Origin of the sequence: Herbidospora sakaeratensis (assembly GCF_001570525.1) — a bacterium.
Taxonomy (GTDB): Bacteria; Actinomycetota; Actinomycetes; order Streptosporangiales; family Streptosporangiaceae; genus Herbidospora; species Herbidospora sakaeratensis.
On record NZ_BBXC01000020.1, the window covers coordinates 1 to 112,602 of the forward strand.

At 69.9% G+C, this 112,602-nt stretch carries 109 protein-coding genes and 1 pseudogene (1 of these 110 only partly in view); 53 read left to right on the forward strand and 57 right to left on the reverse strand.

Annotation, left to right across the window (positions count from 1 at the left end):
- Positions 1 to 2,693, forward strand: a 2,693-nt coding sequence (locus tag AW271_RS30380; protein ID WP_157554777.1) for an ATP-binding protein, incomplete at its 5' end; no start/stop codon positions are given.
- 3 nt (positions 2,694 to 2,696) lie between these two features.
- Complete coding sequence (locus AW271_RS30385) at positions 2,697 to 3,323, forward strand: response regulator (protein WP_062341043.1); 627 nt, start codon at positions 2,697 to 2,699, stop codon at positions 3,321 to 3,323.
- Here the strand turns inward: AW271_RS30385 and AW271_RS30390 are convergent.
- Both AW271_RS30390 and AW271_RS30395 read right to left on the reverse strand, forming a co-directional pair.
- Positions 3,320 to 4,489 (reverse strand): NYN domain-containing protein, encoded by a 1,170-nt coding sequence (locus AW271_RS30390; RefSeq protein ID WP_062341044.1) that lies wholly within the window; start codon positions 4,487 to 4,489, stop codon positions 3,320 to 3,322. The genes AW271_RS30385 and AW271_RS30390 overlap by 4 nt on opposite strands.
- Before the next feature lie 120 nt (positions 4,490 to 4,609).
- Positions 4,610 to 5,149 carry an RNA polymerase sigma factor gene (locus tag AW271_RS30395; protein WP_245653285.1) on the reverse strand — a complete coding sequence of 180 codons (540 nt, stop codon included), beginning with the start codon at positions 5,147 to 5,149 and terminating at the stop codon, positions 4,610 to 4,612.
- A 183-nt stretch (positions 5,150 to 5,332) separates the two neighbouring features.
- Here AW271_RS30395 and pyrE point away from each other — a divergent pair, with 183 nt between their 5' ends.
- On the forward strand, positions 5,333 to 5,869 hold the full coding sequence (gene pyrE / locus AW271_RS30400; RefSeq protein ID WP_062341046.1) for an orotate phosphoribosyltransferase: 537 nt from the start codon (positions 5,333 to 5,335) through the stop codon (positions 5,867 to 5,869).
- Here the strand turns inward: pyrE and AW271_RS30405 are convergent.
- Together AW271_RS30405 and AW271_RS30410 are read right to left on the reverse strand one after the other, a co-directional pair.
- Positions 5,841 to 6,275 carry a hypothetical protein gene (locus AW271_RS30405; RefSeq protein WP_157554781.1) on the reverse strand — a complete coding sequence of 145 codons (435 nt, stop codon included), beginning with the start codon at positions 6,273 to 6,275 and terminating at the stop codon, positions 5,841 to 5,843. The two genes, pyrE and AW271_RS30405, sit on opposite strands and share 29 nt — an antisense overlap.
- 77 nt (positions 6,276 to 6,352) lie before the next feature.
- Positions 6,353 to 7,039: a DedA family protein gene (locus AW271_RS30410; RefSeq protein WP_062341207.1), complete on the reverse strand. Its 687-nt coding sequence runs from the start codon at positions 7,037 to 7,039 to the stop codon at positions 6,353 to 6,355.
- A gap of 119 nt (positions 7,040 to 7,158) precedes the next feature.
- On the opposite strand from AW271_RS30410, the gene fbaA reads away from it, so the two are divergent.
- The 4 genes from fbaA to AW271_RS30430 all read left to right on the forward strand — a co-directional run bounded on the left by fbaA (position 7,159) and on the right by AW271_RS30430 (position 11,075).
- Positions 7,159 to 8,181 (forward strand): class II fructose-bisphosphate aldolase, encoded by a 1,023-nt coding sequence (gene fbaA, locus AW271_RS30415; RefSeq protein WP_062341048.1) that lies wholly within the window; start codon positions 7,159 to 7,161, stop codon positions 8,179 to 8,181.
- Positions 8,182 to 8,308: 127 nt separating this feature from the next.
- On the forward strand, positions 8,309 to 8,725 hold the full coding sequence (locus AW271_RS30420; RefSeq protein ID WP_062341049.1) for a DUF3151 domain-containing protein: 417 nt from the start codon (positions 8,309 to 8,311) through the stop codon (positions 8,723 to 8,725).
- A gap of 99 nt (positions 8,726 to 8,824) precedes the next feature.
- Positions 8,825 to 10,108 (forward strand): adenylosuccinate synthase, encoded by a 1,284-nt coding sequence (locus tag AW271_RS30425; RefSeq protein WP_062341050.1) that lies wholly within the window; start codon positions 8,825 to 8,827, stop codon positions 10,106 to 10,108.
- A 67-nt stretch (positions 10,109 to 10,175) separates the two neighbouring features.
- The gene (locus AW271_RS30430) at positions 10,176 to 11,075 is read left to right on the forward strand and encodes a glycerophosphodiester phosphodiesterase family protein (RefSeq protein ID WP_062341051.1); all 900 of its coding nucleotides are present in this window, start codon (positions 10,176 to 10,178) and stop codon (positions 11,073 to 11,075) included.
- On the opposite strand, the gene corA is transcribed toward AW271_RS30430, so the two are convergent.
- Positions 11,072 to 12,175, reverse strand: coding sequence for a magnesium/cobalt transporter CorA (gene corA, locus AW271_RS30435; RefSeq protein WP_062341208.1), 1,104 nt, complete (start codon positions 12,173 to 12,175; stop codon positions 11,072 to 11,074). The genes AW271_RS30430 and corA overlap by 4 nt on opposite strands.
- Positions 12,176 to 12,435: 260 nt before the next feature.
- On the opposite strand from corA, the gene purD reads away from it, so the two are divergent.
- The 3 genes from purD (at position 12,436) to AW271_RS30450 (ending at position 16,881) form a co-directional block, all read left to right on the forward strand.
- Positions 12,436 to 13,653, forward strand: a complete 1,218-nt coding sequence (purD, locus tag AW271_RS30440) for a phosphoribosylamine--glycine ligase (protein WP_062341052.1) — start codon at positions 12,436 to 12,438, stop codon at positions 13,651 to 13,653.
- Positions 13,654 to 14,104: 451 nt separating this feature from the next.
- Entirely contained in the window at positions 14,105 to 15,376 is a 1,272-nt protein-coding gene (murA, locus tag AW271_RS30445; protein WP_062341053.1) for a UDP-N-acetylglucosamine 1-carboxyvinyltransferase, read from the forward strand.
- A 212-nt stretch (positions 15,377 to 15,588) separates the two neighbouring features.
- A complete protein-coding gene (locus AW271_RS30450; RefSeq protein WP_030456307.1) occupies positions 15,589 to 16,881 on the forward strand; it encodes a transcriptional regulator in 1,293 nt (430 codons plus the stop codon).
- A 652-nt stretch (positions 16,882 to 17,533) separates the two neighbouring features.
- On the opposite strand, the gene AW271_RS30455 is transcribed toward AW271_RS30450, so the two are convergent.
- A complete protein-coding gene (locus AW271_RS30455) occupies positions 17,534 to 18,346 on the reverse strand; it encodes a hypothetical protein (protein WP_062341054.1) in 813 nt (270 codons plus the stop codon).
- A 318-nt stretch (positions 18,347 to 18,664) separates the two neighbouring features.
- Here AW271_RS30455 and AW271_RS40235 point away from each other — a divergent pair, with 318 nt between their 5' ends.
- From AW271_RS40235 to AW271_RS30465, 3 genes are all read left to right on the forward strand, one after another.
- Positions 18,665 to 18,841 (forward strand): hypothetical protein, encoded by a 177-nt coding sequence (locus AW271_RS40235; protein WP_157554783.1) that lies wholly within the window; start codon positions 18,665 to 18,667, stop codon positions 18,839 to 18,841.
- Positions 18,842 to 18,861: 20 nt separating this feature from the next.
- Positions 18,862 to 19,122, forward strand: a complete 261-nt coding sequence (locus AW271_RS30460; protein ID WP_062341055.1) for a hypothetical protein — start codon at positions 18,862 to 18,864, stop codon at positions 19,120 to 19,122.
- An 87-nt stretch (positions 19,123 to 19,209) separates the two neighbouring features.
- Positions 19,210 to 20,076, forward strand: coding sequence for an EamA family transporter (locus tag AW271_RS30465; protein ID WP_245653286.1), 867 nt, complete (start codon positions 19,210 to 19,212; stop codon positions 20,074 to 20,076).
- Here the strand turns inward: AW271_RS30465 and hisC are convergent.
- Complete coding sequence (hisC, locus tag AW271_RS30470; RefSeq protein ID WP_062341057.1) at positions 20,051 to 21,124, reverse strand: histidinol-phosphate transaminase; 1,074 nt, start codon at positions 21,122 to 21,124, stop codon at positions 20,051 to 20,053. The genes AW271_RS30465 and hisC overlap by 26 nt on opposite strands.
- A gap of 101 nt (positions 21,125 to 21,225) precedes the next feature.
- Between hisC and AW271_RS30475 the strand changes: the two genes are divergently transcribed.
- On the forward strand, positions 21,226 to 21,936 hold the full coding sequence (locus AW271_RS30475; RefSeq protein WP_062341058.1) for a polysaccharide deacetylase family protein: 711 nt from the start codon (positions 21,226 to 21,228) through the stop codon (positions 21,934 to 21,936).
- On the opposite strand, the gene AW271_RS30480 is transcribed toward AW271_RS30475, so the two are convergent.
- Positions 21,937 to 23,028 carry an acyltransferase family protein gene (locus AW271_RS30480; protein ID WP_157554785.1) on the reverse strand — a complete coding sequence of 364 codons (1,092 nt, stop codon included), beginning with the start codon at positions 23,026 to 23,028 and terminating at the stop codon, positions 21,937 to 21,939.
- Between the two features lie 72 nt (positions 23,029 to 23,100).
- Here AW271_RS30480 and AW271_RS30485 point away from each other — a divergent pair, with 72 nt between their 5' ends.
- Complete coding sequence (locus AW271_RS30485; protein ID WP_062341060.1) at positions 23,101 to 23,490, forward strand: RidA family protein; 390 nt, start codon at positions 23,101 to 23,103, stop codon at positions 23,488 to 23,490.
- On the opposite strand, the gene AW271_RS30490 is transcribed toward AW271_RS30485, so the two are convergent.
- The 5 genes from AW271_RS30490 to AW271_RS30510 form a co-directional block, all read right to left on the reverse strand.
- Positions 23,487 to 24,143, reverse strand: coding sequence for an NUDIX hydrolase (locus tag AW271_RS30490; RefSeq protein ID WP_062341061.1), 657 nt, complete (start codon positions 24,141 to 24,143; stop codon positions 23,487 to 23,489). The two genes, AW271_RS30485 and AW271_RS30490, sit on opposite strands and share 4 nt — an antisense overlap.
- A 26-nt stretch (positions 24,144 to 24,169) precedes the next feature.
- Complete coding sequence (locus AW271_RS30495; RefSeq protein WP_245653287.1) at positions 24,170 to 25,945, reverse strand: DUF4434 domain-containing protein; 1,776 nt, start codon at positions 25,943 to 25,945, stop codon at positions 24,170 to 24,172.
- An 81-nt stretch (positions 25,946 to 26,026) separates the two neighbouring features.
- Complete coding sequence (locus AW271_RS30500; RefSeq protein WP_174553127.1) at positions 26,027 to 27,115, reverse strand: glycosyltransferase; 1,089 nt, start codon at positions 27,113 to 27,115, stop codon at positions 26,027 to 26,029.
- 13 nt (positions 27,116 to 27,128) lie between these two features.
- Positions 27,129 to 28,391, reverse strand: coding sequence for a nucleotide sugar dehydrogenase (locus AW271_RS30505; protein ID WP_062341063.1), 1,263 nt, complete (start codon positions 28,389 to 28,391; stop codon positions 27,129 to 27,131).
- Positions 28,392 to 28,496: 105 nt separating this feature from the next.
- Positions 28,497 to 30,065: a glycosyltransferase family 4 protein gene (locus AW271_RS30510; RefSeq protein WP_245653288.1), complete on the reverse strand. Its 1,569-nt coding sequence runs from the start codon at positions 30,063 to 30,065 to the stop codon at positions 28,497 to 28,499.
- Between the two features lie 143 nt (positions 30,066 to 30,208).
- Here AW271_RS30510 and wecB point away from each other — a divergent pair, with 143 nt between their 5' ends.
- A complete protein-coding gene (wecB, locus tag AW271_RS30515) occupies positions 30,209 to 31,348 on the forward strand; it encodes a non-hydrolyzing UDP-N-acetylglucosamine 2-epimerase (protein WP_062341065.1) in 1,140 nt (379 codons plus the stop codon).
- Positions 31,349 to 31,424: 76 nt separating this feature from the next.
- On the forward strand, positions 31,425 to 33,500 hold the full coding sequence (locus AW271_RS30520; protein ID WP_062341066.1) for a glycosyltransferase family protein: 2,076 nt from the start codon (positions 31,425 to 31,427) through the stop codon (positions 33,498 to 33,500).
- 167 nt (positions 33,501 to 33,667) lie between these two features.
- On the opposite strand, the gene AW271_RS30525 is transcribed toward AW271_RS30520, so the two are convergent.
- The 5 genes from AW271_RS30525 to AW271_RS30540 all read right to left on the reverse strand — a co-directional run bounded on the left by AW271_RS30525 (position 33,668) and on the right by AW271_RS30540 (position 39,729).
- Positions 33,668 to 35,035, reverse strand: coding sequence for an acyltransferase family protein (locus tag AW271_RS30525; protein WP_083977481.1), 1,368 nt, complete (start codon positions 35,033 to 35,035; stop codon positions 33,668 to 33,670).
- 728 nt (positions 35,036 to 35,763) lie between these two features.
- Positions 35,764 to 37,086 carry an alpha/beta hydrolase gene (locus tag AW271_RS30530; protein WP_157554787.1) on the reverse strand — a complete coding sequence of 441 codons (1,323 nt, stop codon included), beginning with the start codon at positions 37,084 to 37,086 and terminating at the stop codon, positions 35,764 to 35,766.
- Between the two features lie 67 nt (positions 37,087 to 37,153).
- Positions 37,154 to 38,518, reverse strand: a complete 1,365-nt coding sequence (locus tag AW271_RS39050) for an alpha/beta hydrolase (RefSeq protein WP_169806414.1) — start codon at positions 38,516 to 38,518, stop codon at positions 37,154 to 37,156.
- 260 nt (positions 38,519 to 38,778) lie between these two features.
- A complete protein-coding gene (locus AW271_RS40240) occupies positions 38,779 to 38,916 on the reverse strand; it encodes a hypothetical protein (RefSeq protein WP_157554789.1) in 138 nt (45 codons plus the stop codon).
- 15 nt (positions 38,917 to 38,931) lie between these two features.
- Entirely contained in the window at positions 38,932 to 39,729 is a 798-nt protein-coding gene (locus tag AW271_RS30540) for an SDR family NAD(P)-dependent oxidoreductase (protein ID WP_062341069.1), read from the reverse strand.
- 177 nt (positions 39,730 to 39,906) lie between these two features.
- Here AW271_RS30540 and AW271_RS30545 point away from each other — a divergent pair, with 177 nt between their 5' ends.
- The 4 genes from AW271_RS30545 to AW271_RS30560 are packed head-to-tail and all read left to right on the forward strand — an operon-like array spanning position 39,907 to position 43,613.
- Positions 39,907 to 42,288 carry a sensor histidine kinase gene (locus AW271_RS30545; RefSeq protein ID WP_062341070.1) on the forward strand — a complete coding sequence of 794 codons (2,382 nt, stop codon included), beginning with the start codon at positions 39,907 to 39,909 and terminating at the stop codon, positions 42,286 to 42,288.
- On the forward strand, positions 42,285 to 42,692 hold the full coding sequence (locus AW271_RS30550) for a roadblock/LC7 domain-containing protein (protein WP_030456327.1): 408 nt from the start codon (positions 42,285 to 42,287) through the stop codon (positions 42,690 to 42,692). The genes AW271_RS30545 and AW271_RS30550 overlap by 4 nt, the downstream gene beginning before the upstream one ends.
- A complete protein-coding gene (locus tag AW271_RS30555) occupies positions 42,689 to 43,057 on the forward strand; it encodes a DUF742 domain-containing protein (RefSeq protein WP_062341071.1) in 369 nt (122 codons plus the stop codon). Before AW271_RS30550 ends, AW271_RS30555 begins: the two co-directional genes overlap by 4 nt.
- The gene (locus AW271_RS30560; protein WP_062341072.1) at positions 43,038 to 43,613 is read left to right on the forward strand and encodes a GTP-binding protein; all 576 of its coding nucleotides are present in this window, start codon (positions 43,038 to 43,040) and stop codon (positions 43,611 to 43,613) included. Before AW271_RS30555 ends, AW271_RS30560 begins: the two co-directional genes overlap by 20 nt.
- A gap of 2 nt (positions 43,614 to 43,615) precedes the next feature.
- On the opposite strand, the gene AW271_RS30565 is transcribed toward AW271_RS30560, so the two are convergent.
- The 5 genes from AW271_RS30565 to xylA form a co-directional block, all read right to left on the reverse strand.
- A complete protein-coding gene (locus tag AW271_RS30565) occupies positions 43,616 to 43,978 on the reverse strand; it encodes a DUF742 domain-containing protein (RefSeq protein WP_062341073.1) in 363 nt (120 codons plus the stop codon).
- Positions 43,975 to 45,837 carry a sensor histidine kinase gene (locus tag AW271_RS30570; RefSeq protein ID WP_169806415.1) on the reverse strand — a complete coding sequence of 621 codons (1,863 nt, stop codon included), beginning with the start codon at positions 45,835 to 45,837 and terminating at the stop codon, positions 43,975 to 43,977. Before AW271_RS30570 ends, AW271_RS30565 begins: the two co-directional genes overlap by 4 nt.
- 122 nt (positions 45,838 to 45,959) lie before the next feature.
- A complete protein-coding gene (locus tag AW271_RS30575; RefSeq protein WP_062341075.1) occupies positions 45,960 to 46,637 on the reverse strand; it encodes a DUF998 domain-containing protein in 678 nt (225 codons plus the stop codon).
- Between the two features lie 132 nt (positions 46,638 to 46,769).
- Positions 46,770 to 48,131, reverse strand: a complete 1,362-nt coding sequence (gene xylB / locus AW271_RS30580; protein ID WP_062341076.1) for a xylulokinase — start codon at positions 48,129 to 48,131, stop codon at positions 46,770 to 46,772.
- The gene (gene xylA, locus AW271_RS30585) at positions 48,131 to 49,273 is read right to left on the reverse strand and encodes a xylose isomerase (RefSeq protein WP_062341077.1); all 1,143 of its coding nucleotides are present in this window, start codon (positions 49,271 to 49,273) and stop codon (positions 48,131 to 48,133) included. Before xylA ends, xylB begins: the two co-directional genes overlap by 1 nt.
- Positions 49,274 to 49,392: 119 nt before the next feature.
- Between xylA and AW271_RS30590 the strand changes: the two genes are divergently transcribed.
- Complete coding sequence (locus AW271_RS30590) at positions 49,393 to 50,595, forward strand: ROK family transcriptional regulator (RefSeq protein WP_062341078.1); 1,203 nt, start codon at positions 49,393 to 49,395, stop codon at positions 50,593 to 50,595.
- Here the strand turns inward: AW271_RS30590 and AW271_RS30595 are convergent.
- Entirely contained in the window at positions 50,564 to 50,776 is a 213-nt protein-coding gene (locus tag AW271_RS30595) for a hypothetical protein (RefSeq protein WP_062341079.1), read from the reverse strand. The genes AW271_RS30590 and AW271_RS30595 overlap by 32 nt on opposite strands.
- A 99-nt stretch (positions 50,777 to 50,875) precedes the next feature.
- Between AW271_RS30595 and AW271_RS30600 the strand changes: the two genes are divergently transcribed.
- Complete coding sequence (locus AW271_RS30600) at positions 50,876 to 51,379, forward strand: VOC family protein (protein WP_062341080.1); 504 nt, start codon at positions 50,876 to 50,878, stop codon at positions 51,377 to 51,379.
- Here the strand turns inward: AW271_RS30600 and AW271_RS42610 are convergent.
- From AW271_RS42610 to AW271_RS30625, 6 genes and pseudogenes are all read right to left on the reverse strand, one after another.
- On the reverse strand, positions 51,371 to 52,180 hold the full coding sequence (locus AW271_RS42610; protein ID WP_275935789.1) for an aldo/keto reductase: 810 nt from the start codon (positions 52,178 to 52,180) through the stop codon (positions 51,371 to 51,373). The genes AW271_RS30600 and AW271_RS42610 overlap by 9 nt on opposite strands.
- Positions 52,181 to 52,192: 12 nt before the next feature.
- Positions 52,193 to 52,594, reverse strand: a pseudogene (locus AW271_RS42615) (GNAT family N-acetyltransferase); the annotation flags it as partial.
- A gap of 2 nt (positions 52,595 to 52,596) precedes the next feature.
- Entirely contained in the window at positions 52,597 to 53,127 is a 531-nt protein-coding gene (locus AW271_RS30610; RefSeq protein WP_062341081.1) for a DUF305 domain-containing protein, read from the reverse strand.
- Between the two features lie 60 nt (positions 53,128 to 53,187).
- Positions 53,188 to 54,054, reverse strand: a complete 867-nt coding sequence (locus tag AW271_RS30615; protein WP_062341082.1) for a lytic polysaccharide monooxygenase auxiliary activity family 9 protein — start codon at positions 54,052 to 54,054, stop codon at positions 53,188 to 53,190.
- 170 nt (positions 54,055 to 54,224) lie between these two features.
- Positions 54,225 to 54,704, reverse strand: a complete 480-nt coding sequence (locus tag AW271_RS30620) for a hypothetical protein (RefSeq protein WP_062341083.1) — start codon at positions 54,702 to 54,704, stop codon at positions 54,225 to 54,227.
- Positions 54,701 to 54,883, reverse strand: coding sequence for a hypothetical protein (locus tag AW271_RS30625; protein ID WP_062341084.1), 183 nt, complete (start codon positions 54,881 to 54,883; stop codon positions 54,701 to 54,703). Before AW271_RS30625 ends, AW271_RS30620 begins: the two co-directional genes overlap by 4 nt.
- Positions 54,884 to 55,164: 281 nt before the next feature.
- Here AW271_RS30625 and AW271_RS30630 point away from each other — a divergent pair, with 281 nt between their 5' ends.
- Both AW271_RS30630 and AW271_RS30635 read left to right on the forward strand, forming a co-directional pair.
- Positions 55,165 to 56,052 carry a helix-turn-helix domain-containing protein gene (locus AW271_RS30630; protein WP_062341085.1) on the forward strand — a complete coding sequence of 296 codons (888 nt, stop codon included), beginning with the start codon at positions 55,165 to 55,167 and terminating at the stop codon, positions 56,050 to 56,052.
- A gap of 117 nt (positions 56,053 to 56,169) precedes the next feature.
- Complete coding sequence (locus AW271_RS30635; RefSeq protein ID WP_062341212.1) at positions 56,170 to 56,370, forward strand: DUF397 domain-containing protein; 201 nt, start codon at positions 56,170 to 56,172, stop codon at positions 56,368 to 56,370.
- Here AW271_RS30635 and AW271_RS30640 read toward each other — a convergent pair.
- On the reverse strand, positions 56,367 to 57,749 hold the full coding sequence (locus AW271_RS30640) for a ferredoxin reductase family protein (RefSeq protein WP_062341211.1): 1,383 nt from the start codon (positions 57,747 to 57,749) through the stop codon (positions 56,367 to 56,369). The two genes, AW271_RS30635 and AW271_RS30640, sit on opposite strands and share 4 nt — an antisense overlap.
- Before the next feature lie 131 nt (positions 57,750 to 57,880).
- Positions 57,881 to 58,450, reverse strand: coding sequence for a DUF305 domain-containing protein (locus AW271_RS30645; RefSeq protein WP_063818171.1), 570 nt, complete (start codon positions 58,448 to 58,450; stop codon positions 57,881 to 57,883).
- A gap of 151 nt (positions 58,451 to 58,601) precedes the next feature.
- On the opposite strand from AW271_RS30645, the gene AW271_RS30650 reads away from it, so the two are divergent.
- Positions 58,602 to 60,425, forward strand: a complete 1,824-nt coding sequence (locus tag AW271_RS30650; RefSeq protein ID WP_062341087.1) for a sigma-70 family RNA polymerase sigma factor — start codon at positions 58,602 to 58,604, stop codon at positions 60,423 to 60,425.
- Here the strand turns inward: AW271_RS30650 and AW271_RS30655 are convergent.
- The gene (locus AW271_RS30655) at positions 60,422 to 62,029 is read right to left on the reverse strand and encodes a TROVE domain-containing protein (protein WP_062341088.1); all 1,608 of its coding nucleotides are present in this window, start codon (positions 62,027 to 62,029) and stop codon (positions 60,422 to 60,424) included. The genes AW271_RS30650 and AW271_RS30655 overlap by 4 nt on opposite strands.
- 470 nt (positions 62,030 to 62,499) lie before the next feature.
- On the opposite strand from AW271_RS30655, the gene AW271_RS30660 reads away from it, so the two are divergent.
- The gene (locus tag AW271_RS30660; protein WP_062341089.1) at positions 62,500 to 63,267 is read left to right on the forward strand and encodes a putative protein N(5)-glutamine methyltransferase; all 768 of its coding nucleotides are present in this window, start codon (positions 62,500 to 62,502) and stop codon (positions 63,265 to 63,267) included.
- A gap of 41 nt (positions 63,268 to 63,308) precedes the next feature.
- Complete coding sequence (locus tag AW271_RS30665; protein WP_062341090.1) at positions 63,309 to 63,668, forward strand: PASTA domain-containing protein; 360 nt, start codon at positions 63,309 to 63,311, stop codon at positions 63,666 to 63,668.
- On the opposite strand, the gene AW271_RS30670 is transcribed toward AW271_RS30665, so the two are convergent.
- From AW271_RS30670 to AW271_RS30680, 3 genes are read right to left on the reverse strand one after another with little or no spacing between them, the layout of a single operon-like run.
- Positions 63,665 to 64,288 (reverse strand): class I SAM-dependent methyltransferase, encoded by a 624-nt coding sequence (locus AW271_RS30670; RefSeq protein WP_062341091.1) that lies wholly within the window; start codon positions 64,286 to 64,288, stop codon positions 63,665 to 63,667. The genes AW271_RS30665 and AW271_RS30670 overlap by 4 nt on opposite strands.
- Positions 64,289 to 64,334: 46 nt before the next feature.
- On the reverse strand, positions 64,335 to 64,721 hold the full coding sequence (locus AW271_RS30675) for a DUF8820 family protein (RefSeq protein WP_245653289.1): 387 nt from the start codon (positions 64,719 to 64,721) through the stop codon (positions 64,335 to 64,337).
- A complete protein-coding gene (locus tag AW271_RS30680; RefSeq protein WP_062341093.1) occupies positions 64,721 to 65,692 on the reverse strand; it encodes a DUF6745 domain-containing protein in 972 nt (323 codons plus the stop codon). The genes AW271_RS30675 and AW271_RS30680 overlap by 1 nt, the downstream gene beginning before the upstream one ends.
- Before the next feature lie 58 nt (positions 65,693 to 65,750).
- Here AW271_RS30680 and AW271_RS30685 point away from each other — a divergent pair, with 58 nt between their 5' ends.
- Positions 65,751 to 66,179 carry a hypothetical protein gene (locus AW271_RS30685; protein ID WP_062341094.1) on the forward strand — a complete coding sequence of 143 codons (429 nt, stop codon included), beginning with the start codon at positions 65,751 to 65,753 and terminating at the stop codon, positions 66,177 to 66,179.
- On the opposite strand, the gene AW271_RS30690 is transcribed toward AW271_RS30685, so the two are convergent.
- The gene (locus tag AW271_RS30690; RefSeq protein WP_062341095.1) at positions 66,121 to 66,771 is read right to left on the reverse strand and encodes a DUF2306 domain-containing protein; all 651 of its coding nucleotides are present in this window, start codon (positions 66,769 to 66,771) and stop codon (positions 66,121 to 66,123) included. The two genes, AW271_RS30685 and AW271_RS30690, sit on opposite strands and share 59 nt — an antisense overlap.
- A 171-nt stretch (positions 66,772 to 66,942) precedes the next feature.
- On the opposite strand from AW271_RS30690, the gene AW271_RS30695 reads away from it, so the two are divergent.
- The 4 genes from AW271_RS30695 to AW271_RS30710 all read left to right on the forward strand — a co-directional run bounded on the left by AW271_RS30695 (position 66,943) and on the right by AW271_RS30710 (position 74,195).
- Positions 66,943 to 67,920, forward strand: a complete 978-nt coding sequence (locus AW271_RS30695; protein ID WP_062341096.1) for a sensor histidine kinase — start codon at positions 66,943 to 66,945, stop codon at positions 67,918 to 67,920.
- Positions 67,917 to 68,552, forward strand: a complete 636-nt coding sequence (locus AW271_RS30700; protein WP_062341097.1) for a response regulator transcription factor — start codon at positions 67,917 to 67,919, stop codon at positions 68,550 to 68,552. Before AW271_RS30695 ends, AW271_RS30700 begins: the two co-directional genes overlap by 4 nt.
- Before the next feature lie 179 nt (positions 68,553 to 68,731).
- Positions 68,732 to 73,081 carry a galactose-binding domain-containing protein gene (locus tag AW271_RS30705; protein WP_062341098.1) on the forward strand — a complete coding sequence of 1,450 codons (4,350 nt, stop codon included), beginning with the start codon at positions 68,732 to 68,734 and terminating at the stop codon, positions 73,079 to 73,081.
- Between the two features lie 55 nt (positions 73,082 to 73,136).
- A complete protein-coding gene (locus AW271_RS30710; RefSeq protein WP_063818172.1) occupies positions 73,137 to 74,195 on the forward strand; it encodes a threonine synthase in 1,059 nt (352 codons plus the stop codon).
- A gap of 51 nt (positions 74,196 to 74,246) precedes the next feature.
- Here AW271_RS30710 and AW271_RS30715 read toward each other — a convergent pair whose 3' ends face one another.
- Together AW271_RS30715 and AW271_RS30720 are read right to left on the reverse strand one after the other, a co-directional pair.
- Positions 74,247 to 74,690, reverse strand: a complete 444-nt coding sequence (locus AW271_RS30715) for an ester cyclase (protein ID WP_062341100.1) — start codon at positions 74,688 to 74,690, stop codon at positions 74,247 to 74,249.
- A 107-nt stretch (positions 74,691 to 74,797) separates the two neighbouring features.
- The gene (locus tag AW271_RS30720) at positions 74,798 to 75,349 is read right to left on the reverse strand and encodes a TetR/AcrR family transcriptional regulator (RefSeq protein ID WP_062341101.1); all 552 of its coding nucleotides are present in this window, start codon (positions 75,347 to 75,349) and stop codon (positions 74,798 to 74,800) included.
- 59 nt (positions 75,350 to 75,408) lie between these two features.
- Here AW271_RS30720 and AW271_RS30725 point away from each other — a divergent pair, with 59 nt between their 5' ends.
- The 4 genes from AW271_RS30725 to AW271_RS30740 all read left to right on the forward strand — a co-directional run bounded on the left by AW271_RS30725 (position 75,409) and on the right by AW271_RS30740 (position 78,975).
- Positions 75,409 to 76,362, forward strand: coding sequence for an SDR family oxidoreductase (locus AW271_RS30725; RefSeq protein ID WP_062341102.1), 954 nt, complete (start codon positions 75,409 to 75,411; stop codon positions 76,360 to 76,362).
- A gap of 132 nt (positions 76,363 to 76,494) precedes the next feature.
- Positions 76,495 to 78,021, forward strand: a complete 1,527-nt coding sequence (locus tag AW271_RS30730; protein WP_245653290.1) for a glycosyl hydrolase family 18 protein — start codon at positions 76,495 to 76,497, stop codon at positions 78,019 to 78,021.
- Positions 78,022 to 78,038: 17 nt separating this feature from the next.
- Positions 78,039 to 78,638 (forward strand): DUF1275 family protein, encoded by a 600-nt coding sequence (locus AW271_RS30735; RefSeq protein WP_062341104.1) that lies wholly within the window; start codon positions 78,039 to 78,041, stop codon positions 78,636 to 78,638.
- On the forward strand, positions 78,625 to 78,975 hold the full coding sequence (locus AW271_RS30740) for a hypothetical protein (RefSeq protein ID WP_157554793.1): 351 nt from the start codon (positions 78,625 to 78,627) through the stop codon (positions 78,973 to 78,975). The genes AW271_RS30735 and AW271_RS30740 overlap by 14 nt, the downstream gene beginning before the upstream one ends.
- On the opposite strand, the gene AW271_RS30745 is transcribed toward AW271_RS30740, so the two are convergent.
- The 3 genes from AW271_RS30745 to AW271_RS30755 form a co-directional block, all read right to left on the reverse strand.
- Complete coding sequence (locus tag AW271_RS30745) at positions 78,935 to 80,725, reverse strand: elongation factor G (RefSeq protein ID WP_062341106.1); 1,791 nt, start codon at positions 80,723 to 80,725, stop codon at positions 78,935 to 78,937. The two genes, AW271_RS30740 and AW271_RS30745, sit on opposite strands and share 41 nt — an antisense overlap.
- A 231-nt stretch (positions 80,726 to 80,956) precedes the next feature.
- On the reverse strand, positions 80,957 to 81,619 hold the full coding sequence (locus tag AW271_RS30750) for a response regulator (protein ID WP_062341107.1): 663 nt from the start codon (positions 81,617 to 81,619) through the stop codon (positions 80,957 to 80,959).
- Positions 81,619 to 83,238, reverse strand: coding sequence for an ATP-binding protein (locus tag AW271_RS30755; protein ID WP_245653291.1), 1,620 nt, complete (start codon positions 83,236 to 83,238; stop codon positions 81,619 to 81,621). The genes AW271_RS30750 and AW271_RS30755 overlap by 1 nt, the downstream gene beginning before the upstream one ends.
- Positions 83,239 to 83,379: 141 nt before the next feature.
- Between AW271_RS30755 and AW271_RS30760 the strand changes: the two genes are divergently transcribed.
- Genes AW271_RS30760 through AW271_RS30770 form a run of 3 tightly spaced genes read left to right on the forward strand, consistent with a single transcriptional unit; the run spans position 83,380 to position 86,325 of the window.
- Positions 83,380 to 84,342, forward strand: coding sequence for a tripartite tricarboxylate transporter substrate binding protein (locus tag AW271_RS30760; RefSeq protein WP_174553128.1), 963 nt, complete (start codon positions 83,380 to 83,382; stop codon positions 84,340 to 84,342).
- Entirely contained in the window at positions 84,342 to 84,824 is a 483-nt protein-coding gene (locus tag AW271_RS30765; protein ID WP_062341108.1) for a tripartite tricarboxylate transporter TctB family protein, read from the forward strand. Before AW271_RS30760 ends, AW271_RS30765 begins: the two co-directional genes overlap by 1 nt.
- Position 84,825: 1 nt before the next feature.
- The gene (locus tag AW271_RS30770; RefSeq protein ID WP_062341109.1) at positions 84,826 to 86,325 is read left to right on the forward strand and encodes a tripartite tricarboxylate transporter permease; all 1,500 of its coding nucleotides are present in this window, start codon (positions 84,826 to 84,828) and stop codon (positions 86,323 to 86,325) included.
- Here AW271_RS30770 and AW271_RS30775 read toward each other — a convergent pair.
- Positions 86,304 to 87,230 carry a TetR/AcrR family transcriptional regulator gene (locus AW271_RS30775; protein WP_062341215.1) on the reverse strand — a complete coding sequence of 309 codons (927 nt, stop codon included), beginning with the start codon at positions 87,228 to 87,230 and terminating at the stop codon, positions 86,304 to 86,306. The genes AW271_RS30770 and AW271_RS30775 overlap by 22 nt on opposite strands.
- A gap of 84 nt (positions 87,231 to 87,314) precedes the next feature.
- Here AW271_RS30775 and AW271_RS30780 point away from each other — a divergent pair, with 84 nt between their 5' ends.
- Entirely contained in the window at positions 87,315 to 88,445 is a 1,131-nt protein-coding gene (locus tag AW271_RS30780; protein ID WP_157554795.1) for a cytochrome P450, read from the forward strand.
- Here the strand turns inward: AW271_RS30780 and AW271_RS30785 are convergent.
- Together AW271_RS30785 and AW271_RS30790 are read right to left on the reverse strand one after the other, a co-directional pair.
- Positions 88,442 to 88,729 (reverse strand): hypothetical protein, encoded by a 288-nt coding sequence (locus AW271_RS30785; protein ID WP_062341111.1) that lies wholly within the window; start codon positions 88,727 to 88,729, stop codon positions 88,442 to 88,444. The two genes, AW271_RS30780 and AW271_RS30785, sit on opposite strands and share 4 nt — an antisense overlap.
- The gene (locus AW271_RS30790) at positions 88,726 to 89,118 is read right to left on the reverse strand and encodes a hypothetical protein (RefSeq protein ID WP_218008219.1); all 393 of its coding nucleotides are present in this window, start codon (positions 89,116 to 89,118) and stop codon (positions 88,726 to 88,728) included. The genes AW271_RS30785 and AW271_RS30790 overlap by 4 nt, the downstream gene beginning before the upstream one ends.
- 54 nt (positions 89,119 to 89,172) lie before the next feature.
- Here AW271_RS30790 and rraA point away from each other — a divergent pair, with 54 nt between their 5' ends.
- Together rraA and AW271_RS30800 are read left to right on the forward strand one after the other, a co-directional pair.
- Entirely contained in the window at positions 89,173 to 89,649 is a 477-nt protein-coding gene (gene rraA, locus AW271_RS30795; protein WP_062341112.1) for a ribonuclease E activity regulator RraA, read from the forward strand.
- Between the two features lie 5 nt (positions 89,650 to 89,654).
- Positions 89,655 to 90,146 (forward strand): DinB family protein, encoded by a 492-nt coding sequence (locus tag AW271_RS30800; protein WP_245653292.1) that lies wholly within the window; start codon positions 89,655 to 89,657, stop codon positions 90,144 to 90,146.
- A 25-nt stretch (positions 90,147 to 90,171) separates the two neighbouring features.
- On the opposite strand, the gene AW271_RS30805 is transcribed toward AW271_RS30800, so the two are convergent.
- Both AW271_RS30805 and AW271_RS30810 read right to left on the reverse strand, forming a co-directional pair.
- A complete protein-coding gene (locus tag AW271_RS30805; RefSeq protein WP_218008220.1) occupies positions 90,172 to 91,320 on the reverse strand; it encodes a hypothetical protein in 1,149 nt (382 codons plus the stop codon).
- Positions 91,317 to 91,847: a DUF4365 domain-containing protein gene (locus AW271_RS30810; RefSeq protein WP_062341114.1), complete on the reverse strand. Its 531-nt coding sequence runs from the start codon at positions 91,845 to 91,847 to the stop codon at positions 91,317 to 91,319. The genes AW271_RS30805 and AW271_RS30810 overlap by 4 nt, the downstream gene beginning before the upstream one ends.
- A 174-nt stretch (positions 91,848 to 92,021) precedes the next feature.
- Here AW271_RS30810 and AW271_RS30815 point away from each other — a divergent pair, with 174 nt between their 5' ends.
- Entirely contained in the window at positions 92,022 to 92,396 is a 375-nt protein-coding gene (locus tag AW271_RS30815) for a DUF2255 family protein (protein ID WP_062341115.1), read from the forward strand.
- On the opposite strand, the gene AW271_RS42620 is transcribed toward AW271_RS30815, so the two are convergent.
- The gene (locus tag AW271_RS42620) at positions 92,393 to 93,670 is read right to left on the reverse strand and encodes a C40 family peptidase (protein WP_245653293.1); all 1,278 of its coding nucleotides are present in this window, start codon (positions 93,668 to 93,670) and stop codon (positions 92,393 to 92,395) included. The genes AW271_RS30815 and AW271_RS42620 overlap by 4 nt on opposite strands.
- Before the next feature lie 183 nt (positions 93,671 to 93,853).
- On the opposite strand from AW271_RS42620, the gene AW271_RS30825 reads away from it, so the two are divergent.
- Entirely contained in the window at positions 93,854 to 94,228 is a 375-nt protein-coding gene (locus AW271_RS30825; protein ID WP_062341117.1) for a DoxX family protein, read from the forward strand.
- Here the strand turns inward: AW271_RS30825 and AW271_RS30830 are convergent.
- The gene (locus AW271_RS30830) at positions 94,216 to 94,827 is read right to left on the reverse strand and encodes a phosphatase PAP2 family protein (protein WP_169806416.1); all 612 of its coding nucleotides are present in this window, start codon (positions 94,825 to 94,827) and stop codon (positions 94,216 to 94,218) included. The genes AW271_RS30825 and AW271_RS30830 overlap by 13 nt on opposite strands.
- Before the next feature lie 89 nt (positions 94,828 to 94,916).
- Here AW271_RS30830 and AW271_RS30835 point away from each other — a divergent pair, with 89 nt between their 5' ends.
- Entirely contained in the window at positions 94,917 to 96,146 is a 1,230-nt protein-coding gene (locus AW271_RS30835; protein ID WP_062341119.1) for a sensor histidine kinase, read from the forward strand.
- Positions 96,147 to 96,150: 4 nt separating this feature from the next.
- Here the strand turns inward: AW271_RS30835 and AW271_RS30840 are convergent, their stop codons facing one another.
- Positions 96,151 to 96,834, reverse strand: coding sequence for a response regulator transcription factor (locus AW271_RS30840; RefSeq protein ID WP_062341120.1), 684 nt, complete (start codon positions 96,832 to 96,834; stop codon positions 96,151 to 96,153).
- A gap of 82 nt (positions 96,835 to 96,916) precedes the next feature.
- Here AW271_RS30840 and AW271_RS30845 point away from each other — a divergent pair, with 82 nt between their 5' ends.
- From AW271_RS30845 to AW271_RS30855, 3 genes are read left to right on the forward strand one after another with little or no spacing between them, the layout of a single operon-like run.
- Positions 96,917 to 97,939 (forward strand): sensor histidine kinase, encoded by a 1,023-nt coding sequence (locus AW271_RS30845; RefSeq protein ID WP_062341121.1) that lies wholly within the window; start codon positions 96,917 to 96,919, stop codon positions 97,937 to 97,939.
- The gene (locus AW271_RS30850; RefSeq protein WP_062341122.1) at positions 97,936 to 98,604 is read left to right on the forward strand and encodes a response regulator; all 669 of its coding nucleotides are present in this window, start codon (positions 97,936 to 97,938) and stop codon (positions 98,602 to 98,604) included. Before AW271_RS30845 ends, AW271_RS30850 begins: the two co-directional genes overlap by 4 nt.
- A gap of 32 nt (positions 98,605 to 98,636) precedes the next feature.
- Positions 98,637 to 99,761, forward strand: a complete 1,125-nt coding sequence (locus tag AW271_RS30855; protein ID WP_062341123.1) for an alpha/beta hydrolase — start codon at positions 98,637 to 98,639, stop codon at positions 99,759 to 99,761.
- A 74-nt stretch (positions 99,762 to 99,835) separates the two neighbouring features.
- Here AW271_RS30855 and AW271_RS30860 read toward each other — a convergent pair whose 3' ends face one another.
- Genes AW271_RS30860 through AW271_RS30870 form a run of 3 tightly spaced genes read right to left on the reverse strand, consistent with a single transcriptional unit; the run spans position 99,836 to position 102,370 of the window.
- On the reverse strand, positions 99,836 to 100,588 hold the full coding sequence (locus AW271_RS30860) for a hypothetical protein (RefSeq protein ID WP_157554799.1): 753 nt from the start codon (positions 100,586 to 100,588) through the stop codon (positions 99,836 to 99,838).
- A 31-nt stretch (positions 100,589 to 100,619) separates the two neighbouring features.
- On the reverse strand, positions 100,620 to 101,708 hold the full coding sequence (locus AW271_RS30865) for a sensor histidine kinase (protein ID WP_063818173.1): 1,089 nt from the start codon (positions 101,706 to 101,708) through the stop codon (positions 100,620 to 100,622).
- 14 nt (positions 101,709 to 101,722) lie between these two features.
- Positions 101,723 to 102,370, reverse strand: coding sequence for a response regulator transcription factor (locus AW271_RS30870; protein ID WP_062341125.1), 648 nt, complete (start codon positions 102,368 to 102,370; stop codon positions 101,723 to 101,725).
- 88 nt (positions 102,371 to 102,458) lie between these two features.
- Here AW271_RS30870 and AW271_RS30875 point away from each other — a divergent pair, with 88 nt between their 5' ends.
- The 3 genes from AW271_RS30875 to AW271_RS30885 all read left to right on the forward strand — a co-directional run bounded on the left by AW271_RS30875 (position 102,459) and on the right by AW271_RS30885 (position 106,949).
- Complete coding sequence (locus tag AW271_RS30875; protein WP_062341126.1) at positions 102,459 to 103,808, forward strand: MBOAT family O-acyltransferase; 1,350 nt, start codon at positions 102,459 to 102,461, stop codon at positions 103,806 to 103,808.
- Positions 103,809 to 103,819: 11 nt separating this feature from the next.
- Positions 103,820 to 104,791, forward strand: coding sequence for an alginate O-acetyltransferase AlgX-related protein (locus tag AW271_RS30880; RefSeq protein WP_062341127.1), 972 nt, complete (start codon positions 103,820 to 103,822; stop codon positions 104,789 to 104,791).
- 112 nt (positions 104,792 to 104,903) lie between these two features.
- Positions 104,904 to 106,949: a cellulase family glycosylhydrolase gene (locus tag AW271_RS30885; protein WP_062341128.1), complete on the forward strand. Its 2,046-nt coding sequence runs from the start codon at positions 104,904 to 104,906 to the stop codon at positions 106,947 to 106,949.
- Between the two features lie 9 nt (positions 106,950 to 106,958).
- Here AW271_RS30885 and AW271_RS30890 read toward each other — a convergent pair whose 3' ends face one another.
- The 4 genes from AW271_RS30890 to AW271_RS30905 all read right to left on the reverse strand — a co-directional run bounded on the left by AW271_RS30890 (position 106,959) and on the right by AW271_RS30905 (position 111,537).
- Entirely contained in the window at positions 106,959 to 108,422 is a 1,464-nt protein-coding gene (locus tag AW271_RS30890; protein ID WP_062341129.1) for a glycoside hydrolase family 43 protein, read from the reverse strand.
- 12 nt (positions 108,423 to 108,434) lie between these two features.
- Positions 108,435 to 109,268, reverse strand: a complete 834-nt coding sequence (locus tag AW271_RS30895) for a carbohydrate ABC transporter permease (protein ID WP_062341130.1) — start codon at positions 109,266 to 109,268, stop codon at positions 108,435 to 108,437.
- Entirely contained in the window at positions 109,265 to 110,173 is a 909-nt protein-coding gene (locus AW271_RS41695) for a carbohydrate ABC transporter permease (protein ID WP_062341131.1), read from the reverse strand. The genes AW271_RS30895 and AW271_RS41695 overlap by 4 nt, the downstream gene beginning before the upstream one ends.
- Positions 110,174 to 110,238: 65 nt before the next feature.
- A complete protein-coding gene (locus AW271_RS30905; protein WP_062341132.1) occupies positions 110,239 to 111,537 on the reverse strand; it encodes an ABC transporter substrate-binding protein in 1,299 nt (432 codons plus the stop codon).
- Positions 111,538 to 111,681: 144 nt separating this feature from the next.
- Between AW271_RS30905 and AW271_RS30910 the strand changes: the two genes are divergently transcribed.
- Positions 111,682 to 112,602, forward strand: the 5' portion of a protein-coding gene (locus AW271_RS30910) for a LacI family DNA-binding transcriptional regulator (protein WP_062341133.1). The gene runs 93 nt beyond the window's last position; 921 of the gene's 1,014 nt are visible here — the first part of the coding sequence; it begins with the start codon at positions 111,682 to 111,684; the stop codon falls past the right edge of the window.

A 112,602-nucleotide genomic window follows, 5' to 3' on the forward strand; every position in this document is an offset into this window, starting at 1 on the left:
CCGTGGACGCCCAGGGCGAGATCCTGGAGCTCAAGGACACGATGAACACGATGGTCGACCAGCTCAGCTCGTTCGCCGACGAGGTCACCCGCGTCGGCCGCGAGGTGGGCACCGAGGGCAAGCTGGGCGGGCAGGCGCGTGTGCCCGGCGTCTCGGGGGTCTGGAAGGACCTCACCGACAACATCAACTCGATGGCGACCAACCTGACCTACCAGGTCCGCAACATCGGCGAGGTCACCACGGCGGTCGCCGGCGGCGACCTGACCCGCAAGATCGACGTCGACGCCCAGGGCGAGATGCTGGTCATGAAGACCACGATCAACACGATGGTCGACCAGCTCAGCTCGTTCGCCTCCGAGGTGACCCGAGTCGCCCGCGAGGTGGGCTCCGAGGGCCAGCTGGGCGGTCAGGCGCGCGTCGAGGGCGTCGAGGGCTCTTGGAAGCGGCTCACCGAGAACGTCAACGAGCTGGCCGGCAACCTGACCACGCAGGTGCGCGCCATCGCCGAGGTGACCAGCGCGGTCGCCCGGGGCGACCTGACCCGGTCGATCACCGTCGAGGCGCCGGGCGAGCTGGCGCAGCTGAAGGACAACATCAACACGATGGTGTCCAACCTGCGCGACACCACCAACGCCAACCAGCAGCAAGACTGGCTGAAGTCGAACCTGGCCCGGATCTCCCGCCTGATGCAGGGCCACCGCGACATGATCGAGGTCGCCCGCCTGATCATGAGCGAGCTGACGCCGCTCGTGTCGGCCAGCTACGGCGCCTGCTACCTGGTCGTCGACGGCGAGCTGACGCTGATCGCCGGTTACGGCATCCAGCCCGGCCGCAGCCCCCGGCAGCGCTTCGCCCTGGGCGAGGGCATCGTCGGGCAGGCCGCCCTGGAGGCCAAGCAGATCATCATCCACCAGGTGCCGCCCAACTCGTTCACCATCGACACGGCACTGACCTCGTCGCGGCCGGCCCAGATCGTGGTGGTGCCGATCCTGTTCGAGAGCCACGTGCTGGGCGTGCTCGAGATGGCCTCCTTCGCCAAGTTCTCCGACGTGCACCTCGACCTGCTGACCCAGCTGGTGGAGTCGATCGGGGTCACGATCAACACGATCATCGCCAACTCGCGTACCGAGGATCTGCTGAAGGAGAGCCAGCGGCTCGCGACCGAGCTCCAGGAGCGGTCCGACGAGCTCCAGCGGCAGCAGGAGGAGCTGCGGCGTTCCAACGCCGAACTGGAGGACAAGGCGGCGCTGCTGGCCAAGCAGAACCGCGCGATCGAGATCCAGAACTTCCAGATCGAGCAGGCCCGCCGCACGCTGGAGGAGCGCGCCGAGCAGCTGGCGGTCTCCAGCCGCTACAAGAGCGAGTTCCTGGCGAACATGTCCCACGAGCTGCGCACGCCGCTGAACAGCCTGCTCGTGCTGGCCAAGCTGCTGACCGAGAACTCCGAGGGCAACCTGACCGACCAGCAGGTCGAGTTCGCCAAGACCATCCACGGCGCGGGTTCGGCCCTGCTCCAGCTGATCAACGACATCCTCGACCTGTCGAAGGTCGAGGCCGGCCGGATGGACATCCACCCCGCCGAGTTGTCGCTGCCCAAGCTCTACGACTACGTCGACGCCGCCTTCGCCCCGCTGGCCCAGGACAAGGGCCTGTCGTTCGCGATCGACGTCGACGACGCGGTGCCGACCGAGATGCGCACCGACGAGCAGCGCCTCCAGCAGGTGCTGCGCAACCTGCTCTCCAACGCGGTCAAGTTCACCCCGCGCGGCGAGGTCAGGCTGCGGGTCCGCCCGGCGGGCGACGTCGCGTTCGTCGACGAGACCCTGCAGACCAGCGACAACATCCTGGCCTTCTCGGTCGTCGACACGGGCATCGGCATCGCGCCCGACAAGCTCGACGTGATCTTCGAGGCGTTCCGCCAGGCCGACGGCACCACCAGCCGCAAGTACGGCGGCACCGGCCTCGGCCTGTCGATCTGCCGCGACATCGCCCGCCTGCTCGGCGGCGAGATCCACGTCGACAGCGAACCGGGCCACGGCAGCGCCTTCACGCTCTACCTGCCCACCACCTACGCGGGCCCGCTGTCGGCCCGCGACGGCGGCGCGGCCACCTCGTTGGCGGGCGTCGACCGCCCCGAGCAGACGCTCCAGGTGACCACCGACGAGGTGCTCCCGGAGCTCCCGCTCCCGGCGGGCCTGCCCCCGGCACGGCCGGCCGAAGACGTGAACGGCCGCGACTGGGTCGGCGACGACCCGCTGACCGGCGCCAAGATCCTCATCGTCGACGACGACATCCGCAACGTCTTCGCGCTGACCAGCGTCCTGGAGCGCCACGGCACCACCGTGGTCTACGGCGAGAACGGCCGCGAGGGCATCGAACAGCTCGAACGCAACGAGGACGTCGCCCTGGTCTTGATGGACATCATGATGCCCGAAATGGACGGCTGGGCCACGACGTCCGCGATCCGCCGGATGCCCCAGTTCGCCGACCTCCCGATCATCGCCCTGACCGCTAAGGTCATGCGGGGCGACCGCGAGAAGAGCATCGCGTCGGGCGCCTCCGACTACGTGCCCAAGCCGGTCGACGTCGACCGTCTCCTCGAACGTCTGCGCGGCTGGCTCATGCGCGGGCGTGTATCGGGTAGTTCTGGTCGGGCAGACTCGGATGTGACGGATTCCACTGAAGGTGCGTGATCGATGCCAGACCGGGCGAAGATCCTCATGGTCGACGACCGCGAGGAGAACCTCATCGCACTCGAGGCCATCCTCAGCTCCCTCGACCTCACGCCGGTACGCGCCCGTTCCGGCGAAGAGGCCCTCAAAGCCCTGCTCAGCACCGAGTTCGCGTTGATCCTCCTCGACGTCCGCATGCCCGGCATGGACGGCTTCGAGACCGCCGCCCACATCAAGCGCCGCGAACGCACCAGGAACATCCCGATCATCTTCCTGACGGTCGTCGACAGCGCCCCCGACTACGCCTTCCGCGGCTACCAGGCGGGCGCGGTCGACTACCTGACCAAACCCTTCGACCCGTGGGTGCTCCGGGCCAAGGTGGCGGTGTTCGTCGAGCTCTACAACATGAACCGCCGCCTGACCGAACAGGCGACCCTGCTGCGCGAACGCCTCGCCACCGAGTTGCCCGGCAACGGCGACCAGCCCGCCGTCCTGCCGGAACTCTCCCGCCGCCTCACGGCGGTCGAGGAGGAACTCGGCCGGGTACGCGACCTCGCGCGCAAGAACGGCGACTCGCCCCTCAGCGGCCCCTTGTCGGACCTGGGGCAGCGCATCGCCAACCTGAGAGCGGGCTTCGACGCCCTGAGCTAGCGGCGGGCGCGTTCGAGCGCGTCCCAGAAGCCTCTTCTGAGGGCGTGGCGCACTTCGTCGTGGAGCAGGAAGTCGATCGGGAGCGACGACCCCTGGAGGAGTCTGGCCTCCAGGTCGGAGGGCATACGGGGCTTGCGGGCCAGGACCGCTTCCAGCCACAACGCGGGCGCGTCGCGTGCTATCGAGTCGCCGAAGTCGTGGCCTTCCTTGTGGGCCGCCTTGACCGCGTCGGCCAGGGTGGTCGTCGCGCCGCCGTGGGCGGCGACCGGGGCGGCCTGGGGGCCCGTGTAGGGGCCGAGCTGGGCGGCGGGGAAGCCGCCCGTGCTGGTCTCGCGGTAGCCGCTGTCTCTGCTGCCGTGGGAGCCCTGGTACTGCGGCTGCGGCTGCGGAGGCGCCGCGGGGGGCGGCGGGGCGGGCTGCGGCGGCGGCTCGGGGGCCGGGTTGTAGGTGTAGGTCGGCGTGGGCTGCCTCGGCGGCGGGGCCGCGTGGGAGCCCTTCGACTGCGGCTGGGCCACCGGGGGCGGCGGAGCGGGCGCGGGAACCGGGGCGGGGGGCGGCAGGGCCGCCTGGGCGCCGTTGAGGGCCGGAAGGGCGCCGGTGGTGCGGGCGCCGTTCTGGGCGGCTTCGGCGCCGGTCGACAGGGTCACGAAGGGGCGCAGGTGGCCGCCGCTCATCTCGACCAGGTCGTCGCACTCCTGGCGGAGCGTGCGCGAGACGGCCCAGCTGCCGTCGGAGGCGATGGAGATCACGGTGACCCGGACGCCGAGGTCCTGCGCGTCGCTGACCACCTGGGCCAGGTCTTCGTCGCCGCTGACCACGACCGCGTCGCAGACGGCGTTGTTGCGGGCCAGGGTCATCAGGTCGCGGTGGACCTGGGCGTCGACGCCCTCGCGGCGGCCCGGCCGGATGCGGGCCAGCCGGAGCTTGAGGCCGGGGATGTCGGCCAGCACGTCGTGTTCGGGGGTGCGCCGGCCCTCGACCGTGGCCTCGTACCAGTAGCAGCGCAGCAGCGGCAGGCCGGTGCGCTCGCGGGCGAGGTTGGTCAGCAGTTGGAGCAGGCCGGGGTAGTCCCAGATGACGGCCTCACGGTGGCGGGTCCCGTGAACGGCCATCGCCCCATCGGCCAGCAGATAACCGGCGTCGACGAAGAGCGCGCAGCGATCCACGCGACACCGCCTTCCTTAACGTGGCCATCTCAGGGTAATCGGGTGGCTGATGGCGCGAGGATGAATCCCGCCGATTCTCTCCTCCGCGACCGTACCAGTTTGTCCCGTTATTGCCTCCTGTCACGTGCGCAGGTAGGCATCTCGCAGACCCCTTCTGGCCCGGTAGGCGAGCGCCGCCACGCCGTTGGCCGTCAGCCCCATGAGCGGGGCGATCTCGGCCGCCTGATGGTCTTCGACGGCGGTGTGCCACAGGACCATCCGCCACCTTTCGGGCAGCGACCGGAAGGCGCGGGCGACGTCGGCCCGCTCGCAGCGCGCCAGCGCCGGATCGACGAAGGGCTCGCCGGGGGCGTACCGCTCGATCTCGTGGGTCGGGACGTCGCGGCGGTCGGCGCGGTCGTAGACGGCGCGGCGCACGGCGGCGAGGAGATAGGGGCGGAACTCCCCCCTCGGGCCGCCGCCCCGGCGGATCAGGTCGAGGATGCGGGTGAAGGTCTCGGCGACGATGTCGTCGGCGTCGTCGATCGCCCCGTGGCGGAGCAGGTGGCGCGCGACGGCGCGGGCGGCGAGGCGGTGGCGTTCGTAGAGGGCGCCGTAGGCGGCGGAGTCGCCGGCCCGGAGGGCGTCGAGCAATTGCGCGTCGCTTTGCCCGATTTGCACACTCAATGTTACCTCTCGATTACCTGGGGTTGACCGCCTGATGATTCCGCGTCCAGGGCGTCTCCTAACACGACTGAGCGGAGTCAGAAAAACTGACTGGGTCCATAGGGCAGGTTCCCTACGCGAGCCACGGCCGGCCTTCGGCCGTCCGTACCTCGCACTGAAGCTCAATACGCTGGGCCCATGACTGACCGAGAGCTTCTGCTGGACGAGATCAAGAACAAGGCCGTCGTGCACGGCCGGGTGACCCTTTCCTCGGGCAAGGAGGCCGACTACTACGTCGACCTGCGCCGCGTCACCCTCGACGGCACGGCGGCGCCGCTGGTGGGCCGGGTGATGCTCGACCTGACCCGGGATCTCGGCTTCGACGCGGTCGGCGGGCTGACCCTGGGCGCCGACCCGGTGGCCACCGCGATGGTGCACGCCGCCGCCGCGCGGGGCGAGCGCCTCGACGCCTTCGTGGTGCGCAAGGAGGGCAAGGCCCACGGCCTCCAGCGCCGCATCGAGGGCCCCGAGGTGGCCGGACGCCGGGTGCTGGCCGTGGAGGACACCACCACGACCGGAGGGTCGGTGCTGACGGCCGTGGAGGCGTTGAACGAGGCGGGGGCGGTGGTCGTGGGCATCGCGACGATCGTGCACCGGGGCGGCGACGAGAACCTGGCGGCGGCCGGGGTGCCCTACCGGTCGGCGTTCAGCTTGGCTGACCTTGGCCTCGGGTGACGGTGAAGGAGGCGGGCTCCCCGGGCTGGACCGGGGGGCGCGGCTTCCCGTTCTCCCAGATCTTCACGAGTGAGGCGTCGTCGAGGACGACGTCGAGCTTGCCGTCGAAGTAGGCGACCTGCTCCCCCTTGGAGAGCTGCCCGTTGATCAGCACGTCGCCGCCGGGGATGCGGACGAAGACCGGGCAGTTGTCGGCCTGGCAGGCGATCTGGAGGGTCGCCGGGGCGGTCCGGGCGGCCTGGGCCGAGGCGGCCGGGGGAACCGGGGTGTCGGGGGCCTCGATGGGGTCGGTGGCGGTGAGCAGCCCTACGACACCCACCACGATCAACGACAGCAGTGCGCCTACCGCGAGCACGATGAGCACGATCCGGGCGATCCCCAACGGATCGGACCTATGTCGTCCCACTCTTCTGACGGTAACCGGTTGGAAAGACCGAGCTGTCCCAAAAAGTAAGATTATTACGATCCGCTATCGGCGGAAGGTCAGGCCGTCTCGCGGTGGTGCTTGCCCTTGGGCTCGGTCGCCGGAGCCGTGGCGGCGGCCTTCCGGTTCTTCATGACCTCGCGGATGATCGGGATCACCGACAGCAGGATGATCACCGCGGCGCCGGGCAGGATGTAGCGGTCGACGTTGGGGACCAGCTTGCCGACGTAGTAGCCGAACAGCAGCAGGCCGTCGGTCCACAGGATGCCGCCGACGATGTTCCAGACGAGGAACCGGCGCGGCTTCATGCCCAGCATGCCGGCGACCGGGTTCAGGAAGGTCCGGACGATCGGGATGAACCGGGCCAGCACGACGGCCTTCTCGGGGCCGAACTTCTCGAAGTAGTACTGCGCCTTCTCGACGTACTCCTGCTTGAACAGGCGCGAGTCGGGCCGGGCGAACAGGCGGGGGCCCGCCTTCGCGCCGATGTAGTGGCCCAGTTGCGCGCCCGCGATGGCGCAGACCGGCGCGCCGACGAGCAGGACCGGCAGGGGGAACGGCGTGTCGAGCCCGACCGCCGAGGCCACCTCGGCCGACGCGCCCATGCCCGCCACGACCAGCAGCGAGTCGCCGGGCAGGAAGAACCCGATCAGGAGGCCGGTCTCGGCGAAGATGATGGTGAGAATGCCGATGAGCCCGAAGGTGACGATCCACCATTCGGCGCTGAGAAGATTCGTGAGGTCCATCGCGAGAAGAGCGTACCCCGGCATGATGAAGACCGGCGGCAACCCGGGGCGCTTCACACATCCGGGCACGCTTCGGAATACTGGTCTACACCAATCCCCATCATTGGAGCTGACTTTCGATGCCTATCGCAACCCCAGAGGTCTACGCCGAGATGCTCGACCGGGCCAAGTCCGGCGGGTTCGCCTACCCGGCGATCAACGTGACGTCGTCGCAGACGCTGAACGCTGCGCTGCGCGGCTTCGCCGAGGCGGAGAGCGACGGCATCATCCAGGTCTCCACCGGCGGCGCCGAGTTCGCCTCGGGCACCACGGTCAAGGACATGGTCATCGGTGCCACCGCCCTTGCCGAGTACGCCCGCGTGGTCGCCGCGAAGTACGACGTGACCATCGCCCTGCACACCGACCACTGCCCCGCTGACAAGCTCGACGGGTTCATGCGCCCGCTGATCGAGATCTCGCGCGAGCGGGTCGCCCGCGGCCAGGAGCCGCTGTTCCAGTCGCACATGTGGGACGGCTCGGCCGTGCCGCTGGAGGAGAACCTCCAGATCGCCTCCGAGCTCCTCGACAAGTGCGCCGAGGCGCGCGTCGTCATGGAGATGGAGATCGGCGTCGTCGGCGGCGAGGAGGACGGCGTCTCCCACGAGATCAACGACAAGCTCTACACGACGCCCGAAGACGCCATCGCCACCGCCGAGGCGGTCGGCCTCGGCGAGCGCGGCCGCTACATGCTCGCCGCCACCTTCGGCAACGTCCACGGCGTCTACAAGCCCGGCGCGGTCAAGCTGCGCCCGTCGGTGCTGAAGGACATCCAGGACGCCGTCGGCAACAAGTACGGCAAGGACAAGCCGTTCGACCTCGTCTTCCACGGCGGCTCTGGCTCGCTGCTCGAGGAGATCCACGAGGCGATCTCGTACGGCGTCATCAAGATGAACATCGACACCGACACCCAGTACGCCTTCACCCGCCCGGTCGCCGACCACTTCTTCAAGAACTACGACGGCGTGCTGAAGGTCGACGGCGAGGTCGGCAACAAGAAGGCCTACGACCCGCGCGCCTACGGCAAGCTGGCCGAGGCCGGCATGGCCAAGCGCATCGTCGAGGCCTGCCAGCACCTCAAGTCGGCCGGCACCAAGCTGAGCTAGGTGTCCCGCGCGAAGGGCCCGGATCGACGAAGATTCGGGCCTTTGGCATAGGCAGGAGTAAATGATTACGGTTTGCCGCTACTGGTAAGACAGTGTTCAAAGACCGATCACGAGAACGGGAGCCGCTGTGGAAACGCACGAGAACCTGCTGGCCGGCCCACCCCCCACGCAGCTTCCCGACAACGCCGAGGCGCGCAAGATGATGGAGAGCGGGATCAAGGCGGCCGACGTCGCCGCCCGGTTCCCCACCTACTCCGCCGCCTGGGCCACCCTGGCCGACGACTACTTCGCGGCGGGTCACGCCATCACGTCGTACGCCTTCGCCCGCACCGGCTACCACCGGGGGCTCGACCAGCTGCGCCGGGCCGGGTGGAAGGGCCATGGGCCGATCCCCTGGGACCACGAGCCCAACCGGGGGTTCCTGCGCTGCCTCAACGCGCTGGCCCGCGCGGCCAACGCGATCGGTGAGAAGGACGAGGCCGAGAGGTGCGCGCAGTTCCTGCGTGACTCCTCCCAGGAAGCGGCCGACGCGCTGTCGAACTGACCGGAGATCCCCTTTTTCCGGCAGCTCAGGTAGTCTCGGTTTGCAAGAGCCCCTGTCGCTTGCGTCAGGGGCTTTGGTTTTTGTTCCGGGAGATTGACCATGCCGGCTGTCGTTCTCGTGGGCGCCCAGTGGGGCGATGAGGGCAAAGGGAAGGCCACCGACATCCTCGGTGGCGTCGTCGACTACGTCGTCCGTTACCAGGGCGGCAACAACGCGGGTCACACCGTCGTCATCGGCGACCAGAAATACGCCTTGCATCTGCTGCCCACGGGAGTGCTGTCACCCAACGTCACACCCGTGATCGGCAACGGCGTCGTGATCGACCCGGGCGTGCTGCTCGGGGAGATCGACGGGCTGGCCGCGCGGGGCATCGACTGCTCACGGCTGCTGATCTCGTCGAACGCGCATTTGATCATGCCCCACCACAAGGCCCTCGACAAGGTCACCGAGCGCTACCTCGGCAAGGCCAAGATCGGGACCACGGGGCGCGGCATCGGGCCGGCGTACGGCGACAAGATCTACCGGATGGGCATCCGGGTGCAGGACCTGCTCGACCCGGGCATCCTGCAGAAGAAGATCGAGGCCGCGCTCAACGAGAAGAACCAGATCCTCACCAAGATCTACAACCGCCGGGGGCTCGACCCGGCGAAGGTCCTGGAGGAGTACCTCGGCTACGCCGAGCGGCTGCGCCCCCACATCGCCGACACCGCGCTCATCCTGAGCAAGGCGCTCGACGACGACAAGTTCGTGCTGCTCGAAGGCGGCCAGGGCACCCTGCTCGACATCGACCACGGCACCTACCCGTTCGTGACCTCGTCGTCGCCGACGAGCGGCGGCGCGTGCGCCGGTTCCGGCATCCCGCCGACCCGCCTCAACCGGGTGATCGGCATCGTGAAGGCGTACACGACCCGAGTGGGTTCGGGCCCCTTCCCGACCGAGCTGCTCGACGAGACCGGCGAGTGGCTGCGCAAGACCGGCCACGAATACGGCACCACCACCGGCCGCAACCGCCGTTGCGGCTGGTACGACGCCGTGATCGCCCGCTACGCCGCGCGCGTCAACGGCGTGACCGACTTCTTCCTCACCAAGCTCGACGTGCTGTCGGGCCTGGAGAAGATCCCGGTCTGCGTCGCCTACGACGTCAACGGCGTGCGCCACGACGAGATCCCGATGACGCAGACCGACTTCCACCACGCGAAGCCGATCTACGAGGAGTTCCCCGGCTGGGAAGAGGACATCACCTCGGCCAAGACCCTCGACGACCTGCCGCCCAACGCGCAGGCCTACGTCAAGGCGCTGGAAGACATCTCCGGCGCGCCGATCTCCGCGATCGGAGTCGGCCCCGGCCGCACCCAGACGCTGCAGATCAGGTCCCTGGTCTGAGTCGAGGCACGCCGATCGGAGCCCCAATACAGGGGACCGGCCGGCGTGCCTTGTACAGTTCGCGGTTGTGCACCGACCTGTTGAGTTGCACGGGCACCGGGGCGCCCGCGGCCTGCGGCCCGAGAACACCCTGCCCGGTCTCGCCTACGCGCTGGAGATCGGCGTCGACGCCATCGAGTTCGACGTCGTGCTGACCGCCGACCACCAGTTGGTCCTGAGTCACGATCTGACCGTCTCCGCGGTGACGAGCCGCGACACCGGCGCCGAGCAACTGGTCGGCCGGCCGATCAACCAGCTCACCCTGGCGCAGCTGCGCACCCTCGACGTGGGCGTGCGCCGGCCCGTGCGCGAGAACGACCCGTTCATGCTCACGCAGGTCGGCCGGCCCGACACCCGCATGCCCACGCTGAGCGCGGTGCTCGGGCTCGTCAGCGCCTACGGCGCCGACCACGTGCGGCTGAACGTCGAGCTCAAGTCAGACCCCACGCGGCCCGAGTTGTCGGCCGACCCGAAGGTCTTCACGAACCTGGTCTTGGACGAACTGGCGCGGCACCGCCGGATCGACAACTCGGCCATCCTGAGCTTCGACTGGCGGATCCTGGCGGCGGCGCGCGACGCCGTGCCGCACCGATACGCGCTGGTCGAGGCGGCGACCATCGACCCGGTGTGGATGGCGGGCTTCGACATCCGCGACTTCGAGGTCGACATCGCGGGGGCGGCCGAGGCGGTCGGGGCGACCGTGTTGTCGCCCGACCGGGTGCTGGTCGACAAGCAGCTGATGACGGGCGCGGCCCGGCGCGGCCTGCCCGTGGTGGTCTGGACGGTCAACGACCCGGTCGAGGCGGCCGCACTGCTCGACCTGGGCGTGGCCGCGATCGTCACCGACTACCCCGACCGCATGCGGGAGTTGTGGGCCGCCCGAGGCATCCCGCTCCCGCGTTCGGTGAAGGCGGTCGCGGCCGTCTAGAGCCAGCCGTTGCGCCGGAACGCCCGGTGCAGCAGGGCGCAGGCGACGACCATGACGCCGACGACCACCGGATAGCCCCAGACGGCGTCGAGCGCGGGCATGTGCTCGAAGTTCATGCCGTAGATGCCCGCGATCATGGTCGGCACGGCCAGGATCGCCACCCACGAGGAGATCTTGCGCATGTCCTCGTTGGCCAGGGCGTTGGTGCGGGCGAGCGCGGCCTGCAGGATCGAGTCGGAGAGCTCGTTGCTCGACTGCACCTGCTCGCACACGCGCGACAGGTGGTCGGAGACGTCGCGGAAGTACTCCCGCATGTCCGACGGGATGATGCGGCGCTGCGGCAGCTGGGAGAACGGGGTGTGCAGCGGCGCGACAGCCCGCTTGAGCTCCAGCATCTCCCGCTTGAGGTGGTAGATCCGGTTGATGTCGCGCGAGCTGACCTCGGCGAACACGGCGGCCTCGACCTCTTCGAGCTCGGCCTGCATCTGGTCGGCGACGTAGAGGTACTTGTCGACGACGTGGTCGGCGATGGCGTGCAGCACGCCGGTCGGGCCCCGGTTGAGCAGCTTGGGCTTGTCTTCGAGCTTCTCGCGCACGTCGCTGAGCGGGCTGTGGGCGCCGTGGCGCACCGTGACGACGAAGTCGGGACCGACGAACACCATGATCTCGCCGGTGGCGATGATCTCGGCCGACTCGGTCAGCACCTCGTGGTCGAGGAAGGCGACCGTCTTCAGCACCACGAACAGGGAGTCGCCGTAACGTTCCACCTTGGGCCGCTGGTGGGCCTTGACCGCGTCCTCGACGGCGAGGGGGTGCAGCCCGAACGTCTCGGCCAGCCACTCGACCTCGGGCGCCTCCGGCTCGAAAAGGCCGACCCAGACGTAGGCGTCGGGCTTGGCGGAGTCTTCGTTGTGCTGCCGGACCAGCTGGACGGCCTGCGCGATCCCGTCGGCCGCGACCTTCCGGCCGCCGATGTAGGCGCCGAAGGTGATGAGCGAGTCGCTCGACGGAACGCAGGGGAACTTCTTGTGCTCGCGCACCGGGGAGACCACGGTGGCGGCACGGGTGTAACGACGGGGGAAAAGCGTGGCGGAGCGCATGTCGGTCCCTTCGAAGGCCGAGCTCACATGCTCCACGCGAACAGCGGAGTCACCCCTTACACGGGCGCGGGCATGCGGGCGGCGTGCATCTGGAAATGGAGAGGGATGTCGCGCACGTCAGACGTGCGCGTGCACGTACTGACGGGATCGCCAGAAGACACCCGTACCACCTCCAATCGCCACTTGACACCGCAAAGCCAACCCAAAATATCACAGGGTCCCAGGATAACCGTGGTTGCCGGGCCTGAGAGAATGCCTGGGTGCGAGTTCTGGTGATCGGTTCAGGAGGCCGTGAGCACGCGATCTGCCGTGCTCTCCGACCCGCCGAGGTGCACTGCGCGCCCGGCAACGCGGGCATCGCCGAGGTGGCGCGGCTCCACGACGTGTCGCCGCTCGACGGCTCGGCCGTCGCGGCGCTGGCGCTCGACCTCGCGGTCGACCTGGTGGTCATCGGCCCCGAGGCGCCGCTGGTCGCGGGGGTGGCCGACGCCGTGCGCGCGGTCGGGGTGCCGTGCTTCGGCCCGTCGCGCGAGCCCGCCGCGATCGAGGGTTCCAAGAGCTTCGCCAAGTCGGTGATGGAGGCGGCCGGCGTCCCGACCGCCCGCGCCTTCTCCTGTACGACCCCCGAAGAGGCCCTCGACGCCCTCGACACCTTCGGCCCGCCCTACGTCGTCAAGGACGACGGCCTGGCCGCCGGCAAGGGCGTCGTCGTGACGACCGACCGCTCCGCCGCGCTGGCCCACGCCGCGGCGTGCGAGCGCGTGGTGATCGAGGAGTACCTCGACGGCCCCGAGGTGTCGCTGTTCGCCCTCTGCGACGGCAAGACCGCCGTGGCCCTGCAGCCCGCGCAGGACTTCAAGCGCGCCCACGACGGCGACGAGGGCCCCAACACCGGCGGCATGGGCGCCTACACCCCGCTGACCTGGGCCCCCGAGGGCCTGGTCGAGGAGCTCATGACGACCGTGGTCACCCCGACCGTCAACGAGCTGGCCCGCCGGGGCATGCCCTACACCGGCGTCCTCTACGCCGGTCTGGCCCTGACGGGCAAGGGCCCCAAGGTCATCGAGTTCAACGCGCGCTTCGGCGACCCCGAGACCCAGGTCGTGCTCGACCGCCTGGAGACCCCCCTCGCCGACCTGCTGCTGGCCTGCGCGACCGGCGAGCTCGCCGCGCAGCCCGAGGTGGCCTTCCGCGCGGGCGCGGCCGTCACCGTGGTGATCGCGGCCGAGAACTACCCCGGCGCCCCGGTCAAGGGCGACGCCATCGAGGGCCTGTCGGAAGAGGTCGCGGGCGCCTACGTCCTCCACGCCGGGACCGCCATTGAGGACGGGCAGGTCGTCTCGAACGGCGGGCGGGTGCTCAGCGTGGTCGGCACGGGCGAGACGGTGGCCGAAGCGCGGGAGCGGGCGTACGAACTCGTGGGGCGCATCCAGATGCGCGGTTCCTTCCATCGGAGTGACATCGCCGCGGGGCGTTAGTCACACGAGTCACTGTTTTCCCTGTTCCGGGCACGGTCTCCTGACAAAATGGGACAAGTGCAGGGGTGGTATTCCGGTAAGGCGCGCCGTGGCCATGTGGTCGCGGCGTGCCTCATTTCGGGCGTGGAGGGCGTACACAAGACCGGAAATCTCGTTCTACCAACTGGGCGAACGCGCCTCCACCAGCGCGAACGCCGGTTTTAGGGCGGATTTCTCAGCGTTTCGGTCGCTTATGGTCGATTGACCGATCTCGGTAGGTTCGGTGTGGAACTTCGCATTCCAGGCCAGAACTCCGGGGGGCGTAAGTGGAGCCCTTTAACGGCCTTACGGGCCGCACTTCGCAGGGGTGGTTTCGCCGCGAATGACCCCGCCTAACGGCTACTGTGGGCCGATACCCGGCTACCGCACCTGCCGCACCATCCTCTCCACCCCCAACCGAGGAGACTCATTCATGGTTCGTTACCGCGTGCGCGGTGGCAATGCGCTGCGTGGAACCGCGTTCGTCCAAGGCGCGAAGAACGCCGTGCTGCCCATGATCGGGGCGGCCCTGCTGGCGGCAGAAGGCCGGACCGTCCTCCGTAACGTCCCGCTGATCGAGGACGTCCGGCGGGCGATCGAGCTCGCCGAGGCGGTCGGCGCCCGGGTCCAGTTCCACGAGGCGGAGCGCACGCTGGTCATCGACGCCTCGGGAGTGAACAGCCCCGTGCTGCCCGAGGAGATCGCGTCGCGCTTCCGCGGCGTGATCCTGTTCGTGCCGGCGTTGCTGCACCGGGTCGGCGAGGTCATCGTCGAAGGCGTCGGCGGGTGCAATCTCGGCGCCCGCAACCTCGACTTCCACTACAACGGCTACAAGCGGCTCGGCGCCCTGGTCGACGAGCAGGAGAGCACGATCCACATCAAGGCCGCCGGGCTGACCGGCGCCACGCTCTACCTCGACCGGCCCTCCCACACGGGCACCGAGAACCTCATCATGGCCGCCGCGCTGGCCCAGGGCACGACGGTCATCGAGAACGCCGCGCTGGAGCCCGAGGTCCTCGACGTCATCGAGATGCTGCGCAAGATGGGCGCCGACATCCGCGGCGAGGGCACCGGCTTCATCACCGTCGAGGGCGTACGCGAGCTCAAGGCCGTCGAGCACACCGTCATGGCCGACCGGCTCGACGCCGGGGCGTTCATGATGGCCGCCGCGATCACCGGCGGCGAGGTGACCCTGCTCGGCACCTCGCTCGAACACCTCGGCGTCGTGCGGTGGAAGCTGGAGCAGATGGGCGTGGAGTTCTTCCAGGAGGGCGCCGTCGTGCACGCGCGCCGCGACGGGCAGCTGCGGCCGATCAACGTGATCACCGACACCTACCCGGGCTTCGCGACCGACCTCCAGCCGCAGCTGATGGCGATGGCCGCGCTCGCCCACGGGCCGAGCTACATCCACGAGCGCATCTTCGACGGCCGGTTCGCGCTGGCCCAGGAGCTCAACAAGATGGGCGCGCGGGTCGAGGTGAACGGCAGCCGGGCGGTCGTCCACGGGCCCACTCCGCTGCACGGCGCGACCGTCGAGGCGCACGATCTGCGGTCGGGCATCGCGCTCGTGCTGGCGGGTCTGGCGGCCGAGGGCGAGACGGTGATCGAGTCGGGCTACCGCGTCGACCGGGGCCACGCCGACATCGCGCAGCGCCTCCGGGCCCTCGGCGCCGATGTGGAACGCGAGATTTCCCCTTTTGCCTAGTTCGGCGTCCATAATGGCATTGACCAGCCACAACATAATGGGAAAGGACCGTGCCGCCCTTCTCAGAACGGTATTCCGGAAAATCCGGGCGTGACATTACGGCCTCCGGGAGCGATCGTTCCAAAGAGAAGTCAATCGAGAAGGCGCGCGGGATGGGACGAACATTGGTCGAGCGCACTGAAGACTCACCGCGCGGCCGCGTGGGGGGCGGAATGGGCGCTGGAACGCCGGACCTCACCATCGGTGTGGTGGGGCCCCATGACCTCGTCGAGCGGGTCATGCTCATGGGACACGCCGCCGCTCCGGTGCCGTGCCGCCTCGTGGCGGCCGCGTACCGGGACGAGCAGGAGGCATCCGACAAGGTCACCCGGCTGGGCGGCGTCGACGCCTGCCTCTTCGCCAGCCCGATTCCATACGAGCTGGCACGACGGGCCGGGGTGCTGACGATGCCGGCGACCCACGTCCAACTGGGCGGCGCGGCCCTGACGGCCGCGATCGCACGGGCGGCCCTCGACGATCGCATCGACCCCAGAAGGGTCAGCGTCGACGTGCTGAGCCGGGGCGAGGTCGACGAGGCGTTCGCGGACCTGGGCATATCCACGGCAGAGGTACACAGCCGCGACGAGCCGGGAGCGACCGGCACGATCGCGGCCTATCACGAGCGGCTGGTCCGCCAGGGCGCCACGACGGGCGCGCTGACCTGCATTCCGGGCGTGGCCGACCGATTAACGGCCGCGGGCATCCCCACGGTCCGCATCCGGCCCACCTCGGCGGCGGTCCGCACCGCTCTCCACACGGCGGCCCTGCTCGGGGCGCACCACCGGCTGGAAGAATCCCAGCTGACGGTGATCCTCGTCGAGGTGCCGACGCTGCGGGAGCCCATAAGGCGCGCGGCGCCGCGCTACTGGCGCGACGAGCTGCGGCTCTCCCTGCACCGCCTGCTGGTGCAGGAGGCCAACCGCATCAACGCCAGCGTGTGGCCGATCGACGACCACAGCTACCTGGTGGTCGCCACACGGGGCTCGATCGCGGGAGCGACCGACGGCTTCCGGGTGCTGCCCTTCGCGGCGAGGATCCGCGACGAGCTGGGCCTGGCGGTCGAAGTGGGCGTCGGCATGGGCCGCACCACCCACGACGCGGAGACGCACGCACGGGCGGCGCTGGCCCGCACACAGGCCGGCAAGCAGGCCCAGGGCTTCGCGGTCGACCGGGAGGGACGCACGCTGGTGCCCCCGCCCCGGATGCCCCCGCAGTCGGCGGGCCCCGCCAAGCCCAAGGGCGTCGAGGTGCTGGCCAGACTGGCGGCCAAGCTCGAAGGCGGCGACACCGTCGTCGACGCCGAGGGCGCGGGCAAGATGCTGGGGGTGACACCGAGAACGGCGCGGAGACTGCTGCGCACGCTGGTCGACGAGGGACTCGCGTGGCCGCTCCCGCCCAACCGGACACCCCAACCGGGGCGGCCACGGCAGCTCTACCGGCTGATCGTGGAGAAGCTGAACCGCTGAGAACGCAGGAGTGCCCGGCATCCCTTTACGGGGTGCCGGGCACTCTTTTTGTGTACGGATAGATCCGGATAAATCCGGATGTGGAATTCACTTCACCGGATTCGAGAAAGTGCGGGGCGGGCGGGGCTGGAGTTGCGCAATATTGCGCAAATTCGATGAAAGCCATGAAATTCCATGCCGTGTACGACCATGGGCCCCGCCGCGAAGGCCGCGTTTATGGGCGGTGGCTCTGGCACCGCGAAAGCCGGGCAGAGGCTCAGAAGCGCCCGGGTTTTCCACAGGGCGGGTCGTCGCCGGGGAAACCGTCGGTCGTGGAAGAGACGATCACCATCACCCGGGTGGGCGGGCCCGGCCCACCGCGCGGGGCGAGATCCGGGCAGAGTGCGGCGCCACTACCCGCACTACGACCAGCCCGAGGGCTTGAGCACCGGCTCGCAACAAGGCCCGGCACTACGACCAGCCCGAGGGTTTGAGCACCGGCTCGCAACAGGGCCCGGCAAGCTGCGGCCCTCACCCACGAAACCGCCGTCACCCAGCCGCGCAACATCCGCTCGGAGGTCGCGGCCCCGGTTCGCGCCCTACGGGACAGGCGGCTTTGGGCCCGAAGCCACGTCGGGCTTTCCCGCGGCCATGTGGGCGGCCGTGTCGCGCGTCAGTGGCTCTGGTCGGCGGTGAGGGCCGCCTTCTGGGTGGCGGCCTCCGCGTGGAGGAAGGCCTGGATGAAGATGACGTTGCGCTTGGCCGGGTGGGGGCGGCGGAAGGCCAGGTCTCCGGCGGCTCGGAGCAGGGCGGGGCCGTGTAAGCGCAGGGTCATCGCCTCGGCGATCGTGCCGGTGGCCTCCTGCTGCCATTCGGCCGCCGCTTCCAGGAGCAGGCGGCGGTAAGCCGGCGTCACCTCCTCCCGGGTGGCCTCGCAGGCCAGCAGGACGGCCGCCTGGTACGCCGCGGCGGCGTCGCCCTGGCCGGCGCGGCGGAGGATGGCGGCGCCGATGCGGCCCCACGCGATCGGCATGCGGAAGGCGGTCGACTTCACGGGGACCAGGCGGACCTCCTTCGGGGCCTGTTCGAGGATGTCGCCGGGGACGTAGGGCATCAGCGGGACCGACCTGGCCGGGACGTCGCGGGTCTCGACGGCGTCCCACACCTCGGCGAACTCCTGGGTCAGCGCGCTGATCGCCTGGGGTGAGGCGGCCATGCGGCCGTTCATCGTGCCGAACTTGTAGAGGACCGTGACGATGGTGCGGATGAGGGGCCAGCCCGGCAGCCGGGTGAACCTGCCCTTCATGATGTTGGACAGGTGCGAGGTGGAGAGCGCGCGCCACTCCTCTCCGGTGTCCGCCCTGATCATGGTCTCCGCCAGCTCCACCATCCGGCCGTAGGTGGGCCGGCCCGCCTTGCGGTACAGGCCGTCGAGCTTGGCCAGGAGGACAGCGCAGTCGATCCGCTCCCCGCGTGCATCAGCCATGAGCGAGTTCCGTTTCTCAAACAGTCAAGACAGCGCGACCGCGCGTGGGCCAGAAAGGCCGAGAACCCCGTTGGAAGATCACCGGCGTGACCGGTGTTGGTGGCGAGATTAGTGGGTTCGCGGGGGCTACGCCCCATATTTCCAAAACGTCGTGAGCGCGAAGATTAACCATGTCATCCGGTTACGTCCAGAGTCGTCCACAGGCGTCCAGACCTGCGGAAAGACGTACAGGAACAGATGATCTTCAGGTCTCCGGCGGCGGGCGCTGATATCTGTCTGTGGTCACCCACTATGCGCTATCGGAAAGAAAGTCAGGAAATGTCGCCCGTCGTTTCTTTGATCATCGCGGCTCTCGTTTCCGCCGTCATCGCGCTGATCTGCTACATCGTCAGTCTGCGGTCGGGAAAGACCGCGCCGACCGCGCTCATGACGTCGGGAGGCGCCTATCTCGGGGCGGCCACGTTGTGCCTGCTGGTCCTGGAGTACCTCCGGTGAGCCGGCTCAGGTTGAGGGAGGTGCATCCCCGGCTCACGGCCACGATCGTCGACCTGCTCGGCGTCGACCCCCTCGCGGGGACCGTCGACGCGCTTCCCTATTTCGGGGTCTGCGCGTGCTCGCCGGGCTGCCGGAACCTGCTGACCTCGCCGCCGGGGTCGGCGAGCCCCCGGTCGTTGCCGCTGCTGCTGGCCGGGACGGAGGTCATCGGGCTCAGTCTCGACCCGACCGGTACCGCGATCACCGACATCGAGGTGCTTGATCCGGCCTTGTACGGCTGATGCCCGATTTCGGGCCCCGCCCTGGAGGGCTTTGCCCTCGTTTGGCTATTGTCAGGAGTCATGCAGCGGGACGGTCGTGACATTCGCGTGTGGGTCCTCCTGACGACCGTCTACATCGTCTGGGGATCGACCTATCTCGGCATCGGGATCGTCATCGAGACCATGCCGCCCTTCGTCTCCGGCGCACTCCGGTTCATCGTGGCCGCCGCGATCCTCGGCGCGTTCCTGCTGGTCAAGACCGGGCCCGGCGCGTTCCGGATGACTCGCCGGGAGTTCCTCGACGCGGCCGCGGTCGGGCTGCTGCTGCTCACGGGCGGAAACGGCATGGTCGCCGTGGCCGAGCAGCACATCTCCACCGGGCTCGCCGCGCTGCTGGTCGCCTCGACGCCGCTCTGGCTCGTCATCATGCGCACGGTCTTCCGCGACCGGCCTCACGTCCTGACGCTGACCGGGGTGCTCGTCGGGTTCCTCGGCGTGGCCGGGATCTCGCTGACCGGCGGGATGTCGGGGGGCACGGTCGGGGTGGTGGTGATCCTGGTGGCCTCGTTCTCGTGGGCCGTGGGGTCGTTCATGTCGGGGCGGGCGCCGATGCCGAAGAACCCCTTCGCCGCCTCGACGGTGGAGATGGTCGTCGGCGGGGCCGGGTTGCTGGCGTGCAGCGGGCTGGCCGGGGAGCGCCTCGTGTGGTCGGAGGTGTCGGGGGCGTCGTGGGCGGCGCTGGCCTACCTGATCCTCGTGGGGTCGCTGGTGGGGTTCACGTCGTACGTGTGGCTGCTCGGCAACGCGCCGATCTCGCTCGTCTCGACCTACGCCTACGTGAACCCCGTCGTCGCGGTCGCCCTGGGGATGATCATCCTGGGCGAGACCGTGACGGCCACGATGGTGGCCGCCGGTCTCGTCATCGTCGCCGGGGTCGCGCTGGTCGTCTCTACCGAGCGGAGACGTGTGTCCTGAACGCCTGCGCGGCCCTCAGGAAGACGTCATTGGCCTCACGGTCACCAATGGACACACGGGCACCCTCCGTGCCGAAAGGCCGCACAGCGACCCCCTCAGCGGCGCACGCGGCGGCGAACGCGGGGGTGTGCTCGCCCAGGCGGAGCCAGACGAAGTTGGCCTGCGACTCGGGGACCGTCCACCCCTGGGTGATCAGCGCCTCGCGGACGCGGGTGCGCTCGGCGACGACCCGCTCGACGCGCTCCAGCAACTCCTCCTCGGCGGCCAGCGACGCGACGGCGGCGGCCTGGGCGAGGTGGTTGACGGCGAAGGGGACCATCGTCTTGCGGACCGCCGCGGCGATCGGCTCGGGGCCGATCAGGTAGCCGACGCGCAGGCCGGCCAGGCCGTACGCCTTGGAGAAGGTGCGCAGCACGGCCACGTTGGGGCGGTCGCGGTAGATGGTCAGGCCGTCGGGGATCGCCTCGTCGCGCACGTATTCGCGGTAGGCCTCGTCGAGGATGACGAGCACGTCCGACGGGACCGCGTCGAGGAACGCGGTGAGCTCGGCCGCGCGGTTGGCGGTGCCCGTCGGGTTGTTGGGGTTGCAGACCAGGATCATGCGGGTGGCGGGCGTGATCGCGGCGCGCATCGCGTCGAGGTCGTGGGTCTCGCCGGCGAGCGGGACCCGCACGGAGACGACGCCCGACAGGTCGGCGAGCAGCGGGTAGGCCTCGAACGAACGCCAGGCGTAGATCACCTCGGCGCCGGGGTCGCCGACCGTCTCGAAGAGCTGCTGGGCGACGGTGACCGAGCCCGCGCCGAGCGCGACGTGCTCGGGCGGCACGCCGTAACGGGCCGCGAGCGCCTCGGTCAGCCGGACCGCCGCCGGGTCGGGGTAACGGTGCACATTCGCGGCGGCCTCGGCGATGGCGGCGACGACGCTGGGGAGCGGCGGCTCGGGGGACTCGTTCGACGACAGTTTGTACGACCGCCCGTCGGCCGACACCACCGCCTTGCCCGGCGCGTAGGCCGTCATGGTGTCGAGCACGGCCCTGAACTGCGGCATTGATTCCACCCCTCCGTTGCGGCGATGTGCCCACACCCTACTTGAGGTCATTCGTGCCGATCTCAGAGTCGTCCCAGGAACACCCCTTAGGATTCGGCACCATGCGCGTGATCGTCCGGGGGGCACTCGCCCTCGCCTTAACCACGTCCCTGCTCGCCCCGGCCGCACCGGCGAACGCGAAGCCCAAGCCCTACTGCGAGCGCCACAAGTGCATAGCGCTCACCTTCGACGACGGGCCCTGGCCCTACACCCCCGCCCTGCTCGACACGCTCAAGAAGCACAAGGCCAAGGCCACCTTCTTCGTGCTGGGCCGGAAGGTCGGCAGCCGCGTCGACATGATGAGGCGCATGGTCGACGAGGGCCACGAGATCGGCAACCACACCTGGGACCACCCCGACCTGACTAAGCTCTCCGACGAGGAGATCGTCTCCGAGATCACCGGCACCCAGGACGTCATCAAGGAGGCCGTCGGCATCACGCCGACGTTCATGCGCCCCCCGAACGGCGCGACCAACTCCCGGGTCGGCTCCCTGATGGAGACCCTCGGGCTGCCGCAGATCCTGTGGACGGGCTCCACCCTCGACTGGCAGGCCCGCAACACCAAGGTCATCAAGGAGCGCACACTCACGTTCGCCAAGCCCAACGCCGTCATCCTGCTGCACGACATCGTGCCGGAGACCGTCAAGGCCATGGAGACCGTGGTCGACACCCTGACGAAGAAGGGCTACAAGCTCGTCACCGTCTCCACGCTGCTCGGCGACCGCGAACTGAAGCCGGGCGAGGCCTGGCCGAAGCCTGCCAAGAAGAAGTAGCTAGTCGGCGATCTTGAGCGAGCGCGACAGCGCGGCCTTCAACCGTGGCTGGGCGGGCGCCTCGACGAACCGGTAGACCGCCCACGCCACGACCAGCACGATCCCGATGACCACCGGCAGCGTGACCCGGTGGCCGAGCACCGGGTTGAGCCACTGGATCAGCAGGAATCCGACGTGGTGGTGGAACAGGTAGAGCGGGTAGGTCAGCGCGCCCAGCAGCGTCAGCCCGCGCCAGTCGATCCCGTCGAGCCGCCCGAGCGCGACCAGGATCATCACCAGGAACATCAGCGAGATCACGCCGACGACGAGCGCGGTGCCCAGCGGCTCGCCGAACCGCTCGATCGCCGACGGCCCCTCGCCGAGCAGCTGCACCAGCCCGAAGGCGTAGGCCAGGCCGACGAACAACCACGGCAGCAGCGAGTTGCCGAACCGGTAGATGAGGTAGAGGGACATGCCCGCGATGAAGTAGGGCGCCCCGAACTGGGCCAGGCCGACCTTCAGCAACGAGATGTCGAGCCGCTCGGCCAGCGCGAGCAGGAAGATCCAGCCGCCCATGAAGCCGAGAACCCTCCGGTACGTGATCCCGACCACCGCGAAGCAGGCGATCATCACGTAGAAGACGAGTTCGTGCCAGAGCGTCCAGTAGACGATCTCCAGGTCGCGGATGCGCAGGCCGTGCTGGAACATCGTCAGGTTGGCGAGCAGTTCGCTCAGGGTGGGCCGGTGGTCGGTGATGAACCCGAGCAGCGCCAGGCCGCCCAGGATGATCACGCTGGCCCAGTAGGCCGGATACAAGCGTGCGATCCGGGAGACCATGAACTCGCCGGGGGTGCGCCCCCAGGCGCTCATCAGGATCACGAAGCCGCTGATCATGAAGAACAGCCGGACTCCGTAGGAGCCGAACATCGTCACGCCGCTCAACGCCGGGAACGCGTTGACCGTCCCCCAGGCGCGCGTCTCCCCGAAGTGGAACAGCACCACCGCCATGGCCGCGACGAATCGCAGCAGGTCGAGCACCCGTAAGCGGGGCTGGACGAAGGGTGGGTCAACGGCGGCCGCCGCCGGCACAGTGCGCGGCTCCGATATCAGCACAGGGGGAGAATATCCTCAATCACCCCGGTAACAGTGGCCCCAATCACGCCAGAGGCACCGAGAATCATCGTCATGGAGATGATCGTGCGTAATCCGGCCGAGGGCGTCTATCCCCCCTCCGGGAGCGCCTACGTCCACGCCGTCGAGGTGCGTGACCCGTCCCGGTTCCTGTACGTCTCGGGCACCATGGGCCTCGACCCCGACGGCACGCCCGCCGACAGCGTCGAAGAACAACTCGCCCTGATCTGGGCGAACCTGCGCGCCATCCTGGCCGAGGCCGGCATGACCGTCGACAACGTCGTCAGGGTCACCAGCTACCTGCGCGACGTCGCCTACACCGGGGCCAACGCCGCCGCGCGGGTGGAGGCCCTCGGCGGGCGGCCGGTGCCGACCACGGCGATCGTCGTGCAGACCCTCGACCCGGCCTGGCTGGTCGAGCTGGAGATCGTCGCCGCAGCCTAGATCCGCAACATGGGAGGGTGCAGCGCCTCGGCCGGTCCCCTCCGGTAGAGCATCGCCGGGCGGCCGCCGTCGCGGGTGGTCGTCCGGCCCGAGGGCACCAGGAAGCCCTCGGTCTTGGTCACCTTGCGGTGGAAGTTGCGGGGGTCGAGCGGGCGGCCCCAGACGATCTCGTACACCCGGCGCAGTTCGGCGACGGTGAACTCGGTCGGGCAGAAGGCGGCGCCGAGCGAGGTGTACTCCAGCTTCGAGCGGGCCCGCTCCAGGCCGTCGATCATGATGCGGCGGTGGTCGAAGGCCATCTCGGTCAGCTCGCTCAGCGGCTGCCAGCTCATGTGGGCCTCGGTCGAGGCCGGCAGGTCGGGGGCCAGCCCCAGGTAGGCGACCGACACGACACGCTGGCGCGGGTCGCGGTCGGGGTAGCCGTAGGTCCGGAGCTGCTCCAGGTGGACCGGCGCCCCGGCCATGCCGGCCCGTTCGGCCAGCACCCGGGCCGCCGCCGCCGGGAGGTCTTCGTCGAGGTGGATGAAGCCGCCGGACAACGCCCACAGATCGGGGTAGGGCGGCCGATCCCGCCGCCACACCAGCGCGCACAGGGCGCTCGACCTCACTGTCAGCACGACGAGATCCACGCTGACGGGGATGCGCGGGACCATGTCAGGCACGTTACACGCTGTCGCGATCAATCGTTGTTGTGGTAGTAGACCGGCTCGGCGGCCTTGCGGCCGTCGGCGGCGGTCACCTCGACCCTGACCCACGTGCCGGGTGGCACGCTCGCCCAGTCGACCGGGATCCAGACCTGGCCGACGGCGGATGGTAAGTCGGTGATCGGCTGGCCGTCGTACCAGCCGACCGACTGCGAGTCGACCACCCGCGGGGTCTCCAGGCCGGTCCAGCTCAGCGTCACCCGCACGTTCTCCAGGTGGTAGCCGCGGATCTGCAGCCCGTCCTGGATCTGGCGCTTCTCCCTGACGGCCTGGATGGCGATCGGGCGTTCCCAGTCGGTCGCCAGGTCTTCGGACAACGACGGGCTGCCGCAGGTGAAGAAGTCGCTCCACATGTACGAGATGATCTTCGACACGTACGGCCCGACCAGCGTGACCGCGGTGTCGAGGCGGGGTTTGTCGGTGCGTCCGCGGGTGCCCTGCGTGCCGCACTTCTCGGTCGCCGACGGTTCGAACGCCTCGACGTTGGCCCACAACTGCACGTCGATGTCCTCTTCGTCGCGCAGTTCGAGGCGGGACTCGTACATGGCCCGGTAGTAGTCGCGGGTCGCGCCGTAGTAGGCGGTGCTGTACGTGCTCTCCCCCACCACCGGCTTCAGCCGTTCGTCCACGGGCTGGTTCTTCCAGTTCGGCCAGAACAGGCCGACCTTGCCGGTGCCGCGCGAGTCCTGCGGCGCGATGATGCCGACGCCCGTGCGGGCCAGCGCCTTGAAGCCCTCGCCGACCTGCGCGGGGGTCGAGGTGTAGTCGACCCGCTTGCGGGCGTCGAGGTAGGGGCTGACCAGGATCGGCTTGCCGGGGAGCACCTGTTCGACGATGCGGTGCTGTTCGGCGTACACCTGCAGGGTTGGCACGTTCTCAGGGTCGGCCCAGTCTCTGATGACGAGCTCGAAGGGCTGGTAGACGCCGCCGAGCGACTCGCGGCCCGCGAAGCGGGTGCCGTAGTCCTGCAGGATGCGGCGGGTCAGCGTGGTGAGGGTGCCGATGTGGCGCGGGTTGGCGCGGGTGACGCCGGTCGGGTCGCGCGGGGCCAGCGGCAGCGACGGGAAGACCTTGATGCCGAACCGGTCGCCCAGGTCGAGCAGTTCGGTCAGGCTGTCGGTCGCGCCGGCCGACACCAGGATCAGGTGGTAGCCCTTGCCCTTGCTGGTGAAGTCGCAGGTGGCGTCGTCGGAGCCGTCTTCGTCGGCGATCAGGCGGAAGAACACCCGGTCGCCGACGACGATCTTCTTCTCCATCTGCGGGCAGCGGAAGACGCCGTCGCCGTACTGCTCGTCGGTGCGGAAGACGAACGACCACGAGATGCGGTTGCCGGGGTTGGCCGCCTTCAGGTCGCGTTCGGCCGCCTGGACGCAGGTTAACCCGTCTTCGACGCAGTAGTCGTAGCGCGCGTCGGGCTTGTACTTGCCCTCGTCGTCGGGCTCCGCCTCCAGGATCCGGCCGTCGGAGTCGATCGAGCGGGGCGACAGGCCGAACCCGATCCGGACCACCGTGTCGCCGCCGACCTTGTGGATCTCCTCCAGCTGGCGGCGCCAGTTGCAGCGGTCGGCCGACGGCATGATCCAGTAGCCGGTGATGGCGTAGGGGGTGCGCATGTTCGTGTCGAACGTGCCACACGGGTCGGTGAAACCGGTGGTGGACGGGGTCGGGCTGGGCGTGGACGGAGAGGTGCTGCCGATGCGCGCGGCGTGTGGCGTCTCGGGCTCCTGGAGGGCGATCACCACGGTGGCCACGCCACCGAGGATCGCGATCCCTAGGAGCAGAGCAAGCCAGCGCAAACCGTCACCTCATCCGATCGACGTTCCGGGGGCTGATTACGGCTTGACGCCGTTCCAGGCTTCGAGCTGGGAGACGAATCGACGCGCGGAGTTCGGCCAGTGGTGGTTGCCCCGGGCGGCGGCGTAGCCGCGGGCGCCGGCGTTGCGGCGCTCCTCGGTGTTGTCGCGCAGCGCGAGCACGGCCTTCGCGACGGCCTGTGGGTCGCTCCAAGGAACCACGACGCCGCTGCGGTACCGCTCGATGAGCTCCACCGCGCGGGGCGAGGGGGTGGTGATGACCGGGATGCCGTGGGCCATGTACTCCACGATCTTCGTGGGCATCGAATGGCGGTAGTTGGGCTCGTCGTGCAGCAGCGACAGTCCGGCCAGGGCGCCGTCGAGCCGCTTGAGCGCCTCGTCGTTGGGCATGAAGTCGCGCCATTCGAGCGCGCCCTCTTCCACGGCCGCCGCGAGCATGCGCCGCGACTGCGGGTCGGCGTACCCGATGAGCTCGACGACCACCCGGTGGGGCCGCAGCAGGCGGCCGACCTCGATGGCCTCGCGCACGCCCCGGGCCTCGGACAACCAGCCCAGGTAGACCACCCGGTCGTCGCCGGGCGGCGAGACCGTGTCGGGCACCCAGGTCTCGTTCGGCACGACCAGATGCGCCTGCCGGAACCGGCCCGCGTAGGCGGTCTCGGCGAGCAGGAGGTGGAAGTTGCGTTCGGCCCAGCTCTCGAGCATGCGGGCCACGAACCGGGTCGGCGGCCGGAGGAAGGCCGGCAACCACGGCTTGAGCGACAGGGTCGCGGGGGTGTCCTCGTGGACGTCCCACACGACCGTCGGCCGGTTGCGCACCCCGGCGACCGCGAACAGCAGCTCGGGGTCGTGGATGAGCGCCATGTCGACCTTGCCGCGCATGCTCTTGAACACCTTGCGCGCGGCCCGGACGGCGGTCATCCGCCGCCGCTCGGCCGCCCGGGGCAGGTCGACCCCGTTCACCCACGACCGGGGCACGACCCCGCGCGCCGAATACGGCGCGGCGTACGTGACCTCATGACCGGCGTCCACGAGCGCGCGGATCTGCCGGTGCAGGATCCGGGCGTCCTCGGGGTGATGCACCACCGTCATGACGAGCACGTGCACGCGCCTGGCCCCCTTACAGCCGCTCGACGCGTTCGCCGGTCGCCAGCACGCCGCGGGTGTCGAGCACCAGGCGGCCCTGCTGTTCGATCAGCTCCAGGTCGAACATCGAGTGCTGCTGGAGCAGCACCGTGACGTCTGCCTCCCGGACCGCCTTCGCGAGGTCTTCCTCGCGGGGCACCGGGCTCCCCTCGACCGACCACTCCTTGACGTAGGGGTCGGCGTAGCTGACGACGGCGCCGAGCTCCATGAGCGCCTCGGCGACCGGTATCGCGGGCGTCTCCCGCTCGTCGGCGATGTCGGGTTTGTAGGTCACCCCGAGCAGCAGCACCTTCGAGCCGTTGACGGCCTTCTTGTCGCGGTTCAACAGCCGCTGCACGCGGGTCACCACGTAGGACGGCATCCGCTCGTTGATCTCCTGGGCCAGCTCCACGAACCGGAACGGGAAGCCCAGCTTGCGCACGGCGTACGACAGGTACGACGGGTCGACGGGGATGCAGTGACCGCCGACGCCGGGACCGGGGAGGAACTTCTGGAACCCGAACGGCTTGGTCGCGGCGGCCTCGATCGACTCCCAGAGGTTCACCCCGAGCTCGTCACAGAAGATCGCCATCTCGTTGACGAGCGCGATGTTCACGTGGCGGTAGGTGTTCTCCAGCAGCTTGGCCATCTCGGCCTCGCGCGTTCCGGAGACGGGGACGACCCGCTCGACGAACCGCGCGTAGAACTCGGTCGCCCGGTCGCGGCAGGCGGTGGTGTAACCGCCGACCACCTTCGGGGTGTTGCGCAGGCCGAACTTCGGGTTGCCGGGGTCGATGCGCTCCGGCGAGAACGCCAGGTGGAAGTCGGCGCCCGCGACGAGGCCCGACTTCTCGAGGATCGGCCGGGCCACCTCGTCGGTGGTGCCGGGCCAGGTCGTCGACTCGAGCACCACGAGGGTGCCGGCGGTGAGCTGCTCGGCGACGGCGCGGGTGGCGCCCTCGACGGCGGACAGGTCGGGACGGTGGTCTTCGTCGAGCGGGGTGGGCACGCAGATGACGATGGCCGCGGAACGGGCCAGCACCGTCGGGTCGAGCGTCGCGGTGAAACCGTTCGCGAGCATGTCGTCGAGGTCGGCGTCCGTCAGGTCGTCGATGTAGGAACGTCCCTCGTTGAGCGCGTCCACCTTGCGCGCGTCAACGTCGAGGCCGACGACTTTCAGACCTGCCGCCACAGCCTCCTTGGCCAGCGGCATGCCGACGTAGCCCAGCCCGATGACCGTGAGATCGATCTCGCTCACGACATGGCCTGGGGGTGGAGAGAACACTTCATGGTCGCAAAGGCTATCTCAAGTCGGCACCAATGATGCCTGATGCTGCACATCCGGCGTCCCTGGTGGATTTCTCTAGCGGGCGAGTGATTCGTAAATTTCCCGATACGTGTTGGCAAGGCTGCTCCACGTTCGCTTCGCGGCAACCTCCTCCTTGCCGGCCGCGCCCATCTTGCGGCGGCGTTCGGGGTCGTCGCGCAGCTCCGCCACGGCGTTGGCCAGCGCCTGCGCGTTCCCGGCGGGCACCAGGACGCCCGGCTCACCGTCGCCGATGAGCTCGGCGAGGGCGGGCAGGTCGCTCAGGATGACCGGCTTGCCCAGCGCCATCGCCTCGACCGGCTTCAGCGGCGTCACCAGACGGCATACGCGCAGGTCTTCGCGGGGGCAGATGAAGATGTCGATGGCCGCCTGGGCCTGCAGTGCCTCGTCGGGCCCGACGCGTCCCGGCACGATCGCGATGTCACCTATACCGAGTTTGTTCACCTGCGCGAGGAGGTTCTCGCGCTCGGTGCCGTCGCCCACCAGAAGCACCTTCACGGGGGTGCCGGCCTGCTTCAGCAACGCGGCCGCCGACAACATCGTCGCGAAGCCCTCGTAGGCCACGATCGACGACACCGAGCCGATGACGATCTCGTGGTCGCCGATGCCGTACTGGCGGCGCAGCGACCCGCCGTCGTACTCGGCGGTCAGCAGCGACGCGTCGACGGCGTTGGGCGCGAGGAAGATGCGCTCACGCGGCACGCCGCGCTCGACGATCTCGCCGACCATCGTCTCGGCCAGGGTCACCACGGCGTCGGCCGAGTTCATGATGGTGGCCTCGCGCTCCCGCATGAGCTTGTGGCGCTCGGTGCCGACGCGGGCGGGGTCGCGGCTGGCCCAGGTCTCCTCGAGGAAGCCGCGGACCTCGTACACGAACGGGGTGTTGGTTCTCTCCCGTACGGCCATCGCGACCGAACCGTTGCGGTGGTCGGTGGCGGCGTGGAGCACCTGCGGGCGCAGCTGGCGCACCAGCTCGGTGATGTCCTCGGCGCCGCGGGTGATGCGGCCGCGGGTCTCCATCGGGATGTCGCCGCTGGGCAGCAGGCGGCGGTAGGGGATGCCGTCGATCTCCTCGAACGGCTCCACGTCGGGGAAACCCTGGAGGGCCGGCCAGCCCCAGCTCGTCACCACGTGGGGGTCGAGCCCGGCGGCCTTCTGCGCGGTCACGATGCGGTGGGTGCGCACGGTGTAGCCGGCCTGCGTGAACGGCAGCGCGTTGGTCACGATGTGCAGCGCCCGGCCCGGCACCCGCTCGCCCATGATGACCTTGGGCTTCGGCGGGATCGGGTTGGGGAGCAGCGCGCCGCGCTCGCCCTCGTACAGGGAGAGCCGCTTCTTGATGAACACCCAGCGCTCATGGGGCTTGAGCATGTCGATGGCCTGGGTCATGTGCCCGGCGTCGAACACGGCCCTGGAGTCGTTGAGGGGCGCCCTGGCCATCCGCCGCCACATCTTGCGGATGGTGACCTTGGCGACCCGCGCGACCGGCCACGCCACCTTGCCCACGAGCGGGCGAAGCGGTTTCGGCACGGTCTCCGCGGCGGCGTGCGCCACCCGTAGCGGGTCCTGCACGACCTTCCCCACGAAGATCCGGGAAGTCACCATCGGGTTCCTGACGAACCCCTTCATGAACCTTCGGGCACTGGCCTTCGCGGCCTTTGCCGGAATGGGCTTGTTGGCCTCAGCTACCACGGCGTGACCGTACCATAGGCAACGTTTGCCCCCATCATGGATGAAAGGCAAGGTCAGTGAGGGAATCGAGTCTCCAGGACACCCTCGTCCTGCACGTCCTGGGTGCCCGGCCCAACTTCCCGAAGGCCGCTCCCGTGGTCAACGGACTCGCCGACCTGGGCATCCGCCAGGGCATCGTGCACACCGGCCAGCACTACGACGCCCTCATGTCCGACGTGTTCTTCGCCGACCTCGGGCTGCCCGAACCGATCGCGAATCTGGGTGTCGGCAGCGGCTCCCACGCGAAGCAGACCGCCGCCCTCCTCATGGGTCTCGAAGAGGTCGTCGAGCGGGAGAAGCCCTCGCTCGTGGTCGTGTACGGAGACGTCAACTCGACCCTCGCCGCGATCCTGGTCTGCGCGAAGCTGGGTGTGCCCACCGCCCACGTCGAGGCCGGTCTGCGCTCGTTCGACCGCACGATGCCCGAAGAGGTCAACCGCATCGTCGTCGACAGCCTCTCCGACCTGCTGTTCGCCACCTCGCCGGAGGCGCTGTCCTACCTGGCGAACGAGGGTGTGCCCGCATCCAAGGTGCACCTGGTCGGCAACCCGATGATCGACAGCCTGTTCTCGGCGCTGCCCAAGCTCGACCCGGTCCCCGTGCAGGAGCGCCTGGAGATCAGCGGCCCCTACGCGGTCGCCACGCTGCACCGCCCGGCCAACGTCGACGACCCCGCCGCCGCCAAGGAACTCGTGGACGCGGTTCTCGGCGTCGCCGAGCAGGTGCCGGTCATCGTGCCGCTGCACCCGCGCGGCCGCACCCGCCTGGCGGAGGCCGGTCTGGTCGACGGCCCCCGGATGCGCATCGTCGACCCGCTCGGTTACGTCGACTTCCTGTCGCTCGTGCGCGGCGCGGCGCTGGTCGTGACCGACTCGGGCGGCGTGCAGGAGGAGACCACGATGCTGGAGGTGCCGTGCCTCACCGTGCGCCTCAACACCGAGCGCCCGATCACGGTGACCCACGGGACCAACCGCCTGGTGACCCCCGCCGGTCTGCCGGAGGCCGCCGCCAAGGCGCTGCGCGACGGCGCGGCCACCCCTTCGGGCGACCTGCCGATGTTGTGGGACGGCAAGGCCGGTCCGCGCATCGCCCGCGTGATCGCCGCCTGGCTGCAGGGCGAGAACCTGTCGCCGGCCGCCCGCTCGACTGTGGACTAACTCCGACAAACGCACCAAACGACCACGGCCTGCGCCGTACGATATCGACCCTTGAGACGACGAGCAGGGACGAGGCATGTCTGAGACCGACGAGACCCCCGACGAGCCGAGATTCCAGCGTCTCGGCCCGGTCAACTGGCTGCCCGAGGACCGTCGCACCGTCGAGTTCTACGAGGAGACGATCCGCGAGCTGGAGACCCGGCTGGCCTACCAGGAGGCGCGCGCCGAGTACGCCCTCTGGAAGGCCAAGGCCACCCAGACCGGGCGTCAGTACCGGGTCGGCGAGGCCATCACCAAGGCCGGATCCAACCCCAAGAAGATCGTCAAGCTGCCGGGCGACCTGCGCAAGGCGTGGCGGGGCAACAAGGCTCCCAAGGCGCCGCCGTCGGCCTTCGACGTCCAGGCCGAGGCCGAGAAGCGCGGCCCGTCGGTCAGGATCCCGAACCTGAAGTGGCCCGAGCCCGAGGGCGCGCAGAACCGCCCCGACCTCAAGGTCGCGGTGATCCTGGACGACTTCTCCCGGCTCGCCTTCAAGTACGAATGGGACCAGATCGAGTTCGGCCTGCACGACTGGCGCGAGATCTTCGCTGCCAAGAGACCGGACATCCTCTTCTGCGAGTCGGCCTGGCACGGCAACCAGGGCCGCTGGCGCTACCAGATGACCGGCACCAACGCGCCCAAGCAGGAGCTGCGCGACCTGGTCGAATGGTGCCGCTCCGAGGGCATCCCGACGGTCTTCTGGAACAAGGAGGACCCGCCGAACTTCGACTTCTTCATCGACACGGCCAAGCTGTTCGACCAGGTGTACACCTGCGACGGCGACATGATCCCGAAATACCGTGAGATCCTCGGCCACGACCGGGTCGGCGTGCTCCAGTTCGCCGCCCAGCCGCGCATCCACAACCCGATCATGACCCGCTGGGGCCGCAAGTACGACGTCGTCTTCGGCGGCATGTACTTCCGCGACAAGCACCCCGAGCGCCGGGAGCAGATGGAGACCGTCATCGCCCCCACGCGGGAGCTCGGCCTGCACATCTTCGCCCGCAACGCCTCCGTCGCCGACAAGTACGCCTGGCCGGAGGAGTACCGCCCCCACATCGTCGGCGAACTGCCCTACGAGCAGATGCTGGCGGCGTACAAGATGTACAAGGTCTTCCTGAACGTGAACTCGGTGATCGACTCACCGACCATGTGCGCGCGGCGCGTGTTCGAACTCTCCGCCTGCGGGACCACGGTGTTGTCAGGCTGGTCGAGGGCCATCGAGGAGACCTTCGGCCCGCTGATCCCGATCGCGCACTCGCAGGAGGAGGCGTACAACCGGGCGCTGTACTACATCAACAGCCCCGAACTGCGCGCCCGCCAGGGCCACCTCGCCATGCGCGAGGTCTTCGACAAGCACCTGTTCTCCCACCGCGTCGACCAGATCCTCGGCGACCTCGGCCGCCCCGTCTCCGAACGCTCCCGGAGCGTCTCGGTGGTGCTGCCGACGAACCGGGCCGGCCAGCTAGAACACGCCATCTCCCAGGTCGCCCGCCAGCGGCACCGCAACCTGGAACTGATCCTGGTCCTGCACGGATTGTCGGAAGACGCCGACGTGGTGCGCGACAAGGCTCTGGCGGCCGGCATCCCCGCCGTGAAGGTGCTGCACGCGCCGCCCCACTTCACCCTGGGCGAGGTCCTCAACCTGGGCATCGCGCAGGCCGAGGGCGAGCTCATCTCCAAGATGGACGACGACAACCTCTACGGCCCCAACTACCTGTGGGACCTGGTGCGCGTCTTCGACTACGCCGACTGCGAGCTGACGGGGAAGGGCGCGCACTACACGTACTTCCCCGACTCCAACACGACGGTGTTCCGGCTGCCCGGGCTGGAGAACCGGTACACGCACCTCGTGCAGGGGGCGACCATCCTGGCGCGCGCCGACCTGCTGCGGACATATGCCTTCGAGGCGGTCAACGCCGGGGAGGACACGCGGCTGGTGCGTCGACTCAAGGAAGAAGGGGTTCGCATCTACTCGGCGGACCGGTTCAACTTCGTCTACATGCGCGGGTCGGATGCGTCGCAGCACACGTGGCAGGCGGCGGACTACAAACTGACCCGCAACGCGGTGTTCTCGTTCGTGGCCCACCCGGATGAGCACGTGATGATCTGATCCTGTACGCGACCTTGAACGGCGCCACCCTTCTTCGGGGGCGCCGTTCGGCGTTGCAGGGGCGCGTGGCCGTGTGGCGGGTCGGCAGGCTGCGGCGCGTTGCTGTTCGGCCCGTTGAGAAATGCTCGACTGGCCGCCGTGAGGCCGGCTCGCGCTGGCCGGGCCTACTACCTCTGCCGCGTTGGACCTTCACTCGGCCAACCCGGCTGGGCAGACATGTTCTCGTTCGGCCAGGCCCCGGACGCGCTGCCATGTGGCCGATCCGCTTGTTGCGATGGTCCATGGCTCGGCCAGGTCGGCTGAGGGATGTGCCCGTTCGGCCAGGCCTCGGACGCGCTGCTGTGGGGCCGGTCGGCCTGCTGGGATGTGCCCTGGCTCGGCCAGGTGGGCTGGGCAGGCCGGGCCTCGGACGCGCCGCTGTGTGGCCGGTCGGCTTGGTGTGGCGTGTCCTGGGTCGGCCATGGGTTGGATGGGCCGTCGTGGGGCCCGTCGCCGGAGGTCGGTGGGGTGGGCGGGGGCGACTGGCGTCCAGGATCGGACTTGAAGGCCCACCTCAGGTTGGGCTCGATGGCCCATTTGAAGAGCACGCGGAACGGCGGTGTGCACAGGACGGCGGTGAGGGCGATGCCGAAGAGGATCACGGCGGCCACGCCGATGGGGTTGTTGAGCTGGTCGTGGAAGCGGTCGAGGCCCTTCACGACGAAACCGTGCAACAGGTAGGCGTAGATGGTCAGCCCACCGAGCGCGGTGAACCACGTCTTCCTGGACGTGGTGATCGACAGGAACGCCGCCACCAGGACCGCCCCGATGACCAGCATCAGCAACCGGATGCCCGCCCCGGTGAAGTTGTCGACGCCGATCTTCGTGTAGGCGTGCCGCCAGCGGATCCACTCCGTCGGCACGTCGTAGTGGACCAGGAACGTGATCCCGAGCCCCGCCACCAGCACGAGCGCTCCCGTGATCCTGACCCACCGCTTCTTGAGGATCTGGAAGTGCTGCGGGGTCAGCACCAGGCCCAGGACGTAGAAGGGGAGCAGGCCCAGAGTGCGGTTCATCGACAATTCGTCGGGCAGGGCCGACGCGCCGCTGATGAGCGAGATGCCCACCGCGACCGCCAGCGGCCACTTGACCTGGAACCAGACCGGCGTCGAAAGCCGCCAGATGAACAGTGACAGCAGGAACCAGGTCAGGAAGTAGGGGTCGAGCAGGGTGAGCTGGAACTTGCCGTAGAGGATCCAGCGCGGCAGCGAGTAGGCGATCTCGAAGATGACGTAAGGGACTAACAGCGTCGAGACGAGCTTCTGCGCCCTCAGCCGGGTGAAGTTCCGCGACAGATATCCGCTGATCGTGATGAACAGCGGCATGTGGAACGTGTAGACGAAGAGGTAGAGCGCGTGCGCGTACGGTACGTCGCGCAGATCCTCCACCAGGTGCCCGCACACGACCAGGACGATCGCCCAGAACTTGGCGTTGTCGAGGAAGGGGTCACGTTGCGAGACAACCGGAGGGCTGGAAGAAGTCACTGGCGCTGCCACCTGGGGACGCTATCGGCCCGAAAGAGAACACACCACTGAGCTGACGAAAACGCTAGGAGAACACTTGCTGGGAAGCGTTTGGGAACGTCGGATGGTGAGAATCACCTTCGGTTCTGCTGGGGGGCGAGGGGTGGCGGGGTCGGCGCTTCGCTGCTCACGGGCCCTGACACTGGTTCGCACCTCTCTTCACCACTTGAGCGATGTGAGCGATGGCTGCGCCGTGCTGACCCTGCTTGTCTGGCGATCCGCGCTTGTCTGGCGATCCGCCATTTGAGGGTGCTTGGTGTCGCATCACACGTCCCGCCACGCTTCAGGAACTTCCCCGTCGAGACAGGCGGTGTTCCCAGCAATCCAGACGGTGCCGCGCTCGGGGAAGCCGTGCACTGACATCTCAATCAGTCGCCCACGCACAACCACTTCGGGACGGTTTGGGTGCTTAGTGCGATCCATCTGAATGGTGAGCCCTTCCCGACGCCACAGCTCGCCGACGGCGACAACTGTCGCGCGGGGATCCCGGGTGGGGGCAGTGAAGCCGAGCTGGAAGGCTTGGCCCTTCCCCGGAGCGCACGGCCAAGGTCCAGGAGTGCGCTTAGGTGTCTCGGTGACTGAACTGACCCGGATAGCCCGCGCCAGCGCCGCATCGAGATCAGTCAGCGCTGCGGATATAGGTGGCCGAGGTTCGGAGGCACAGCCGACGACCAGCAGCAGAAGTGCGACAACCATGCGAATCACAGCGCAGCCTTCGCTTCCTCATATGTCTCGTAGTCGTCGCCAACGATCACTCTCGCCAGGTTCAGTTCGGCGATACGACCGGCTGGGCTGCCACCGAAGTAGTCGGAGTGTGCATCCAGGTCGATGCCGAAGCCGGGGTCGGCCTCCGAGCCAGAGGCCAGACGCTCCACACCTGACATGAAGACGGGATCTTCCCCGTGACCTGCGACGCTGTCCGGCAGCGGTATGAACACGCCGAGGGTCTCATCGGCAGTGGGGACGAGCTTGATGATGTCGCCTTGGTGCCTCATTGCGAACAACTTCGTCTCTGGAGCGTTGAGTTCGTCAACGGACTGAACGCCCCAGCCTGGGCTCGCGACCGCGATCAGGTTGTCGGGATGGAGACCGGCCCTCACTGCGTGACCGGTGACGACGCTTCCGTAGGAATGCCCGATGAGGGTCGTATGGATGTCGGGTCGAAGGCTAAGGCCATCGACGAAGTCCTTGAGCTTGGGGGCGCTGCGGTCGGCAAGCAGATCGAACGCCGCCGCTCCAAGGCTCTGCGGCAGCGGAGCACCCATCCACACGATCGTGGCGGTTTCGGCGGAGAGGCCGGCGGCGGTCAGGTGGATCGCTTTGAAGTCCTTCTCTGGGCCACCGAAGTAGTTCGCCAGGCTGTTCCCGGTACCTGGGATCAAGAAGGCAACATGCTTCGCGGTGGCAAGGTCGCCCCTGACCTCGGCGATCTTGCCCAAGTTCCTCGGGTCGAAGAGCAGAAGTTGCCGATCAGGGTTGAGGAGTCTCGCGTATCTCGCCGCTGCCGCCTTGTCACCCACTCGAAGGGCCTCCGCATGTGCCTGGCGCACCAGCTGGTGGTTCGCCGCGAAGCGGAGTTCGAATGGGACCCCCGCCCTGGCACCCACCTGCGCCGCCCGAGCCAGCGCCACGCCGAGCGCCTGAGCAGGAGTGAGCGCCGCGAAGAACGCCGCCACGTCACCGTTCGCGCCCAGCGCGTCGAAGGCGGCGAGTTGGTCGTCGAAGCCGCCCGCTGCAGCCGTCGTCAGAGCGTCGTAGGCGGCGTTGTCGCCTGGCGGGTTCCAGCCGATGAGGTCGGCCTGCGCGGCGATGGCCGCTCGCCGGCGGATCTCGGCGGCCGACGAGTGGCACCACTCGACCAGGTTGCGCAGCGGTCCTTCGTAGTGCGCCAACTCGGGAGTAGCGGTTATCGGGAGCCCGACGGCCACCGAAGCGCCCTGGAGGCGGGTGATCTCCTCGGCCGCCTCGTCGAGGCGGGCGGCCAGGAGGCGCATCGAGGTGGCATCCGCGAGACAGAAGGTCACCAGCAGATGGTAAACGAACAATCACTCAAAGTTATCGCCGTGCTCCACTTCCGGTATGAGCAGGCCCTCACCGTGCGGAGGCGTCTCGCCAGCCCTCGGGGATCGGCCCTCGGAGACACACGGTGTTGCCCTCGACATAGATCGTGTTTCGGTCGGGGAAGCCGTGAATCGACAACTCGACGAGCGGTCCGCCGGCGATGACCTCCGGCCGGTCGGTGTCGGTCGAGCGATCGAGTTCGATGCGAAGCCCCTCATCCCGCCACAGCCTCAAGACCGCTGCCACGGTGTCGCGAGGGTCAGCCACCTTGACGTCATAACCGAGCACGACACCGTTTCGATCGGCAGCCTCGCAGGACCACGGGTCGCGAGTGATCTCTGGATCGGATTCGGGACGCGCGATCTGCAGCACCCGCGCCAGGGCGCCTTCGAGATCACGGACTCCTTCGGAGAGGTCCGCTTCGGACGAAGACCACATGGCGCATCCGCCAATCGACACGAAGAGCAGCAGGGGCAGTAGGGCGGCGCGGATCCGGTCCATCGAGCGGCTCGCGCGGCCTCGAAGGTGGTGGGACATCCGCCGGCGACGATCACGGCGATGTTGTGCGTCGCGACACGCGATCGGCCAGCGCCCGCGAAGTAGTCGGAATGGGCGTCCAGGTTCACGCCCACGGGAAGCAACTGGTCGTCGTGCCCTGAGGCCATCCGGGTCACGCCGTCCATGAAGACCGGGTCTGCGCCATGGCCGACAAGCGACAGCGGCGGCACGTCCTCCACGGCATCGGCCATGCCGTCGATGGGGGGGAACGACGCTGATGAAGTCGTCGGGGTGGCGAACGGCGTAGAGCCTGGTTGTGGGCACCTCTAACTCGGCCGCCTCGTCGACACCCCAGCCCGGGCTGGCCACGGCGACCAGATTGTCGACCTTCAGGCCCGCGCGGACCGCGTGACCGGTGACGGTGCTGCCGTAGGAGTGGCCGATCGCCGTGGTGTTCACGGAGTCGGCGATATGAAGTCCCTCCACGAATTCTCGCAGCTTCGGGCCACCTCTCTCCGCGTAGAGCCGAGTGGCCGCAGCGGGGACGGTCGGCGGCAGGTCGGCTCCGAGCCACATGATCGTGGCAGTTTTTCCACGCGAGAAACGATCGGCCAGCCTGTGCACGGCGAGCAGCGCGCCCAGCGGGCTGCGGTCATAGGTGGAGAGATCGTTCCCGGTGCCCGGGACCATGATCGCCACCGAGGTCGCCACTGACAGGTCCCCTTTGACCTCCGCGATCCGGCCCGCGCCGCGTGAGTCGAACAGCAGGAGTTTCCGGTCGGGGGCCAGCAGCTTCGTGTACCGATCTGCCGCCGCCTTGTCCCCCACTCGAACCGCCTCAGCGCGCGCAAGACGTACAAGATGGCGGTTGGCCGCGAAGCGCAGTTCGAACGGCACCCCACCCCGGCCCCCCGACCACCCCCGCCCGGGCCAGCGCCACAGCGAGGGCCCGGCCGGGGGTCAATTCGTGAAGAACGCCGCAGCGTCACCGTCTCCCAGCGTGTCGAACACCGCGAGTTCGTCGTCGACGCCGCCGGCCGCCGCCGACTTCAGAGCCTCATAGAGGCTCGCGCCATCGGAAGGGTCGATGAGGTCGGCCTGGGCGGCGACGGCCGCTCGTTGTCTGAGGTCGGCGGCCGAAGAGTGGCACCACTCAATCAGGTCACGCAGCGCCCCTCGTAGTGGGTCAGTTCGCGGGGAAGGCCGACGGCCACCAAGCTGACCTGGAGTCGGGTCTCTCCGGCCGCCTCGTCCAGGCGGGTCGCCGGCAGCCCCGTCGACCCGATGTCCGCCAAGGCAGGAAGCCACCCTCAGTCAGACAGACCGACCGCTTCGGCGCTCACGGTCCACAACCGTTCGGCCAGGTCAGGGTCCTTCATCCGGGCTGGCACCCGGTCTGGACGGTTGTCGCGGAAGTAGCTTCCCGCCAGCCTCTCGCCGTCTTCCGACGTCGCCAGGTAAGACAGGCGGGCCGCCGCCTTCTCCACCGGCTCGTGGAGGCCCGGCAACGTGACGAGTTTCATGAACAAGGTTCCGCCGGCGAATGACGTCTTGATGACCCCGGGATGGAAACAGGTCGCTTTACAACCCCGGGCGGCCAAGCCGACGGTGAATAGAGCGTTCGCTTGTTTGGTTTCGCCATACTGCAGCCAGCCGTTCCACCGGCGGCGTTCACGCGACAGGTCGTCTGGGTCGAGGCGGGCCGTCTTCGCGGCGCGGGAACTCGTCGTCACGACACGCCCGACGCGATCTAGAAGAATATTCGTCAACAGGAACGGCGACAGGTGGTTGACCTGGATCATGAGTTCGTGACCGTCCGCAGTCATGCGGCGGTCGGGGACCATCACGCCGGCGTTGTTCGCCAGAACGTCGATCCGGTCGTACTTCGCACGGATTCGGGAGGCCAGATCACGGACGTCATCGAGCCGCGCGAAGTCCGAAACCTCCACCGTAACCTTACTATCGGTGGCGGATCGGACACGGGACGCAGTCGACTCTAAGCGGTCGCGATCCCTCCCAACCAACACAAGTTGGTATCCCTTTTGGGCAAGATCCAGGGCCGCAGCAGCACCAACGCCCGAACTGGCCCCGGTGATCACGCTAATCATCAATTCCTCCACTGCGCTCGAACTGTATCGGTGCTAGTCTCCTGTGCGATCTTCCGGAGGTGCATTTCCCCCCAAATGCGGCGCGAGCCTCCACGCACTGCAGGAGTGGCCATGGGTTCAAGAAACCGGTCGATTCGGTTCAAGATCTTTCTCTTGTTGCTTCTGCCTCTTCTGACGTTGAGCGCACTATGGGGATTCGTCCTCAACCTCACCGTCGGTGACGGCCTGGCCCTGTTACGCACCGGCCAGCTGTACGACTCCGTCGGCGTCAGCTCCACCGACCTCGGGCTGCGGCTCCAGGCCGAGCGCGCCATGGTGGCGGAGCTGCTGAGCGAGAACCGGACGTCGTCGCCCGAGCTCAACGCGCTCCAGGCGCAGACGACGTCGACCGTGAACTCCTTCGTCAAGGTCGCCACCCTGCCGGAGAATCGGTCGATCATGTCCGAGAACCTCCAGCGGGCGATGGACGACCTGCTCGGCGCGCTCGACGAGCTGTCGACCATCCGCGACGCGGTCTCCGTCGGCAAGTACAACGTGCTGGGGGCCATTGTGGCCTACAACACGATCTTGGATGAGATGTTCGACGTCTACGAACAGATGGTCCAGATCCCCGACGTCCCCATGTACCAGCAGGCCAGCGCCCTGGTCACGATGGGCACCGCGCACGAGATGCTGGCCCGCGAGGACGCCCTGATCAAGGGCTCGCTCGCGCAGAACCAGATGTCCGCCGAGGCCCACCGGTCGTTCGCCGAGTTCGTGGCCCTGCGCAAGCACTACTACGCCAAGAACCTGCCGACGCTGATGCCGGAGGCGCGGGCGCCCTACCAGCGGGTGCTCGACTCCGACCTCTACGCGCGGTTCTCCGAGCTCGAAGACCTGATCCTGTCGCAGCAGCGCCTGGGCGGCGCGCTGCCGGCCGACGTGATGCGCTGGCAGCCCACCACCGACAGCCTCGTCGGCGAGCTCGACCGGGCGCGGGTGCCCGCCACCGAGGCGCTGAACACCTACACCGCGGGCGTGGCCACCGGGATCCTCGGGCGCATCGCCATCGCGGGCGGCGTCGGCCTGATCGCCGTCGTGGCGACCATCGTCTTCTCGGTGCGGTTCGGCCGGCGGCTGGTGGCCGACCTCGCCGACCTGCGCAACGCCGCGCTGGAGCTGGCCGACCAGCGGCTGCCCCACGTCGTCGACCGCCTCAAGAAGGGCGAGGACGTCGACGTCGAGCACGAGGCGCCGCCCATCGACGCCGGCGGTTCGATGGAGGTCGAGGACGTCGGCCACGCGTTCAGCTCCGTGCAGCGCACCGCCATCGAGGCGGCCGTCGGGCAGGCCGCCCTGCGGCGCGGCGTCGGCCACGTGTTCCTCAACCTGGCCCGCCGCAACCAGAGCCTGCTGCACCGCCAGCTCACCCTGCTCGACTCGATGCAGCGCCGGTCGAAGGACCCGGAGTCGCTGGAGGACCTGTTCCGCCTCGACCACCTGACGACCCGCATGCGCCGCCACGCCGAGGGCCTCATCATCCTCTCGGGCGCCGCGCCCGGCCGGTCGTGGCGCAAGCCCGTTCCGGTCGTGGACGTCATGCGCGCCGCCGTCGCCGAGGTCGAGGACTTCACCCGGGTGACCGTGCTGCCGATGCCGGGCGCCTCGCTGACCGGCGCGGCCGTCGCCGACGTCGTCCACCTGCTGGCCGAGCTGATCGAGAACGCCACGATCTTCTCGCCGCCGCAGACCAAGGTGCAGGTCCGGGCCGAACTGGTGGCCAACGGGCTGGTGCTGGAGGTCGAGGACCGCGGTCTCGGGCTGACCCCCGAGGAGTACGCCGAGATCAACACCAAGCTCGCCGCGCCGCCCGAGTTCGACCTGGCCGACTCCGACCGGCTCGGCCTGTTCGTGGTCGGCCAGCTCGCGGCCCGCTACGGCATCGGCGTGGTGCTGCGGTCGTCGCCGTACGGCGGCACGACGGCCATCGTGCTCATCCCGCGCAGCCTCGTCTCCGACGGGACGCCGGGAGGCGCCCTCCCCTCGCGCAACGGCGCCCACGCGGTGCTGGCCCCGGCCGAGGACGACGAGCAGAGCGACCACGAGCCGCGGCACAAGAAGCAGGAGCCCGAAGAGGAGCCCGTCTTCGAGGCCGAGGAGGCGCCCCAGGCCGTCGAGCCGGAGCCCTCCCCCTATTTCACTCCCTCCGAGCGGCGCATCGAGGCGGTCCCGGCCGTCGAGCTGGTGCCGCCGATGGAGCCAGAGGAGAAGCCGGCGCTGTCCCCGCGCGGCCTGCCCACCCGGACCCGCACCACGGCCGCCCGGCCGACCCTGCCGAACAATCTGCCGACCTCGGTCGCCAGCGGCACCCACAACGGGCTGCCCCGCCGGGTCCGGCAGGCGAACATGGCACCGCAGCTCACGGACACCCCGTTGACCGCGCCCGTCGCCGAGACGACGGAGGAGCGCTCGCCGGAACAGGCGCGCGCGATGTTCTCCGCCTTCCAGCACGGAGCGCGCAGGGGCCGTGAGGATGCAGACTACGCAGATAACGCGAACGGCGAGAAGGGTGAGGAATGACCGGGAAAGTCTCGGGGTCCGGCGAACTGAACTGGTTGCTCGATGACCTCATCAGCCGGGTGGGGGCCGTCCGTCAGGCGGTGATCCTCTCCACCGACGGTCTGGTCGTGGGTGCATCCCAGGGACTCTCACGTGAAGACAGCGAGCACCTGTCGGCGGTGGCCGCCGGGTTCCAGAGCTTGGCCAGGGGGGCCGGACGCCACTTCGGCGGCGGTGAGGTCCGCCAGACCATCGTCGAGATGGAGGCCGCGTTCCTGTTCGTGACGGCCGCCGGGCAGGGCACCTGCCTGGCCGTGCTGGCCGCCTCGGACGCCGACGTCGGCCACATCGCGTACGAGATGGCGATGCTGGTCAAGAGGGTGGGTCAACACATCTCGACCAATCCGCGGAGGGCCACGCCGTGACGCGCAAGGAGTGGCTGGACGACGACGCCGGGCCCGTCGTCCGTCCCTTCGCGCTCATCGGCGGCCGGGCCCGTTCCTCCGGCGACGACCTCGACCTGATCGCGCTGATCACCACGACCGGTGTCAGCCCGCGCGACCGGGCCGACATCACGCCGGAACAGGCCACCATCCTGGAGCTGGCGGCCGACACCGCCTCGGTCGCCGACATCGCGTCGGATCTGAACCTCGCCCTCGGGGTGGTGCGGGTGCTCCTCGGTGATCTGCAAGACCAGGGGCTGGTGCGGGTGCGCCCACCGGCTCAGGTTGCGCCGCTGCCCAGCGCGCGCATTCTCAAGGAAGTGATCAATGGCCTTCGCGCCCTCTGACGAGCCGGTCGCTCTCAAGATCCTCGTCGCCGGCGGCTTCGGCGTCGGCAAGACCACGCTGGTCGGGGCGATCAGCGAGATCCGCCCGCTGCGGACCGAAGAAGTGCTGTCCGACCGCGGCGTGGGCGTGGACGACCTCGACGGCGTCGAGGCGAAGACGACCACCACGGTCGCCATGGACTTCGGCCGCATCACGATCCGCGAGGGACTCGTCGTCTACCTGTTCGGCACGCCCGGCCAGGAGCGTTTCTGGTTCATGTGGGACGAGCTGTCGTACGGCGCGCTGGGCGCGGTCGTGCTGGCCGACACCCGCAGGCTGACCGACTGCTTCCCGTCGATCGACTACTTCGAGCAGCGGGGCACCCCGTTCATCGTCGCGGTCAACTGCTTCGACGGCGCCGAGCGCTACGAGCCCGACGACGTCCGCATCGCCCTCGACCTCGACCCGGAGATCCCGGTCATGCTCTGCGACGTGCGTCGCCGGGCGTCGGCCAAGGTCGTCCTGGTGACCCTGGTCGAGCACGCGCTGAAGACCCTGACCGCCACCCAGCGCTAAAGCTAAAGAGCGCGCAGGCCGTTGATGACCTCGCGGAGGATGCTCTCCGCGGGGGGCTTCGCCGTGTTCGCGGGGCGGACCAGGATCAGGCCGTGGTCGAGCAGGTCGCCCAGCAGGATCCTGACCACGCCGAGCGGCAGGTCGGCGTCGGAGGCGACGTCGGCCACCTGGCGCGAGCGCGGGATGAGGGCCAGCAGCCGCTGGTGTTCGCGGCCGAGGTCGGCCCCCGGCTGGATCCTGGCGCCGGTGGCGGCGACCACCGACATGAGGTCGAGGGGGGCGTCGGTGGTGGCCCGTCCCCTGGTGAGCGCGTAGGACCGGACGACCGGCCCGTCGTCGACCCACTCCTCCGACGACGCGGTCATGAGCGGACCCCTTCCAGCACCGGCTCCGGCGCGAGCGCCGAAGACGGGATGAGCACAATGGCGGTGGTTCCGCCGAACGGCGACTGCCGCAGTTCCACACGTACTCCCAGTCGGGTGGCCAGCCGTCCGACGACGACCAGGCCGAGCCGGTCGGTGTCGGCCAGATCGAACTCCGGCGGGCTGGCCAGTCGTGAATTGATCTTTTCGAGCTCGGCCGGGCCGAGCCCCAGTCCCCGGTCCTCGATCTCGACCGCGAACCCCTTGGCGACCGTCTCGCCCCGGACCGAGACCTCGGTCTGCGGCGGCGAGTAGGTCGTGGCGTTCTCGATGAGCTCGGCGAACAGGTGGATGTAGTCGGCGACGGAGGCGCCCTGGACGGCCACCTCCGGCATCGGGTAGATCCGGACCCGCACGTAGTCCTCCACCTCGGCCACCGCGCCCTGGAGCATCTCGGCGACGGCCACGGCCTGCCGGTAGGTCCGGCCCGGCGTGCCGCCGGACAACACGATCAGACCTTCGGCGTGCCGCCGCATGCGGGTGGTCAGGTGGTCGAGCCGGAAGAGCTCTTCGAGAGAGCCCGGGTCCTCGGTACGGCGCTGCATCCCGTCGAGCAGTTTGAGCTGCCGTTGCAGCAGTCCCTGGCTCCGCCGGGCGAGGTTGCGCAGCGCGAGGCCGACGCTCTCGCGCAGCCGGGCCTGGTCGACGGCCGCGTCGACCGCGGTGTGCTGCACGGCGCTGAAGGCGTGCGCCACGTCGGCGACCTCGCCGGTGGTGCCCGGGGGTTCCAGCGGGGGCGCCTCGGCGGCCACGTCGACCTTCTCGCCGCGCCGCAGGCGCTCCACCACCCGGGGCAGCCGGACCTCGGCCAGTTGGCGGGCCGCGTTGCGCAGGGCGGCGAGTTCCCGGGTCAGGGCGCGCCCGAGGCGTACCGACACGAAGAGGGTCAGCGCGACGGCGACCAGCCCGAGCACCCCGGCGACGCCGGTGCGGACGAAGGTGGCCACCGCCACCGGCTCGGCCCGCACCGACAGGCGCTGCTCGCTCGACAGCAGGGCGTCGCGGAACGCCTTCTCGGTGGCGTCGACGGCCCGCCGCCATGCCGCGTGGCCGACGGGCGCGGCGCTGACGAGCCGGGTCTCCAGCCGGATGTAGGACCGGTAGGCGTCGGATACCAGCATGTCCTCGAACGGCTTGCGCAGTTCGGGGTCGAGCTCCTTCATGCCCTGGAGGAACAGGAAGTCGCGGGTGCCGGAGTAGCGGATGAAGGCCCGGCTCTCCTCGACGGTGAACGGCCGCTCGTTGATGAGCACGCCGGCGCCGAGGGCGCTCTCGCGGGCCAGGAAGTCCTTGGCGAAGGAGAGCAGGCCCAGGCTGCGCGACTGCTGGTAGAGCGGCACGTCGTTGTTGAGCGTGATGGTGTGGTCGAGCGCCTGCATCGCGGTCGGCAGCGAGCCGAACCGCTCGCCGAGGGCGGTCAGCCCGACCGCCTTGGTGTCGATGTCGTTGCGCAGGTCGTCGAGTTCGTCGACGGCCGCCATGACGTCGCTGAAGCGCCCGGCCATCGCCGGGGTCAGCGCGTCCTGCACGTCGGCGCTCGCCGCCGCGCGGCGCAGGCTCTTGCGGGCCTGGTCGGTGATCTGGCGCTGTTCCACGAGGGTGTCGAAGGCGGTGCGGGTGCCGGTGGCGGCGTACTCGGCCGACAGCAGGTGTTCCCGCTGGAGGGCGAGCACGAGCGTGTCGCCCGGCCGGCCGAGGCCGTCGTAGAGGCGTTCGACCTTGAGCAGGTCGAGCGATTCTCCGGTCGTGATGGCCGCCGCGAAACCCCAAAGTCCCACCAGGGAGACCAGTGGAATGATCAACAGCGTGGAAATCTTGAACCGGATGGATCTGCTCGAAGCCATGGCACCTCATCGGCCGTACGTAGCCGATGAGGTTAGCAGTTTGCCCCGGTTTGAATCATTCGTGGATCACGTTTGTCTGATCACGCGGCGTGAGCGTGCCGGCTTACGGCCTCGGACGTGGCGTTTTGCGTCGGTTCGGCAACGGGCTGACGGACGACTCCCGGAACTGTAGTGATCGCGGTCATGAGCCCGACTCGCAGCAGCTGCCACGCGATCGAGGCCACCAGCGCGAACTCCACGATCAGCAGGCCGCGCTCGGCCACGCCGATCAGCACGCCCCGGCCGGGCAGCGCCGCGTACGTCACGGCGGCCAGGCCGATGCCCGCGAGCAGGGTCAGCCATTCGAGCGTGCGGGCCACCGGCCGCCACTCGTCGTGGTCGGCGAACCGGCCGGCGAGCTGCGCGGTGGCGACGGGCAGCGCCAGGAACGCGACCGCCACCAGGTAGTCCTGCGCGCGCGCCCACGGGATCACGGCGACGCCCAGCAGGGTGAGGGACCAGAGGAGGATCAGCCGCTCGGGCCAGCCGTCGATCGGCGCCGATGCGGCCTTGAGCCCGGCGAGCAGGGCCAGTGAGGCCAGGCCCAGCATCGCGAGGGCGAACTCGGTCAGCACGCCGCGCTCCTGGGCGGCGTACTCGCTGATCGACAGCGCGACCGGGTCGAGGTGAGGGGAGGGATCAAGCTGACCGGCCACGACGGCGGCCATCGCGAGCACCAGACCGGAGATCGCGATCACGGGAGAGAGCCTCTTGACCATACTTCGAGAGTGCCTCTTCGGCCGCCGGATATGCATCCGGTTAAGACCCCATTCGCCCCTGATGGATTCCCCCTAGGGGCCCTCAGGGTCGCCCCAGGGCCGGGGGTGGGGCTGGGCCCACCCCCGGCGGGGTCACGCGGCGGCTTCTCTGTACCGGTCGCGCAGGCCGTCGATGGGGTCGCCCTCGAAGACGGTGACCTCACCCGAGGCCCACTCCGGCGGCTCCTCGCCGCCGGTGAGCAACCAGGCGGCCTGGCGGGCGGCGCCGTCGGCGACGTACTCCCCGGGCGGGGGCACGTGCACCGGCACGCCGAACACGCTGGGCGCGATGGTGCGCACGGCCTCCGAGCGCGCGCCGCCGCCGATCAGCAGCACCCGGTTGGGCGCCAGGCCGAGGGCGTCGAGCGCGTCGGCGAGACCGCAGAGCATGCCCTCGACGGCCGCGCGGGCGAAGTGCCCCGGCGTCGCGTTGGCCAGCCGCAGCCCGTGGAACGACCCGGTCGCGTCGGGCCGGTTCGGGGTCCGCTCGCCCTCCAGGTACGGCACCAGCGTCAGCCCTCCGGCCCCGGGAGGCGCCCCCAGGGCCAGATCGCTGAGCTCGGCCGGACCCACGCCCAGCACCCTGCCGACCGCGTCGAGCGTGCGGGCGGCGTTCATCGTGGCGACGAGCGGCAGGAACCGCCCGGTGGCGTCGGCGAAACCGGCGACGCCGCCCGAGGAGTCGGCCGACGCGTGCTCGGCGACGGCGAAGGCCGTGCCGGACGTGCCGATCGAGACGATCACGTCGCCGGGACGCGCGCCGACGCCGAGGGCGGCGGCCATGTTGTCACCGGTGCCGGGCGCGAGCAGGGCCTGGTTGTACGTCCCGGCCTGCTCCCTCGGCCCGAGGACCTTGGCGACCTGCGGGGTGTGGCCGATGGCCATCTTGAGCAGGTCGAGCCGGTAGGCCCCGGTGGCCGGGGACCAGTAGCCGGTCCCCGACGCCTCCCCGCGGTCGGTGGTGACGGTCGCGGGGGTGCCGCCGAGCTTCCAGGTCAGCCAGTCGTGCGGGAGGCAGACCGACGCGGTGCGCGCGGCGTTCTCCGGCTCGTGCTGGGCCAGCCAGCGCAGCTTGGTGACGGTGAACGACGCGACGGGCACGCTGCCCACCGCCTCGGCCCACTTCTCCGGTCCGCCCAGCTCCGCGATCAGGTCGCGGGCCGCCTGGGCCGACCGGGTGTCGTTCCACAGCAGCGCCGGACGGACGACCTCGCCGTTCTCGTCGAGGCAGACCATGCCGTGCTGCTGGCCGCCCACCGAGACCGCCGCGACGTCGTCGAGGCCGCCCGCCATGGCGATGGCCTCCTGCAACGCCGTCCACCAGTGGCTCGGGTGGACCTCGGTGCCTTCGGGGTGCTTGGCCCGGCCTTCGCGGACCAGCGCGCCGGTCTCGGCGTCGCGCACCACGACCTTGCAACTCTGGGTCGACGAGTCGACCCCCGCGACGAGAGTCATTACCGCACGCCGAGCAGGTGCTCGAGGGCGAGCTGCGACAGACGGGTGAAGTGGAAGCCCTGGGCCGCCACGGCGTCGAGGTCGAACTCGTCGTTCAGCAGGTCCTGCAGGGTCTCGCCCTCGCCCAGGGTGCGGGCGCCCAGCTCGTCGACCTTGCTGGCGGCCAGCGCCTCCTGGACCTCCGGGTCGGCCCGGTAGGCCTTCGCCTTCTCCTTGAGGATCAGGTAGGTGCGCATGTTCGCCGCGATCGAGTCCCAGGCGTCGTTCTTGTCGTCGGTCCGGACCGGCTTGTAGTCGAAGTGGCGGGGGCCCTCGTAGCCGCCGTGCTCCAGCAGGTCGACCAGGAAGAACGCGTTCTGGACGTCGCCGTGACCGAAGATGAGGTCCTGGTCGTACTTGATGCCGCGCTGCCCGTTGAGGTCGAGGTGGAACAGCTTGCCGTGCCACATCGCCTGGGAGATGGCGTGGTAGTAGTTCAGGCCCGCCATCTGCTCGTGACCGGTCTCGGGGTTGAGGCCGACCATCTCGGGGCGCTCGAGCTCGTTGATGAACGCCAGCGCGTGGCCCACCGTCGGGAGCAGGATGTCGCCGCGGGGCTCGTTCGGCTTCGGCTCGATCGCGAAGCGGATGTCGTAGCCCTTGTCGACCACGTACTGGCTCAGGATGTCCATGGCCTCCTTGTAACGGGAGAGCGCGGCGCGGATGTCCTTGGCGGCGTCGGACTCGGCACCCTCGCGGCCGCCCCAGCAGACGTAGGTCTTGGCGCCCAGCTCGGCGGCCAGGTCGAGGTTGCGGATCACCTTGCGGATCGCGTAGCGGCGGATCTCGCGGTTGTTGCTGGTGAAGCCGCCGTCCTTGAACACCGGGTGGGTGAACAGGTTGGTGGTCGCCATGGGCACCTTGAGGCCGGTGTCGGCCAGCGCCTTCTTGAAGTTCTCGATCGCCTTGTCGCGGTCGGGCTCAACGGCGAGCAGGTCGTCGTCGTGGAAGGTCACGCCGTAGGCGCCGAGCTCGGCCAGCTTGTGCACGGTCTCGACCGGGTCGAGCGGGGCGCGCGTCGCGTCGCCGAACTGGTCGCGGGCCTGCCAGCCGACGGTCCACAGACCGAATGTGAACTTGTCCTCGGGAGAGGGGGTGTACACGGGGCGCCTCCGAATTAGTCTACGTTGTGGACTAAATATGGAACGGGGACTCGTGCCGGTCAAGTAGGCGTGTCTAGGATTTCGTCCAGATTTCTGGACCGGCAGTCAGGAAGGTGCGAATGGCGCAGGCCGTACGGCACGACGCGATGCGGGCGCGCAACCTGTCCCTCGTCCTGCGAGAGGTCCGGACCCGTGGCTCGCTCACGCGGGCGTCCCTCGCCGAGGTCACCGGGCTGACCAAGACGACCGTGTCCAAGCTGGTCGCAGACCTGCTCGACGCCGGGCTGGTGGTGGAGACCGGCGCCGTCAGGGCCGGCGAGCGCGGCCGTCCGGGGGTCGAGGTGCGGGTCAGCGGAGACCGCGTCGCGGCCCTCGGTCTCGAGCTCAACGTCGACTATCTGGCGGTCAGAGTCGTCGACCTGGCCCGCCGGGTGAGGCTGCGGCTGACCCAGACGGTCGACAACCGTTTGTCAGAACCGCTCGACGTCATCGGCGACCTCCGCCGCCTGGCGCTCTCGGCGCTCGCCCAGGCCGAGGGGACCGGATTGCGGGTCGTCGGCGCCGGTCTGGCCGTGCCCGGCCCGGTCGACGTCGAGTCGGGCGAGATCCACAACGCCCCCAACCTCGGCTGGCGGAACGTGCCCGTGGGAGCCGCCCTCGACCTCGGGGTGCCGATCAGGGTCGAGAACGAGGCCAACCTGGCCGCCCTCGGCGAACTCTGGTTCGGCGTCGGCCGGGCCGACTTCCTCTACGTCTCGGGCGAGATCGGCATCGGCGCCGGCCTGGTCGTCAACGGCGCCCTGTTCCGCGGCGCGCGCGGCTTCGCCGGCGAGCTCGGCCACGTGGTCGTGACGCCCGAGGGCCCGCAGTGCCGCTGCGGGGCCCGGGGCTGCCTGGAGCAGTACGCCGGCCAGGACGCCTTCTTCGACGCCGTCGGCGACCGCAGCCCCTACGCCCACGGCATCGACGCCATCGTCGACCGGCTCGAACACGGCGACGCCGCCACCCTGGCCGCCTGCGACAAGGCGGGCTGGGCGCTCGGCGTGGCGCTGTCGTCGGCGATCAACCTGGTCGACCCGCACACGATCGTCCTGGGCGGCATCTACGCCCCCCTGTTCCCGTGGATCGGCGGCGTGGTCGCCGAGACGATGGGCGCCCGCCTGGCCCAACTGCGCGCCCAGGCCCCGCCCGTCGAGGTCTCTCAGCTCGGCTCGGAGGCGGCGGCGCTCGGCGCGGCCGGTCAGGTGCTGGAGACCGTCGTCGCCGACCCCGCCGCGCTCTCGGAGCGGCTCACAGACCGGAGGGATCCCGCCCCACGCTGATCTGCTCGGCGATCCGGCGCACCTCATCACCCGACAACCGGGGCGCCGGAGGGAGGTTGCGCAACAACGCCGCCACCACGTCGTCGACCGCGCCCCCCGCATGGTCGCGCGCGACCTCGTGGACCGCCTGGAACAACATCTGGTTCTCCGCGCGCTCCCGCGCCACGCGGTCGACGATCATCGTTAAACGTCCCCCTTAGGAATGGCCGCCGACCACCCTAGGACCTGGCACCGACAGTTTCCCGGGAACAAGCGGAGATCCCCGGTTGCTGCTGGAGACATGCCGGTTCAGCGACTCAACCACGCCGTGCTGTACGTCCGCGACGTCGCACGCAGCGTCGACTTCTACGAGAAGGCCCTCGGCTTCCGAGTGGTCATGGGCTTCCCCGGAGCCGCGTTCCTCCAGGCGGAGGGGTCGTCCAACGACCACGACCTCGGCCTGTTCGAAGTGGGCGCCGACGCGGGACCCACCACCGCCGGCCGAGGCGCGGTCGGGCTCTACCACCTGGCGTGGGAGGTCGACACGCTGGCCGAACTCGAACGCGTCCAGGTCCGCCTGCTGGAGCTCGGCGCGCTCGTCGGCGCCTCCGACCACTCGACGACCAAGGCCCTCTACGCAAAGGACCCCGACGGGCTGGAGTTCGAGGTGTCGTGGCTGGTCCCGGCCGACCTGATCACCGAGGCGATCGCGGGCGGCAAGGCGTCGGTCCGGCCGCTGGACCTGGCGAAGGAGATCGAACGCTTCGGCGCGACCACGCCGGGCGGCATCGGGGTGTCACGCTAGCCGCTCCCGCTGGGCCTCGGTGAGCCGGATCGCCCCGGCCGCGACGTTCTCCTCCAGGTGCGCGATCTTCGACGTACCGGGGATGGGCAGGATGACCGGAGAGCGGGCCAGCAACCAGGCGAGCCCGATCTGAGCCCTGGTGGCGCCGAATTCCGCTTCGAACGTCTTCATCTTCGGTGCGTTGACCAGGTCGAGAATCGGCCGCCAGGGCAGGAAGGCGATGCCCGCCGCCTCGCAGGCGGCCAAGACCGCCTCGTGGGCGGGGTCGAGCAGGTTGTAGCGGTTCTGCACGCTCGCCACCTCGACGATCCCGCGCGCCTGCACGAGCTGCTCGACGGTGACCTCGGAGAGCCCGATGTGGCCGATCTTGCCCTGGTCGCGGAGGTCCTTGAGGGTGCCGACCTGGTCGGCCAGTGGAACCTCGGGGTCGACCCGGTGCAACTGGAGCAGGTCGAGCCGTTCCATGCGCAGGCGCGTCAGCGCCGCGTCGACCTGGGTGCGCAGCACCTCCGGCCGTCCGTCGAGCTGACCGGGCTGCGCGACCCCCACCTTGGTGGTCACGAGCAGTTCTTCCCTGTACGGCCACAGGGTGCGGGCCAGCAGCTCCTCGTTGGCGCCCCAGCCGTAGAGGTAGGCGGTGTCGATGAGCGTGACGCCGAGGTCGACGGCGCGTCTCACCACGTCGCCGTCTTCTGGGGACAGGTGCATGGCGCCGAAGCCCAGTCGCCGGACCCGGAGTTCGCCGCCGATCAGGAACTCGTCGTACAGGTTGCGCCAGAACGAGGTCTCGCCGGTCTGGATGAAACCGGCACGTTGCAGCACCCGCCGGGAGCCCCGATTCTCCACGTCGGCGCCGGCCCGCAGGCTGCGCAGGCCGTAGCCCTTCGCGCGGTCGCACAGTTCCCGGACCGCCGCGGTGGCCACGCCCCGGCCGGTCGCCTTCTCGGCCAGGCGGAAGCCCAGTTCGGCGGTGCCGTTCTTCATGTCGTACAGGTTGAAGCGGCCCAGGATCTCGCCGTCGTCGGCGACCAGGACGTGGAAGCGCAGCTCGCCCTCGGCCTGCGCGTCGAGCACACCCTGATGGTGGTAGGCGAACGTGGTGAAGTAGTCGTCGCCGCGGTCTTCGACGTTGCGGGCGAAGAAGGCGCGGTTGTCGGTCTCGAAGGTCAGGAGCCGATCGGCGTGGTCGGCCCGCAGAAGCTGGAGTTCCGGCATGCCTATGAGTCAAGCAGGTCCAGCATGTAGGTGATCTGCGCCGACCGCGCGGTGTCGATCTGCTCGGCCAGGCCGAGCGCGCCCGGGTTCGCGCCGCTGCCCTTCTCGTACCGGGCGAACTGGATCGCGTCGTCCTGGTGGGCGATGAGGGCGTTGAGGAGTTCGCGGGGGAAGTCGGTGTCGGCGGTCTTGCGGAGGCGGGTCAGGTCTTTCTGCGCGTCGATCGCGGTGCCGCCGTGGGCGTGGTGGGCCTCCTGGTCCATGGTCAGGGGTTGTTCCCACTGGAGGAGCCACGTCGTCATCGTGCTCGTCTCGGTCTCCTGGGTGACCCGCATCGCGGCGGCCAGCTGCTCGACCCTCGCGGGCAGCTCGCGGTTCTCGGCGAGCCGGGCCAGCTCGTGGCCCTGTTTGTTGTGCGCGACCATCATCTGCAGGAACATGACGTCTGCCGCGTTGACCGGGGCTTCTTCCTGGACGCCGGGCGCGGCGCAGGCCGTACAGGCCAGGAAGAGAACGATGAGCAGCCGGCGCATGCCCGCCTCCTTCGACGGCGGGCCGCGCCCGACGGACGCGGCCCGCGTTCACTCACGGGATCAGACGCGCTGCCACAGGGCCGGCACGTTCGGGGGCTCCCAGCCGACGAGCGAGGTGTGCGGCTGGCGGCACTGGTAGGTTACGCCGCCGTAGGTCACCCGGTTGCCGGTCTGGTACGACACGCCGGCCGCCCAGGTGCCGCCCGGGTTCTGGGTGGGCGTGACCGTCGGGGTCGGCGTGGGCGTGGGGGTTGGGGTGACCGTGGGGGTGGGGGTCGGCGTCGGGTTGGGGTTGTTCCCGCCGCTGAAGACCACGTCGGAGCAGGTGTAGAACGCCTCGTTGGAGCCGACCACGCGCTGCCAGATGGAGAAGAGGATGTGGCGGCCGGTCCGCTGCGGGATGTTGATGGTCCAGTTGGTGAACGTCGTCGGGTTGAAGTTGTTGAACGTCTGGATGTGCACCAGGTCCGACCACTTCAGCTGCATCGACGGGTTCCAGCCCTCGCGGGTGATGTAGAACTCGAAGTTGCTGTTCGAGTGGGGCGCCGTCGCGTGGTAGGTGATGGTGCGCGGCCCGGCGGAGAACGACGTCGCCGGCCAGTCGGTGCGCTGGAGGTCCAGCCCCCGGTACTTGTCACGGCCCGCGCTGCAGAGCTTCCCGTCGGGGATGATCTGGCGGTGGCGGCCGCCCGCTTCGAGCAGGCTGACCTCGTTCCAGTCGTAGAAGGCCTGGGTGCCCCCGGCGGCGACGGCGGCGGCGCAGGCGGCCGAGTCGGGCGACTCGGGGCCCTCGTTCTTGCACTGGTAGACGCGGCTCGGGGGGTTCGACATGGTGCCGTGGGCGCTGGCGGGGGCGGACGGCAGGACTACGAGCAGCGAGCCGGCCATGAGACCGGCGGCGGCTGCTGCCACCTTGTTACGTAACACTGGCTCTCCTCCGTGGAGCGGATACGCGAACTCCGGCCACCTCATGAGGAGAGCCGGAGCCCATGGCGGAAGGATCAGCGGGGGAACGCGGGGTGACGGCCGCGAACTTAAGCTTTCTATAAAGAAACCTTCCTAAGAGAAGGATCACTCAGACTTCCTGACTCCGCAAGTCATCTGATGACATCAACCCGGATGACCGCAGGATGCCGCGCCGACTTTGTGACCCTCACCTCCCGCGCCCAGCAGGCGGAGGCGATGAGCGGCGCGGTGCCGGCGAAGTCGGCCTCGGTGATCCCGGCCCGGCAGTAGACCCACACGCGTTCCCCCTCCCGGGTCGGGCCGGTCCAGAGGACCACCGGCAGCCTGCCGCGCCGCGTCACGATGAGGGCTTCGGCGCAGGCCGTGCGGATGCGGTGGGGGGTGACCACACACCAGAGGCGGGCAAGGGCGCGCCTGCGGGCGAACGGGGAGACCGAGACGAGCGCGACAAGGAGCCCGGCGACGGTGACCACGAGCTGCCAGCCGACGGCCGAGACGAGAAACGGCCCCCCGATGAGGAGAGCCGCTTCATAACGCCAGCGCCACACGACCACGAAGGGACCCGGGGGCGCCACCCTGCCTTCCAGGGCCCGGACGAGTTGCCTGGTCATCTGCGGCTCGCCTCGGACTGGGCTTGGCGACTGGCCTGGAGGTGGTCGAAGCGGGGGTCGCGGTAGGTGCGGCGGTTCCATTTCCGGTCGATCTGCCAGCCGACGACGAAGGCGAAAGCGTCGGGTTCGGCGAAGAGGTCGTCGGTGCGGCGTTTGACGATGGCGGCGATTCGGTCCAATAAGCCACGAGGGGGCGACAATTCCCTACCTCTTGGGTTAATCTGCATTGTGGATCGTCCTTTACTGAGCGGTGAGCGACGGTCTCCAGCTCCGGGGCCCGATGCGCCAACATCGGGTCCCGTTTTATTTAGGCCACAGATGGCCCCAGTTCACACCCTCCCGGTAGCGTTCCCAATCCGTTTATAACGCCATTCGGCCGGAAACATACCTAGACGACCCTCACTGGCAATTACCACTTGGGCGGGCCCCAGTACGGGATTTTCGATCACCGGGACGTGCCATGGCTGGGACCAACCTGACGCTTCGGCGACGACAACTCGCCGCTCGGCTGAAGCGGCTCCGGCAGGAGTCGGGGCTGACCCTCGAAGAGGTATGCACGCGGATGCATGCCTCTACGGCGAAACTCTCGCGGCTGGAAAACGGGCAGCGCGGGGCGAGCCCGCGTGACGTCGAAATCCTCACGGCCATCTACGGAATCAGCGATCCCGCGCTCATCGCGGAGCTGACCGCCATGGCGGCCGATTCACGCACCCAGCTGCTGCGCCGCGAGTATGGCAGCCTCGGCGACCGCGCCATTTACAGCTACATCGACATGGAAGCGGCGGCGACCGCGATCACGGAATTCCAGATCGCGGCGTTTCCTGGCCTGCTTCAAATCGAAGACTATGCCAGAACCGTGATCCGGCTGATGAACATAGATCGAGAACCCGAGAAGATCGAGAAGTGGACCCGCGCCCGCATGTTACGGCAGCGACTCCTGACCTCAGGCGATCCCCCCAAGTATCAGGCTTTCGTCGATGAGGCGGTCTTGTGGCGAGTGGTCGGCGGACCCGACATCATGCGCCGCCAGATCGAACACATCATTCCCCTGGCGGAGAGCAGTCTCGTGACGCTGCGGATCCTGCCGTTTCAGGCGGGACCATACCCTGCCGCCGACAGCCCTTTCGTGCTGTTCGACATCTCGGATTTCGAGACCAGCGTGGTTTACCGGGAGACCTTCTCGACGTTCAACCTCATCGAGAAACCCGGCGACGTCGCCGCCTATCGCCGTGTGATCGACCACATGATGGGCGCCGCGCTCTCCCCCTCCGTGAGCATGGATTTCCTGGTCGAGATGCGAGACCACTACGAGAGGGGTGGGCCGGGCTTCCTCCGCGCGGTTCCCTGACATCGGCGAACGGCAAAGGGCCGGCAGCGGTTTCCCATCAGTGCGCCGGACCCTCGAGCGGAGATCTTCACGTGCTGGTAGGTTCCCCGCGTCACCATGATCTCGAGAGGGAACCCGATGTCAGGCACGGCACCGCTCAGCGAGGACCTCTGGATCCGCGCCTGCAACAACACCGAATGTGTTGAGGTCTCTCTGGCGGGTGACCGCGTCCGGGTGCGCGACAGCAAGCGTGGCGACGACGGAGCCGTTCTCGACTTCACGTCCGAGGAATGGCGGGCCTTCGTCGACGGGGTGCGGCGCGGCGTCTTCGACGTCTAGAAGTCGAAGTTCTCGAGATGAATCTGCTGTTTCGGGACGCCTGCCCGTCTCAGCGCGTTCAGCGCCTTCTGGGTCATCCCGCGCGGTCCGCACACGAACACGTCATAGTCCGCCAAATCGGGAATGGCGCGTGACAACGACCGGCCCGTGAGAGGGACCGTCAGGTCCTCGTTCACCGTGTAGTGCACCCGTGCCCCCCGGGCCGCCGCGATGGCGTCGAGTTCCCCGCGCAGCACCAGGTCTTCGACCGTCCTGGCCAGATAGAGCAGCGTCACCTGGCCCGGCATCGACTCGAACAGGGCCCGTAGCGGGCTGATGCCCACGCCGCCCGCGATCAGCAGGATCCGGTCGGATCGGGCGCGGGCGGCGGTCAGGGCGCCGTAGGGGCCCTCGGCGCAGACCCGGGTGCCGGGGGTCAGGGAGAAGAGGGCGCGGCTGTGCGCACCGGCCGCCTTCACGGTGATGCGCAAGTGGCGGCCGCTCGGTACGGCCGAGAGGGAGTAGGGGTTGGCCGCCCACCACATGCCCTTGGCCAGGAAGCGCCAGCGGAAGAACTGGCCGGGTTCGGCGGCCAATCGGTCCAGGTCGTCGCCTGCGATGTAGACGGACACCACGTCGGCCGACTCGCGGCGGATGCCGGCCACGCACAGGCGGTGGCGCCGGGATCGGATCACCGGCAGGGCGAAGCGGTACCAGAGCAGGAGCGCCGCCACGCCCAAGTAGAGGGCCCGCCAGGCCCACGCGCCGACGCCTCCGAAGGACGGCCCGGTGAGCTGGTGGGCGAAGCCCAGGTAGATGGCCACGTAGGTGAGGAAGTGGGCGTAGTGCCAGGCTTCGTACGACATCCGCGACCGGATCGCCGGGGCCGAGATCACGCCCACTGCCAGCAGGAACGCCAATGAGACGGTGGCCTCGAGGATGCCGGGGGCGTACAGGACGAGACCGAACGTGCCCTCCCACACGCCCGACCTGACCACCCGCGCCGACATGGCGAAGACCATGTGGGCGACCGACAGCGCCAGCGTGCCTCGGCCTCCCAGCGCGTGCCAGCGGGAGAGCCGGTCGGAGCCGATCGTGCGGTCGAGGTAAGGAATGCGGGCCATGAGGGCCACCAGGATCGCCGCGCCGTAACCGGCCAGCAGGCCGGTCAGGCGGCCCAGCCACGCCAGGCCGTCGGCGGTGGACGCCACTTCTGGCAGGTCGGCCCAGCAGCCGGCCGTCGCCACCCCGGCGCCGATCCACAGCAGGGCCCCGACGAAGCTGCCCTGGCGTCGTCGTGAGGCGGGGGCACCGCCGGGCCGGGGCGCGCGGGCGCGCGACCGGCGCGGCTCCGTGGGAACGGAACGCAGTGCCCCCGTGGCCGGGCCGTCACTACTCATCCGACGGGGTCTGCCGGGTGCGGGGGCCGCCGGGACCGGGTGCAGGCTTCCGGTCGCCGGGCCCTCCTCGTCGAGCAAGGACACCCAGCGCGCCTGCGACGGCGGCCGGAGCAGGCTTTCCCAGTGGGTCGTCATCTCAGGTCGGCCAGCGTCGTGGAGCGGGCGGCCGACAGGGCCTTGGCGTACTGTTTCGTCGCCTCGTTCGCGCCGGATGTCTGTTCGCCTTTCGCGACCAGCAGGGACTGGGTCAGGAAGTCCTTCAGGTGTTTCCGGAACAGCGTGTCGAACGGCTCCGCGTTGAGACGTTGCGCTATCAACAGGTCGCTCTTCGTCACCATACCGGGCATGTCATGACCCTCGTGGACGTTTGTCGGCGGAAGCCCCGCTTCACGCAACAAACCACGTAGTCCCGCAAGTTGCTGCTGCTGTTCGGCCGCGACCTGGGACGCCAGGGCCAGCACTGACGGGTTCGCTGTGCGTTCAGGCGCCAGGTCCGTCAGTGCCAGCACCGACTCGGTCATGGGGATCTCGAGTTGGATCCAGGCCACGTCCGTGGGGTTGAACGCGGCCGACGGCTGGGCCGCGACCGCGCTGGGTTGCACCGCCGCCGCGGCGGGACCATGAACCCGCGGGACGGCGCAGCCCGACACCAGGAGGGCGGCGAGCGCGACCGCCCAGGGTGCGCCAGATGTCAGTCGCACGTCACTTCCCTCCCCAGTGGGTCTTCCTGTTACCGGAGACCCGCAGGTCACAGCAGAACAACAGAAATCCCCCAAAAAGGTCAGTAGATTTTCGTAACCCCAGGCACTGCCGCGGGGTCTCCGAAGCACGGCCCTCAGAAGGGGATGCAGCATGCCAGCGAGGAGCGGACCCGACACGGCGATGGTCGCGGCGGCACGCGACGGGGATCAGGCTGCCCTCGACCGCCTGGTCGCCGACTCGCTGCCGCTCGTCTACAACATCGTCGGCCGGGCCCTGAACGGGCACAACGACACCGACGACGTCGTCCAGGAGACCCTGATCCGGATGGTTCGCGGGCTGCCGGGGCTGCGGGATCTCGACGCCTACCGCTCGTGGCTGGTGGCCATCGCGGTCCGGCAGGTACGCGACCACGAAGCCGAGAAGCGCACCGCCCAGCACCGCCGGACCGACCTCGACACGGCGACCGAGGTGGCCGACCCCGCCTCCGACTTCGCCGGGCTGACCATCCTGCAGCTGGGGCTGACCGACCAGCGGCGCGAGGTCGCCGAGGCGACCCGCTGGCTCGACCCGGACGACCGGGCGTTGTTGTCGCTCTGGTGGCTGGAGGAGACCGGGGAGCTCGGGCGGGCCGACCTCGCCTCGTCGCTCGGCCTGTCGGCCAAGCACGCGGCCGTGCGGGTGCAGCGCATGAAGGAGCAGATCCAGATCGCGCAGTCGGTCGTGCGCTGCCTGAACGCCCAAGCCCAGTGCCCCGAGCTCCGGGGCATGTTCCTCGGCTGGGACGGGGTGCCCTCGCCGCTGTGGCGCAAGCGGTTCGCCCGGCACATCCGGGGGTGTACGTTCTGCGGCCGCCGCACCCAGGGCATGGTGCCCCTGGAGCGGCTGCTGCTCGGGTTGCCCCTGGTGGCGGTGCCGGCCGGGTTCCTGCTCACCAAGCTCGTACCGGTGTCGATCAAAGCGACGGCCGTGGCGGCCAAGAACATCTGGATCCCCCTCACGGCCGCCGGGGCGGCGGCGGTGACGGCGGGGGTGTTCGTCCTGCAGCCCTGGACGAGCGACGCGCCGCCGAAACCCATAGCGGTTCCGCCGCCCGTGGTGGTCGCCGAGAGCCCGACCCCGTCGAAGACGCCCGTCCGCAAGGCGAGCCCGAGCCCCAGCCCCAGCCCCAAACCGTCGAAGAAGCCCTCGCCGAAGCCGTCGAAGTCACCCGAGGCGCCGCCTCCGCCGCCCGCCGCCCCGGCGGTGAAGAAGGGCGTCGGGGTGTGGCCGATGAACGGGGTCAGCACCTCCCTGGCCAAGTCGGGGGCCCGCTGGTACTACACCTGGGCGACCCACCAGAACGGCGTGCAGACCCCGAGGAACGTGGAGTTCGTCCCGATGATCTGGGGCGCCGACAGCGTCACGCCGAAGGCGCTCGCGGAGGCCAAGAAGGCGGGTCCGTACCTGCTGAGCTTCAACGAGCCCGACCTGGCCCAGCAGTCGAACATGACCGTCGAACGGGCCCTGGAGTTGTGGCCGCAGCTGGAGAAGGCCGGGAAGATCCTCGGCTCCCCCGGCGTGGCCTTCGGCGGCGACACCCCGGGCGGCTGGCTCGACCGTTTCATGAAGGGCGCCAAGGAGAACGGCTACCGCGTCGACTTCGTCACCCTGCACTGGTACGGCGGCGACTTCCGCGCCTCGGCCGCGACGCAGCAGCTCAAGAGCTATCTCCAGAAGGTCTACCAGCGGTACAAGAAGCCGATCTGGCTGACCGAGTACGCCCTGATCGACTTCTCCGACGGCGCGCAGTACGCCTCCGACGCCGAGCAGGCCGCCTTCCTGGCCGCCTCGTCGAAGATGCTCGCCTCACTGCCCTACGTGCACCGGTACGCGTGGTTCGGCCTCCCCGCCAAGGAGGCCGAACCCAACAGCGGTCTGTTCACCGAGGACGGCGTCGCGACCCGGGCCGGCAAGGCGTTCCAACAGGCCCGTTAGCGGACGAAGCCGTTCACGATCATCGGCAGCGACGCGTCGAGGCCGACGACGTTGAGCGAGTCGGGGTCGGTGTGGTCGGCGATCGAGTAACCGGCGGCCGTCATGGCCGCCACGACCAGCCGCGTCCCCGGGTTGACCGTCTTGCGGTAGCGGGCGAGCTGGTCGGCCGGGTCGCCCCGGCCGGCCCACGTCTCGTTGTCGGTGAAGACGACGACGCCGTCGACGTTCATCCGCTCCCGGAGCAGGTACCGGAACGGCATCGACAGGTCGGTGCCGCCGCCCGACGCCCGCCACTTGGCGATGTCGCGGAGGTTGGTGCGCGCGGTCACCTTCGAGGCGTGCGCCTGCGTGTCGACCTCGATGGCGTGCACGTTGCCCTTCTCGATGCGCGCCAGCATGACCGCCATGGCCGAGCCGACCTCGTACGGCGTGCCGACGGGCGAGCCGCCGACCACGCACCGCGCGTACGTCATCGAGCCCGACGAGTCGACCGCGAGCAGCAGCCTCTTGCCGGTCGGCTTGACGACGCCGAAGGACTTCTCGTACGCCTCCTCCAGCGCGTCGAGGATCGCCGGGACCGGCGTCCACGTCGCGCCGTTGCGGCCCTGGCCCGAGGCGTAGACGCGCATCGCCAGCCACACGTCCAGCGGGTGGACGCGGGCCTTGCGGAGCTGGTGGAACGCGGTGAGCCGGGCGGCCGCGCGCCGGGTGGCGTCGCCGAGCGGCACGAGCGTGCCGATGCGGGTCATCCGGGCGAGGTTGCGCAGCAGCGCGGTCAGGCCGATGGTGTCGACGAGGTGGTCCCAGACCTTCGGCTCGGTGAGCATCGCGTCGGGCAGGAACTCCCACGGCACGTCGAGCCGGGTCGCCTCCTCGACCGTGGTGACGGCCTTGGCGGTGAGGAACCGGTCGACCGAGGGCAGCGCCGCGCGGGCGGCGTCGTCGTCGACGTTGCCGGCGATCCAGCCGAACAGCGTCTTGCGCTGGTCGGTGTCGCCCGCCGGGTGGGCCATCCGCAACACGTCGCGCAGCGCGAACGACTCGCCCGAGGGCGTCTTGCGCTGACCCGCCTTGCAGACCTTGAACGCCACGTCGTCGGGCTCGCCCTGCAGGAACCACGAGCCGAGCGCGGTCCGCAGCGAGCGGCCCATCACGGGGCTGGTGCCCCGCGAGGTCCGCTTGCCGCCGAGGTTCTTGTAGTAGCCGAAGAAGGTCGCGAGGTGGTCGGTGGTGCGGGCGACCTTGGGCAGCGCCGACTTGGCGGCCCGGCGGGTCGCCTCGTCGCCGCGTGCGTAGGCGGCCGCGAGCGCGAAGAGGGCGGGCTGGTTCTTGGGGGCGCGGGGCGGCCGGGCGGTGGAGATCTCGGTGAGCATCTCGACCACGCGCGGGCCGTCGGCGTGCAGCGCCCTGTAGAGGACGCCGACGTTGATCTCGGTCAGCTTGCCGCCGTCGACGTAGTAGGTGCCCCCGGTCGTGCCGAGGATGAGGAAGTCCTCGACCCGCTGCCACAGGTCCTTCTCGAAGACGACGCCGCCGGCGGCGTTGCGCACCTTCTTCGCGCCGATCTCGGAGACGTCGGCGAGGGGGTCACGAATGTCGTTCACGACGATTCCTCCGTAATTCTGAGTGGACGGATATGACTGTGCCGACCGATGTGCACGGTGCTCTGCCATTTGAGCTAGAGCTCGATTTCCGAGCTCCGCGGGATTCGAACCCGCGAACCGCCGCGTTGGGATAACCGACCGAATTCGACCCGTCCTGGCGCGGTTCGAGAATGGCGCGGATGTGGTGCGACAACCGGTGTAAGTGCTCTAACCGCTGAGCTACCGGGGCAGGTGGCACCCCGGGCGGGATTCGAACCCGCGACCTCTCGATCCGGAGTCGATAACCGATTGTCTTCGACCCGCGCCATCCGCGAACCGACGTTAAAGACGGTACAGATCACCGTTCAATTCGCCCACCCGTTTTCGGCGGCTTGCCGGGCGTGCGGTAGGGTGATGGCGTTTCGTAGAGAGCTCTGACTTGAGGAGGTGAGACCCATTCCCGCCCAGTTCCGCCCAGGAAGGCAGGTCTCGTGTCCCTCTCCTCAGTCGTCTCCGAACTCCGCTCCGCCGGATGCGTCTTCGCCGAAGACGAAGCACGGCTGATCCTCTCCACCGCCGACTCTCCCGAAGACCTGCGCCGCATGGTCGGCCAGCGGGTGGCGGGGCTCCCTCTCGAACAGGTGCTGGGCTGGGCCCGGTTCCGCGATCTGCGCGTCGCCGTCGACCCCGGGGTCTTCGTGCCCCGGCGGCGCACCGAGTTCCTGGCCGGCGAGGCCGTCGCGCGGGCCCGGCCGGGGTCGGTCGTCGTCGATCTCTGCTGCGGGACGGGGGCCGTGGGGGCCGCCGTCGCCGCCGAGGTGCCCGGAGTGATCCTGCACGTCTCCGACATCGACCCGGCGGCCGTCGCGTGCGCCCGGCGCAACGTGCCGCAGGCACTGATCCACCAGGGCGACCTCTACCAGGCGCTGCCGCTCCTCCTGCGGGGGCGCATCGACGTGCTGGTGGCCAACGCGCCCTACGTGCCGACCGACGAGGTCGACTATCTCCCGCCCGAGGCGCGGCTGCACGAGCCTCTGGTCGCCCTCGACGGGGGCGAAGACGGGTTGGCGCTGATCAGGCGGGTGATCAGGCTGGCGCCCGAGTGGCTGGCGCCGGGCGGATCGGTCCTCGTCGAGACCTCGGAGGAGCAGGCGGCCGGCGCGTGCGCTGCGGTGCTGAAGGCCGGCATGGAGCCCTTCATCACCTCTTCCGCGGAGCTTGACGCGACTGTCATCGTCGGGCAAATGCCGATTCGGTAACAGGTATTTCGGCCCGTGCCCAACAACGTCAGATTGTCTCCATGAACGACACCGCCCCGCCGCTCCGCGAGCGCGACCGCTCCTCCGTGATCATGGCCGTGGTGCTCGCGACCGTCATTCTCGTCGGCGGGTGCGGTGTGCTGATCGGTTCCGTCGACGGCTACTACGCCAGCCGGGCCGAAGCCCGGGAACAGCTGGTCAGGAAGGGCGGCACGCTGCCCGACGTGACCGGCCTGAAGTGGCCGGAGGCCGTCGCGGAGTTGCAGGGCGCGGGCTTCTGGCTGCTCGACCGGAGCCGGGTGACGTTCGACGACGAGTCGCGGTTCGTCACCCGGCAGGACCCGGCGGCGGGCAGCGAGGTGCCCTTCTCCTCCCGGATCACCCTGCACACCGACAATTAACCGAGCACCGCTTGGCCGGCGCGGACGAGCAGCCAGCCCTGCGGGGCCGTCTCCGTGTCACGCGGTTCCCACCGGCCGCGGGCGACCGGCGTGAACCCGGCCTCGTCGAGCAGGCCCGCGATCGTGTCCGGGTCGAGGCGGCGGAAGTCGATGTCCCGGATGCGGCGGATCTCGTCGCCGACCTGGAAGGCGACCAGGAGCAGGCCGCCCGGCGCGAGCACCCGGCGGAACTCGGCGAAGACGCCGGGGAGCAGTTCGGCCGGAATGTGGATGATCGAATACCAGGCGAGCAGGCCGCTCAGCGACGCGTCGGGCAGGTCGAGGGAGCGCATGTCGCCCTCGGCGAACTCGATGTCGGGAAACGTCGCCCGAGCGTGGGCGAGCATTCCGGGCGACAGATCGACGCCCGAGATGTCCAGGCCGCGCCGGTGCAGCCAGGAGGTCACCCGGCCCGGCCCGCAGCCGGCCTCCAGAACCTTGCCCGGCGGCACCAGGTCGGCGAACAGCCCCAGCACGGACTGGTCGAACGGGTTGGTCTTCAGGTCGTCCATGAACAGGCCGACGTATTCGGCGACGAGGGCGTCGTATCCGGCGCGGGTTTCGGTGAGGAAGTCGGGCACACCGGCACCCTAAGGGCGGACCGGACCGGCCGGCCCGCCCTTGGGGTCAGTCGAAGACCGGCAGCTCGACCCTTCTCCGCCATTCGCGCTGGCGGCGGGTCACGTAACGGCCGGGCGCGAGCCCGGTCGCCCCGTGTTCGGGGTGCATCAGGTAGACGGGGGCGGGGGCTGCGAACGCCGGGCCGTCCGGGCCGTCCGTCCAGAGGCAGGTGCCGGGGTCGGCCACCAGCACGTGCGGGTGGACGCCGTCGAGCAGGACGATCCCCTCCGGCGGCACCGGCCGCCAGTCGGAGGCCCCCACCAGGACGGCCGGCATGACTAGGAGGTCTCCCTGGGCCTGGAGTCCGTCGAGGACCGGGATGGTCAGGCTCCGGTCGAGGTGGTCGTCGAAGGTTCGTCCGGTACGCGCGGACAGGGCGTCGAGTGTGATCATCATGTCCTCCTCACGAGCTGTTGGTAGAGCGGGGCGGTGATTCCGTAGGTCCAGGCGGCGGCCTCGACCGGGTCGGCGCTGTCGTCGGGGACGATCAGCCCGTAGCGGCGGCGGGTGCCGTCGCGTTCGACGGTCCCGTTGACGACCACCAGGACCCGGTGGTCACGGGCGTCGTAGAGGCGCAACTCGGCGTCGTTGCCCGGGTCGGGGGCGGTCGCGATGAGCCGCGCGGCGGTCCGGTCGAGGTACTCGGGCCAGCCCAAACGCTGGATCGCGGCGAGCCGGATCTCCGGGTCGGGTTCGTTCGTGACGCGGTCGGCCGTCGGGTGCTCGATCACCCAGGGCGGCACGGTCGTGCCGCGCCAGGCGTAGCCGCCGGAGCCGTCGCGGTAGACGACGGCCGGTCCGTCCTCCCGGTGGAGGACCACCTGCCCGGCTTCCGGCCCCGGCTGGGTGTGGACGACGCGCGGCCGGTCGACCACCACGCACACGTGGCGGTAGGGCAACCACCAGCCGCCCGCGCGGGCGGCCCGTTCCCACAGGTCGATGCCCTCGACCCCGGGCACCCAGGGCAGGCAGTCGTATTCGGCCAGCCAGGACACGTCGTGGACGTCTCGCCACTCGCGGTCGTGGTCGTACACGACCAGCCGGAATGGCAGGCGGCTGCGGGCCAACGGCCATCGGACGGTCCGGGCGACCTGCTCCCTGCGGTTCCTGGTGACCGGCAGACCGGCGTCGAGGTCGCGCGTCATGGTGTGGCGCCGGGCTTCGAACAGGCGCGTCAGCGCCCCGGGAGGGAACTCGGGAGGCGAGGAGACCCAGTGGAAGCCGGGCGGGGGAAGCCCGTTCAGCCGGTAGAGGCCGGCGATGGCCGCTTCGGCTTCGGGGCGGTCGGCGGGCTCGGTCGACAGGGCGACCCGGAGCCATTCTTCGCGGATGGAGGCGGCGTCTCGCCGCGTCGGGACACTCACCGGATGGGGGTGGTGTCGTCCTTTCCAACGATCATGTTTTCGATCATAACCTGATCAAATGCGCTCGAACTTAACGATTTATCTCATCCTCGGGCTCGTCATCGTCGCCGGGGTCATCTCGTTCGGCACGCTGACGTCGCAGACGATGACGTCGTTCGGGGTCGGCTCGGGTGTGGTGACCTCGATGAGCGCCCTCATCTCCTCCCTCGCCGCCGGCATCTCGGCCATCGCGGCCTGGCGGGCCAGCGTGCGCCCGCCCGCCGAGGACGACGAGGCCGTGCTGCGGCTGCTCGACATCGCCGAGCGGGCCGACGGCGAGATCCGCACGCTCGCGCTCGCCGAGCTGAACCGGGCGATCCCGCCGCTGCTGCGCAAGCGCCTGGCCGGACGCGACCGGGCGCCCGCCATGGCCATGCTCGACGGGCTGCTCACGCGAGAGGACGTACCGCGCCTGCGGCTCTTCCTGGCGATCTACGGGATCGCCTGACGAACCACTCGGCCACGACCAGGTTCGGCACCCAGCAGAGGAACGGCACGATGGCGTACGCCGCCTCGAACGACCCCAGCGCGGGCATCAGCACCACCAGCCACAACCGCAGCATCACCCCCGCGTAGGTCAGCGCGAACACCCGCGTGGCCCAGCCTCGGTGCGCCTCGACGTCGCCCTTCCGGATGGCCGCGAACGCCATGACGGCGAACGCCACCCACAACACCGCCAGCGACCCGAACCCGGCCGTGCCGATCGCGCCGGCCGAGTTGAGCGGCGCGATGACCGCCCCCGACACCCCCGCGACCAGGATCGACACCAGGGCGATCCGGCCGGCGACCCGATGCACGACGGGGAGGCGGTTCCTGATCCGGGCGGCGAACTGGAACGGCGACAGCAGCAGCGCCAGGCCGCCGAACACGATGTGCGCGTAGAAGGCGGCCCGGATCGCCGCGCCCTGGGGGGCGTAGGTCGCGGCGAGCGAGCCGTCGTCGGACATGCTCTCAAGGGAGTTGAGCAGGTAGGGCAGCGGAAAGAACACGGCGACGGCCACCGCCGTCAGCAGGAACCACCAGTACGCGGTCGTCTTCACGGAGGAGAGGCTAAGGACGAGTCGGAGGAGGTCACCTCCCTCTGTGGAGGGAGGCGTGGCGGCGACGGCCCTCGGAGAATGAATCCAGAAATGTCTCCCTGTGCCGACGGCGCGCGGGCACCCGGCGGGGCTGCCCGGCGCCCGCGCGCCGTCACCGGAAGGACGTCCTCGATGCGGCCGACGAGGGGCGACGTGCTGCTCGCCGCCGCGCTGCTCGCCGGCGGGGTGGTCGTCACCCTGCTCGTCGAACCCGGCCCGCTCTACCGGCGGCCCGACGTGCTCGGCCTCGTGCTGCCGGTCGTGGCCGCGCTGGGTTTCCTGTGGCGGACGAAGGCGCCGCTCGCGGTGCTGGTGTTCGAAGGGGTGCTCCTTTCGGTCAACGCGGCGGCCGGGTACTCCGTGGTGTTCGTCCAGTGGACGGCCTGGATCGCGGTGTTCACGTTCCACTCGCTCGACCGGCGGCGGGCGCACGGCGTGGTGCTCACGCTGGCCGCCGTGGCGGGCTGGGCGGTGTTCGACCGCTGCCTGCCGGAGGCGAACGACGTGGCGGGGGTGGCGATGTGCCTGTTCCTGTCGACCACTGCGGGCATGGCGGCGTGGAACCGGCGGGCCGTGGTGCTGATGGAGGAGCGCGTCCGGCTGGCGCGGGAACTGCACGACTCACTCGGGCACACCGTGAACGTCATGGTCATGCAGGCCGGGGTCGGCCGGCAGGTGCCCTCGTTCGGGGAGCAGGCGCTCGGGCACATCGAGGAGCTCGGGCGCGGGGCGCTCGACGAGCTCGACCGGCTGCTGCACGTGCTCGACCCGTCGATTGAGCTCGGCACCCTCGCCGCGCGGGTGCGGGCGGCCGGGCGGGAGCTGATCCTCGACGCCGGTGACGTGCCGCTGACGACCAACGGGTACCGGATCGTCCAGGAGGCGGTGACGAACGCGCTGCGGCACACCGCCGGCGGCCGGATCTCGGTGGTCATCGGGCGCAAGGGCACGGGCGTGGTGATCGACGTGCGCAACGAGGGGCGGTTCGCCGAGCCGGTGCCGGGGCGGGGGCTGGCGAACATGCGGGCGCGTGCCGAGGCCGAGGGCGGGACCCTCGTCGCCGGGCCGAACGCCACCGGGTTCCGGGTCAGGGCGGTCCTGCCGGCGTGATCAAGCTGGTCATCGCCGACGACGATCCGCTGGTGCGGCAGGTGCTGGCGGTCCTGCTCGGGGCCGAGCCCGGCATGACCGTCGCCGGGGTCGCCGGCGACGGGCTGGAGGCCGTCTACCAGGCCCGGCTGCACCGGCCCGACGTCGTGCTGATGGACGTCCGGATGCCCGGCCACGACGGCGTCGCGGCCACCCGCACGATCACCGGCTGGCCGGCGCCCCGGCCGAGGGTGCTGGTGCTGACCACGTTCGACCAGGACGAGGTCGTCGACCGGGCCATCAGGGCGGGCGCCGACGGGTTCCTGCTGAAGCGGGCCGCCCCGGCGGAGATCGTCGCCGCCGTGCGGACGGTCGCGCGCGGCGACGGGCTGCTGGCGCCCACGGTCACCCGGCGGCTGATGGGCATCCTCGCCGCCCGGCCCGCCTCGGTGGAGCACGGCCTGACCGAGCGGGAGGCCGAGGTGCTCACCGCGCTCGCCGACGGCCGGTCGAACGCCGAGATCGCCGCCGCCATGAAGGTCTCGGTGGAGACCGTCAAGACCCATATCAAGGGCATTCTCACCAAGCTGGGCGTCCGCGACCGGACGCAGGCGGTCGTCTGGGCCTACCGCAGCGGCTTCATCCGCAGGTGACAGGAACATTGACGACCCCGTAGCACATATGTAACATTCGACCAGCACTACGCAAGAATCTTGCAATTTGTCGTCTAATTTCTTTCTGTTTCTCGCAACTCTTCAGGGAATGCACTGCGTCCGTGCTCCCGCCCCCATCCGTGTCTCCACCTGTCGACCCTGACGAGAGAAGAACGCGAATGAGAAAGCTGCACGGACCTTTGAGGCTGGTGGCGACCGTCGTCGCCGCCGGCCTTGTCGCGTCTGGGCTCCTCGCCCCGCCCGCGTCCGCCGCCGGCGGACCCAACCTGTCGTTGGGCAAGGCCACTGCGGTCTCCAGCGCCACCGCAGGTCAGACCGCCTCCGCCCTCAACGACGGCAACCAGTCGACCTACTGGGAGAGCGTCAACAACAGCTTCCCGCAGTGGGCGCGCATCGACCTCGGCAGTGCCACCGCCGTGGACCAGATCGTGCTCAAGGTGCCCGGCGCGTCCGCCTGGCAGACCCGCACCCAGACGCTGACCGTCCAGGGCAGTTCCGACGGCAACTCCTTCTCCACCGTCGTGGCCTCGGCGAACTACACGTTCAACCCGGCCACGGGGAACTCCGTCACGATCAACTTCGGCTCGGCCACGCACCGCTACTGGCGGGTCAACGTCACCGCCAACACCGGCTGGCCGGCCGCCCAGATCTCGGAGTTCGAGATCTACGCCACCGACGGCGGCGGCAACACCGGCGGCAATCTTGCTTCCGGCCGTACGATGACCGGCAGCTCCGTGTCGCAGAATTACGTCGCTTCGAACGCGAACGACAACAACCAGGCCACCTACTGGGAGAGCAACAACAACGTCTTCCCCGAGTGGCTCCAGGTCGACCTCGGCGCGTCCACCTCGGTCAACCGGGTGGTGCTGAAGCTCCCCGCCTCCGGCTGGGCCACCCGCACCCAGACGCTGGCCGTCCAGGGCAGCACGAACGGGTCGAGCTTCTCCGACATCGTCGGGTCGGCGGGCTACACGTTCAACCCGGCCACGGGCAACACGGTGACGATCAACTTCACCGCGACCTCGACCCGGTACGTGCGCCTGAACATCACCGGCAACACCGGCTGGGCCGCCGGGCAGATCTCCGAGTTCGAGGTCTACGGGCCCACGACCCCCGGTGACACCCAGGCGCCCTCCACCCCGGGCACCCTGAGCTTCACCGAGCCGGCCGCCAACCAGATCAGGCTCGCCTGGGGCGCCTCGACCGACAACGTCGCGGTGACCGGCTACGAGGTCTTCCGCAACGGGACCTCCATCACCACCGTCGCGGGCAACGTGCTGACGTACACCGACACCCAGCCCTCGACCGCCACGGTGACCTACACGGTGCGCGCCCGCGACGCCGCGGGGAACACCTCCGGCAACAGCAACGCGGTGACCCGCCAGGGCCAGTCGGGCGGCGACACCCAGGCGCCCTCCGCGCCGGGCACGCTGAGCTACACCGAGCCCGCCGCCGGTCAGATCCGCCTCGCCTGGGGCGCCGCGACCGACAACGTCGGCGTGGCCGGCTACGAGATCTTCCGCGACGGCAACTACCTCGCGCAGGTCGGCGCCGGTTCGCTCACCTACACCGACAACCAGCCCGCCACGGTCACCGTCAGCTACCAGGTGCGGGCGAAGGACGCGGCCGGCAACAACGGCCCGCTGAGCAACTCGGTGACCCGCACGGGCAGCAACCCGCCCACCGGCACGAACCTGGCCCAGGGCAAGGAGATCACCGAGTCGGGCCACGTGCACACGTTCGTGGCGGCCAACGCCAACGACAACAACCTCGACACCTACTGGGAGGGCGCGTCCGGCGTCTGGCCCAGCGTGCTGACGGTGAAGCTCGGGTCGAACGCCAACATCACCTCGGTGGTGCTGAAGCTGAACCCGTCGTCGGCGTGGGGCTCGCGTACCCAGAACGTCCAGGTGTTCGGCCGTGACCAGGCCGCGACGACCTACACCAGCCTGGTCGGCGCGACCGGCTACACCTTCAACCCGGCCGCGCAGAACACGGTGACGATCCCGGTCACCGCGACCACGGCCGACGTGCAGCTCCGGATCACCAGCAACACCGGCGCCCCGGCGGGCCAGATCGCCGAGTTCCAGGTGTTCGGCACCCCGGCGCCCAACCCCGACCTCCAGGTCACCGCGCTGAGCTGGTCGCCCACCTCGCCCAACGAGACGCAGGCGATCACCGTCACCGGCACGGTCCGCAACAACGGCACCTCGGCCTCCCCGGCCGACAGCGTGAACGTCACTGTGGGCGGCAGCCTCGTCGGCACGGTCAGCATCCCGGCCCTGGCGGCCGGCGCGCAGGCCACGTTCACCCAGAACGTCGGCGCCCGCCCGCAGGGCACCTACGCGGTCGCCGCGACGGTCGACGCCGACGGCACCGTGTTCGAGCAGAACGAGGCCAACAACACCTTCACCGCACCGACCCAGCTCACGGTCGCCCAGGCCCCCGGCCCCGACCTGCAGGTCACCGGCGTGACGTCCAACCCGGCCAACCCGGCCGTCGGCCAGGCCGTCAGCTTCACCGTCTCGGTCCACAACCGCGGCATCGACCCGGCGGGCGCGAGCACCACCCGCGTCACGGTCGGCTCGGCCACCCTGAACGGTTCCACCGGCACGATCGCGGCGGGGGCCACGGCCACCGTCTCGATCAGCGGAACCTGGACGGCCACCAGCGGCGGCGCGACCATCACCGCCACGGCCGACGCCACCGGCGCGGTCACCGAGACCAACGAGTCGAACAACACGTTCACGCAGGCCATCGTGGTCGGGCGCGGCGCCGCGGTGCCGTACACCGAGTACGAGGCCGAGGCCGCTCAGCACAACGGGACGGTCCTGACCGCCGACGCGCTGCGCACCTTCGGGCACACGAACTTCGCCTCGGAGTCGAGCGGCCGCAGCTCGGTCCGCCTGAACAGCACCGGCCAGTACGTCGAGTTCACCTCGACCGTGCCGTCGAACTCGATCGTCATCCGCAACTCGATCCCGGACGCCGCCTCCGGCGGCGGCCAGGACAAGACGATCAGCCTCTACATCAACGGCACGTTCAACCGGAAGATCACCCTGAGCTCGAAGCACTCCTGGCTGTACGGCTCGACCGACGACCCCGAGGGCCTCACCCAGAACCCCGGCGGCGACGCGCGACGCCTGTTCGACGAGTCGAACGCGCTGCTCAGCCAGAGCTACCCGGTCGGCACCAAGTTCCGCCTCCAGCGGGACGCCACCGACGACGCCGCGTTCTACATCATCGACCTGATCGACCTGGAGCAGGTCGCTCCCCCGCTGAGCCAGCCCTCGGGCTGCACCAGCATCACTCAGTACGGCGCCGTCCCGAACGACGGCAACGACGACACCCAGGCGATCCAGCGCGCGGTCACCGACGACCAGAACGGCGTCATCAGCTGCGTGTGGATCCCGGCGGGCCAGTGGCGGCAGGAGCAGAAGATCCTGACCGACGACCCGCTGAACCGCGGCAACCACAACCAGGTCGGCATCAGCAACGTGACGATCCGCGGCGCCGGCATGTGGCACTCGCAGCTCTACACGACCGTCGAACCGCACCTGGTCCAGGGCGGCATCAACCACCCGCACGAGGGCAACTTCGGCTTCGACATCGACAACAACACCCAGATCTCCGACATCGCGATCTTCGGCTCGGGCCGCATCCGCGGCGGACCCGGCGGCGCCGAGGGCGGCGTGGGCCTGAACGGCCGCTTCGGCCAGAACACCAAGATCACGAACGTCTGGATCGAGCACGCGAACGTGGGCGTCTGGGCCGGTCGCGACTACACGAACATCCCCGAACTGTGGGGGCCCGGCATCGGGGTGGAGTTCAGCGGCATGCGCATCCGCAACACCTACGCCGACGGCATCAACTTCGCCAACGGCACCCGCAACTCCAAGGTGTTCAACAGCTCGTTCCGGACCACCGGCGACGACGCGCTGGCCGTGTGGGCGTCCAAGTACGTCAAGGACCAGTCGGTCGACATCGGCTCGAACAACCAGTTCATCAACAACACGATCCAGTTGCCCTGGCGCGCCAACGGCATCGCGGTCTACGGCGGCTTCGGCAACAAGATCGAGAACAACCTGATCTACGACACCGCGAACTACCCCGGCATCATGCTGGCGACCGACCACGACCCGATCCCCTTCACCGGGACGACGCTGATCGCCAACAACGGCCTCTACCGGACCGGCGGGGCGTTCTGGAACGAAGACCAGGAGTTCGGCGCGATCACCCTGTTCGCACAGGGCGCCGGCATCCCGGGCGTGACCATCCGGGACACCGACATCGTCGACTCGACCTACGACGGCATCCAGTTCAAGACGGGCGGCGGTGAGGTGACCGCCCAGATCACCAACGTGCGGATCGACAAGTCGAACAACGGCGCGGGCATCCTGGCGATGTCCGGGGCCCGCGGCTCGGCGACCCTCACGAACGTGACGATCACCAACTCGGCCGACGGCGACATCGTCCGCCAGCCGGGCACGCAGTTCATCATCAACTGACCTTCTCGGAACGAGAACCAGCCGTGGGCCCGGGGGGCTCACGGCTGGTTCCGTTATGTACGTTGATGCGATGGACCTGCGCTGCTCCTCCTGCGACGTGGCCGCCGACCCCCTGGCCTGGGCCTGCCCCTCCTGCGGAGGCGCGCTCGACGTGCCCCCGATCCCGCTCGACGGGTCGCCCTCCGGGGAGGGCGGGTGGCGGTACCGCGACTGGCTCCCGGCCGTCGACGCGATCTCGCTCGGCGAACCGGTCACCCCGCTGGTCCCGATGCCGTGGGACGGGCTCGACCTGACCCTCAAGCTGGAGGGGGCGCTGCCGACGGGCTCCTTCAAGGACCGGGGCACCGCCGTGCTGGTGTCGTGGCTGAAGGCCCACGGGGCGTCGTCGGTCGTGATCGACTCCTCGGGGAACGCCGGGGCGGCGCTGGCGGCGTACAGCGCGCGGGCCGGGCTCAAGTGCCACGTCTTCGCGCCCGCCTCGGCGTCGCCGGGGAAGCTGAAGCAGATCGCGGCCTACGGCGCCGAGCTGCACGCCGTGCCCGGCACCCGCCAGGCGGTGGCCGACGCGGCCGTCGAACACGCCCGCGTCACCGGCGACGTCTACGCCTCGCACGCCTGGCACCCGATGTTCGTCGCGGGCACCCGGACCTTCGCGTTCGAGGCGTGGGAGCAGATGGGGGTGCCCGACGCGGTCGTGCTGCCGGTCGGGGCCGGGACGCTGATGCTCGGCATCGCGCACGGCTTCGCCGACCTGCGGGCGGCGGGCCTGACCGACCGGGTGCCGGAGATCTACGCGATCCAGTCGACGGCCTGCGCGCCGCTGGTGACCGGCGGGACCGAGCCGGTCGAGGTCGTCGTGGGCGACACTGCGGCGGAGGGCATCAAGATCGCCCACCCACCCAGGGGCCGGGCCATCATCGCGCACGCGACCGACGTTCTGGCCGTCGACGACACCGCCCTGTGGACGGCCCACGCGCGCCTCCGCCTGGCCGGCGTCTACACCGAACCGACGTCGGCGATCGCCCTGGCGGGGTTGACGGGCCTGAGGGAACGGCTCGACGGCAGGAAGGTGCTGGTGCCGATCACGGCGACCGGCCTCAAGTCACCGGCCTGACCTGCCCACTTCGGCCGACGGTCCTGGCGCGGAGCCGATTCGCCGCGAGGATCACGCCGCGGCGGACTCGCCTGGTTCCAGGTGCAGGCCGAGCTGGGAGTAGAGCTCCAGCTGGTCGAAGTACTCCCGGTGGGTGGCGATCTTCCCGTCCTCCAGGAACGAGGCGCAGGTGCCGCGCAGCGTGATGCGGCGGCCCGTCGGCGCCAGGTCGCTGCCGTCGGGCAGCAGGAAGGGCCCGGTGTGCGTGCCGATCGCCGTCCACTCGACCATCAAGGGATTGTCGGTGGTGGTGGCCTCGTACCAGACGGCGAGGTGGAGGTCCGGGAATCCCCTGAAGAACTGCTCGTAAAGCCAGAGGATCTGTTCGGGTCCCTCGGCCACTCCCGCAGGCGAGACGTAGGTGGCGTCGTCGGTGAAGAGCTCTCGCATCCGCGCCAAGTCGTGGTCGTTGATCGCCGCGGCGAGCCTGCGTTTGGTTGCCCACTTGTCAACCATGGATATGTCCTCCCTGGTCACGACATACCTCACGTTACCCACGGATCGGGAGACACCGTCCCACGTGGCCGTCGCCCACGCTCCACGGAATGCCCGCCAAGGCAAACTCAGACCTTGCGGGTCAGCAGCGGCAGCACCACGTCGTCGACGAGCCGCTCCGCCATCCCCGGCGTGTCGCCGAGCCACAGCGCCTCGGCCACCAGCGGCCCGATCAGCAGCCGGTCGACCATGGTCAGGATCGGGTTGCCGGGGTCGATCTCGCCCGCCGCGACGTGCCGCTCCAGGGCCCGGCGCAACACCGCCAACTCGGGCTCGATCATCAGCTCGTGGAAGGCGGCCCGCAGTTCCTCGTCGACCAAAACCGCCTGGGCCAGGCCGGTCAGCGGCCGGGGCACGGTCCCCCGGCGGGTCGCCGCCAGCAGGTCTCCCCGCAGGCTGCCGGTGTCGATCTCCTCGGGGCGGGCGGGCTTGCTCGCCTTCACCGCGGTGATGACCATCTTCGCCTTGCCGCCCCACCGCCGGTAGAGCGTCGCGGTGCTCGCGCGGGCGGCCCTGGCGATGTCGTCGATGGTCACCTCGTCGTAGCCCTTCTCCCGGACGAGAGCCAGGGCGATGCCGAGCAGTTCGTGTTCGCGCTCCTCGGTGAGGCGGCTGCGCATGAGACTCCTTATCGAAAACGCGTTTTCGACTGTCCGTTTTCTATTGTATCGTCGACGGCATGGAAACAGTTCTGATCACCGGCGGGACCGGCTTCCTCGCCACCCGCGTCATCGCCGCCGCCCAAGAGGCCGGCTACGACGTGCGGACCACCGTCCGCCACACCCCCGTCGAGGGCGTGCCCTCGGTCGTCGCCGACCTCACGTCCGACGAGGGGTGGGACGAGGCCGTGGCAGGGTGCGACTACGTCCTGCACGTCGCCTCCCCCCTGCCGGCGGCCCAGCCCGACCACGAGGACGAGGTGATCATCCCAGCCCGTGACGGCACCCTGCGCGTGCTGCGCGCGGCCCGTGACGCGGGAGTGCGCCGGACGGTCGTGACCTCGTCGTTCGCCGCCATCGGCTACGGGCACCCGCAGACCGACCGGCCCTTCACCGAGGACGACTGGACCCGCCCCGACGCGGACATCGCGGCCTACCCGAAGTCGAAGGTGATCGCCGAACGCGCGGCCTGGGACTTCGACCGGGGAGCCATGGAACTCACCGTGGTCAACCCGACCGGCATCTTCGGCCCCGTGACCGGGCCGCGCTACGCCAGCTCGATCAGGATCCTGGCCGGACTGCTCGACGGCAGCATGCCGGCCATCCCGAACATGTGGTTCGGGATGGTGGACGTCCGGGACGCCGCCGACCTCCATCTGCGCGCGATGACCTCGCCGAAGGCGGCCGGGGAGCGCTTCATCGGGGCGTCGGGCGACGCGGTGTCGATGGCCCACATCGCCCGGGTCCTGCGTGAGCGCCTCGGCGCGACGACCCCGACCGAGCTCCTCCCGGACGAGGTGGTCAGGAAACTGGCCGAGACCGACGACCGGATGGCCGAACTGGCCAGGAACGTGGGCCGGATCCGGCACCTGTCGAACGCCAAGGCCCGGTCACTGCTCGGCTGGAACCCCCGCCCGACCGAGGACGTCATCACCGACACGGGCCGCAGCCTCATCGAAGGCGGCTACGTCTGACAAATCCTCCTATGGACGTATCCACGATCAACGTCGGATAATTCGACTGCTGTTGCTCGCGAGCCCCAGTCACCGTGGCCCGCACCCCACCCCCGGTGATCTGCGCTGCCCGGGCGACAGAAGGGTTTCCTCGTGAAACGTGCTGTGTTCTTGGCGTTGGCCCTGGTGGCCGCGCTGCTCATCCCCTCGCAGGCCAACGCGGCCAACCTGCTCGCCAACCCCGGGCTCGAATCGGGATCGCTCTCTCCCTGGACGTGTACGGGAGGGCTCGGGTCGGCGGTGGCCTCCCCTGTTCGTACCGGAACCAGAGCGCTCGCCGGTGCGGCCAGCGCCTCGGACAACGCCCGGTGCAGCCAGAACGTGTCGGTGCGCCCGAGCACGGCCTACGTGCTGACGGCGTGGGTGCGGGGCAACTACGTCTACCTGGGCGTGCAGGGCGGCAGCTCGGTCTGGACGTCGTCGGCCGACTGGCGGCAGCTGACCCTGAACTTCACCACCGCCGCCGGGCAGACCACGGCACAGGTCTACCTCCACGGCTGGTACGGCCAGGGCACCTACTACGCCGACGACATCAGCTTCGACGGCCCGGGCGGCACCAACCCGAGCCCGTCCCCGTCCCCGTCGCCCAGCCCGTCTCCGTCGCCGTCGCCGTCGCCTTCGGCCAGCCCTTCGCCCACGCCCACGGTCACCCCCACCAACGGCCCGACCTGCGCGGTCAAGGGCAAGCCCGCCGGGAAGGTGCTCCAGGGCTACTGGGAGAACTGGGACGGCGCGGTCAACGGCGTGCACCCGCCGCTCGGCTGGATCCCGATCACCGACGCCCGGATCAGGCAGCACGGCTACAACGTCATCAACGCCGCCTTCCCGGTGATCCGCTCTGACGGGACGGTCCTGTGGGAGGACGGCATGGACGCGACCGTGAAGGTCGCCACCCCGGCCGAGATGTGCGCGGCCAAGGCGGCGGGCGCGACGATCCTGATGTCGATCGGCGGGGCCACGGCGGGCATCGACCTGTCGTCGAGCGTGGTGGCCGATCGGTTCATCGCGACGATCGTGCCGATCCTCAAGCGGTACAACTTCGACGGCATCGACATCGACATCGAGACCGGCCTGACCGGCAGCGGCAACATCAACACGCTGTCGGCGTCGCAGGCCAACCTGATCAGGATCATCGACGGCGTGCTGGCGCAGATGCCGTCGAACTTCGGCCTGACCATGGCCCCGGAGACCGCCTACGTCACCGGCGGCAGCGTCACCTACGGCTCGATCTGGGGCGCGTACCTGCCGATCATCAAGAAGTACGCCGACAACGGCCGGTTGTGGTGGCTGAACCAGCAGTACTACAACGGGTCGATGTACGGCTGCTCCGGCGACTCCTACTCGGCCGGGACGGTCCAGGGCTTCGTCGCCCAGACGACCTGCCTCAACAACGGCCTGGTGATCCAGGGCGTGACGATCCGGGTGCCCTACGACAAGCAGGTCCCCGGCCTGCCCGCCCAGGTGGGCGCGGGCGGCGGCCACATGTCGCCGGCGCTGGTGTCGCAGGCGTGGAACAGCTTCAACGGCCAGCTCAAGGGCCTGATGACCTGGTCGATCAACTGGGACGGCTCCCGCAACTGGACCTTCGGCGACAACGTGAAGGCGCTACAGGGCCGTTAGGGGGTACGTCCCCCGGCATGCGGATCATGTGGGGCACGACCGCGCTGGCCTGCTGCGCCGGCGCGGTCGACCTCTTCACCTTCCTCGAACTGGGCGGCGCCTTCGCCGGCATCATCACGGGCAACGTGGTGACGGCGGCGTCGGGCAGGTGGATCGCCGCCCTGACGGCCGTGGCCGGGTTCGGCGCCGGCGCCTACGCCTGGGCGGTGACCTTCCGTTCGAGGCGCACGCCGGGCCTGGTCGCGGAGCTGGTCCTGCTGGTCGTCGTGGCGATCGGCTGGATCGGCACCGGCACCCACCCCGACCTGTCGGGCCGGCTGGTCCTGCTGGCCCTGGCGGGCATCGCGATGGGCGGCCAGAGCGCGATGATGCTGGGCCTGCACCCGAACACGACGTACATGACCGGCGTGCTGACCACCTCCCTCCACGACCTGGCGACCGGCCGGAGGGACCCGTTCGTGACGGCCCTCCGGCAGATCGGCGCGCTGGCCGTCGGGGCGGCGTCGACGGCCATGCTGCTGACGGTCAGCCGGCCGTTCGCCCCGGTGCTCGCGGTCCTCCTCTTGATCGCCGCGATCTTCCTGCTTCCGGTAGAAATACGAAATGGCCGTCATTGATGTGACCAACAGCTCCGACGACTGGCTCGCCTGCTGGCTTGAGCCGCTGGGCGAGGACCGCTGGATGAGACCCCGCGAGACCTTCCGGTTCCGGAACAGCTATGCCGGAGACGAGCCCGCCTTCATCGTCGTCTACGAGAAGGACTCGGACGGGATCAACCACATCGCCGTCTGGATCGAGAACGGTGACATCTACGCCGAGGTGACCACAACCGACGGCACCGTCGTCGATTGTGGCCACCAGCGGGCCGAGGCGCAGGAGTCCAGCGGTGTGGCCCGGCGCCTCATCGCGGAGGTCAGCGAGCTGTCAGGGCATACCCCGCCGGTCTCGTCGTGAAGGCTCCCCGGCCCTGGGTGCGGCTGCGGAGCCGGGTCGCGTAGCCGAAGACCTCGGCCAGGGGGACCATCGCCGTGATGACGACCGTGCCCGGTCTGGCCTCCGTCCCGGAGACCTGGCCCTTTCTCGCGGCCAGGTCGCCGAGCACGCCGCCCGCCAGGTCGTCGGGGACCGTCACCGTCACCTCCGTCACGGGTTCGAGGACGGCCATCCGGCAGGAGCGCAGCGCCTCGCGCAGGGCGAGGCGGCCGGCGGTGCGGAAGGCCAGTTCCGAGGAGTCCTTCACGTGGGTGGCGCCGTCGGTCAGGGTCACCCGCAGGCCCATGACCGGGTGCCCGCCGAGGGGTCCTTCGGCCAGGGCGTCGCGGCACCCCTGTTCGACCGCCTTCACGTACTCCTTCGGCACCCGGCCGCCGACGACCGTGCTCGCGAACACGAACGGCTCGTCGCACGGTTCGACGTCGAGGCGGACGTGGGCGTACTGGCCGGCGCCGCCGTCCTGTTTGACGTGCCGGTAGAGGACGCCGGTCACGCCCGTCACGACGGTCTCCCGCAGCGCGACCTGCGGGGCGCCGACGCGGATGGTGAGGCCGCGGTCGCGGCGGATCTTCTCCACGGCCACCTCCAAGTGGAGTTCTCCCAGGCCGGACAGGATGGTCTGGCCGGTCTCCGGGTCGGTTCGTACACGAATGGATGGGTCTTCGTCGGCCAGGCGGGCCAGCGCGACGGCGAGCTTCTGGTGTTCGGCCCCGGTCGCGGCCTCCACCGCGACCGAGACGACCGGTTCGGTCGTCGACGGGGGCTCCAGCACGAGCGGCGCGGCCGGGTCGGTCAGCGTCGCGCCCGTCCGCACCGATTTGGGTCCGGTGACGGCCACGATGTCGCCCGCCTCGGCACGGTCGAGGTCGCTGTGCCGGTCGGCCTGGATGCGCAGGATGCGCGACACCCGCTCGGTCCTCCCGGTCGTCGTGTCGAGGACGGTGTCGCCCTTGCGCAACGTGCCGGAGTAGACGCGCAGGAGCGCCATCCGTTCGGCCACCTTGAACACCAGCCCGGCGAACGGACGGTCGTCGACACGCGGTTCCGGCAGGTAGGCCACCACGGCGTCGAGCAGTTCCTCGATGCCCTGGTTGCGGTAGGCCGACCCGCTCAGCACCACGACCACCTCGTTCCTGGCCGTCAGTTCCCGCAGCGCCCGCTGCAACGTCGCCGGGGACACGTCGGGATACTCCTCCAGCACGTCCGGATGCAGCTCGGCGACCTGATCGACCAGGTCGGGGCTGCCGAGAACGAGCGGCCTCGGATGCAGCCGCCGCCGGATCGCCTCGACGGTCGCGCCGAGGTCGGCCCCGGGCCGGTCCATCTTGTTGACGAACACGATCCGCGGCACGCCATGGCGATCGGCCCGCCGCCAGACCGCCTCGCTCTGCGGCTCGACGCCCGCCACGGCGTCGAACACCGCGACCGCCCCGTCGAGCACCCGCAACGACCGCTCGACCTCGTCGGAGAAGTCGACGTGCCCGGGGGTGTCGATCAGGTTGATCTGCGCGCCCTGCCAGTGACAGGTCACCGCCGCCGCGAAGATCGTGATCCCACGATCCCGCTCCTGCGAGTCGAAATCCGTGACGGTGGTGCCATGGTGCACTTCACCCTGCTTGTACGTCGCCCCGGTCGCGAACAGGATGCGCTCGGTGACGGTGGTCTTGCCGGCGTCGACGTGGGCGAGGATGCCGATGTTACGAAGGGTCATGGCCGTTTCTCTTTCGAGAGGTGAATCCGGAAAGGACGGCGCGATGAAGCCCTCTACGAGAAGAAGGCCAGCCGGAATCGGGCGCGCAGCCGAAGCCGGGCCCCGGAAGACACGCGGATCACCTGGAAGGTACGGAGGGGCACGGCGGCGTACCGCATGACGTCCCCTCCCTTTGATCGGCCTGGCTGGCAGGGCGACGGTAGCAAAGAGGGCGAACCGCCGGAAAGCGATTTATGTGGCCCAGCGGTAGCGGTGTTCCGGGCGGCCCGCCGTGCCGTACCTCGGGCGGAGTTCGACCTGGCCCGTGGCGCACAGGTACTCCAGGTAGCGCCGGGCGCTCACCCGCGACAACCCCGTCGCCGCGGCCGTCTCCGCCGCCGACAGGTCGCCGCCGTTGGTGCGGAGGGCGTCGGCGACCAGGGCGCACGTGGTGGTCGACAGGCCCTTGGGGAGGACCGTGCGGGTCGTGCCGCCCAACAGGCGGTCGATGTCGTCCTGGGCCGCCGGGCCGGCCATGGCCAGGCGGCGGCGCGTCTGGGCGTACTGGTCGAGGCGTTCGGTCAGTTCTGCCGCGGTGAAGGGTTTGACCAGGTAGTTGACCACGCCGGCGCGCAACGCGGCCCGGACGGTGTCCATGTCGTTGGCCGCGGTGATCATCAGAACATCGACGGGGTGGGCGAGGCCGCGCAGGTGGTGGAGGACGTCCAGGCCCGACATGTCGGCCATGTAGACGTCGAGCAGGACCAGGTCGGGGCGCAGGTCCTCGACCGCCGTGATGGCCGCGCGGCCGCCGTGGGCGGTGCCGACGACGGAGAAGCCGGAGACCCGGCCGACGTAGCCCACGTGGATGCGGGCCACCATGAAGTCGTCGTCGACGACGAGAACCTTGATCATCATGACCGCCTCGGCAGGAGCGCGGTGAAGACGGCGCCGCGCTCGTTGTGCACCTTCACCCAGCCGCCGCGTCGTAGGCAGGCCTGTCTCGTCAGTGCCAGGCCCAGGCCGCGCGGGCCCGACTGGGCCGCCTTGGTGGTGAAGCCCTCCCTGAAGACCTCTTCGGCCAGGTCGGCCGCTATGCCGGGGCCGTCGTCGCTGACCCTGACGTGCAGGCCCTCGTCCGAGGTGCGGACGCAGACCTCCACGGTCCCGCCCCGGCCGTCGAGGGCGTCGAGCGCGTTGGCGACCAGGTTGCCGACGACGAGGACGGCGTCGTGGGGGTCGCCCAGGGCGCCCTCTTCGACGTGGGCGTCGTCGGCCAGGCGCAGGGCCGCGCCGCGTTCGGCCGCCTGGGCCGACTTGGCCAGCAGCAGGGCCGCCAGCGTCGGGTCCTTCACCTGTTCGCGCAGGTCGGTGGCGTACTGGCCGCCGACCGATTCGGTGATGTAGCGGACGGCCATCTCCTGTTCGCCCAGCTCCAGCAGCCCCACCACGGTGTGCATGCGGTTGGCGAACTCGTGGGCCTGGGCGCGCAGCAGGTCGGTGGTGTTGCTGGCCTCGTCCAGCTGATGGGAGAGGTGGATCAGCTCGGTGCGGTCGCGCAACGTCACCACCCAGCCGCGGTGCTGGCCGCGCACCTCGACCGGGGTGCGGTTGAGCACGAGGGTGCGGCCGTGGCGCAACACGATCCGGTCGTCGCCGACGTCGTCGCCGGCCATGACGTCGCGGAGGCGGTCGTTCGACGGGAGGTCGTCGAGGGAGCCGCCCACGTCGCCGAGGAGCTCCTGGGCGGCGTCGTTGATCAGGGTCATCCGGCCGTCGAGGTCGAGGGCGACCACGCCCTCCTTCACTCCGTGCAGCACGCCTTCGCGCTGTTCGAGCAGGCCGGCGATCTCCTTGGGCTCCAGGCCGAAGGTCTGGCGGCGCACCCGCTGGGTGATGAACGCCGCCGCGGCCGAGCCCAGGACGAGCACGCCGAAGACCGTCCAGATGAGCGGCGGGAGGGCGTCGCCCAGTTCGGCGGCGACCGTCTGCTCCAGTATCCCGACGCTGGCCAGGCCGATGACGCGGCCGTCGAGGCCGAAGATCGGGGCCTTGCCGCGCACCGAGGTGCCGAGGGTGCCGGTCTGGACGCCGGTCCACTCCTCGCCCGTGGTCATCACCTCGGTGCCGTCGGTCGACAACTTCTGGCCGATCAGGGCGGCGTTCGGGTGGGCGTAGCGGATCTCGTCGCGGTTGGCGATGACGACGTAGTCGGCACCGGTGGCCTTCTGCACGCTCAACGCGATCGGCTGCAGCGTCTGCTCCGGGTGGGGGTCGTCGAACGCCTCCCGGACCCCGGGCAGCCCGGCGACCGACTCGGCGATGGCCAGGGCCCGCTGCTCGTGCTGCTCGTTGAGCTGGCGGCGGGTGTGGCCGACCCAGACGGTCGCGGTGCCGACGACCGTGAGCAGCACGATCACCATCTGCAAGACGAAGAGCTGGGTGCCCAATGAAGCGAGATGCGGACGGCCGAAGGCCGGCCGTACCTCGCGTCGTGAATCTGCCCGGGTGAAGGCGTTGAGCAGCCGTTTCACGCGTTCACTATAGGAGCCGCGCCGAATTCCCGGCTGTGACCAATACGACCTATATGACGTCAATCACATAAAGGATCGACGGATCGTGCGGGTTCGCTCAGCATCCTCACCACGTTCAGGTAGACGGTGTAGGAGTCGGCAATGCGACTGAAACTGATATTGGCGGCGGCTCTGCTCACCGCCGCCACGGCATGTGGGGCGGGGTCGTCCGGTGGCGGGACGTCGGCTCTCAAGATCATGGCGCCGGCCGCGCCGGGCGGCGGGTGGGACACCACGTCCCGGACCGCCGAGCAGGCCTTCAAGTCGGCCGACCCGAACCTCAAGGTCGAGGTCTACAACGTGCCCGGCGCCGGCGGCACGATCGGCCTCACCCAGCTCGTCGGGGAGAAGGGCAACGGCAACCTCCTCATGACGATGGGCCTGGTCATGGTGGGCGCCATCGAGCAGAACAAGTCCCAGGTCACGCTGGCCGAGACGACGCCGATCGCCAAGCTGACCGAGGAGTACGAGATCGTCGTCGTCCCGGCGAACTCGCCCCTCCAGAACCTCCAGGACCTCGCCGCCGCCTGGAAGACCGACCCCGCCAAGGTAGCCGTGGCCGGCGGTTCGGCCGGCGGCACCGACCACATCCTGGCCGGGCTGATGGCCAAGGCCGCCGGGGTCGACCCCAAGCTCGTCAACTACATCGCCCACTCGGGCGGCGGCGAGGCGCTGAACTCGCTGCTCGGCGGCAAGGTCGCGATCGGCATCTCGGGCATCGGCGAGTTCGCCGAGCACGTGAAGTCGGGCAAGCTGCGCGCCCTGGGCGTCTCGTCCCCCGCGCGGCTCGACAACATCGACGCGCCGACGCTGAAGGAGGGCGGGCTCGACGTCGAACTCGCCAACTGGCGCGGGTTCGTGGCCCCGGGCGGGCTCGACGACGCCGCCAAGCAGTCGCTCACCGACCTGGTCACCAAGATGCACGACTCGGCGGCGTGGAAGGACGCGGTGGCCAAGAACGGCTGGATCGACGTCTTCCAGACCGGGCAGCCGTTTGCCGACTACCTGGCGGCCGAGGAGACCCGGGTGAAGGGCATCATCGCCGAGATGGGACTCGTGTCCTGATGCGGTGGAAGAACCCGGAACTGCTGCTCGCGGGGGCCGTGCTGGCCCTCGGCGTGTTCGTCATCGTCGGCACCGCCGACGTGACGGCGGCGGCCTCGACGCTCGGGCTGGGACCGCGGTTCTTCCCGATCATCGTCGGTTCCGCCATGATCGCGACCGGCCTGTTCTACGTCGTCGACGTGCTGCGCGGCGGTCAGGGCGACCCGGAAGAGAGCGAGGACGTCGACCCGTCGGCGACCTCCGACAAGAAGTCGGTCGCCCTGATCAGCGTGATCTTCCTGGCCTTCGCCGTGTCGGTCGACCTGCTGGGCTGGATCATCGCGGGCGCGTTGTTGTTCTTCGGGGTGTCGTGGGTGCTCGGGGCCGAGAACCGGCTCCGGGCCGGGGCGCTGGCGATCGTGCTGGCCGTGGCGTCCTACCTGGCCTTCGTGAAGGGCCTGGGCGTCACGTTGCCCGGCGGGCCGCTGGAGGGGCTGATCTGAGATGGACTCCTTCCAGCTCCTCCTCGACGGCTTCGCCACCGCGTTCACGCCGGTCAATCTCCTGTACGCCCTCATCGGCGTCACCCTCGGCACCCTCGTGGGCGTGCTCCCCGGCATCGGCCCCGCGATGACCGTGGCGCTGCTCCTGCCGATCACCTTCAACGTGCCCCCGGCCAGCGCGTTCATCATGTTCGCCGGGATCTACTACGGCGGCATGTACGGCGGTTCGACCACGTCGATCCTGCTGAACACGCCGGGCGAGAGTTCGTCCATGATCACGGCTCTCGAAGGCAACAAGATGGCCCGCCGGGGCCGCGCCGCCCAGGCGCTGGCCACGGCGGCGATCGGGTCGTTCGTCGCCGGTACGATCGCCACCGCCCTCCTGGTCGTGGCCGCGCCCCTCGTGGTCGACTTCGCGATCTCCTTCGGCCCGGAGGACTACTTCGCGCTGGCGATCCTGGCCTTCACGGCCGTGTCGTCGGTGTTGTCGCGGTCGGTCGTGCGGGGCCTGGCGTCGCTGGGCATCGGCCTGGTCATCGGCCTGATCGGCATCGACCAGCAGACCGGCCAGGCCCGGCTGACCCTGGGCATCCCGCAACTGCTCGACGGCATCGACGTCGTGGTGGTGGCCGTGGGCCTCTTCGCCCTGGGCGAGGTCCTGTACGTCGCCTCCCGGCTCCGCCACGGCCACCCCGAGGTGATCCCGGTGGGCCGCGCGTTCATGGGCCGGTCCGACTGGGCCCGGTCGTGGAAGCCGTGGCTCCGGGGCACCGCCCTGGGCTTCCCCTTCGGCGCGCTGCCCGGCGGCGGGGCCGAGATCCCGACGTTCCTGTCGTACTCGGTGGAGAAGCGCCTGGCCAAGGGCCGCGAGTTCGGCGAGGGCGCGATCGAGGGCGTGGCCGGGCCGGAGGCCGCCAACAACGCCTCGGCGGCCGGCACCCTGGTGCCGCTGCTGACCCTGGGCCTGCCGACGTCGGCCACGGCCGCCATCCTGCTCGCCGCCTTCCAGCAGTACGGCCTGCAGCCCGGCCCGCAGCTCTTCGACCACAACCCGGCCCTGGTCTGGGGCATGATCGCGTCGCTGTTCGTGGGCAACGCGATGCTGCTCGTGCTGAACCTGCCGCTGGCCCCCCTGTGGGCCCGGGTGCTGCACATCCCCCGCCCCTACCTGTACGCGGGCATCCTGCTGTTCGCGGCCCTGGGCGTCTACGCGCTCAACGCGTCGTGGGTGGACCTGGTGGTCCTCTACCTGCTGGGCCTGATCGGCTTCGCGATGCGCCGCTTCGGCCTGCCGCTCGCTCCGGCGGTGATCGGCCTGATCCTCGGGCCGATGGCCGAGATCCAGCTCAGGCGCGCCCTCGCGATCGGCGCGGGCGACCCGTCGGTGCTGGTGACCAGCCCGATCGCGGCCGTCCTGCTGATCCTGTCGGCGCTGATCCTGGCCGCTCCCCTGGCCCGCCGTCTGCTGGCCAGACGGCGTCAGATCGACGCGACGGCGTGACAGGCGCCGAAACCCTCGGCCCTGGCCACGATGCGGCCGTCCGCGACCCGGACGGCCGTCTCCGTCGTGTCCCTTTCGGCCGGCCCGTAGCGCACCCGCAACGACGGCGCCGCCCGGAGGGGTTCCAGGCAGTTCAACGTGTCGCCGATGACGAGTTCGGCCAGTGACGCCAGCTCGTCGTCGGCCGCCACGATGAGGGTCACGTCGTCCGGCGTGGCCCTCATCGCCTCTTCGACGGCCGACACGCGGTGGGGCGACAAGGTGACCACGACGCCCTCGGGCAGGTCGCCGGCCGGTTCGTCGACCACGTCGACCGTCGCCGCGAACGCCAGGTGGGGCGGCGGCCAGGAGTCGTCGAGGTCGAGGGCGGCGAGGTGTTCGCAGGCGCGGACCACGTCGAACAGGTCGGCGAAGCCGCTGAACTGGCCCGCGCCGTGGAGGATCGTGAGGGCCTGCTCCGCGACGCGGACCTGCCGGCCGGCGGCGGGGTCGAGGCGTTCGAGGGTCATCCCGAGCAGGATCGCGCTCAGCTTCACGAGCTGGGCGAACGGCTTGCGGGTGGCCTCGTCGGCCATGACCTCGGGCAGCAGGTCGCGGCCCAGCCAGGGCTCGGAGCTGATCGGCACGCCCGCCAGCCAGGCGCGGGCGAACCCGTGGAGGGCCTCGGCCCGGGTGGTCGCGGGGGCGGCCGTGACGACGGGACGCCCGGCGGCCAGGACCGCGAAGTAGAGCGCCCGTTTGCCGGGGAAGTTGGAGTAGACCGCGCCCCGGGTGAGCTCGGCCCGCTCGGCGATGTTGTCGATCTTCGCGTCGCGGAAGCCGTACTGGAGGAATTCGGCGCGCGCGGCGGCGAGCACCTTCTCGCGGGTGAGCCGTTGGTGCTCCACACGGGACAACCGGGCCATTTCGCCTCCGCCTTGCCGGATCGACAGCAGCCAGGATAGCGTCGCCATCCAGATGTTCTCATCATCTGAATGTTCGGAGTATGCATGTATGAGATCGACCTCGCCGCCACCATGGGCGACCCCTTCGGCGTCTACGGCCAGGCCAGGGAGGCGGGCCCGCTCGCGGTCCTGCGCATGCCCGGCGCGCCGGAGTGGATGGTGGTCACGCGCTACGACGACATCCGCGCGGCGCTCACCGATCCGCGGCTGGAGATCCGGTCGGACAGCTTCATGCGTCCCGAGGTGCCCGACGACTGCCTGCCGTACATGCGGACCATGAGCGAGATGAACGGCCCCGAGCACGCCCGCCTGCGCAGGGCCGCCACCCCGGCCTTCACCCCGCGCCGGGCCGAGGCGTTCCGCGCCCGGATCACCACGATCGTCGCCCGCCTGCTCGACCCGCTCGACGGCGAGACCGACCTGATCCCCGCCTTCACCCGCCCGCTGCCCATGGACGTCATCTGCACCCTCGTCGGCATCCCCGACGACGACCGCGAACAGTGGCGCGCCTACGGCCGGGTGGTCGACACGCCCGGCGGCCCCGGCTTCGCGGCGGCGATCCCGGGCATCATGGCCGGCGCGAAGGCGGCGGTGGCCCGGCGGCGCGCCGAACCGGGCGACGACCTGCTGTCGGACCTGGTGGCCTCCGAACTGACCGACCAGGAGCTCGTGACCCTGGTCTGGCACCTGATCCTGGCCGGTCAGACCCCCACGAACCTCATCGCCAACGCGGCGCTGGCCCTGCTCGCCCACCCCGGGCAGCTGGCCGTGCTGCGCGAGCGACCAGAGCTGATGCCGCGCGCGGTCGAGGAGCTGACGCGGTTCTGCGGCCCGACGTTGTTGTCGATCCCCCGCTACGCCCGCGAGCCCATGGAGTTGTGCGGCGTCGAGATCGCCGCCGGCACCCCGGTGACCTGCGCGCTGGCGGGCGGCAACCGCGACCCGAGGGCGTTCGACGCCCCCGACGACCTCGACGTCACCCGCGAGCGCGCCGCCCACCTGAGCTTCGCGCACGGCCCGCACTTCTGCGTCGGCGCGTCGATCGCCCGGGTGACCACCCAGGTCGCGCTGACCGAACTGCTCAAGCGCGACCTGGAACTGGCCGCCGACCCGGCGACCCTGCGCACACCCGACCCGGGCACCTACCGCCTGACCTCGTTGCCGGTCCGGCTCTAACGTTTGCGTTTGCCGCCGATCACGATGATCTTCTGCCGGCCGTCGGCGAAGTTCGAGGCGACCGAGGCGTTGACGCTGTTGGCCGACCCGTTCACGTTGGAGAAGTTGCCGCTGTTCACGCCGTTCTTGCGATTGCGGTAATTGCCGCTGTTGTAACTGTTGCCGACGTTGGTGATGGCGCCGCGGTCCTTGGTGACGTTGGTGATGCCGGCCGACGCGATCGGCCCCGGGCCGCCGCCGGTCATCAGGGCCGGGACGATGGCCAGCGTCGCGATGATCATCATCTGCGCTCTCCGATCTTCGTCTTCTGCGGCCCGTTGGCGAGGTTGGCGCTGTTGGCGGAGTTGTTGCTGCTGGTCGACCCGTTGGCGTTGGAGAAGTTCCCGCTGTTCACGGGGTTCCCCTTGTTGAAGTAGTTCCCGCTGTCGGTCGAGTTCCCGCTCGCGATGGAGCCGTTCACGCAGAGCGTCGGCGAGTTGTCGACCGGCGAGTTGTAGTTGATCAGCCGGTTGCCGCAGACGAGGCTCGGCACCAGCCCGACCACCGTGCCGAGGTCGGCCCCGACGATCCCCCCGAGCAGCGACCCTTCGGGGTCGGCATGGGCCGCGGGCGCGCTCAACGCCACACCGCCGGCGGCCACGAGGGCCACGAGAGCCCGAAGCAAGAACCTCATGGTCCGGCACCCTAGTGACCGGACGATCACCAGGGGTGACGGCATGCGAGGATCATGCACATGTCCACCGCCGATCTTTACGACGAGCATGGCGAGGCCCTGCAGTCGTGCAGCCTCCAGTTCCGTCAGTACGGCTCCCGCCGCGCCTTCCACGGCCTGATCACGACGCTGCGCTGCCACGAGGACAACGCGCTGCTCAAGTCGATCCTGGCGGAGCCCGGCGAGGGCCGCGCCCTGGTCGTCGACGGCGGCGGTTCGCTGGAGGCCGCCCTGATGGGCGACGTGATCGCCGGCACGGCCGCCGCCAACGGCTGGGCGGGCGTCGTCATCAACGGCGCCGTCCGCGACGTGGTCGCCCTCGGGGCCATCGACCTGGGCGTCAAGGCCCTGGGCAGCAACCCGCGCAAGAGCCACAAGCACGGCCTGGGCACCCGCGACGTCGCCGTCATCTTCGGCGGCGTGCTGTTCCACCCGGGCGCCACCATCTACAGCGACGACGACGGCATTCTGGTGACCACCCGAGGAAGATGACCGACATGACCACAGACCAGGAACGCGCCGACCTCATCGAGTCCCTCGCCGCACAGCGCCGATTCCTCCGCCACGCCGTCAAGGGCCTCACCGACGAACAGGCCCGCCTCCGCCCAACCGCGAGCGAGTTGTGCCTCGGCGGCATCATCAAGCACGTCGCCCTGATGGAGGCCGGCTGGGCCCGCTTCGCCTCCGGCGGCGCCGCCGCGATGCAGGCCGTCGCCATCGACTGGGCCAGCCAGTTCCGCATGGAGGACGAGGAGCACCTCGACGACCTGCTGGCCATCTGGGAGGGCACCGCCGCCGCGACCGACGACCTGGTGCGCACCCTCGACCTCGACCAGGTCCACGAACTGCCCCGCGCGCCGTGGTTCCCGCCGGGCGCGACCCGCTCGGCCCGCCGCGCCTTCACCCACCTGATCGGCGAGATCGCCCAGCACGCGGGCCACGCCGACATCATCCGTGAGTCCATCGACGGCCAGAAGACGATGGGCTGACCGATCGCCGCGGCCTGGCGGGCTCTCAGTTCTCGTCGCGGGCCATGGGCAGCGTACGCAGAAAGCTCGAATCCACTGCGATGTCACCCTGAAGCCGCCAGGCCCTACGTTCGAAAACCAGATCACCGCTGACGGTGAAGGGAACTCGCGATCTGTAGGCGATGATCGCCCAATCATGATCGGGTCCGTCCAAAATCATATGGACGTTTCTGTATCGCCCATTCACTTCGGCATGCAGAATGACCGCTCCAGACTCGTTCTCATCACGGCCGCCTTCTCTGGTGAGAGATTTGACCGTCCCGATGAGCGTCACCCGCCGCTTCGGTTCCTCCTGCCGGATGAGCCGCTCTCGGACACGCCCCAATTGAGGTATGACGTGGCGTTCCAATGTGATGGGCGCATCACCGACCGGTGGTCTTTCCAGAGCTGCGGCCCATTCGAAGGAGAGGTCGATGGCTCTCAGCGCTTCGGGTTCGGCCATGTCCTCGATGGCCTCCACCAGCCCCGCGCTCAGTCCCCAGCGCGACGGTTCGTCGAACGCGCCGAGGTCTCGCCCTTCCGTGATGTTCTTTGTCGTCTCAAGCCCTCTGGCCAACGTCTCCATGACACGACGTTGAAACGACGGCTCACTGTCACCGATCCGGGAGACGACGGTGAAGACAAAACTGCCGCGTTTGGTGTGACCGAGGCGAACATCGTCTTCGAGAAAATCGGTTACGGCCGCCGGCCTTCGACCTTGGTGCGAATGGTCGGGATTGGCCGCGGTCGTGGCCGCCGCGCGCAGGAGTTTCCAGATGCCCTCAATGGTGAGTTCGGCCTGGCGGAACGGGATGGTCCCGTCGGTCATCGCCTGGTCGAGTCGCACGAAGAACAGATCGGCCCGCGTTGCGATGATGTGTTCTTGCAGGACTTCGGGGTCCCAATTGTTCACTTTGCCGATGGTCACCAGCGCGTCGTACAAACGATCGGCGAAGTCGAGATAACTGGAGTCGAGAGGCAGCAGCAGACGCCCTCGTAGTCGGCCGTCATCGGCGGGGAGCGACCAGACCTCACGAACGTGATCGACCCTGGACTCCAACCGCCATGACTCTGTCGCCAGAAACTGCGATACCGCAGCAGGCGAGAGGCTGTGCGCCATCTCCAGGATCGAAGGGTCCTGAGCAGAAGCAGTCACAGGTCACCTCCCTCGCCGATCGACTTCATGATCCCGTGAAGCCCTGCTACGTCCAACACATTACTGCGGGGCAGGTGGACGGTCTTGGTGGCTCGATCGTCCTCTATGACGCCGAGATCACCGGCCCGTTGCACATAGAGACGGCTGCCGCTGAACAGCCCCCTCTCGTCCTGGGACAACCAGGGACCGTCCGGCAGAAGAAGAACGCCGAGATAGGCCGGAATGTAACGCTTGGGGTTGGTGAGCTTGGCAAATGGCTTCGCTTCCATCCGCCAGACCAGGTGATCGTCCTTCAGCAGATGCTGCTGCGAGGTCGCCTTGAGCTGGAGTTCGAACTCGGGGGCGTAGTAGCGCTCGTATTCGGCCGACGCCGCGATCGTGATGTCGACACCGTCATAGTCGGTCGTGTGTCTCTTGACCGACATTCGGGCGGCCGCGACGACCATTTGCACATACGCAAGGCTGAACTGGGCCTTGGCCTCGCTGAGAGGGAGCCCGTCGGGAACTTCGGCAGCCGGCCCGCTCATGGACCACCGAGAGCTTCCGTCATGCCACTCCAACCGGGACGCGATCACCGATTACCGATCAAGGAGATTACTCCGTAAGCGGCAGCGGAGATCCACTTTGCCGATATCCGCCTGTAGCGGCTCACCGGCGAGCCTCCGGCCCTCGTCGGGTGGCGCGTCAGAGCATTGACGACCATGACATGGACTCAGGCCGAGCTCACCGCCATCGCAGAGGCCGAGGAGCTCGAGATCTCGCCCCAGCGGATCGACGGCAGTTTCGTCGAGCCCGTCACCGTCTGGGTCGTGCGGCACGACGACGACCTCTACGTCCGCTCCTACAAGGGGGAGGGCGGCCACTGGTTCCGGGCCGCGCGGGAGCGGAGCGAGGGGCGCGTCAGCGCGGGCGGGGTCAGCAAGGACGTCCGGTTCGTGCCGGAGGACGACTCGATGGTCAACGACGGGATCGACCTGGCGTACCGGATGAAGTACCGCGACCAGGATCCGGCCTACGTCGACCCGATGGTCGCCGGCCCGGCGAAGGGGACGACCATCCGGCTGGTGCCCCGTTAGGCCGCCACGCGGTAGAAGCCGGGCAGGCGGTCCCTGCTCACGTCGATCGGGTCGATCCTGATCACCGTGCCGGTGCGCAGGGCGTTGACGACCTTGCCGTCGCCGATGAAGACGGCCACGTGGCGGGTGTCCGACGGGCCGCGGCCGTAGAAGACGAGGTCTCCCGGGCGGCCCGTCGCCGACTTGGTCAGCTTCCTGAGCTGGCCGTTGGTGTTCTCGCCGCCCAGGACGTCGCGGCCGTAGGCCAGGTGGTAGACCCAGCGGGCGAAGCCCGAGCAGTCGACGCCGAAGGTGACGTTCGCCCGGCACGGGAGCGGGCCGGTGTACCAGTTGCAGGTGCCGAACGACGGGCCGGGGGCCGAGCCGTGGCCGCCGCCCCACGCGTAGGGGACGAAGCCGCCGGGCCAGCCCCGCATGGCCTGGCCGTCCTTGATCGCGATGGCGATCCGCACGATCTCCGAGCCGGGGGTCGGCTCGGGCGGGGCGCAGTCGGCGGCCGTCGTGACGGCGTTGCCCATGAAGCCGTCCGTGCCGAAGGTGAAGACCGCGCCGTCGCCCGCCGCGAGGGTGTAGCCGTCGGCGGTGGCCGCCGCGACGCCGATGATCGGCTTGGCCAGCCGCAGCGGGGCCGCCGAACCGTGGTAGGCCGCTCCGGCCAGCGCGAACACCGCGCCGTCGGCCCCGGCGAGCACCAGCCCGGCGCCCGCCGAGGTCGCCGAGACGATGGGCGCCTTCAGGTCGGCGGGCTTCTTCGGCACGGCCGCCGCGTCCCCGTACGCCCACACCGAGCCGTCTGCGCCGACGAGCCAGTAGCCCTTCCCCGACGCGGTGGCCACGATGTCGACGACCGCGCGCTTGCGGGCAGTGCGGGTGCCGTCGGGGGCGACCACGGTGCCGTCGGCGGTGGTCAGCCACAGGCCGGTCTCGGTGCGCGTCGCCCCGACGACCGGTGAGGTCAGCGCGGGCGCGGCGGCACGGGCGGGCGTCGCGTCGCCGTACGCCCAGACGGCGCCGTCGGCGGCGGCGAGCCAGTAGCCCTCCCCCGACGCGGTCGCCTCGATGGCCACCGCGGGCTTGCCGGGCGAGCCGAACAGTTTCGCGGTGCCGTAGGCGTGCACGCGGCCGTCCCGCCCGGCCAGCCAGTAGCCGCCGTCGACGGACGTGATGCCCGCGATCTCGCCCGGCGGGCAGTCGTCGGGCGGCGCGGCGGCGCGGGCCGGGGCCGCCACGAGCGTGGCGAGCAGCAGGACACAGGCGAGCACGATCCTTCGCATGAAGCGGAGCATGCCGGGCCATCACCGGCCTTAAGTGGTCACTGGTGACGATTGGTATGACAGGGAACCCGGCAGGCGCGCCACGACGTCTGATCCGGGTGCGCCTAAGGCATGCCCGCCTCGACGCTGCGGGTGAAGGGGGACTAGGTTTCGGTTGAATCTTCAAGTCACAAAGGAAGCTCCATGAACATAGTCCTCTGGGTCGTCACGGCCCTCCTCGCTCTCACCTTCCTCGGCGCGGGGGCGATGAAGATCGGCCGTCCCAAGGAGGAGCTGGCCAAGTCGGGCCTCGCGTGGACCGAGGACTTCACGGCCGCGCAGGTCAAGGCGATCGGCGTGGTCGAGGGGCTGGGGGCGCTCGGGCTGGTGCTGCCGGGGGTGACCGGGATCGCGCCGATCCTGGTGCCGATCGCGGCGGCCGGGCTGGCCGTGGCGATGGCGGGCGCGGTGCTCGTGCACGTGCGCCGCAAGGAACTGCCGCAGGCGATCCCGGCGGCCGTGCTGCTGGTGCTGACGGCGTTCGTCGCGTGGGGGCGCTTCGGGCCCTACCCGCTCTGAGTTTTCCCCAGGCTGTGGACAACCTCGCGGGCCGTGTCGTGGAGCACGATGATCGACGACGCCGCCACCGCGACCACCGCCGCCAGCACGTCGGTGGGGTAGTGCACGCCGAGGTAGACGCGGGCCAGCATCTGCCCCACCACCAGCACCGCGCCGACCGCGACGACCCAGGGCCGCCGTGCCAGCACCCAGGCGGCCACGGCGACGGCGGCCGTCAGGCAGACGTGCCCCGACGGGAAACTCGTGTCGCCCATCTCGCCGAGCATCGAGAAGGCCACCGGCGGCCGGGGCCGGTCGAACACGATCTTCAGCAGCGCCCCGAGCCCCCACCCGGCCAGCACCACCAGGAGCGCCCGCACCGCCGCGGGCGTCCGCACGACCAGCACGAACACCCCCAGGGCGAGCGAGACGACGATCCCCGCCTCGGTGCCGAACAGCAGGTTCAGGAGCATGGCGACCCCGGTGAGGACCGGGTTCCTCGCGTCGTGGACGACCTGGACCAGCGCCCCGTCGACGGCCGTCCAGGCGGGGGTCTCGGCGACGACGCCGAGCACCGTCACGAGAACCAGCAGGGGCAGCCCGACGACAAACCTGATCACCATTTCACGCTAGGGAGCACCTGGTCAGCGGCCGATGAGGGTTTGGTTAACCCTCCGTTCACGTTCCCGCCGGCTGGGACGATGGCGACATGACGCCCGAAGGGACCCCGCTGCGGCAGCGTGCGCTCGCCGCGATCCTCGGGGTGACCGCCCTCGCGATCGTGTTGTTCGCGGTGCCGCTGGCGGTGCTGACGAACGACCGCTACCACGACCGGACCGCCTCCGACCTGGCCCGCAGCGCCTCCCGCCACGCCACCGCCCTCCGCGACGACCCGACGGTGCTGCCCCGCGAGGACGACGAGGACATCCTCATCGGCCTCTACTCGCAGGAGGGCCGCCTCACCGTCGGCGCCGGCCCGGCGACCTCCCCCCTCGCCGCCCGCACCGCCCGCGACGGCCTGCCCCACCAGGGCGAGGAGGGCGCCGACTACGTCGCGGCCGCCCCGATCCCGTCGGGCACGGGCGTGGTCAGGGTGGCCACCCCCGCCGAGGAGGTCAACGAGGAGGTGTACGAAGCCTGGCAGCTCATCGCGATCCTCGCGCTGGCGGCGCTGGGCGTCGGCGCGGCCGTGGCCGGTTACCTGTCACGGCGGCTGGCGATCCCCCTCGAACGGCTCACCGGCGCCGCGCAGGCCCTCGGCGACGGCGACTTCACCGTACGGGCCCCCAAATCAGGGGTTCTGGAGGTCGACCAGGCGGGCGAGGCGCTGGCGGCCACGGCCGGGCGGCTCGGGGAGGTGCTGGCCCGGGAGCGGGCGTTCAGCGGCGAGGTGTCCCACCAGCTCAGAACGGGTGTGACCGGCCTGATGCTGGGCCTGGAGTCGGCGCTCGACCGGCCCTCGCCCGAGAAGGTGGCCCGCGCCATGGCGCGGGCCGAACGGCTGCAGACCATCATCGAAGACCTGGTCACCCTCTCCCGCGACACCGGCCACAGCCCGCTCGACCTGCCGGTCCTTATCGCGGAGATCCGCGCCGACTGGGAGGAGGTGACGGTCCGCGTCGACGACGACCTGCCGGAGGTGACCGCCTCGACGGCGGCGGTCCGCCAGATCCTGCTGGTCCTGCTCGACAACGCCCGCCGCCACGGCGCGGGCGAGATCTCCCTGACGGTGACCGACGTCGGCGCGGGCATCGCGCTGAACGTGTCCGACGAGGGCGACGGGGTGCCCGAGGGCCGCGACATCTTCGGCCGCATCCCGCGTGACGGCCACGGCATCGGCCTGGGCCTGGCCCGCTCGCTGGCCGAGGCGGAGGGCGGCCGGCTGATCCTGCGGCGCGACCGCCCGCCGACCTTCAGCCTCCTGCTGCCGAGCCGCTGACCGGTCAGGGCTCCATCCGGTAGCCGCGCCCCCGGACCGTCGTGATGCGGGGCGCCCGGCCGCCGGGCTCCTCCAGCTTCCGGCGCAGCGCGAACACGTGGACGTCGAGGGTCTTGGTGGAGCCGAACCAGTTCTCGTCCCAGACGCGGTCCATCAGCTCCTCGCGCGTGACGACCTCGCCGGGCTGCCCGGCCAGCACCGCGAGCAGGTCGAACTCCTTGGGCCGCAACGACAGCTCGACCCCGTCGAGGTAGGCCCGCCGGGCCGCCACGTCGAGCCGCAGCCCGCCGACCGACAGCGTCCGCCCCGGCGACACCACCGCCTGCCGCCGCAGGTGGGCGCGCAGGCGGGCCATCAGCTCGGCCAGCCGGAACGGCTTGGTCAGGTAGTCGTCGGCCCCGGCGTCGAGGGCCACCACCACGTCGAGCTCCTCGGTCCGGGCGGTCAGCACCACGATCACCGCCTCGGGCGCGGCCAGCCGCAACTTCCGGCACACCACCACGCCGTCGACGTCGGGCAGCCCGAGGTCGAGCAGCACCAGGTCGGGCGCGCCGTCGTGGGCGAGCTCGATGGCCGACCGCCCGGTGACGGCCAGCACCGGGACATAACCGTTGACGCCGAGTGCCTCGACCAGTTCGGCCCCGATGACCGGGTCGTCCTCGACGACGAGGACCTTCGCAGCTGCCACCCGTTCATCCTGCCGGATCACTCCCGCCACCCCTACCTGAGAGTGACGCGGACCAGCCGCCGGCCTTCCTACCGTTGGGGCCATGAGGTTCGGACCGTTTCCCCGCGCGCTGGTCGTCGTGGTCGCCGTGCTCCTGGCCATGACGGGCGACGACCAGGCCGCCCAGATCGTGGCCGTCGTGCACGCCGCGATGCTGGTCGCTGCCCTGTGGTGGCCGGTGCCCGCCTGGGCCGCGTCGAGCACGCTGCTCGTCGGGGTGCAGCTCACCCATCCGCCGGGCGCCAACGACTTGATGTACGGATGGCTCGTGCAGGCCGGGATCGTGCTGCTGCTGGCCCTCCGCCTCGACACCAGGAAGACCGCCCTGTTCACGGCGGCCGGGGTGCTGCCGGTCCTGTCCGGCGGCCCGGTCGCCGTGGTCGCGGTCGCGGGGGCCGGGGCGGCCGGGTGGCTGATCCGCAGCCGCCGGGACACGAAAGCCGCGCTCACCGAGGAGCGGGGTCAGCGGGCCCTGCTCGAAGAGCGTGCCCGGATCGCCCGGGAGCTGCACGACGTGGTCGCCCACCACATGTCGGTGATCGCGATCCAGGCCGACGCGGGGCCCCACCGGGTCGCCGACCCGCCGCCGGAGCTGACCGAGGCGTTCGCCACGATCCGCTCCACCGCGCTGGAGGGGCTGGGTGAGCTGCGCCGCCTGCTGGGGGTGTTGCGGGCCGAACCCGGCGTCGCCCCGCAGCCGTCGCTGGCCGACCTCGACCGGCTGGCCGCCGGGGCCACTCTGGAGACCACCGGCGACCTGGCGACCGTCCCGCGCGGGGTGGGGCTGAACGCGTACCGGATCGTGCAGGAGGCGCTGACCAACACGATGCGGCACGCGCCCGGCGCGGCCGTCACGGTCCGGGTCGTCCGCGACGACCGCGAGCTCCGGATCGGCGTCGTGAACACCCGTCCGCACGACCCGCCGAGGGCCTCGCCCGGGGCCGGGCACGGCATCCTGGGCATGCGGGAGCGCGCGGCCATGCTGGGCGGCACCCTCACCACCGGACCCACCGCCGACGGCGGCTACGCCGTCAGCGCCGTGTTGCCCCTCACGGAGACGTCATGACCATCCGCGTGCTCATCGCCGACGACCAGGCCATGGTCAGGGAGGGCTTCTCCATCCTGCTCGGCGTCCAGCCGGGCATCGAGGTGGTCGGCACGGCCGTCGACGGGGCCGACGCCGTGGCCAAGGCCGCCGAGCTGGCTCCCGACGTGATCATCATGGACGTCCGGATGCCCGGCATGAACGGCATCGAGGCCACCCGGGAGATCACCCGCACCCTCCCGGCCCGTGTGCTCATCCTCACCACCTTCGACCTCGACGAATACGTCTACGAGGCGCTCCGCGCCGGAGCGAGCGGCTTCCTGCTGAAGGACGCCTCCGGCGGTCAGCTGGCCGAGGCGATCAGGGTCGTCGCGGCGGGCGACGCGCTGCTCGCGCCGGGCGTGACCCGCCGCCTGATCAGTCAGTTCGCCCGGCAGGGCGGCGTCGCGGTGCCCGAGGTCACCGAACGGATCGCCGGGCTGACCGAACGGGAGACCGAGGTACTGGTCCTGGTCGCCCGCGGCCTGTCGAACACCGAGATCGCCGCCGCCATCCACGTGGCCGAGCAGACCGTCAAGTCCCACGTCGGCCGCATCCTGTCCAAGCTCCACCTGCGCGACCGCACCCAGGCGGCCGTCTTCGCCTATGAGACCGGCCTGGTCACCCCCGGCCGGATGACCTTCTAAGGAACCCCCTCATGACAAGAGTTCTCTTTCGCATGCTCAGAATCCTGATCGCCCTCGTGGCCTCGCTGCTCGCCTTCGTGGCCGGGGCGCTCGTCCTCGGCGGCTATGTGCCCGCGATCCCGAAGGCCGGCGTCATCGGCCCGGTGCTGACCGGCCAGTATCCGCTGCACGTCGCCCTGATCGGGCTGACCGGCCTGCTGCTCGGGCTGCTGGCGCTGCGGCTGGGCCTGCGGCGGTGGGGCCGCGTGCTGACCGTGGTCACCTCGGTCGCGACCGCCGGGGCGGTGGTCGTGGCGGGCGTGCAGGCCAAGGCGGCCTACCAGGCCGGGACCGACGTCCAGTGGGCGGAGATGTTCACCCAGATCGCCTACCCCGGCGTGCGGCCCGACGTCACCGAGACGTTCGCCGGCGACCTCCAGGCCGACGTCTACCTGCCGCGTGGCGCCTCGGCCAGGACCCCGGCGATCGTGCTGGCCCACGCGGGCGGCTTCCACACCTTCGACCGCGCCGACCTGCGCGGCACCGGCCGCTGGCTGGCCGACCATGGCGTGGCCGCCGTCGCCGTCGACTACCGCCTGTCGGCCCCGGGCGCGCCCACCTGGGACAGGGCCCCGCAGGACTTCGTCTGCGCCCTCGCCTGGACCCGCGCCAACGCGGCCCGGTTCAACCTCGACGTCGACCGGTTGTCGGTGGGCGGCATGTCGGCCGGCGGCGGCCTGGCCCTGAACGCCGCCTACCGCCTCCAGGCCGGAGAGGCCACGTCGAGCTGCGGCGACGTCCCGCCGCCTCCGGCGAGCGTGGTCGGGTTCTACCCGGTCACCGACGTGTCGGAGATGTGGACCCGGAACATCGACGGCAGCCGGAACGCGGCGGTGCTCTACACCGGCGGCAGCCCGTCGGAGTTCCCCGCCCGCTACCGCGAGGTCTCTCCGAAGACGTTCGTCCGGCCGGGTCTCATGCCGACCCTCCTGGTCGTCGGGGACCGCGACCGCAGCGCCCGCCCCGAGGACGTGACGGCTTTCGCCCGGCTGCTGACTGACCACGGAGTGCCGGTGACCACGAAGATCCTGCCGTTCGCCGAGCACTCCCCCGACGACGCCTACGGCAGCCTCCCCGCCCAGCACAGCCGCCAGATCCTCCTGGACTTCCTTTCATAGCGTTATTGATTTGGTTACCATACAAACTAAGACCTCAGGCCCCGCCGCACTCTCCCCGGCGGGGCCTGCACACGTCACTCGCCCGGCAGCAGGTACCGCCACGACAGGACGAACACGCCCGCCTTCGTCTCGAAGATCGGCAGCCCGGCGTCCGGGACCGGCGGAGCGGCCTTGACCAGCGCCGGGACCTCCGCGCCCGTCAGATCTTTCTGCCACACCGGGTCGATCTGGCCCGACGGCTCCGGCACGCCCGCCGGCCACGGGGTGCGCTCGCCCTCGGCGGTCGGCACCGACTCGGCGGCCACGCGGATCCGGTCGGAGGTGTAGGGCTCCTTCTTCTCGGCCGCCTTGGCCGCCAGTCCGTCGAGGAGCTTCTTGGCGTCGACGAGCTCCTTGGGGTAGAACTCGGCGACCTGGTCGAGCGCCTCGGCCTTGACCTCGATCATCTTGCCGTCGTCGCCCGCGACGCCCAGCACGGTCGCCGGGATGTCGGTCACCATCGGCGCACCCGGCTTCGGCGTGGCGGTGGGCGGCTGCCCGGTCAGATACTTCTTCAACGCGTCGACGGTCTGGGTGACCTCGGCCGCGGAAATGGTCGTCTTGTACGCCGCGTCGGCGATCACCAGGCCGTCGCCGTAGACGACCACGCGGGGGGCGCGCAGCACGTTCGTGCTGGCGGTGACGAACCCGCCTTCGGCCCGCAGCACCGCGACCGGCGTGGCCGGCGCGCTCTGCTCCGGCTCGGCCGCGGTCGCGGCGAGTTCGCCGCCGCCACAGGCCGTGGCCAGCGACAACAGGGCCACCAGCAGGGTGGTTCTCAGTCTCATGCCCCAGAGACGTAAGGCCGGTCGCGGTGGTTCAACCGCGCCGCGGCAGCCTGACGGTGACCGCGAGCCCGCCGCCCTCCCTCGGCCGCGCGGCGACCGTGCCGCCGTGGGCGGTGGCGATGGCCCGCACGATCGACAGGCCGAGACCCGTGCCACGCTCCGACCGCCGCCGGAACGGCTGGAAGATCGTCTCCAGGTCGTACGCCGGCACGACCGGCCCGGTGTTCTCGACGGTCAGCTCGACCTCGGCGTCGGCGGCCCGGGTGGTCAGCCAGGCCCGCCCGCCGGGGGCGTTGTGCCTGACGGCGTTCTCGAACAGGTTCTGCACCAGCCGCTCCACCAGCACCGGATCGCCCTCGGTCACCGCCTCGGCGACGTCGTGGCCGACGGTCACCGCACGCTCGAGGGCCTCGGCCGCGCCCAGGTCGACGACGTGCTCGACCACGTCGGCCAGGTCGAACGCGGTCGTGTCGGTCAGCGCCTGCTCGCCCTGGGCCAGCGCGAGCAGGCCGTCGATGAGCCGTTCGTGCCGTTCGTTGACGACGAGCAGCGACTCGCCCAGCCGCACCACCTCGTCTCCTGCCCCGGCGCGGCGAATGGCCACGTCGACGAGGGTGCGGTTGACCGTGAGCGGGGTGCGCAGCTCGTGGGAGGCGTTGGCGATGAAGCGGCGCTGGCCGTCCTGGGCGCGGGCCAGCCGCCCGAGCACGCCGTCGAAGATGTCGGCCAGCTGCCGGATCTCGTCGTCGGGGCCGTCGTAGCCGATGCGTTCGGTCAGGTCGTGGCTGAGCGCCACCCGCCGCGCCGCGACGGTCACCCGGCGGGCCGGGCGCAGCGCCCACCCGGCCGCCTGCCAGCCGGCCGCCGCCGCGATCAGGGTCGCCGCCAGCACCACCAGGCCGCCGAAGCCGCGCACCCGCTCCTGGGTCTGCTCCAGATAGGTGCGCTTGACGGCCAGTTCGTAGAGGCCCGACAACGACGGGTTCCCGCCGTCGGCGGAGAAGACCAGCGTCGTCATCTCCTGCGGCAGCGGGCCCATCGTGCTCCGCACGACGAGGAACACGCAGCCCAGCAGCGCCGCGCCGATGACCAGCATCACCCCGCCGAACAGCAGCGCCATCCGGGCCCGGATGCTCAGGGCAGGCGATAGCCGACGCCGGGCACGGTCTCGATGACCGCCGGTTCGCCCAGCTTGCGGCGGAGCTTCATCATCGTGGTGCGCACCGTGTTGGTGAACGGGTCGGTCTGTTCGTCCCACACCTTCTCCAGCAGTTCCTCGGCCGACACCACGCCGCCCCGCGCCCGCAGCAGCACGGCCAGCACGCCGTACTCCTTGCGGGCCAGCGGCACGTACCGCCCGGCCCGGAACACCTGCCGGTGGGCCGAGTCGAGGCTCAGGTCGCCACGCCGCAACACCGGCGGGTCGGCCGGGCCCGGCCGGCGGCCGAGGGCCCTGACCCGGGCCACCAGTTCGGCGAAGGCGAAGGGTTTCGGCAGGTAGTCGTCGGCTCCCAGGGCGAGCCCGGCGATCCGGTCGTGCACGCCGCCCAGCGCGGTCAGCATCAGCACCCGCACGCTCCCGGCCACCGCGCGGCAGACCTCGTCGCCATGGACGCCGGGCAGGTCGCGGTCGAGCACCAGCACGTCGTAGTCGCGCTCGGCCAGCAGGGTCAGCGCGGCGGTTCCGGTGTAGGCGACGTCGGCGGTCATCGACTCGGCCACCAGCCCGGCCACGACGGCGTCGGCGATCAGTCGTTCGTCTTCGGCGACCAGCACCCGCATTCGGCCCAGGATGTCAGAAGGCGAATAACGCGGGCATAACCGATTCCCGTTACGACGGCCCGACGAGAATTCTGGTGGACTCCCGGCGATGTCTTTCGCCTCACCACTGTTCCTGTGGTTCTTCATGCCGGCCACCCTGGTGGCCTATTGGCTGCTGCCCGGGTTCAGGAACGGCATCGTCGCGGCGGCCAGCCTGGTTTTCTACGCGTGGGGCGCGGGGGCGTACACGCTGCTGCTGTTATCGGCCATCGCGGTGAACTACGTGGCGGGCCGGGTGCTCGACCGGATCGAACGCCGCAGAACGGCGGTGCTCGTCGCGGCCGTCACGTGGAACCTGTCGATTCTCGCGGTGTGGAAGTACGCCGGATTCGCCACCGAGCAGATCCGCGCCCTCGGCCTGGAAGGCGTGCCGCTGGTCGAACTGGCGCTGCCGATCGGCATCTCGTTCTTCACCTTCCACCACATCTCCTATGTCGTGGACGTCTACCGGCGCAGCACGCCGGCGCAGACCAGCGTGGTCGGCTTCGTGACGTACATCGCGATGTTCCCGCAGCTCGTGGCCGGTCCGATCGTGAGATATCACGAGATCTCGGGGCAGCTGGCCAAGCCCGTCGAGGGCGGGCTCGCGGCCGGGTTCCCGAGGTTCGCGCTGGGGCTGGCCAAGAAGGTGGTCATCGCCGACTCGCTCGCGCCGATCGCCGACGCCGCGTTCGCGCCCGGCGCGGAGATGTCGACCATGACGGCCTGGGTGGGCGCGCTGGCGTACACGCTGCAGATCTATTTCGATTTCTCCGGCTACTCGGACATGGCGATCGGCCTCGGGCTGATGATCGGATTCCGTCTTCCGGAGAACTTCGACCGGCCCTATTCGGCCCATTCGATAACCGATTTCTGGCGGCGCTGGCACATGTCGTTGTCGAGGTGGTTCCGCGACTACGTCTACATTCCGCTCGGCGGCAACCGGCACGGCCCGTGGCAGACCTATCGGAATCTGCTCACCATTTTCGTGTTGTGCGGTCTGTGGCACGGCGCCGACTGGACCTTCCTCGTCTGGGGCCTCTATCACGGCTTTCTGCTGATCGCCGAACGGCTGCTGCGTTTCCCGCCCGGCCGCGCGGTCACGTTCTTACTGGTCGTCTTCGGCTGGGTGCCGTTCCGCGCCGAGAGCCTGCCGGCCGCGTGGGACATGCTCGGCGCGATGGTGACGTGGCGGCCCGGCCCCCTCGACGAGTTCGTCGCCCACGCCGCCAACCCGCAACGCCTGGCCGTCTTCGTGCTCGCCCTGCTCGTCGTCCTCCTGCCCGGCCGCCCGCTCGGCCCGCTGGTCGCGACCGGCCCGCGCCCGCTCCGCGCCGCGGTGACCTGGCTGGCCGCCCCCTACGCCGCCCTGCTGGTCGCCGCCGGCACCTTCAGCCCGTTCCTCTACTACCAGTTCTGAGGTGGACGCCCATGCGAACCCGCCTGGCCGCACTGTTGTTCTTCTTCCTCCCGGCCATCGCCTTCGCCGCCGGAGCCCGCGCCGTGGAGATGGAGAACAAGCCGCTGCCGCCGGTACCGGCCCTCGACGGCGACTGGAACTCGTGGGCCACCGCCCACCTGCCGTTACGCGACCAGGCGGTGCGCGCCAACGTCGCCCTGACCGAGGCGCTGTTCGGCCACGCCCCCGCCTACGGCTTCGGCTACCCCAAGGTCATCGAGGGCGAGGAGGGCTGGCTCTACTTCGGCGACGACGTGACCGAAGCCTGCCGCCAGAAGCACCCGATCGCCGAGACGATCACGGCCCTGCGCCGGCTGGCCGAACGCGTCGAGGCGGCCGGGAAACGGTTCGTCCTCACCGTCGCCCCCGACAAGACGACGATCAGTCCGCAGTGGCTCCCGGCGCGTTTCCCCGGCCACGACTGCCTGCGCGCCCGCAAACAGGAGTTCTGGACCGCACTTGAGAAGGCCGACCTCCCCGGGTACGTCGACCTGCGCGCCCCCTTGGAGCGACTCCAGCGCACCACGGGACAGCCGGCCTACTGGCGCACCGACAGCCACTGGACCGACCGCGCCGCCGCGACCTACGCCGCCGAACTGGCCCACGCCCTCGATCCCGGCCTGGCCGCGAAAACCGGCCTCGTCTTCACCGGCCGCGCGCCCCGCGAGGGCGACCTGGGCATACTGCTCGGCGCCCCCCGCGAGGAGACGATCGACCGCTACCGCCTCGACCGCACGGGCGCGCCGCGCTACGAGCCGAAGACCGTGCTGATCGGCGACTCGTTCACCCGCAACTCGATGCCGTGGCTGACGCCGTACTTCGCGAACCTGTCCTACCAGCGCAACGACGGCCCGGTGACGTGGCACGACGCCGAGACGGTGATCGTCGAGATCGTCGAACGCCACCTGGTCGGCGGCAGCTCGCCCATGCTCGGCCTCGACTGAAATTTTCACCCCCATTCCAGGTCAGCGGGGGGTTCCGAGACGCCGTCGTGTACATCTCCAGCACGGGCGGCCAACCATGTGAGCGCTCCCAACCAGCCATGGAGGCTCGAACATGAAAAGACTGCGTCTCGCGGTCGCCGCGCTGCTGGCGACCCTCGGGGTGGCCGTCATCCCGCCCCCGGCCCAGGCGGCGGTCGCCTGCTCGGTGACGTACGCCAAGACCTGGGACAACGGCGGCGGCTTCGGCGCCAACGTCACCGTCAGGAACCTGGGCGACCCGGTCAGCCCGTGGACGTTGCGGTTCACCTGGCCCGGCAACCAGCAGGTGGGCCAGGGCTGGAACGGGACCTGGACCCAGTCGGGCCAGAACGTGACCGTGACGGCGCCCTCCTACGCGCAGTCGCTCGGTTCGGGCGCGAGCGTGACGGTCGGTTTCAACGGGACGTACAGCGGGGCGAACACCGCGCCGAGCGCGTACACCCTCAACGGGGTGACCTGCGGCGGCAGCCCGTCGCCCTCGCCTTCGCCCTCACCCTCACCCTCGCCCTCGCCGAGCCCTTCTCCTTCGCCGTCGCCCGGTAACGCGATGGCGGTCGTCGCGGCCATGCAGCCCGGCTGGAACCTGGGCAACTCGCTCGACGCGACCGGCCAGGGCGAGACGTCCTGGGGCAACCCGACGATCACCCCGCAACTGCTGGACAACATCCGCGCCCAGGGCTTCAACAGCATCCGCATCCCGGTCACCTGGGGTCAGTATCTGGGCGGCGCCCCCAACTACACGATCAGCTCCGCCCACCTGAACCGGGTGAAGGAGGTCGTCGGCTGGGCCCTCGCCGACGGCTTCTACGTCATGATCAACATTCACCACGACTCGTGGCAGTGGATCAACACGATGCCGACGGACCGCACGAACGTGCTGGCCAAGTACAACGCCGTCTGGACCCAGATCGCCGCGGCCTTCCGCGACCACTCGCCCAAGCTGCTCTTCGAGAGCGTCAACGAGCCCCAGTTCACCGGCAGCTCCGGCGACGCCCAGAACGCCACCCTGCTGAACGAGCTCAACACCTCGTTCCGCACGATCGTCCGGAACTCGGGTGGCGGCAACGCGAGCCGGCTGCTGGTCCTGCCGACCCTGCACACCTCCGCCGACCAGGCCAGGATCGACGAGCTGAACAGCACGTTCACCAGCCTGAACGACCGCAACCTGATCGCCACCGTGCACTTCTACGGCTACTGGCCCTTCAGCGTGAACGTGGCGGGCGGCACCCGCTTCGACGCGACCGTCCAGCAGGACCTGAACGGCGTCTTCGACCGGTCGTACAACGGCTTCGTCAGCCGGGGCATCCCCGTGATCATCGGCGAGTACGGCCTGCTCGGCTTCGACCGCCACACCGGCACCGTCCAGCAGGGCGAGAAGCTCAAGTTCTTCGAATACCTCGGCCACTACGCCCGCCAGCGCGGCATCACGACCATGTTGTGGGACAACGGCCAGCACTTCGGCCGCACCTCGTTCCAGTGGTCCGACCCCGAACTCGCCGCCCAGATCAAGTCGAGCTGGACCACCCGCTCGGGCACCGCCTCCTCCGACCAGGTCTACGTCCCCCGGACCGGGACCATCACCGCGAAGTCGCTGACCCTGAACCTCAACGGCACGACCTTCCAGGGCCTCAACGGCCTGACCTCGGGCACCGACTACACCGTCTCGGGAAGCACGCTGACCTTGACCGCCTCCGCACTGACCCGTCTGGTCGGCTCTCGCGCCTACGGCGTGAACGCCAGCGTGTCGGCCCGCTTCTCGACCGGCGTGCCGTGGCGGATCAGCATCATCACCTACGACACCCCGCAGGTGGCGGCGTCCACGGGCACGACCAGTGCCTTCACCATCCCCACGACGTTCCGGGGTGACCAGCTGGCCACGATGGAGGCCAAGTACGCCGACGGCACCTTCGCCGGCCCCCACAACTGGACCGCGTTCAAGGAGTTCGACGTCGCCTTCGCCCCCAGCTACGCGGCCAACACGATCACGCTGACCCCGGCCTTCTTCGCTGAGGTCGCCGACGCCCGCAAGGTCACCCTGACGCTGCACTTCTGGAGCGGCGCCCAGGTGACCTATTACGTGACCAAGTCGGGCTCGACGGTGACCGGCTCGACGAGCTGATCCGGCCGGTCACGTCGTCTCGTAGGCGCGGAACGTCGCCGGGGTGCCCTCGCCCGTCAGGTCCCAGGCCCACACCCCGGCGAACGCGCCCGTGAAGCCCCAGCGGCGGCCGAAGGTCGCGTAGTCGTCCGACAGGATCGTGGCGTCGAGGACCTGGGGGAACTCGTGCCACTGGCCGTCTACGGCGTAGGCGAACCGGAGGTCGCCCTGGTCCAGGGAGAGGCGGAGCCGTACCGGGAAAGGGGTGGACAGAGGGACCTCGGCGACCTCCCGCACCTCCGCGCGGTCGCTCGCCAGGAGCAGCAGACGGCCCTCCGTCACCGCGAGGAAGTACCAGTTGTCCATGTTGTAGTAGGCGGTCACCCCGGCGAGTCGCCGGGTGTCCCCGGGGGAGGACTCCACGTCGGCCGCGAAGGTGAAGCGGTGGTCGGTGACGCGGCGCGCGTAGAGGCTGGGGGCGACGGCCGACCACGGCGACTGGCCGCCCCGGAGCGTGAGCGCGTCGCCGTCGACGGTGAGCCAGTCGTCGGTCGCGGTACGCCGCAACGTGCTCCACGCGGAGTGCCGCCAGCCTTCGGGCTCCTCGGCGTGAGGCGCGGGCGGGACCGGCAACTCGCCGCCCACCTGCGGCCAGCCGTCCTCCCAGGTCAGCGGGGCGATCACGGTTTCCCGGCCCAGGATGCAGGCGCCTCTGGGGGTCAGCGGGCGGCTGGCCAGGTAGGCGACCCGCCAGTCGCCCTCGGGGGTGTCGACGAAGCTGGCGTGGCCGGTCTTCTGCAGTTCCGCCGCCGGATCGTCCTTCGCGGTGAGGACGGTGCGGGACGCGGTGTAGGGGCCGGTGAGGGTGCGGGATCTCGCCACCGTCACCTGGTGGTCCCAGCCGGTGCCGCCCTCGGCGGTGACCAGGTAGTACCAGCCGTCTCTCCGGTAGAGGCGCGGGCCTTCGGTGAAGCCCGCCGAGGTGCCTTCGAAGATCAGCTCCGGCGGGCCGATGAGCTTTCCATCGGCCCGGGAGAACTCCTGGGCGATGATCCCCCCGGCCCACGGCCGGCCGGGACGCCATTCGCACTGGTTGCTCAGCAACCACGACCGGCCGTCGTCGTCGTGGAAGAGCGACGGGTCGAAGCCGCGGGCGTGCAGGGGGACCGGCGCCGACCACCGGTCCCCCGGCCGCTCGGTGGTGACGACGAAGTTCGGGGTGTCCCAGAAGCCCCCGAAACTGCGCACGTCGGTGTAGACGAGGTAGAACAGGCCGTCGGCGTAGGACAGGTCGGGGGCCCAGATCCCGCCCGAGTCGGGCACGCCCGTCAGGTCGTCGTGCAGCGCCCCGCCCAGGCAGCGCCAGTTGACCAGGTCGCGCGAGTGGTGCAGCCGCACGCCGGGACGCCACTCGAACGTCGAGGTGGCCACGTAGTAGTCGGCGCCCACGCGCAGGATCGACGGGTCCGGATGTGACCCCCGGAGGACCAGCATGACGCTCCTCTTCTAGAGAGTGACGCTTCCGGCCGCCAGGCCCGACCGCCAGTGGCGCTGGAGCAGCAGGAACGCCGCGACCAGCGGGACGATCGAGACCAGGGCGCCGGTGACGACCAGGTGGTAGATGACGTTTCCCGACGAGGGGGGCGTGGCGTTCCAGTCGACCAGGCCCAGCGTGACGGGGTAGAGCGCGCGGTCGTTGAGCATGACCAGCGGGAGGAAGAAGTTGTTCCAGACGGCCACGAACTGGAACAGGAAGATGGTGACCAGGGCGGGCGACATGAGCCGCGCCGCGACGGTGAAGAACATCCGGTACTCGCCCACGCCGTCGACGCGGGCGGCGTCCATGACGGCGTCGGGCACCGAGCTGGTCGCGTAGATCCTGGCCAGGTAGACGCCGATCGGGCTGACGCAGCTCGGCAGGATCACCGCCAGCGGGGTGTTGTCGAGGCCGAGGTCGGCCATCAGGAAGTAGAGCGGCAGGGCCAGAGCGGTGGTCGGGACGAGGACGGCCCCCAGGATCAGGACCGACAACGTGCGCGACCCCCGGAACGTGTACTTCGCCATCGCATACCCGGCCAGCGCGGCCAGCAGCGTCGCGACCGCCGCCCCGGCGCCCGCGTAGACGACGGAGTTGAGCATCCAGCGCCAGAACAGGCCGTGCTGGTAGGCCCCCAGTTCGGCCAGGTTGCCGAACAGCGCGAACCGCTCGCCCGGCGCGAAGCCGACGGCGCTGAACAGGTCGTCGCTGCCCTTGGTCGCGTTGACCACGACCCACGCCAGCGGCAACAGGAAGTAGACGCTGGCCACCATCAGCACGATCTGGACGGGGAGTCGCTTCACAGTGCGCCCTTCCGCTGGCCGGCCCGCAGGAACACGAACGAGAACACGAACGTCGCCAGGGCCAGGACCACGGCGATCGCCGCCGCGTAGCCGGGCTGGGCGTCGGTGAACGCCTTGCTGTACGCGTAGACGTTCGGGGTGTAGTCGGCGGTGACGCTGCTCGACAGCGGGCGCAACACGGCCGGTTCGTTGAAGAGCTGGAACGCGCCGATGAGGCTGAAGATGAACGCCAGCAGCAGCGCCGGGACCAGCAACGGCAGCTTGATCCTCAGCGCGAGGGCGAGTTCGCCGCATCCGTCGAGCCGGGCCGCCTCGTAGACGCTCGGCGGTACGGCCTGGAGCGCCGCCACCAAGATGATCATGTTGTAGCCGGTCCACTGCCAGACGGCGACGTTGGCGATCGAGCCCAGCAGCGGCGCCCCCTCCAGCAGGTTCGGCGCACTGATCCCAAACGCCTCGAAGGCGGCGGCGATGGGGCTGAACTTGGGCTGGTAGAAGAACCCCCAGATCAGGGTGGCCACCACCACGGGGATGGCGTACGGCAGGAAGAACGTCAGCCGGTGGAACCGCCGCAACCTGACGACCGCGGAGTCGAGCGCCAGCGCGAACCCCGCACTGAGGACGAGCATGACCGGGATGGTCAGCCCGACATACCCCAGCACCCTGAGCAACCCCGAGTGGAACGACGGGTCGGCGAACACCTCGGCGTAGTTGCCCAGGCCGACGAACACGTCCTGCGGGCGGCCCAGCAGTCCTGAACGCTCAGTGCCATGAAGGCTCTGGACGACCGCGATCCCGATCGGGACCAGGAAGAACACGGCGAAGACCAGCACGAACGGCGCGACCATGACATAGGGGACCGAACGATTGCGCCGCGCGAGCGGCCGAGTCACGGTGTGACTCATGAGAGGACTCCTCGGGGATGGGCTTCGCGCGGCCGGCCCGGCGGGGTGCCGGCCGCACGAAGGCTCTATTCGGCCAGGGGGAAGCCCTGTTTCCGCATGTCCTCGGCGGCCTTCGCCTGCACCCGGTCGAGCGCGTCCGACAGCGTGCCGTCGCCGTTGACCGAAGCCCCGAACTCGTCTCTGAACAGGGCGAACACCGTGGTCATGTTCGGCCCCCACGTGAACGACGGGTCGACGCCCTGCTGGGCCGCCAGGAACACCTCCTGCACCTTCTGGCCGCCGAAGAACGGGTCCTCCTTGGTGAAGGCCGGCGACTGCTGCCCGGACGTCAGCGCCGGGAAGATGCCGTTGGTGTCGACGGCCAGGTTCACGGCGTCGGGGTCGGTGTTGAGCCAGGTGATGAACTCGGCCGCCTCCTTGGCGTGCTTGGAGCCCTTCGGCACCGAGAGCGAGGAACCGCCCCAGTTCCCGGCGGCGGCGCCCCCGGCCGTCCACTGCGGCATCGGCGCGACCCGGAACTTCCCTTCGGCCTTGGCCATCGAGCCCTTCAGGTACGACTGCGCCCATGACGGCGCGATCCACGTCGCGACGGTGCCGTCGGTCAGGCCCTTCACCCACTCGGGCGAGAAGTCCGCCCCCGGCGTGACCGACCCGTCGGCCAGCATGCGCTGCCACAGGTCGGCCACCTGCTTCGACTTGGCGTCGTTCAGGCTCACCCGCCACGAGTCACCCTCGACGGTGTACCACTTCGCGCCGTTCTGCCAGGTCAGGCCCGCCCACTGACCGGCCTGCTGGGGAGAGAAGACCGCCATCGACACCTCGGGCGCGGCCTTGTGCAGTTTCGCGGCGGCGGCCGCGTACTCGTCCCAGGTGGCCGGGACGTCGATCTTGTACTTGTCGAAGACGTCCTTGCGGTAGTAGAGGCTCATTGGGGCGATGTCCTGCGGGACGCCGTAGACCCGGTCGCCCAGGGTCGACTGCCGCCAGGCCCAGGCCGGGAACTTCGATCCGAGGTCGGCGGGCACGTGACCGGCGATGTCCTCCAGCGCGTCGGCCGCGACCATCGTGTTCATCATCTGGTATTCGACCAGCGCCACGTCGGGGGCGGTGCCGGCCTTCACCGCGGCCTGGAGCTTCGTGAAGTAGGTGTCGGACGGCAGGCTCTCGTACTTGACCTGCACGTCCGGGTGGGTCGTGTTCCACTTCTCGACCATCTTCGTCTGGTCGATGAAGTGCCAGTAGGTGAGCTGCACCTTGTCCTGTGCCACCGGTGCGGCGGGGGTGCTCCCGCCCGTTCCGCAGGCGGCCAGCAGCAGAGTCAACACGCCGAGGACGGCGCCGAGCCGGGAGCCGATTCCGCTCATCCCGGACTCCTCTCAGGGGACACTTTCGCGAAATTTTCGCGAGATTTTCGAGTACCGTATGCGCGAAGATCCCGGCGGTCAACGGTCCAGTTGGTCACGGATCCGCATAATCGGATCGCGAAAATTTCGAGATAGGCTCCCCAGATGACCAGTGACCGGGTGAAGATCGCCGACATCGCGGCCGAGGCGGGCGTCTCCGTGGCGACCGTCTCGAAGGTGCTCAACGGCAGGTCCGACGTCTCGTCCGCCACCCGCGCGAAGGTCGAGACCGCGCTGCGCCGCAACGGTTACGCGCGCCGGAAGTCCCATCGCCACGGCGACGTCGGTCTGGTCGACCTCGTGGTCAACGAGCTCGACTCGTCGTGGTCGATCGAGGTGATCCGCGGCGCCGAGGAGGCCTGTCACGACGCCGGGGTGGGCATGGTCGTCTCGGCCGTCCACGGCCGGTCGGCCGCCACCCGCGAATGGCTCGACAACCTGGCCGCCCGCAGGTCCGACGGGGTGGTCCTGGTCGTCTCCGAGTTGTCCCGGCCAGAACGGGCCCGGCTCGACGCCATCGGCGTGCCCTTCGTCGTGGTCGACCCGGTGGGCGAGGTCGACCCCGACGTCCCGGCCGTGGGCGCGACCAACTACGCCGGCGGCATCAGCGCGACCGAGCACCTGATCGCGCAGGGCCACACCCGGATCGCCCACCTGGGCGGCCCCCGTGAGCTGCTGTGCAGCAGGGCGCGGGCCGACGGCTACCGGGCCGCGCTCGACCGGGCCGGCCTGCCGGTGCCCGACGGGCACCTCCGCCACGGCGCGTTCACCGACGTCGCCGGCCACGCCGACATGCTCGCCCTGCTCGACCTCGCCGAGCCGCCGACGGCCGTGTTCGCGGCCAGCGACCAGCAGGCGTTCGGCGTCTACGAGGCGCTGCGCGAGCGCGGGCTCAGCGTCCCCGGCGACGTCAGCGTGGTCGGGTTCGACGACGTCCCGGTCGCGCGCTGGGTGTCGCCGCCGCTGACGACGGTCCGGCAGCCGATCTTCGAGATGGCGTCGATGGCCGTGCGGCTGCTGCTGCGG

Excerpts from the sequence above, each read along its gene's own strand:
- AW271_RS30890 (WP_062341129.1), bottom strand. The coding sequence starts at position 108,422 with ATGCTGGTCCTCCGGGGGTCACATCCGGACCCGTCGATCCTGCGCGTG.
- AW271_RS30850 (WP_062341122.1), top strand. The coding sequence starts at position 97,936 with ATGACCATCCGCGTGCTCATCGCCGACGACCAGGCCATGGTCAGGGAG.
- AW271_RS30815 (WP_062341115.1), top strand. The coding sequence starts at position 92,022 with ATGACATGGACTCAGGCCGAGCTCACCGCCATCGCAGAGGCCGAGGAG.
- AW271_RS30720 (WP_062341101.1), bottom strand. The coding sequence starts at position 75,349 with ATGCGCAGCCGCCTCACCGAGGAGCGCGAACACGAACTGCTCGGCATC.
- AW271_RS30775 (WP_062341215.1), bottom strand. The coding sequence starts at position 87,230 with ATGGCCCGGTTGTCCCGTGTGGAGCACCAACGGCTCACCCGCGAGAAG.
- AW271_RS30705 (WP_062341098.1), top strand. The coding sequence starts at position 68,732 with ATGAGAAAGCTGCACGGACCTTTGAGGCTGGTGGCGACCGTCGTCGCC.
- AW271_RS30575 (WP_062341075.1), bottom strand. The coding sequence starts at position 46,637 with ATGGTCAAGAGGCTCTCTCCCGTGATCGCGATCTCCGGTCTGGTGCTC.
- murA (WP_062341053.1), top strand. The coding sequence starts at position 14,105 with ATGGTTCGTTACCGCGTGCGCGGTGGCAATGCGCTGCGTGGAACCGCG.
- AW271_RS30770 (WP_062341109.1), top strand. The coding sequence starts at position 84,826 with ATGGACTCCTTCCAGCTCCTCCTCGACGGCTTCGCCACCGCGTTCACG.
- rraA (WP_062341112.1), top strand. The coding sequence starts at position 89,173 with ATGCACATGTCCACCGCCGATCTTTACGACGAGCATGGCGAGGCCCTG.
- AW271_RS30695 (WP_062341096.1), top strand. The coding sequence starts at position 66,943 with ATGCGGCCGACGAGGGGCGACGTGCTGCTCGCCGCCGCGCTGCTCGCC.
- AW271_RS30855 (WP_062341123.1), top strand. The coding sequence starts at position 98,637 with ATGCTCAGAATCCTGATCGCCCTCGTGGCCTCGCTGCTCGCCTTCGTG.
- AW271_RS30600 (WP_062341080.1), top strand. The coding sequence starts at position 50,876 with ATGCCGGTTCAGCGACTCAACCACGCCGTGCTGTACGTCCGCGACGTC.
- AW271_RS30490 (WP_062341061.1), bottom strand. The coding sequence starts at position 24,143 with ATGGTCCCGCGCATCCCCGTCAGCGTGGATCTCGTCGTGCTGACAGTG.
- AW271_RS30520 (WP_062341066.1), top strand. The coding sequence starts at position 31,425 with ATGTCTGAGACCGACGAGACCCCCGACGAGCCGAGATTCCAGCGTCTC.
- AW271_RS30410 (WP_062341207.1), bottom strand. The coding sequence starts at position 7,039 with ATGGACCTCACGAATCTTCTCAGCGCCGAATGGTGGATCGTCACCTTC.
- AW271_RS30630 (WP_062341085.1), top strand. The coding sequence starts at position 55,165 with ATGGCTGGGACCAACCTGACGCTTCGGCGACGACAACTCGCCGCTCGG.
- AW271_RS30595 (WP_062341079.1), bottom strand. The coding sequence starts at position 50,776 with ATGATCGTCGACCGCGTGGCGCGGGAGCGCGCGGAGAACCAGATGTTG.
- xylB (WP_062341076.1), bottom strand. The coding sequence starts at position 48,131 with ATGACTCTCGTCGCGGGGGTCGACTCGTCGACCCAGAGTTGCAAGGTC.
- hisC (WP_062341057.1), bottom strand. The coding sequence starts at position 21,124 with ATGCCGCAGTTCAGGGCCGTGCTCGACACCATGACGGCCTACGCGCCG.
- AW271_RS30455 (WP_062341054.1), bottom strand. The coding sequence starts at position 18,346 with ATGGCTGATGCACGCGGGGAGCGGATCGACTGCGCTGTCCTCCTGGCC.
- AW271_RS30620 (WP_062341083.1), bottom strand. The coding sequence starts at position 54,704 with ATGACCAGGCAACTCGTCCGGGCCCTGGAAGGCAGGGTGGCGCCCCCG.
- AW271_RS30565 (WP_062341073.1), bottom strand. The coding sequence starts at position 43,978 with ATGACCGCGTCGTCGGAGGAGTGGGTCGACGACGGGCCGGTCGTCCGG.
- AW271_RS30540 (WP_062341069.1), bottom strand. The coding sequence starts at position 39,729 with ATGATTAGCGTGATCACCGGGGCCAGTTCGGGCGTTGGTGCTGCTGCG.
- AW271_RS30780 (WP_157554795.1), top strand. The coding sequence starts at position 87,315 with ATGTATGAGATCGACCTCGCCGCCACCATGGGCGACCCCTTCGGCGTC.
- AW271_RS30610 (WP_062341081.1), bottom strand. The coding sequence starts at position 53,127 with ATGCGCCGGCTGCTCATCGTTCTCTTCCTGGCCTGTACGGCCTGCGCC.
- AW271_RS30640 (WP_062341211.1), bottom strand. The coding sequence starts at position 57,749 with ATGAGTAGTGACGGCCCGGCCACGGGGGCACTGCGTTCCGTTCCCACG.
- AW271_RS30675 (WP_245653289.1), bottom strand. The coding sequence starts at position 64,721 with ATGATCACACTCGACGCCCTGTCCGCGCGTACCGGACGAACCTTCGAC.
- AW271_RS30875 (WP_062341126.1), top strand. The coding sequence starts at position 102,459 with ATGTCTTTCGCCTCACCACTGTTCCTGTGGTTCTTCATGCCGGCCACC.
- AW271_RS42620 (WP_245653293.1), bottom strand. The coding sequence starts at position 93,670 with ATGCGAAGGATCGTGCTCGCCTGTGTCCTGCTGCTCGCCACGCTCGTG.
- AW271_RS30860 (WP_157554799.1), bottom strand. The coding sequence starts at position 100,588 with ATGAGACTGAGAACCACCCTGCTGGTGGCCCTGTTGTCGCTGGCCACG.
- AW271_RS30590 (WP_062341078.1), top strand. The coding sequence starts at position 49,393 with ATGGCGCAGGCCGTACGGCACGACGCGATGCGGGCGCGCAACCTGTCC.
- AW271_RS30650 (WP_062341087.1), top strand. The coding sequence starts at position 58,602 with ATGCCAGCGAGGAGCGGACCCGACACGGCGATGGTCGCGGCGGCACGC.
- AW271_RS30745 (WP_062341106.1), bottom strand. The coding sequence starts at position 80,725 with ATGACCCTTCGTAACATCGGCATCCTCGCCCACGTCGACGCCGGCAAG.
- AW271_RS30735 (WP_062341104.1), top strand. The coding sequence starts at position 78,039 with ATGCGGATCATGTGGGGCACGACCGCGCTGGCCTGCTGCGCCGGCGCG.
- fbaA (WP_062341048.1), top strand. The coding sequence starts at position 7,159 with ATGCCTATCGCAACCCCAGAGGTCTACGCCGAGATGCTCGACCGGGCC.
- pyrE (WP_062341046.1), top strand. The coding sequence starts at position 5,333 with ATGACTGACCGAGAGCTTCTGCTGGACGAGATCAAGAACAAGGCCGTC.
- AW271_RS30785 (WP_062341111.1), bottom strand. The coding sequence starts at position 88,729 with ATGATGATCATCGCGACGCTGGCCATCGTCCCGGCCCTGATGACCGGC.
- AW271_RS30485 (WP_062341060.1), top strand. The coding sequence starts at position 23,101 with ATGGAGATGATCGTGCGTAATCCGGCCGAGGGCGTCTATCCCCCCTCC.
- AW271_RS30635 (WP_062341212.1), top strand. The coding sequence starts at position 56,170 with ATGTCAGGCACGGCACCGCTCAGCGAGGACCTCTGGATCCGCGCCTGC.
- AW271_RS30845 (WP_062341121.1), top strand. The coding sequence starts at position 96,917 with ATGAGGTTCGGACCGTTTCCCCGCGCGCTGGTCGTCGTGGTCGCCGTG.
- AW271_RS30760 (WP_174553128.1), top strand. The coding sequence starts at position 83,380 with ATGCGACTGAAACTGATATTGGCGGCGGCTCTGCTCACCGCCGCCACG.
- AW271_RS30810 (WP_062341114.1), bottom strand. The coding sequence starts at position 91,847 with ATGAGCGGGCCGGCTGCCGAAGTTCCCGACGGGCTCCCTCTCAGCGAG.
- AW271_RS30425 (WP_062341050.1), top strand. The coding sequence starts at position 8,825 with ATGCCGGCTGTCGTTCTCGTGGGCGCCCAGTGGGGCGATGAGGGCAAA.
- AW271_RS30685 (WP_062341094.1), top strand. The coding sequence starts at position 65,751 with ATGCGCTCGAACTTAACGATTTATCTCATCCTCGGGCTCGTCATCGTC.
- AW271_RS30450 (WP_030456307.1), top strand. The coding sequence starts at position 15,589 with ATGGGCGCTGGAACGCCGGACCTCACCATCGGTGTGGTGGGGCCCCAT.
- AW271_RS30800 (WP_245653292.1), top strand. The coding sequence starts at position 89,655 with ATGACCACAGACCAGGAACGCGCCGACCTCATCGAGTCCCTCGCCGCA.
- AW271_RS30865 (WP_063818173.1), bottom strand. The coding sequence starts at position 101,708 with ATGGCGCTGCTGTTCGGCGGGGTGATGCTGGTCATCGGCGCGGCGCTG.
- AW271_RS30725 (WP_062341102.1), top strand. The coding sequence starts at position 75,409 with ATGGAAACAGTTCTGATCACCGGCGGGACCGGCTTCCTCGCCACCCGC.
- AW271_RS30885 (WP_062341128.1), top strand. The coding sequence starts at position 104,904 with ATGAAAAGACTGCGTCTCGCGGTCGCCGCGCTGCTGGCGACCCTCGGG.
- AW271_RS30905 (WP_062341132.1), bottom strand. The coding sequence starts at position 111,537 with ATGAGCGGAATCGGCTCCCGGCTCGGCGCCGTCCTCGGCGTGTTGACT.
- AW271_RS30765 (WP_062341108.1), top strand. The coding sequence starts at position 84,342 with ATGCGGTGGAAGAACCCGGAACTGCTGCTCGCGGGGGCCGTGCTGGCC.
- AW271_RS30825 (WP_062341117.1), top strand. The coding sequence starts at position 93,854 with ATGAACATAGTCCTCTGGGTCGTCACGGCCCTCCTCGCTCTCACCTTC.
- AW271_RS30550 (WP_030456327.1), top strand. The coding sequence starts at position 42,285 with ATGACCGGGAAAGTCTCGGGGTCCGGCGAACTGAACTGGTTGCTCGAT.
- AW271_RS30560 (WP_062341072.1), top strand. The coding sequence starts at position 43,038 with ATGGCCTTCGCGCCCTCTGACGAGCCGGTCGCTCTCAAGATCCTCGTC.
- AW271_RS30665 (WP_062341090.1), top strand. The coding sequence starts at position 63,309 with ATGAACGACACCGCCCCGCCGCTCCGCGAGCGCGACCGCTCCTCCGTG.
- AW271_RS30475 (WP_062341058.1), top strand. The coding sequence starts at position 21,226 with ATGCGCGTGATCGTCCGGGGGGCACTCGCCCTCGCCTTAACCACGTCC.
- AW271_RS41695 (WP_062341131.1), bottom strand. The coding sequence starts at position 110,173 with ATGAGTCACACCGTGACTCGGCCGCTCGCGCGGCGCAATCGTTCGGTC.
- AW271_RS40235 (WP_157554783.1), top strand. The coding sequence starts at position 18,665 with ATGTCGCCCGTCGTTTCTTTGATCATCGCGGCTCTCGTTTCCGCCGTC.
- AW271_RS30385 (WP_062341043.1), top strand. The coding sequence starts at position 2,697 with ATGCCAGACCGGGCGAAGATCCTCATGGTCGACGACCGCGAGGAGAAC.
- AW271_RS30880 (WP_062341127.1), top strand. The coding sequence starts at position 103,820 with ATGCGAACCCGCCTGGCCGCACTGTTGTTCTTCTTCCTCCCGGCCATC.
- AW271_RS30740 (WP_157554793.1), top strand. The coding sequence starts at position 78,625 with ATGGCCGTCATTGATGTGACCAACAGCTCCGACGACTGGCTCGCCTGC.
- AW271_RS30715 (WP_062341100.1), bottom strand. The coding sequence starts at position 74,690 with ATGGTTGACAAGTGGGCAACCAAACGCAGGCTCGCCGCGGCGATCAAC.
- AW271_RS30870 (WP_062341125.1), bottom strand. The coding sequence starts at position 102,370 with ATGCGGGTGCTGGTCGCCGAAGACGAACGACTGATCGCCGACGCCGTC.
- AW271_RS30835 (WP_062341119.1), top strand. The coding sequence starts at position 94,917 with ATGACGCCCGAAGGGACCCCGCTGCGGCAGCGTGCGCTCGCCGCGATC.
- corA (WP_062341208.1), bottom strand. The coding sequence starts at position 12,175 with ATGCGCTCCGCCACGCTTTTCCCCCGTCGTTACACCCGTGCCGCCACC.
- AW271_RS30510 (WP_245653288.1), bottom strand. The coding sequence starts at position 30,065 with ATGGTGACTTCCCGGATCTTCGTGGGGAAGGTCGTGCAGGACCCGCTA.
- AW271_RS30790 (WP_218008219.1), bottom strand. The coding sequence starts at position 89,118 with ATGAGGTTCTTGCTTCGGGCTCTCGTGGCCCTCGTGGCCGCCGGCGGT.
- AW271_RS30750 (WP_062341107.1), bottom strand. The coding sequence starts at position 81,619 with ATGATCAAGGTTCTCGTCGTCGACGACGACTTCATGGTGGCCCGCATC.
- AW271_RS30710 (WP_063818172.1), top strand. The coding sequence starts at position 73,137 with ATGTACGTTGATGCGATGGACCTGCGCTGCTCCTCCTGCGACGTGGCC.